The organism is Corallococcus macrosporus, assembly GCF_017302985.1.
GTDB lineage: Bacteria > Myxococcota > Myxococcia > Myxococcales > Myxococcaceae > Corallococcus > Corallococcus macrosporus_A.
In genome coordinates, this window is the sequence record NZ_JAFIMU010000007.1 from 2495001 (window position 1) to 2610343 (window position 115343).

At 71.2% G+C, this 115343-nt stretch carries 88 protein-coding genes and 2 rRNA genes (2 of these 90 cut by a window edge); 42 read left to right on the plus strand and 48 right to left on the minus strand.

The window, feature by feature from the left end; translation table 11 throughout:
* Positions 1-1997: ribosomal RNA gene (locus JYK02_RS22730) — 23S ribosomal RNA — on the plus strand (it extends 970 nt beyond the left edge of the window).
* A gap of 183 nt (positions 1998-2180) precedes the next feature.
* Positions 2181-2297: ribosomal RNA gene (gene rrf, locus JYK02_RS22735) — 5S ribosomal RNA — on the plus strand.
* Between the two features lie 123 nt (positions 2298-2420).
* On the opposite strand, the gene JYK02_RS22740 is transcribed toward rrf, so the two are convergent.
* A complete protein-coding gene (locus JYK02_RS22740; protein ID WP_207053970.1) occupies positions 2421-3278 on the minus strand; it encodes a hypothetical protein in 858 nt (285 codons plus the stop codon).
* Positions 3279-3666: 388 nt separating this feature from the next.
* Here JYK02_RS22740 and JYK02_RS39825 point away from each other — a divergent pair, with 388 nt between their 5' ends.
* Complete coding sequence (locus JYK02_RS39825) at positions 3667-3987, plus strand: hypothetical protein (RefSeq protein ID WP_242588853.1); 321 nt, start codon at positions 3667-3669, stop codon at positions 3985-3987.
* Entirely contained in the window at positions 3987-5603 is a 1617-nt protein-coding gene (gene lnt, locus JYK02_RS22750) for an apolipoprotein N-acyltransferase (RefSeq protein WP_207053974.1), read from the plus strand. Before JYK02_RS39825 ends, lnt begins: the two co-directional genes overlap by 1 nt.
* 6 nt (positions 5604-5609) lie before the next feature.
* Here lnt and JYK02_RS22755 read toward each other — a convergent pair whose 3' ends face one another.
* The 4 genes from JYK02_RS22755 to JYK02_RS22770 all read right to left on the minus strand — a co-directional run bounded on the left by JYK02_RS22755 (position 5610) and on the right by JYK02_RS22770 (position 10016).
* A complete protein-coding gene (locus JYK02_RS22755; RefSeq protein ID WP_207053975.1) occupies positions 5610-6509 on the minus strand; it encodes a class I SAM-dependent methyltransferase in 900 nt (299 codons plus the stop codon).
* A gap of 49 nt (positions 6510-6558) precedes the next feature.
* Complete coding sequence (locus JYK02_RS22760) at positions 6559-7767, minus strand: multidrug effflux MFS transporter (RefSeq protein ID WP_207053976.1); 1209 nt, start codon at positions 7765-7767, stop codon at positions 6559-6561.
* On the minus strand, positions 7764-8390 hold the full coding sequence (locus JYK02_RS22765; protein ID WP_207053977.1) for a TetR/AcrR family transcriptional regulator: 627 nt from the start codon (positions 8388-8390) through the stop codon (positions 7764-7766). The genes JYK02_RS22760 and JYK02_RS22765 overlap by 4 nt, the downstream gene beginning before the upstream one ends.
* 102 nt (positions 8391-8492) lie before the next feature.
* Positions 8493-10016, minus strand: a complete 1524-nt coding sequence (locus JYK02_RS22770; protein WP_207053978.1) for a GMC oxidoreductase — start codon at positions 10014-10016, stop codon at positions 8493-8495.
* Positions 10017-10188: 172 nt separating this feature from the next.
* Between JYK02_RS22770 and JYK02_RS22775 the strand changes: the two genes are divergently transcribed.
* On the plus strand, positions 10189-11178 hold the full coding sequence (locus tag JYK02_RS22775; protein ID WP_207053979.1) for an alpha/beta hydrolase: 990 nt from the start codon (positions 10189-10191) through the stop codon (positions 11176-11178).
* Between the two features lie 7 nt (positions 11179-11185).
* Here the strand turns inward: JYK02_RS22775 and JYK02_RS22780 are convergent, their stop codons facing one another.
* From JYK02_RS22780 to JYK02_RS22825, 10 genes are all read right to left on the minus strand, one after another.
* The gene (locus JYK02_RS22780) at positions 11186-12634 is read right to left on the minus strand and encodes a reverse transcriptase family protein (protein ID WP_207053980.1); all 1449 of its coding nucleotides are present in this window, start codon (positions 12632-12634) and stop codon (positions 11186-11188) included.
* 399 nt (positions 12635-13033) lie between these two features.
* Positions 13034-14893, minus strand: coding sequence for an SWIM zinc finger family protein (locus JYK02_RS22785; RefSeq protein ID WP_207053981.1), 1860 nt, complete (start codon positions 14891-14893; stop codon positions 13034-13036).
* On the minus strand, positions 14890-21426 hold the full coding sequence (locus JYK02_RS22790) for a HEAT repeat domain-containing protein (protein WP_207053983.1): 6537 nt from the start codon (positions 21424-21426) through the stop codon (positions 14890-14892). The genes JYK02_RS22785 and JYK02_RS22790 overlap by 4 nt, the downstream gene beginning before the upstream one ends.
* Positions 21427-21438: 12 nt before the next feature.
* Positions 21439-24171 (minus strand): hypothetical protein, encoded by a 2733-nt coding sequence (locus JYK02_RS22795; RefSeq protein WP_207053984.1) that lies wholly within the window; start codon positions 24169-24171, stop codon positions 21439-21441.
* A gap of 57 nt (positions 24172-24228) precedes the next feature.
* Positions 24229-27588, minus strand: coding sequence for a carboxypeptidase regulatory-like domain-containing protein (locus JYK02_RS22800; protein WP_207053986.1), 3360 nt, complete (start codon positions 27586-27588; stop codon positions 24229-24231).
* Positions 27589-27949: 361 nt separating this feature from the next.
* The gene (locus JYK02_RS22805; protein WP_207053989.1) at positions 27950-31150 is read right to left on the minus strand and encodes an AAA family ATPase; all 3201 of its coding nucleotides are present in this window, start codon (positions 31148-31150) and stop codon (positions 27950-27952) included.
* A complete protein-coding gene (locus JYK02_RS22810) occupies positions 31147-32397 on the minus strand; it encodes a metallophosphoesterase family protein (protein WP_207053991.1) in 1251 nt (416 codons plus the stop codon). Before JYK02_RS22810 ends, JYK02_RS22805 begins: the two co-directional genes overlap by 4 nt.
* A gap of 190 nt (positions 32398-32587) precedes the next feature.
* The gene (locus tag JYK02_RS22815) at positions 32588-33091 is read right to left on the minus strand and encodes a hypothetical protein (RefSeq protein ID WP_207053992.1); all 504 of its coding nucleotides are present in this window, start codon (positions 33089-33091) and stop codon (positions 32588-32590) included.
* Between the two features lie 147 nt (positions 33092-33238).
* Positions 33239-34198 (minus strand): SAM-dependent methyltransferase, encoded by a 960-nt coding sequence (locus tag JYK02_RS22820; RefSeq protein ID WP_207053993.1) that lies wholly within the window; start codon positions 34196-34198, stop codon positions 33239-33241.
* Positions 34195-35550: a sensor histidine kinase gene (locus tag JYK02_RS22825; protein ID WP_207053994.1), complete on the minus strand. Its 1356-nt coding sequence runs from the start codon at positions 35548-35550 to the stop codon at positions 34195-34197. The genes JYK02_RS22820 and JYK02_RS22825 overlap by 4 nt, the downstream gene beginning before the upstream one ends.
* A 297-nt stretch (positions 35551-35847) precedes the next feature.
* On the opposite strand from JYK02_RS22825, the gene JYK02_RS22830 reads away from it, so the two are divergent.
* Positions 35848-36468, plus strand: coding sequence for a hypothetical protein (locus JYK02_RS22830; protein ID WP_207053995.1), 621 nt, complete (start codon positions 35848-35850; stop codon positions 36466-36468).
* 4 nt (positions 36469-36472) lie between these two features.
* On the opposite strand, the gene JYK02_RS22835 is transcribed toward JYK02_RS22830, so the two are convergent.
* Positions 36473-37207 carry an SAM-dependent methyltransferase gene (locus JYK02_RS22835; protein ID WP_207053996.1) on the minus strand — a complete coding sequence of 245 codons (735 nt, stop codon included), beginning with the start codon at positions 37205-37207 and terminating at the stop codon, positions 36473-36475.
* 201 nt (positions 37208-37408) lie between these two features.
* Between JYK02_RS22835 and JYK02_RS22840 the strand changes: the two genes are divergently transcribed.
* Complete coding sequence (locus JYK02_RS22840) at positions 37409-38197, plus strand: alpha/beta fold hydrolase (protein WP_207053997.1); 789 nt, start codon at positions 37409-37411, stop codon at positions 38195-38197.
* A gap of 13 nt (positions 38198-38210) precedes the next feature.
* Positions 38211-38645: a hypothetical protein gene (locus JYK02_RS22845; RefSeq protein WP_207053998.1), complete on the plus strand. Its 435-nt coding sequence runs from the start codon at positions 38211-38213 to the stop codon at positions 38643-38645.
* 9 nt (positions 38646-38654) lie between these two features.
* Here JYK02_RS22845 and JYK02_RS22850 read toward each other — a convergent pair whose 3' ends face one another.
* Both JYK02_RS22850 and JYK02_RS22855 read right to left on the minus strand, forming a co-directional pair.
* On the minus strand, positions 38655-39350 hold the full coding sequence (locus JYK02_RS22850; protein ID WP_207054000.1) for a molybdopterin-dependent oxidoreductase: 696 nt from the start codon (positions 39348-39350) through the stop codon (positions 38655-38657).
* Positions 39343-40002: a cytochrome b/b6 domain-containing protein gene (locus JYK02_RS22855; protein WP_207054002.1), complete on the minus strand. Its 660-nt coding sequence runs from the start codon at positions 40000-40002 to the stop codon at positions 39343-39345. Before JYK02_RS22855 ends, JYK02_RS22850 begins: the two co-directional genes overlap by 8 nt.
* A 210-nt stretch (positions 40003-40212) precedes the next feature.
* On the opposite strand from JYK02_RS22855, the gene JYK02_RS22860 reads away from it, so the two are divergent.
* The 4 genes from JYK02_RS22860 to JYK02_RS22875 all read left to right on the plus strand — a co-directional run bounded on the left by JYK02_RS22860 (position 40213) and on the right by JYK02_RS22875 (position 46939).
* Positions 40213-42828: a right-handed parallel beta-helix repeat-containing protein gene (locus JYK02_RS22860; RefSeq protein WP_207054004.1), complete on the plus strand. Its 2616-nt coding sequence runs from the start codon at positions 40213-40215 to the stop codon at positions 42826-42828.
* Between the two features lie 134 nt (positions 42829-42962).
* Positions 42963-44846, plus strand: coding sequence for a penicillin-binding transpeptidase domain-containing protein (locus JYK02_RS22865; RefSeq protein WP_347402553.1), 1884 nt, complete (start codon positions 42963-42965; stop codon positions 44844-44846).
* Between the two features lie 22 nt (positions 44847-44868).
* Positions 44869-46362, plus strand: a complete 1494-nt coding sequence (locus JYK02_RS22870) for a serine hydrolase (RefSeq protein WP_207054006.1) — start codon at positions 44869-44871, stop codon at positions 46360-46362.
* A gap of 4 nt (positions 46363-46366) precedes the next feature.
* Positions 46367-46939: a glutathione S-transferase family protein gene (locus JYK02_RS22875; protein ID WP_207054007.1), complete on the plus strand. Its 573-nt coding sequence runs from the start codon at positions 46367-46369 to the stop codon at positions 46937-46939.
* A 12-nt stretch (positions 46940-46951) separates the two neighbouring features.
* Here the strand turns inward: JYK02_RS22875 and JYK02_RS22880 are convergent, their stop codons facing one another.
* Positions 46952-47842: a LysR family transcriptional regulator gene (locus tag JYK02_RS22880; protein ID WP_207054008.1), complete on the minus strand. Its 891-nt coding sequence runs from the start codon at positions 47840-47842 to the stop codon at positions 46952-46954.
* A gap of 122 nt (positions 47843-47964) precedes the next feature.
* Here JYK02_RS22880 and JYK02_RS22885 point away from each other — a divergent pair, with 122 nt between their 5' ends.
* The 8 genes from JYK02_RS22885 (at position 47965) to JYK02_RS22920 (ending at position 57010) form a co-directional block, all read left to right on the plus strand.
* Entirely contained in the window at positions 47965-48720 is a 756-nt protein-coding gene (locus JYK02_RS22885; protein WP_207054009.1) for an SDR family oxidoreductase, read from the plus strand.
* A 105-nt stretch (positions 48721-48825) separates the two neighbouring features.
* Positions 48826-50067, plus strand: coding sequence for an ATP-binding protein (locus JYK02_RS22890; RefSeq protein WP_207054010.1), 1242 nt, complete (start codon positions 48826-48828; stop codon positions 50065-50067).
* Positions 50068-50313: 246 nt separating this feature from the next.
* Entirely contained in the window at positions 50314-50859 is a 546-nt protein-coding gene (locus tag JYK02_RS22895) for an RNA polymerase sigma factor (RefSeq protein WP_207054011.1), read from the plus strand.
* A complete protein-coding gene (locus tag JYK02_RS22900) occupies positions 50856-51584 on the plus strand; it encodes a hypothetical protein (RefSeq protein WP_207054013.1) in 729 nt (242 codons plus the stop codon). Before JYK02_RS22895 ends, JYK02_RS22900 begins: the two co-directional genes overlap by 4 nt.
* A 110-nt stretch (positions 51585-51694) precedes the next feature.
* Positions 51695-52213 carry a hypothetical protein gene (locus tag JYK02_RS22905; RefSeq protein WP_207054015.1) on the plus strand — a complete coding sequence of 173 codons (519 nt, stop codon included), beginning with the start codon at positions 51695-51697 and terminating at the stop codon, positions 52211-52213.
* Between the two features lie 25 nt (positions 52214-52238).
* Positions 52239-55124 carry a CHAT domain-containing protein gene (locus tag JYK02_RS22910; RefSeq protein ID WP_347402554.1) on the plus strand — a complete coding sequence of 962 codons (2886 nt, stop codon included), beginning with the start codon at positions 52239-52241 and terminating at the stop codon, positions 55122-55124.
* A 57-nt stretch (positions 55125-55181) separates the two neighbouring features.
* On the plus strand, positions 55182-55979 hold the full coding sequence (locus JYK02_RS22915) for an ABC transporter ATP-binding protein (RefSeq protein ID WP_207054017.1): 798 nt from the start codon (positions 55182-55184) through the stop codon (positions 55977-55979).
* A gap of 65 nt (positions 55980-56044) precedes the next feature.
* Entirely contained in the window at positions 56045-57010 is a 966-nt protein-coding gene (locus tag JYK02_RS22920) for a hypothetical protein (RefSeq protein ID WP_207054019.1), read from the plus strand.
* A 29-nt stretch (positions 57011-57039) separates the two neighbouring features.
* On the opposite strand, the gene JYK02_RS22925 is transcribed toward JYK02_RS22920, so the two are convergent.
* The 3 genes from JYK02_RS22925 to JYK02_RS22935 form a co-directional block, all read right to left on the minus strand.
* The gene (locus tag JYK02_RS22925) at positions 57040-57954 is read right to left on the minus strand and encodes a CPBP family glutamic-type intramembrane protease (protein ID WP_207054020.1); all 915 of its coding nucleotides are present in this window, start codon (positions 57952-57954) and stop codon (positions 57040-57042) included.
* 159 nt (positions 57955-58113) lie between these two features.
* Positions 58114-58758 carry a M23 family metallopeptidase gene (locus JYK02_RS22930; protein WP_207054022.1) on the minus strand — a complete coding sequence of 215 codons (645 nt, stop codon included), beginning with the start codon at positions 58756-58758 and terminating at the stop codon, positions 58114-58116.
* Positions 58758-59624, minus strand: coding sequence for a TolB family protein (locus JYK02_RS22935; RefSeq protein ID WP_207054024.1), 867 nt, complete (start codon positions 59622-59624; stop codon positions 58758-58760). The genes JYK02_RS22930 and JYK02_RS22935 overlap by 1 nt, the downstream gene beginning before the upstream one ends.
* Positions 59625-59783: 159 nt before the next feature.
* On the opposite strand from JYK02_RS22935, the gene hflX reads away from it, so the two are divergent.
* Positions 59784-61235 (plus strand): GTPase HflX, encoded by a 1452-nt coding sequence (hflX, locus tag JYK02_RS22940; RefSeq protein ID WP_207054025.1) that lies wholly within the window; start codon positions 59784-59786, stop codon positions 61233-61235.
* A gap of 3 nt (positions 61236-61238) precedes the next feature.
* On the opposite strand, the gene JYK02_RS22945 is transcribed toward hflX, so the two are convergent.
* Together JYK02_RS22945 and JYK02_RS22950 are read right to left on the minus strand one after the other, a co-directional pair.
* Positions 61239-62054: a hypothetical protein gene (locus tag JYK02_RS22945; protein WP_207054026.1), complete on the minus strand. Its 816-nt coding sequence runs from the start codon at positions 62052-62054 to the stop codon at positions 61239-61241.
* Between the two features lie 328 nt (positions 62055-62382).
* Positions 62383-64074: a R3H domain-containing nucleic acid-binding protein gene (locus tag JYK02_RS22950; RefSeq protein WP_207054027.1), complete on the minus strand. Its 1692-nt coding sequence runs from the start codon at positions 64072-64074 to the stop codon at positions 62383-62385.
* Positions 64075-64234: 160 nt separating this feature from the next.
* Here JYK02_RS22950 and JYK02_RS22955 point away from each other — a divergent pair, with 160 nt between their 5' ends.
* Both JYK02_RS22955 and JYK02_RS22960 read left to right on the plus strand, forming a co-directional pair.
* Positions 64235-65797, plus strand: a complete 1563-nt coding sequence (locus JYK02_RS22955) for a RecQ family ATP-dependent DNA helicase (protein ID WP_207054028.1) — start codon at positions 64235-64237, stop codon at positions 65795-65797.
* 211 nt (positions 65798-66008) lie between these two features.
* Positions 66009-66464, plus strand: a complete 456-nt coding sequence (locus tag JYK02_RS22960; protein ID WP_347402555.1) for a response regulator — start codon at positions 66009-66011, stop codon at positions 66462-66464.
* Here the strand turns inward: JYK02_RS22960 and JYK02_RS22965 are convergent.
* The 4 genes from JYK02_RS22965 to JYK02_RS22980 form a co-directional block, all read right to left on the minus strand.
* The gene (locus tag JYK02_RS22965) at positions 66398-66976 is read right to left on the minus strand and encodes a GNAT family N-acetyltransferase (protein ID WP_207054030.1); all 579 of its coding nucleotides are present in this window, start codon (positions 66974-66976) and stop codon (positions 66398-66400) included. The genes JYK02_RS22960 and JYK02_RS22965 overlap by 67 nt on opposite strands.
* 37 nt (positions 66977-67013) lie before the next feature.
* Positions 67014-67172, minus strand: a complete 159-nt coding sequence (locus JYK02_RS22970; RefSeq protein ID WP_207054031.1) for a hypothetical protein — start codon at positions 67170-67172, stop codon at positions 67014-67016.
* A gap of 146 nt (positions 67173-67318) precedes the next feature.
* Positions 67319-70318 carry a CHAT domain-containing protein gene (locus JYK02_RS22975; protein WP_207054033.1) on the minus strand — a complete coding sequence of 1000 codons (3000 nt, stop codon included), beginning with the start codon at positions 70316-70318 and terminating at the stop codon, positions 67319-67321.
* A complete protein-coding gene (locus JYK02_RS22980; RefSeq protein ID WP_207054035.1) occupies positions 70315-70872 on the minus strand; it encodes an RNA polymerase sigma factor in 558 nt (185 codons plus the stop codon). Before JYK02_RS22980 ends, JYK02_RS22975 begins: the two co-directional genes overlap by 4 nt.
* 313 nt (positions 70873-71185) lie before the next feature.
* On the opposite strand from JYK02_RS22980, the gene JYK02_RS22985 reads away from it, so the two are divergent.
* The gene (locus JYK02_RS22985) at positions 71186-71896 is read left to right on the plus strand and encodes a class I SAM-dependent methyltransferase (protein WP_207054036.1); all 711 of its coding nucleotides are present in this window, start codon (positions 71186-71188) and stop codon (positions 71894-71896) included.
* A 4-nt stretch (positions 71897-71900) separates the two neighbouring features.
* On the opposite strand, the gene JYK02_RS22990 is transcribed toward JYK02_RS22985, so the two are convergent.
* The 3 genes from JYK02_RS22990 to JYK02_RS23000 form a co-directional block, all read right to left on the minus strand.
* Positions 71901-72723 (minus strand): IS5 family transposase gene (locus JYK02_RS22990; RefSeq protein ID WP_431603459.1). Its coding sequence is split into 2 segments (ribosomal slippage): positions 71901-72374 and positions 72376-72723, totalling 822 coding nucleotides; the frame shifts between segments, so codons are not numbered across the junction.
* 72 nt (positions 72724-72795) lie between these two features.
* A complete protein-coding gene (locus JYK02_RS22995; RefSeq protein WP_207054037.1) occupies positions 72796-73356 on the minus strand; it encodes an imm11 family protein in 561 nt (186 codons plus the stop codon).
* Position 73357: 1 nt separating this feature from the next.
* On the minus strand, positions 73358-74659 hold the full coding sequence (locus tag JYK02_RS23000) for an AHH domain-containing protein (RefSeq protein WP_207054038.1): 1302 nt from the start codon (positions 74657-74659) through the stop codon (positions 73358-73360).
* 230 nt (positions 74660-74889) lie between these two features.
* Here JYK02_RS23000 and JYK02_RS23005 point away from each other — a divergent pair, with 230 nt between their 5' ends.
* Entirely contained in the window at positions 74890-75234 is a 345-nt protein-coding gene (locus tag JYK02_RS23005) for a hypothetical protein (protein ID WP_242588854.1), read from the plus strand.
* A gap of 11 nt (positions 75235-75245) precedes the next feature.
* On the opposite strand, the gene JYK02_RS23010 is transcribed toward JYK02_RS23005, so the two are convergent.
* Positions 75246-76547 carry a Fic family protein gene (locus JYK02_RS23010; RefSeq protein WP_207054040.1) on the minus strand — a complete coding sequence of 434 codons (1302 nt, stop codon included), beginning with the start codon at positions 76545-76547 and terminating at the stop codon, positions 75246-75248.
* Positions 76548-76727: 180 nt separating this feature from the next.
* Between JYK02_RS23010 and JYK02_RS23015 the strand changes: the two genes are divergently transcribed.
* The 7 genes from JYK02_RS23015 to JYK02_RS23045 are packed head-to-tail and all read left to right on the plus strand — an operon-like array spanning position 76728 to position 85344.
* On the plus strand, positions 76728-77804 hold the full coding sequence (locus JYK02_RS23015) for a porin (protein WP_207054041.1): 1077 nt from the start codon (positions 76728-76730) through the stop codon (positions 77802-77804).
* Between the two features lie 23 nt (positions 77805-77827).
* On the plus strand, positions 77828-77917 hold the full coding sequence (kdpF, locus tag JYK02_RS23020; protein ID WP_207054042.1) for a K(+)-transporting ATPase subunit F: 90 nt from the start codon (positions 77828-77830) through the stop codon (positions 77915-77917).
* Between the two features lie 10 nt (positions 77918-77927).
* Complete coding sequence (gene kdpA / locus JYK02_RS23025; RefSeq protein WP_207054043.1) at positions 77928-79646, plus strand: potassium-transporting ATPase subunit KdpA; 1719 nt, start codon at positions 77928-77930, stop codon at positions 79644-79646.
* A gap of 2 nt (positions 79647-79648) precedes the next feature.
* Positions 79649-81709, plus strand: coding sequence for a potassium-transporting ATPase subunit KdpB (gene kdpB, locus JYK02_RS23030; RefSeq protein WP_242588855.1), 2061 nt, complete (start codon positions 79649-79651; stop codon positions 81707-81709).
* Between the two features lie 26 nt (positions 81710-81735).
* On the plus strand, positions 81736-82335 hold the full coding sequence (kdpC, locus tag JYK02_RS23035) for a potassium-transporting ATPase subunit KdpC (RefSeq protein WP_207054044.1): 600 nt from the start codon (positions 81736-81738) through the stop codon (positions 82333-82335).
* Positions 82336-82348: 13 nt separating this feature from the next.
* Positions 82349-83512, plus strand: a complete 1164-nt coding sequence (locus JYK02_RS23040; RefSeq protein WP_207054045.1) for a sensor protein KdpD — start codon at positions 82349-82351, stop codon at positions 83510-83512.
* The gene (locus JYK02_RS23045; protein ID WP_207054047.1) at positions 83509-85344 is read left to right on the plus strand and encodes a HAMP domain-containing sensor histidine kinase; all 1836 of its coding nucleotides are present in this window, start codon (positions 83509-83511) and stop codon (positions 85342-85344) included. Before JYK02_RS23040 ends, JYK02_RS23045 begins: the two co-directional genes overlap by 4 nt.
* Before the next feature lie 7 nt (positions 85345-85351).
* Here JYK02_RS23045 and JYK02_RS23050 read toward each other — a convergent pair whose 3' ends face one another.
* The gene (locus JYK02_RS23050; RefSeq protein WP_207054050.1) at positions 85352-85813 is read right to left on the minus strand and encodes a hemerythrin domain-containing protein; all 462 of its coding nucleotides are present in this window, start codon (positions 85811-85813) and stop codon (positions 85352-85354) included.
* A 119-nt stretch (positions 85814-85932) separates the two neighbouring features.
* Complete coding sequence (locus JYK02_RS23055; RefSeq protein ID WP_207054052.1) at positions 85933-87282, minus strand: sigma-54-dependent transcriptional regulator; 1350 nt, start codon at positions 87280-87282, stop codon at positions 85933-85935.
* A 229-nt stretch (positions 87283-87511) separates the two neighbouring features.
* Between JYK02_RS23055 and JYK02_RS23060 the strand changes: the two genes are divergently transcribed.
* Entirely contained in the window at positions 87512-87886 is a 375-nt protein-coding gene (locus JYK02_RS23060; RefSeq protein WP_207054054.1) for a hypothetical protein, read from the plus strand.
* Between the two features lie 442 nt (positions 87887-88328).
* Positions 88329-89921 carry a methyl-accepting chemotaxis protein gene (locus tag JYK02_RS23065; protein WP_207054055.1) on the plus strand — a complete coding sequence of 531 codons (1593 nt, stop codon included), beginning with the start codon at positions 88329-88331 and terminating at the stop codon, positions 89919-89921.
* 82 nt (positions 89922-90003) lie between these two features.
* Here the strand turns inward: JYK02_RS23065 and JYK02_RS23070 are convergent, their stop codons facing one another.
* On the minus strand, positions 90004-91656 hold the full coding sequence (locus JYK02_RS23070; protein ID WP_207054056.1) for a formate--tetrahydrofolate ligase: 1653 nt from the start codon (positions 91654-91656) through the stop codon (positions 90004-90006).
* A gap of 178 nt (positions 91657-91834) precedes the next feature.
* Between JYK02_RS23070 and JYK02_RS23075 the strand changes: the two genes are divergently transcribed.
* Positions 91835-92620 carry a hypothetical protein gene (locus tag JYK02_RS23075; protein WP_207054057.1) on the plus strand — a complete coding sequence of 262 codons (786 nt, stop codon included), beginning with the start codon at positions 91835-91837 and terminating at the stop codon, positions 92618-92620.
* A gap of 6 nt (positions 92621-92626) precedes the next feature.
* Here JYK02_RS23075 and JYK02_RS23080 read toward each other — a convergent pair whose 3' ends face one another.
* The 4 genes from JYK02_RS23080 to JYK02_RS23095 all read right to left on the minus strand — a co-directional run bounded on the left by JYK02_RS23080 (position 92627) and on the right by JYK02_RS23095 (position 97851).
* Positions 92627-93301 (minus strand): hypothetical protein, encoded by a 675-nt coding sequence (locus JYK02_RS23080; protein ID WP_207054058.1) that lies wholly within the window; start codon positions 93299-93301, stop codon positions 92627-92629.
* Positions 93302-93396: 95 nt separating this feature from the next.
* Positions 93397-96105: an AsmA family protein gene (locus JYK02_RS23085; protein WP_207054059.1), complete on the minus strand. Its 2709-nt coding sequence runs from the start codon at positions 96103-96105 to the stop codon at positions 93397-93399.
* 206 nt (positions 96106-96311) lie between these two features.
* Positions 96312-96773, minus strand: coding sequence for a fibril protein (locus JYK02_RS23090; protein ID WP_207054060.1), 462 nt, complete (start codon positions 96771-96773; stop codon positions 96312-96314).
* Positions 96774-96933: 160 nt separating this feature from the next.
* Complete coding sequence (locus tag JYK02_RS23095) at positions 96934-97851, minus strand: iron-containing redox enzyme family protein (RefSeq protein WP_207054062.1); 918 nt, start codon at positions 97849-97851, stop codon at positions 96934-96936.
* Positions 97852-97912: 61 nt separating this feature from the next.
* On the opposite strand from JYK02_RS23095, the gene JYK02_RS23100 reads away from it, so the two are divergent.
* A complete protein-coding gene (locus JYK02_RS23100) occupies positions 97913-98848 on the plus strand; it encodes a dimethylarginine dimethylaminohydrolase family protein (RefSeq protein ID WP_207054064.1) in 936 nt (311 codons plus the stop codon).
* Positions 98849-98923: 75 nt separating this feature from the next.
* Here the strand turns inward: JYK02_RS23100 and JYK02_RS23105 are convergent, their stop codons facing one another.
* Complete coding sequence (locus JYK02_RS23105) at positions 98924-99676, minus strand: sterol desaturase family protein (RefSeq protein ID WP_207055282.1); 753 nt, start codon at positions 99674-99676, stop codon at positions 98924-98926.
* Positions 99677-100033: 357 nt separating this feature from the next.
* Between JYK02_RS23105 and JYK02_RS23110 the strand changes: the two genes are divergently transcribed.
* Positions 100034-100387: a hypothetical protein gene (locus JYK02_RS23110; protein WP_242588856.1), complete on the plus strand. Its 354-nt coding sequence runs from the start codon at positions 100034-100036 to the stop codon at positions 100385-100387.
* A 5-nt stretch (positions 100388-100392) separates the two neighbouring features.
* Here the strand turns inward: JYK02_RS23110 and JYK02_RS23115 are convergent, their stop codons facing one another.
* The 3 genes from JYK02_RS23115 to JYK02_RS23125 form a co-directional block, all read right to left on the minus strand.
* Entirely contained in the window at positions 100393-101499 is a 1107-nt protein-coding gene (locus JYK02_RS23115) for a hypothetical protein (RefSeq protein WP_207054065.1), read from the minus strand.
* A gap of 28 nt (positions 101500-101527) precedes the next feature.
* The gene (locus JYK02_RS23120; protein WP_207054067.1) at positions 101528-103030 is read right to left on the minus strand and encodes a vWA domain-containing protein; all 1503 of its coding nucleotides are present in this window, start codon (positions 103028-103030) and stop codon (positions 101528-101530) included.
* A 109-nt stretch (positions 103031-103139) separates the two neighbouring features.
* Entirely contained in the window at positions 103140-105986 is a 2847-nt protein-coding gene (locus JYK02_RS23125; RefSeq protein WP_207054069.1) for a PAS domain S-box protein, read from the minus strand.
* 291 nt (positions 105987-106277) lie between these two features.
* Here JYK02_RS23125 and JYK02_RS40500 point away from each other — a divergent pair, with 291 nt between their 5' ends.
* Positions 106278-107948, plus strand: coding sequence for a GAF domain-containing sensor histidine kinase (locus JYK02_RS40500; protein WP_277991400.1), 1671 nt, complete (start codon positions 106278-106280; stop codon positions 107946-107948).
* 19 nt (positions 107949-107967) lie between these two features.
* On the opposite strand, the gene JYK02_RS23135 is transcribed toward JYK02_RS40500, so the two are convergent.
* Positions 107968-108483 (minus strand): GreA/GreB family elongation factor, encoded by a 516-nt coding sequence (locus JYK02_RS23135; RefSeq protein WP_207054073.1) that lies wholly within the window; start codon positions 108481-108483, stop codon positions 107968-107970.
* Between the two features lie 86 nt (positions 108484-108569).
* Here JYK02_RS23135 and JYK02_RS23140 point away from each other — a divergent pair, with 86 nt between their 5' ends.
* Positions 108570-108851, plus strand: a complete 282-nt coding sequence (locus JYK02_RS23140; protein WP_207054075.1) for a rhodanese-like domain-containing protein — start codon at positions 108570-108572, stop codon at positions 108849-108851.
* 31 nt (positions 108852-108882) lie between these two features.
* Positions 108883-109770, plus strand: a complete 888-nt coding sequence (locus tag JYK02_RS23145; protein ID WP_207054077.1) for a DMT family transporter — start codon at positions 108883-108885, stop codon at positions 109768-109770.
* A 15-nt stretch (positions 109771-109785) separates the two neighbouring features.
* Here the strand turns inward: JYK02_RS23145 and JYK02_RS23150 are convergent, their stop codons facing one another.
* The 3 genes from JYK02_RS23150 to JYK02_RS23160 all read right to left on the minus strand — a co-directional run bounded on the left by JYK02_RS23150 (position 109786) and on the right by JYK02_RS23160 (position 112284).
* A complete protein-coding gene (locus JYK02_RS23150) occupies positions 109786-110718 on the minus strand; it encodes an alpha/beta fold hydrolase (protein ID WP_207054079.1) in 933 nt (310 codons plus the stop codon).
* Positions 110719-110873: 155 nt separating this feature from the next.
* A complete protein-coding gene (locus tag JYK02_RS23155) occupies positions 110874-111446 on the minus strand; it encodes a class I SAM-dependent methyltransferase (protein WP_347402556.1) in 573 nt (190 codons plus the stop codon).
* A 34-nt stretch (positions 111447-111480) separates the two neighbouring features.
* Positions 111481-112284, minus strand: coding sequence for a prolipoprotein diacylglyceryl transferase (locus tag JYK02_RS23160; RefSeq protein ID WP_207054081.1), 804 nt, complete (start codon positions 112282-112284; stop codon positions 111481-111483).
* Between the two features lie 534 nt (positions 112285-112818).
* Between JYK02_RS23160 and popC the strand changes: the two genes are divergently transcribed.
* Together popC and popD are read left to right on the plus strand one after the other, a co-directional pair.
* The gene (gene popC, locus JYK02_RS23165; protein WP_207054084.1) at positions 112819-114231 is read left to right on the plus strand and encodes a subtilisin-like protease PopC; all 1413 of its coding nucleotides are present in this window, start codon (positions 112819-112821) and stop codon (positions 114229-114231) included.
* A gap of 57 nt (positions 114232-114288) precedes the next feature.
* A complete protein-coding gene (gene popD, locus JYK02_RS23170) occupies positions 114289-114750 on the plus strand; it encodes a PopC secretion inhibitor PopD (RefSeq protein ID WP_207054086.1) in 462 nt (153 codons plus the stop codon).
* Between the two features lie 197 nt (positions 114751-114947).
* On the opposite strand, the gene JYK02_RS23175 is transcribed toward popD, so the two are convergent.
* Positions 114948-115343: the 3' portion of a malonic semialdehyde reductase gene (locus JYK02_RS23175; protein WP_207054088.1), read on the minus strand. Its footprint extends 207 nt past the window's final position; the window shows 396 of its 603 coding nt (coding positions 208-603); its start codon lies beyond the right edge, outside the window — the gene reads right to left on this strand; it ends in the stop codon at positions 114948-114950.

Here is a 115343-nt window from a genome sequence, read left to right on the forward strand (position 1 = left end):
TGCCGGCAATTGTTATCCCGGGACGCAGTCAGTGGGTGATAACGTCCATTGGCAAGAGGGGAATAACCCAGACCGACAGCTAAGGCCCCCAAATCTAGTCTAAGTGAACACTAGAAAGGATGTGGCAGGTCATTGACAACCAGGAGGTTGGCTTAGAAGCAGCCATCCTTTAAAGAAAGCGTAATAGCTCACTGGTCAAGACAGGCCGCGCCGAAAATGTAACGGGGCTCAAGACTAGTGCCGAAGCTTCGGGTCATGCATGTTTGGCATGCATGGCGGTAGGGGAGCGTCCCAGTTGCAGCGAAGGTAGACCGAAAGGGCTGCTGGAGCGACTGGGAGTGCTGATGCCGAAATGAGTAGCGATAAAGGGGGTGAGAAACCCCCTCGCCGTAAACCCAAGGTTTCCTGGGTCAAGTTAATCTTCCCAGGGTTAGCCGGGTCCTAAGCCGAGGCCGAAAGGCGTAGGTGATGGCAAGCAGGTTAATATTCCTGCGCCATCTTGCAGACGTTGAACTGAGGGAGGACGGAGAAAGCTAGGCGAGCTGACCGGTGGTTGCGTCAGTCTAAAGGCGTAGGGGTGTCGCGTACGAATAAAGGCGCGGCAGTCATCCCCGAGACCCCATGGCGCCCCGCAAGGGGTAAGTCGCTGATGCTCGGCTTCCAAGAAAAGTCCCGCAGGGAGTCTGCAGGGTGTCCGTACCGCAAACCGACACAGGTGGGTGAGGAGAAAATCCTAAGGCGCTTGAGAGAACTCTCCTCCAAGGAACTAGGCAAATTTCCACCGTAACTTCGGAAGAAGGTGGGCCTCTGGTAGGTGTAGGCGTACAGCCGAAGCCGAGAGAGGTTGCAGAGAAATGGCGGTAGCGACTGTTTACCAAAAACACAGGACTCTGCGAAGGCGACAAGCCGACGTATAGGGTCTGACTCCTGCCCGGTGCTGGAAGGTTAAGGGGATTCGTCAGCCGCAAGGCGAAGCGATGATCCGAAGCCCCAGTAAACGGCGGCCGTAACTATAACGGTCCTAAGGTAGCGAAATTCCTTGTCGGGTAAGTTCCGACCTGCACGAATGGAGTAACGACTTCCGCACTGTCTCGGAGAGGGACTCAGCGAAATTGAAATAGCTGTGCCGATGCAGTTTACCCGCAGCAAGACGGAAAGACCCCGTGAACCTTTACTACAACTTGACAGTGACACTAGGGATTGACTGTGTAGGATAGGTGGGAGCCTTTGAAGCCGGGCCGCTAGGTTCGGTGGAGGCAACGGTGAAATACCACCCTGTTGATTTCTGGTGTCTAACCATGTCTCGTCAGCCGGGACTGGGACACTGTCTGGTGGGTAGTTTGACTGGGGCGGTCGCCTCCCAAAAAGTAACGGAGGCGCGCGATGGTTCCCTCAGCCCGATTGGAAACCGGGCGTCGAGTGCAATGGCATAAGGGAGCTTGACTGCGAGACCGACAGGTCGAGCAGGTGCGAAAGCAGGTCATAGTGATCCGGTGGTCCTGAATGGAAGGGCCATCGCTCAACGGATAAAAGGTACTCCGGGGATAACAGGCTTATCTCCCCCAAGAGTTCACATCGACGGGGAGGTTTGGCACCTCGATGTCGGCTCATCGCATCCTGGGGCTGGAGCAGGTCCCAAGGGTTTGGCTGTTCGCCAATTAAAGCGGTACGCGAGCTGGGTTCAAAACGTCGTGAGACAGTTTGGTCCCTATCTGCTGTGGGCGTAGGATACTTGAGAGGCTCTGACCTTAGTACGAGAGGACCGGGTTGGAGGCACCGCTGGTGTACCAGTTGTCTCGCCAGAGGCATCGCTGGGTAGCCATGTGCCGATTGGATAACCGCTGAAAGCATCTAAGCGGGAAACCGACCTCAAGACCAGGTATCCCGGGCGCAAGCCCCTGAAGACTCGTGGAAGACTACCACGTTGATAGGCTGGGTGTGTAAGCGCGGTAACGCGTTAAGCTAACCAGTACTAATAAGTCGAGCGGCTTACTTCCCCCCTTCTCTTGCATGCCCCCTCGTGGGGAGTAAGGGACTCGGGGCCAAGGCCGAGGCCAGGACGCGTACGTCGCGTCCGCCCGGAAGACAGCTATTCTCAAACGCGCTTCTTCAACTTCTGAAGAGGCTTCATTCAAGCGGAAGCTTGCAACTTACCCTTCGTATGCACCGTCAGTCGCTTTTCCGGTGGCAATGTCGGAGGGGTCACACCCGTTCCCATCCCGAACACGGAAGTTAAGCCCTCCAGAGCCGATGGTACTCCGCGGGAAACCGCGTGGGAGAGTAGGTCGCTGCCGGATTCTTTTTGAAAGCCCCTGGTGCCGCAAGGCACCAGGGGCTTTGTCTTTGCGGGCTTCGGTTCTGCCCGCTGCGGCCTCCGGCTTGAGCGCTGATCCGCGCTCGCGGGTGTCTGTCTTTGCGGCTCAGCCCAGCAGGCGGGCCACGAGAAACGCAGGCAGGGCGACGTAATAGAGCGCCCGGCAGGTCCATTCCGCGCCGATACGGACGTTGCGTGCCCAGCTCGGGCCCAGCCATGCGGCGCTGAAACAGAACGCTTCCGCGAAGGCTCTCCAGAAGCAGCCAAACAACAACAACGCCAGGAACACCGGCAGCCAGATGCGCACATAGGACGTGAGGTACGCCGTCCATCCATACATCTGGAGCTCTCCGAACGGCCCCCCGAAGGAGATGTACTGGTGGGCTCGAAAGAAGATGCCGGCGAGAACTCCGGGCACGAGGCCGTACTTCAACGCCTGGTCGTACCAGCGCCGACGCCACTTCTCGCTTCGGGCCTGCGCATACCTGACCCTCGGATCGATCCGTGCTTCTCCCCAAGTTCCCAGCGCGGCGAGCAGCCGCATGGGAGCCTGAACTTCCAGGCTCTGCTCAAACGCTCGCCCCGTGCGGAGCCGCAAGGTGAGGCCTGGTCCTGGAATGGGCAGACGCCACGGTTGGATGGACTCGAGTGCTTCGAACGGAATCTCGAAGTGCGCTCCTCCTGCCTGTGTGAGCAGCAGTCCCTCCGTGCGCACCGTGACCGTGGCCTTCGTGCCCAGGCGCAACAGGCGCAGCGCGATGAGCGGTAGCGCGGCTCCGACCACCAGGCCCGCTGCCAGTGGCTCGGGGAGCAGCGTCTGCGTGCCCGCGAGCACATCCTTGAAGAGCAGCGCGGTGGAGTAGCTGAGCGTGCCCAGCGCCACGACGTGCAGGAGCGCTCCCAGTGCGCGCAGCCGAGGCGTGAAGGCGTGGACGGGGAAGGGGCCGGACGCGTCGACGGTCATGGTAGGGCATGGCCGCGCGCGCATTGCCTCGCTGCGAGCGGCTTCCGTAGCATACGCACCCTGGAGGCCCCCCGAGAACATGCGTTCCCCGCAGCCTGGCCCTGAGCGTCGCACCGATTCCGATGGCGTGACGCGGGTGACGCCCTCGCGTGAGTCTCCTGGCGGCTTGGGGCCCTGGCTCATCGGTGGGGCCCTGGCCATCACCGCGCTGTGCGTGGGGCTCTGTCTCTGGTGGCTGTCTCGCCCCGTTCCCGTGGAGGACCTGCCTCCCATCGTGGTGGCCGCTCGCCCCGCTCCGGCGGCTCCTTCCGTGACACCGGCTCGTCCATCCGTGCGGCCTGCCGCCGTCCCTGTCGCCGCGCCCACTCCCTCAGAGGAGCCCGCTCCCATGCCCGTTGATGAGCCGCCCCCGCTGGAAGGCAAGAGCGGGACGGCCCTGTACCAGCGCGGCACCAAGCCGTTGAAGCGGGGGCTCGTCGTCCCTGATGACTTCGAGCTGCCCCCTGGCTTCATGCGCCACTACCAGACGACGGATAACGGCCAGCCGCTCGCCGCCATCCTGATGTTCCATCCGGACTTCACGCCCAAGGACGCCAACGGGCAGCCCATCCCCATCCCCGAGAACCGCGTGGTTCCCGAGGAGCTGGCGCCCCCCGGCATGCCCCACCGGCTGCTGGAGATTCCTGTCGAGGATGAGGACTCGCAGTGATGTCCGTGAAGGGGTGGGCCGGGGCGCTCCTGGGCGTCGCGGCGACCACCGTGCTGTTCGCGGCGTTTGGACAGCTGCAAACGGGTTGGGTGTGGCTGGGCGCGGTAGCCATGGCGCCGTGGCTGGCGGCGGTGGATCGGGTTTCGTCGGCTCGGGGGGCCCTGGGCCTGGGCGTCCTGCTGTCGGTGACGTTCACCGCGGCGGTGTTCGGCTGGTTCCCGGGTGCCATCTCCGCGTATTCGCGTGCGCCGGTGTGGCTGTGCTGGGGCGTGTTCCTGCTCATCGCTCCCGTGCTGGAGCTCCAGTTCCTCACCGCTGCCTGGGTGCGGTGGTATGCGCGTCGGCAGGTCGGGGACGCCACGCGGCTGGCTTGGATTCCTCCCGTGCTCACCGCGCTCGCTTATGTGGGCACTGAGTGGTTCGCGCCCAAGCTGTTCGCCGAGACGCTGGGCCACGGCCTCTATGCTTCCGAGACGCTGCGCCAGGGCGCGGATGTGGCGGGCGCTCCGGGCCTGACGCTGGTCCTGCTGCTCATCAACGAGTGTGCCGTCTCGGTGGCTCGGGGGCTGGCTTCCCGGCGGACCTTGCGGCTGGGGCCGGTGGTCGTGGCAGCCGTGCTGGCTGTGTCGGGCTGGGGATATGGACGGGTGCGGTTGGGGCAGGTGCGTGCGGCGGTGCACTCGGCTCCGGCGCTGGTGGTGGGGGCGGTGCAGGCGAACATCACCAACATCGAGAAGCTGGCCGCGGAGCAGGGGACCTACGAAGTCGTCCGCAACATCCTGGATACGCATTACGCGATGTCGGATGCGTTGCTGCGCTCGGCGCCGCTGGACCTGCTGGTGTGGCCGGAGACGGTGTATCCGACGACGTTCGGGACTCCGAAGAGCGAGGACGGCGGTGCCCTGGATGATGAGATCCGTGGGTGGGTCGCCGAGCGTGGCGTGCCGCTGGTGTTCGGCACATACGACCTGGATGGCGATCGCGAGTTCAACGCCGCCATGTTCCTGGGGCCCTCCGCCGCGGGCGAATTGGCGCAGACCGCCTACCGCAAGACGATGCTGTTTCCGCTCACGGAGTGGGTCCCGGATGCGGTGGATACGCCCACGCTGCGCGCCTGGCTTCCGTGGACCGGCCGGTGGAAGCGTGGTCCGGGGCCTCGGTTGGTGGACTTCCGGTTGAACGGCGGCCGGGTGCTCAAGGTCGCTCCGCTCATCTGCTACGAGGCGCTCTTTCCCAACTACGTCGCGGCGGAGGTTCGCCAGGGCGCGGATCTGCTCCTCACGCTGTCGAATGACTCGTGGTTCTCCGGAACGTCTGCGCCCCGGTTGCACCTGATGCATGCGGCCTTTCGCAGCATCGAGACGCGCACGGCCCAGGTGCGGGTGACCAACTCGGGCATCTCCGCGTTCATTGATCCGGCCGGCACTTGGACGTCCGAGCTGGAGGACAACCAGCGCGCCAGCACCGTGATGCGGGTGCCGACGGCGGAGCGTCTGAGCTCGCTCGCGGGTGCATGGGGGGACTGGCTGGGACCCGTGGCGCTCGTGCTGACCGTGGTGCTGGCGGTGTGGATCCGTCGGCGCGGCGCGGAGCGGCCGGGGCGTGTCCCGGTGTGACGATGCTCAGGCTGCTTCGGCCTTCTGGGCGGTGAGTTGAGCGTCTGTCTTTGGCTTCTGGGCGATGACCTGGATCTCTCTTCGCATGTGCGTGAGCCGGCACACCTGCACCCAGGCCCAGAGGAAGGCGAAGCGCACATACTCGTAGGGGGCTCGGACTCCCTTCGCCAGTCTCCGGCGGAGGATGTCCTTGCCCGCCTTCACCGGGTGCATGCCGGCCCTGGCGCAGGCGTCCGCGAGGTTGTGCTCGTAGAAGTAGACGTGGTGCTGCCAGCCTCTGCGGTCCGGCCGGAACGAGCGGCCCTTCCGGGGCATCACGATGATCTTGTAGTACGCCGCGTCCGGGACGATGACGAAGGCCACGCCTCCCGGCCTCAACACGCGTTGGATTTCGCGCAGCCCGTCCATGGGCTGGTCCACGTGCTCCAGCGTGTGCTTGAGCGTGATGATGTCGAAGGACGCGTCCGGGAACGGCATCTGCGTCAGTGAGCCGTACTCGGCCGTGTAGCCCCGCTCGCGGCAGAGGTTCACCGAGAACTGCGAGTAGTCCAGCCCCGTGGCCTTCAGCCCTGCTCGCCGCGCTGCTTCCAGCACGTAGCCCGCGGAACAGCCGACATCCAGCAGGTCCTTCGCGTGCGGCGCGTACTCCAGGCACACCAGCACCTGCCGCAGGCACTTGCGCACCCGGTGGTCCCAGCGGCTCAGGTACTTCGCGCGGTTGTGCTTGAAGTACTTCTCCTCGTAGCCGTCGCCGAGGCCCGGCTGCTGCTCGCGCTTGTAGATGAGCCCGCAGCCCGTGCAACGGCCGTAGCTCAGCTCGCGGAACGCAACGACCGGACGGGATCCGGTCTCCTTGCAGACGGGACAGGCGGAGTAGAAGGGAGCAAGCATCGCGGGTCGCACCATCGGGTGCCTCGTTCCGGAGTGTCAATCCCACCCGGAACGCAGACGCGCCTCAAGCCTTCGCCGCTGCCCGCTTCGCCAGGCCGAGCGCTCCCAGGGCGAGCAGGGCGGCGATGGCCACTCCCAGAGCCATGGGCCTCGCGGTGCCGTCGTGGCTCGCGCTCACCGCCGCGGAGGCTCCAGCCGCCAGCATGAACTGGAGCGCTCCCAGCACCGCTGACGCGATGCCTGCCTGCTTCGCGTGCTGCTCCATCGCCAGCGCCGTCGCGTTCGGCGTGATGGCTCCCAGGCTGGAGACGAACACGAACAGCGACAGCGCGATGCCCCACAGCCCACCAAAGCCCGTCGAGGCCACCGCCACCAGCACCACCCCCGCGAGCGCGGCGATGCGCACCGATTGCTTCAACACGCGCTCCGGTGACGAGCGCGCCAGGAGCCAGTGGTTGAGCTGCGACACCGCCACCAGCCCCGCGGCGTTCGCTCCGAAGAACCAGCCGAAGTGCTCCGGCTTCACACCGTGCAACGTGATGAACACGAACGGTGAGCCGCCGATGTACGCGAACATCCCTGCCTGCGAGAGCCCCGCCGCCAGCGCGGGCCCCAGGAAGTCCGGCGCCTTCGTGATGCCCCACATGGCCCGGAACGGGCTGGACCGGGGCTCTCCGTTCCTCGGTGGCGCGGTTTCCGGCAGGATGACGAAGGCCGCTCCCAGCGCGAGGAGGCCGATGACCGCGTGGCTTCCGAAGATGGCTCGCCAGCCCGCGGCCCTGAGCACCCAGCCGCCCAGCAGCGGGGCGAGAATCGGCGCCAGGCCCATCACCAGCACCAGGCGCGACATCATGCGTGCCGCCGCTGATCCCGAGTGCAGGTCCCTCACGACGGCTCGGGAGGTCACCATGCCCACCGAACCGCCCAGCGCCTGCACGAACCGGCACGCCGCCAGCACCTCCGCCGAGGGCGCGGTCGCGCAGCCGATGGAGCCCAGCACGTACAGCAGCAGGCCCACGTAGAGCGGCTTCGTGCGGCCGAACCGGTCGCTCACCGGACCGGAGAGGAGCTGCCCCACCGCGAGCCCCGCGAAGAACGTGGCCAGGGTTCGCTCCACCTCGCCGGCGGTCGCGTGCAGCGACTCGCCGATGGAGGGGAACGCCGGCAGGTACATGTCGATGGACAGCGGCCCGAAGCCGATGAGCGTCCCCAGCAGGAGGATCAGCCCGGGGCCCTCCGTGGAGCGGGACAGCTTGGGCGTGGCGGTCGTCATCTCGCGGTCCTCTTCCGTGGCTTCTTCCGGGCGCGTGCCGGTGCCTGCCCTGGCGTCAGCAACACGCGCAGGAGCTGGCGCAGGACGGCTTCGTCGTCGCCGGGGGCGTAGGTGACGCCTCCCACGTGGGCGTTGAAACAGCGGGCCTCCAGCGCTCCGCAGAGCGCTTCCGCCACGGCCCTCGGCTCGGCCAGGTCCACCCTTCCGGCCCGCTTCGCGCGCGTGAGCCACTTCGTCAGGCCCTCTCGCAGCGCGACCGGGGGCGGCGTCTCCAACTGCATGGCCCTGGCGCCGCCCAGCACCGAGTAGTGCAACACGAACAACCAGGGCACCAGCTGGCGCAGGAAGTCCCGGTGGTGCAGCAGCGCTTCCAGGAGCTGGTCCTCCACGGAGGCGTCGTCCCTTGGTCCGGGCTCCAGCAGCGCCAGCGCGGTGGGCCGCACAGGGCGGAGGGCTCGCGACATCAGCGCCTCCTTGGTCCCTACCCGGTGCAGCAGCGCCGCCTGTGAGATGCCCAGCCGCTTCGCGATGTCCTGCAGCGGAGCGGACGGACCCTGGGCCAGGAACACGGCTCGGGCGGCTTCGTCGATCTCCTGGTCGAGGACGCGTGGGGGACGGGACATGGGCGCGGGGGATTAGTTACTGACTGGTAGGTAACCAATCCACGCAGGCCCTGCAAGGGGCCCGTCCTTCCGGGCCCCCTGTGTTCTTGCTTCCGAGGCGCTCTAGAGGCGCCCGGCCTTGAGCTCGCCCACCAGGTGCGCGCAGGCGCGGACGGTGAGGGCCATCATCGTCAGGGTGGGGTTCTGCGGGCCCTGCGAGGGGAAGCAGGAGCCGTCCATGACGTAGAGGTTGGGCACGTCCCAGCTCTGGTTGAAGGCGTTGAGCACGGACGTCTTCGGGTCCTTGCCCATGCGCGCGGTGCCCACCTCGTGGATGGCCATGCCCGGATGGGAGAGCGTCTTGTTGACCTTCTCCACCGTGCAGCCCGCCTCCTCCAGCATCTCCAGGCAGGACGTGGCCGCGTCCTCCGTCATCTTCAGCTCGTTGTCCGAGTGCCGGCACTCGATGTGCGCCGCCGGGATGCCCCAGCGGTCCTTCACCGTGGCGCTCAGCGTGACCCGGTTCTCCGAGCGGGGGATCATCTCTCCGAAGGGCACCATGTGCATCTGGTCGTCGAAGGTGAAGATCTGCACGCCGTAGCCTCGCGCGAACTGCGGGTGGCGCTCGCTGACGTTGCGGAACTGGGGGACGTACGCCCAGCCGTGCTCCTTCTGCTGCAGGTGCGCGGGCAGGTTCATCCGCGCCTCGATGCCGCGCAGGTACATGTGGTCCATCAGGTGCCGGCCCACGAGGCCCGAGCTGTTCGCCAGGCCGTCCGGGAACGCCCGGTTGCGCGAGTGCAACAGCAACCGCGTGGATTCAATGGTGCCCGCGGACACCACCACCACCTTCGCGCGGACTTCCTCCGACGTGCCGGAGTTCGCGTCGATGAAGGACACCCCCGTCACCTTGCCCGTGGCCGGGTCGTGCAGGATGTGGCTGGCGATGGCGTGCGAGCGCAGCGTCAGGCGCCCCGTCTTCAGCGCCGCGGGGATGGTCACCGGCGCGTTCGCGGTCCGGCGCGCGACGACGTGACGCTCGGGCCAGCGGGCCTTCACCTTCTCCCGCAGGCGGACCTCGCCGGGGGACAACGGCGCGGGGCCGGAGAAGACGGAGTCCGGCAGCGTGTCCACGCCGTCCGAGTTGCCGCGCAGGCCCATCCACCGCTCCACGACTTCGTAGGACGGCGCCAGGTCCGCGAGCGTCAGCGGCCAGTCCGGGCTCAGCCCGTCCAGGCTGCCTGCCCGGAAGTTGAAGTCGGACAGCCGGTAGAACTGGCGGCCGTGGCTCCTCACGCCGGTGCGGCCGCCTACCTGCCTCGCGCGGATCCAGGCGAACGGCGCGTCGTCCGGCGTCGTGTAGGGGTTGTCCACGTCATCCACGAAGGCGTGCGGATGGAAGGGCCAGGCAAAGCTCGTGGACTGCACGGACTGGCGCGACGTGCGGCCGGAGTCCGACTCGATGCGGTATCCCAGCTTCTGCTTCACGCGGTGCATCAGGTGGAGCGCCCGGTCCGCCTTCTCGCTCCGGCCCGCTTCCAGCACCAGCACCTGGAGCCCGGCCTCCGTCAGCTGCTTGGCGGCCCAACCGCCACAGGCCCCGGAACCCACCACCACTGCGTCATAGACCGTCTTCGACGTCTTCATGGCCTGCTCACCCGGACGGTCTTTCTGCCGCCGCTGCTAAAGTTCGCCTAAACTGTAAACCAGGGGCCCGTTGGTGCCTATAGGGTCTAAGTGCCTGGAGGGTGCCAACACAAGCCCGGGGCGGTGGCTTCCGCCTCTGGTAGAGGTCGCTTGCTGTCGGAGAGGGGCGGACATGGCTGGGCTCTTGAAGCGGATCCGGTGGGGGCGGGTGCTGGGCGTGCTGGTGCTGCCCGTCCTGGTGGCGGCGCTGGCGCTGGCCGGCCGCGCGGCGTGGCGTTCCGAGCAGTACTTCCACTACCCGAAGCCGGCGGCGGTGCTGCCCGCGGACTTCGCCTCCGCGCGCGAGGTGACGCTGCGCACGGACGACGGGGTGGAGCTGCGCGGCTGGTACGTGCCTTCACGGAACAAGGCGGCGTGGGTGCTGGCGCACGGCCTGTCGCAGACGCGCATGGACCTGCTGCCCGAGGCCCGGGTGCTGCGCGACGCGGGCTATGGGGTGCTGCTGTTCGACCTGCGCGCGCATGGGCAGAGCGGCGGCGAGACGTCCACCTGGGGCGACAAGGAGCGCCAGGATGTGCGCGCGGCGCTGGCGTACGTGCGGGCGCAGCCGGACGTGGACCCTGCTCGCGTGGGACTGCTGGGGTTCTCCATCGGGTCCGCGGCGGCGGCGGAGGTGGCGGCGAAGGACCCGCGGGTCGCGGCGGTGGTGCTGCTGTCGCCGTTCAACACGCTGTGGCTGGCGGCGGCGTATGACTTCCGGCGCTTTGGCGTGGTGACGCAGACGGGGGCGCTGATTCCGTTCTGGCGCCGGGGCATCGCGCTGGACGAGGTGCGGACCCTCGACGCGGTGGACCGCATCCAGCCCCGGCCCCTGTTCATCGTCGCGGGGACGGAGGAGTCCGGGCAGCCGCTGCTGGACGAGCTGTTCGCCCACGTCGCGCCGTATGCCCAGACGTGGCGCATCCCCGGCGCGTCGCATGGCAACTTCGCCGCGACCGCGCCCGAGGAGTATCCGCGCCGGCTGCGGGAGTTCGCGGATGCGGCGTTGAAGCCCGTGGCGGGAGTGCCCGCCGAGGTGGAGAAGCCCGCGGCGCCGGCCGGGGAGACGAAGAAGGCTCCGGCGAAGAAGCCTTCTCGGCGGACGAAGGCGGGCGCCCGCTAGGTCCGCGCTACGCCTGCGCGGGCGGTGCGGCGGCTTCGAGCTTCGCGAGCTGATCCAGGTACATGCGGCCCTTCACCGGATCCGTCATGTAGAGGAACGCCGCCATGCCCTTGAGCTGATCGAGCGACTCGCCCTCGCGGCCGGGCTTGCCCTTCTGGCGGTTGTGGATGGCGGCTCGCAGGCGGCGCACCACGTCTCGCGGAACCCGGGCGGCGGGCGTGCCTTCCTTCGCCTCGTTCACCACGAGCCCCGTGACGCGCTGACGGCTGCCCTTGCGGGCGACTCGCGTCTTGTCCGGGTGGACCGTGAAGCCTTCGGCCTCCACGATGTCCTTCACCCGCGCGAGCAGCACCGCCACCGGGGCTCCCTGCGCTCGGCGCGCCTTGGGGGCCTTCGCCTTCGTCCAGGAGAAGGTCAGGTCATCCGCGTAGCGCGTGTACGTGAAGCCCAGCTTGCGCGACAGCGCGGAGAGCCGCTTGTCCAGGCGCAGGCACAGCGCGTTGGTGATGCCCGGTGAGGTGGGCGCGCCCTGCGGGAGGGCGCGCGGCCCCTTCGCCACGTGCAGCGTCTTGCCCCGGAAGGACATCCGCTCGCGGGGCGCTTCCGTGGACATCAGCGCCAGCAGCGTGGAGGTGTTCTCCGGCAGGCCGCCCTTGCGCAGGAGGCCCTTCACGCGGCGCCACGTCACCGACGGGAAGAAGTCCTTCAGGTCCACCTTCACCACCACGTCCGCGCCCCGGTGCGCCAGCGCGTTGGTGAGGATGGAGCGCCCCGCCACGAAGCCGTGCGCCGCGCCGTGCACCGGCAGCCGCTCCACGACGTTGGACAGCACCCAGCGCTGCGCCTGCTTCAGCTCCGGCTTGGGCGACGTGATGGTGCGCTCGCCGCCCGTGCGCTTGGGGATGCTCCACGTGACGTAGTTGGAGCCCGCGTCCACGTCGCGGTGGAACGCGAAGCCGCGCAGCTTGGACACGCTCAGGCCCAGCGCCTTCGCCAGCTCCTCCGCGTTGTTCAGCGAGGGCAGGCCGTTCTGGCGCGCGCGCTCCTCGCGGTGCTCCAGGTCGAACTTGTCCGGCGTGCCGGCTTCGTTCCAGTAGATGCCCACGCCCAGGTGGTTCACGTGCGTGGCCTTCCACGCGTCGTGGGCCTGGCGCTCCAGCGCGCGGCGCTCCACGGCCTCGGCCTTCTTCTTCGCCTTCCAGGCCGTCTTCTCCTTCTCCTTCAGCGAGGAGAAGTCGACCTCGCCCGCGAGCGCGCCCCGGGCTTCGAGCTGCGCCTGCACCCAGGCTTCGGCGCCGCCGGCCTCGGTGATGGCCTTCCAGCGCGTGAGGAGGGCGTCGTGCGCGGCCCTGGCGGCCTCGCGCTTCGCGGCGGTGTTGGGGGCGGCAGCGGGCGTGGTTTCAGCAACGGCCTGCGGCGGGGCGGCGGGGACGAACGACTCCAGCTTGGCGGTCATCGAGATACCTTCGACGGGCGCGGCGGCTCAGGGAGGGGCGACGGAGACGAATCCGAGCGGTCGAGGGAGGCCAGGAAGGCACCACCAGCTCACCTGGGGCACGGTAGCCTCACCGGCTCTCCCCTCCCGAGCACTACGGTCGGGGTGGGAAAACGGCGGTTGCGTCGTTGGTTCCGCTTCCCGCCCCGACCGTAGTGCTCGGGAGGGAGAGAGCCAAGAACAGGCTACCTTGCGGAGAGTGTCCAGCATTTCAACCAGAACGGCGCAGCGCCGTTCCTACGCTCGAGGCGTTGAGGCTGATGCGGTCCAGACCTCTCTCGACCACTCGCTATTCGATTTTCGTCCGGCGCCACCATCCTTCCGGCCGCCCCGTCGGCGGCCGGGCCGTTGAGTGAGTGTTTACACCAGAGTCGAGGCCGCGTCGATGTAGCCGTCCGCGGTTAGTTTCTCCAGACGGCTGAAGTACGCCGTCCGGGCTTCCGTGTCCGTGTCGAACCACAGGCGCTGGTGACGTGAATCTCCCAGGCGGGGGCCCCACGTGAGGGCCACCACCTTGCCGTCCAGCGACACGCGATACACCTGCTCCAGGCCCGTGGCCGGGTCGCGGCGCACGTACGCGCGAGTCTCCGCGCGGATGAGCTTGCGGCCCTCGGGCGTCTGGCGCAGCGCCTCTTCCTCGGCGCGGCGGCGCGCGTAGGCCAGGCGCAGCGCGAGCATGTGCTCACACGGCCCTTCGCGCATCCCGGAGCGGCGGAAGTGCGGGCAGCCGCAAGCCGCGTCCTTCACGCGGCCTTCCAGGTCCATGGTGAAGCTGGGGAAGAAGCTGCGGACGGCCTCGCGGTCCACCACTTCGCCCTGGATGCGGGTGCCTTCGCCGACGAGGTCGTGCACCTGCGTGAGCTTCACTTCGCCAGAACCCGGGCCGCCGTCGCCCAGCAGGCGGTGGGCTCGGGCCTCGCGCTCGTTGCCGTAGCGCAGCGCGGCCTCGTCCACCGGGGTGGGCATCAGCTCGCGCGGGCGGTAGGTGCCGCGGGCCACGTCGAAGAGGACGCGGCCGCGCAGGCACTCGAGCTGGAGCGCGGCGCGCACCTGGTCCTTGGGGGCTCCCGCGTCCTTCGTCAGCACGTCGAAGGGGAGGGGGCCGTCCTTGCGCAGGCGGTTGCGCAGTTGCTCCGCCAGGCCTTCCGGCACGTCGCGCGGCATCAGCGCGTCAAAGGCGGCGGCGCTGGACCAGCCGCTCTCCGTCCAGCCGGTGAGCCCCAGCGTCAGCGTGGCCGCGCCCAGGTCGATGACCCAGAACACCGGCAGGCCCGGACCCAGGAGCTGCACGTGCGCGCTCTTCGCGTGGGGCAGCAGGCGCGCGAGCGCGGCGAGGCGCTGACGGCCGAAGGTGCGCACCACCGCGGGGGCCGCGCCGGTGTACACGCCGCCGTGGCACTCCAGCACCTGCTCCCAGGGCTCCAGCACCAGCCGGGGCGGGGCGCCGGGGACCAGCTCGAAGCGCAGCGCGCGGGGCGCCTGCTTGGAGCGGCGGGTGCGCAGCGCGAAGAGCAGGTTGTACAGGTCGATGGGCGCGATGGAGCAGGTGGTGGCCGGCAGCGTCGCGGCGGACTGCACCTGGAGGAAGCCTCGCAGCCACGCGTGGGGCACCTCCACCGTGCGCGGGGCGCAGGCTTCCGTGGCGGGCGCGGGCTTCGCGGTGGGGGCGACGTGGGCCTCCAGCATCACCGGGGCGTAGGCGCGCAGGCGGTCCAGCCGGGCGGGCAGGTCCTGCGGCACGTCCAGGAAGGTGGAGCCGTGCGCGGCCTGGCGCTTGTCGAAGAGGCTGTTGTCGAAGGCGAGCCGCGCGTAGGCGCTCTCGTCGCGGGAGAAGACCTCCAGCGAGACCTGATCCGGGTCCACCGTGAGGACGGGGTCCAGGACGGCGTCCTTCTTCTCCTCGCCCTCCAGCGCGTTGTCGAGGAAGGCCTTCTGCGCTTCCCAGATTTGGGCGCTGGCGCGCTTGCCCTGCTTCATCAGGTACGCGAGGTACGCGGTGCGGTCGCGGCCCCGGTAGCGCAGGTCGCTGGAGAGCACCGCGAAGGCGGCGGCCAGCGCGTCGCGGAAGAGGGTCGGGTCCTTCACCTGGCCACTGACGCCCACGGTGCCTCGCGAGCCCTCCAGGGCCAGCTGCACGCGCGAGGCGTCCGGCGTGACGACCACGTCGCTCTGCGCGGCGTAGCTCAGCGCGACGGGATGACGTGCGGTTGCGGTGCTCACGACGGTTGACCTTCCTTCCGGGCGCGCTCAGCGGCCCGGCGTGCACGTTTGTGGGCGCGGTAGGCCGCCTTGCGCAGCTCCACCGACTGCGACTTGTCGAAGGCCGCCGTCTTCAGCAGCTCCGCGGCGGCGTCTCCACCCAGCCGTCCCAGCGCGGCCCAGGCGTCCTGCTTCACCTCGGGCTTCGCGTCGGCGGCCGCGGACTTCAGCGGCTCCAGGTCCTTCTTCGCCAGCAGCGCGGGGACCGCGAGCCGGCGGGCCTCGCTGGCCGTGAGCGCGGACGGGGCCACCTTCGCGCCCGTGGGGCCCAGGGCCACCGGGTCGAAGGGCTTCACCTCCAGCGCCCAGCCGGAAGCCTGCTCCGGCACCAGCACGGCCAGCACCGACGCGGCGGCGGAGCGCACGTCGGCGTCCGGGTCACCCAGTGCGGTGCGCAGGGCCTGCGCTTCGCTCGTGGCCTTCAGCCGTCCCAGCACGCGCGCCGCTTCCTGGCGCACGGCGGCGGGGGCCTGGGCCTCGCCCTTGCGGAGGATTTCGGCGGACGTCGCGACCAGTTCCTTCGCGCCCAGCCGTGAGCCCGCCCAGAGCAGGCGCTCCCAGGCGGCGGCCAGCGCGTCCTTCTTCGACGGCTGCGCGGAGACCCACGCGGTGGCGGTGCGCCGTTCCGCGGCCACGAGCGCGCGGGTCAGCCCGGCCGTGTCCACGGCGCCGGCTTCACGCGCGTCACCCGTCCAGGTGCCGACGAGCCGCGCGGCCTCCTCTCGGGCCTCCGGCTTGTCGTGCCCGAACAGGGCGATGACCTCCGGCACGGGCAGGGCGCCACGGCGGGCGAGGCCCCGGCGCAGCCGCAGGCGCAGTTCCACGTTGTCCAGCGTGGCCAGGCGGGGCACCAGCAGGGCCGGGTCGCCCTCGCTCGCGAGGTAGGTGGCGGCGGGCTCGGAGATGTCCTCGTGCTCGCTCTGCACCGCGAGGAACTCCACCCGCGTGCGCTCCTTCGGGAAGAGCACGTCCAGCGCCTTGCGCGCGGCCTGGCGCAGGTCGTCGTCGTCCGCGTTCAGCGCGGCGGCCAGCGCGGACTCCGCGGCCGGGTCTCCGAACTTCCCGAGCTGCTCCGCCACCGTGCGGCGCACATCGTCGTCGACCTCGCTGTCGGCGAGCAGCGCCTCCAGCTTCACGCGGGCACGCTCGCCGCCCAGGGCGCGCAGGCCGCGCACTCCGGCCTCCTGGCGCTGGGAGGCGTTGTTGTCCGTGGCCGCGGCCTCGACCTTCTCCTCGATGCGGCGGCGGTCCTCGCCATCCGGCATCCGGTTCGCCAGCCGGCCCAGGGCCTCGATGGCCGCGACGACCATGTCCTCCTCGGCCGGCGCGTCGGGCGTGCCGCCGTTGGCCACCGTCTCCAGCTCGGAGAGGGCGCGCACGTCGCCCAGGGTGCCCAGCGCGAGCAGGGCGCGGCCCCGCTCGTGCGGCTCACCGGCGCGCGCGTACAGCAGCAGGGGACGCAGGGCGCTGGCGCGGCGCTGGTGCGCGACGCCTTCCGCCGCGGGCAGCATCAGCTCGCGGGCGCCGGCGCGGAGGATCTCCTCCAGCGGCTCCACCGCCGCGCCTTCCTCCACCACGCGCTTCGAGTAGTGCTCCACGGCCGCCGCGCGCACGGTGACGTCGCGGTCGGTGAAGAGCTGGACGAGCAGCGCGTCCTGGCCCTCGCTCTTGCCGTGCTCCAGCTCGCGGGCGGCGGCCTTGCGGACCTCCGGGTCCTGGCTCTTCACCGCCACGCGCAGGAAGCGCACGGCGAGCGCCGCGTCGCGCTTCTTCAGCTCACGCTCGTGGTCCTTGAGCTTCTCCTGCTCCGGCGGCCAGGTGAGCTGCATCGCGGCCGTCACGCAGGCGAGGCGCACGGACGGGGCCTCGTCCTCCACGCTCTGGCGCGCGAGCACGTCCAGCGCGTCCGCGCGGTGAGTGCGGCCCAGCGCGGCCACCAGCTTCGTGCGCTCCGGAATCTCCGGGGCCACCGACAGGCGCGCGGCGAGCGCGGCCACGGCGGCGGAGGTCCCCAGGCGGGCCAGGGCCTCCTGCGCGCGGCGGGTCACGGCCGGCGTCTCCGAGCGCAGGAAGGTGCCCAGCACCTCCACCGCCCGGTCATCCCCCCGGAACGCGAGCAGCTCCGCGGCGCGCAGCCGCAGGTCCTCGTGCTCGCTGCCCATCGCGCGGCCCAGGGCCTCCGTGACGCGCGAGTCGTTGGCGCCCGCGAGCCGTTCAATCACGCCCACGCGCAGGTCGGCGTGCTCGCTGCCCAGCGCGGCCAGGAGCGGATCCAGGCTGCCCGGCGGGCTGAGCTTCTCCAGCAGCTCGAAGGCGGACTTGCGGACTTCCGGCAGCGGCGAGTTGAGCGCCGCGGTCACGCGCGGACGGGCCTTGTCCCCGCGCTCCGCCAGCTCCTCCAGCGCCGCGCGAGCGACGTCCGGGGACAGCGAGGCCAGGGCCAGCGCCAGCGGCTCGTCGCTGCCGGCGGGGTACAGCTCCTTGAGGCCCGCGAGCGCGGCCCGGCGCACGAGCTGGTGCGGGTCCTCCAGCGCGCGCAGCAGGGCGGCCACGGCGGCGGACGTGCCCGCGTAGCCTTCCTGCGTGAGCTTCACCACGCGGTCCACGGCGTCGCGGCGGACGCGGTGGCCTTCCTCGTCGCCCGCGGTCACCTGCCGCAGCAGGCCCACGTAGGCGCCGAAGGCGAGGCGGCGCAGGTGCTGACGTTCGGCCTGGGTCGCGTCCTTCGGCGTCCCGAGCGCACCGGCGCCTTCCGCCGGCTTCACCGCGGAGAAGAGGCGGCGCAGCCAGCTCTTGCCCGTGGCGGAGGCCGTGCCCTGCTTCTCCGGCGTGGAGGGCTGCACCACGTGCGCGGCGCCCTGCGCCGTCTCCGGCTTCCAGGGGGCCTGGAGCGAGCTGGGGCGCGCGACCTTCTGCGCTTCGCGGAAGTAGTCCAGCGGCTTGTTGCGCAGCAGCAGCACCTGCGCCGCCGCGTAGCGCTGCTCCGGCTGACCGCTGGAGAGCGCCTCGGCGAGGCCAATCACGCGCTTCGCCCGCTCCTCCTCCGCGGGCCAGTCCTTCATGTCGCCGACCTTCTCCGGACGCGGCGGCAGCAGCACCTCCACCAGGTGCGCGCGGTAGGCCTCCGGCTCCGTGCGCAGCTCCAGCGCGCGGGCCGCGGCGTAGCGCACCTCCGGACGGCCGCTGGACAGCGCGCTCGTCAGCAGGTCCGGCGGTCCACCCTCGCGGCTGGCGCGCAGGTCGCGCGCGAGCACGATGGCGAAGACCATCTCCTGCACCTCGCGCGCGGAGTCCTCCAGGCCGTGCAGCAGGCCGCCGTCGCCCTCGGGGCCCAGGGCCGCGAAGGCGAGGATGGCGCCCAGCCGGATGGGCAGGTGCTCATGGCGCAGATTTCCCGTGAGGACCGGCAGCGCGCGCACGTCACCCAGGCGCGCCAGGCCGTCCGCCGCCCACGAACGCGCCGCCACCAGCGAGTGGCCCAGCGCATCCAGCAGCGCGCCCTCGTCACCCCGGCGGCTGGCCGTCGCGAGGCCTCGCGCGCCCTGCTCCTGGAGCTCCGTCAGCTCGTGGGGCAGGAGCGTGGTGGCGTAGAAGCCCAGCAGGCGCCGCGAGCCCAGCGTGGCCAGCGCACGTGACGCGCGGAAGCGCAGGGGGACGAGGAAGCCGGGCGGGTACATCCGCTCCAGGTCCTTGTCCGTGATGAGCCCGCGCATGGGCTCGATGATGTCCTCCGCGCCGCGCGGGGCCAGCAGCTCCGCGGCCCGCACGCGCACCGGCAGCGCCGACGCCGCGATGCCCGCGAGCAGCGGTCCGTTCTCGTTGGGGATGAGCTTGTCCAGCGCCTCCAGCGCCGCGACCGCCACGTCCAGGTGCTCGTCCTGCACGCGCTTGAGCAGCGCGGAGCGCATGGCTTCCGCCGGGGCGTGCACGGAGGCCTTGGCGGCCTTCTCACGCAGGGCGGGGTGCGTGGTGTTGAGCGCGGCCAGGTGCGGCTCCGGCTTCTCCTTGCCGGCCAGCTTCACCCACGCCTCGTAGGCGGCGGTGGCCACGCCCGCGTCACGGTCCTCCACGGACTTCTTCAGCCGCTCCAGCGCCCAGTCCTCGGTCCCCTTCTGTGCGAGCACCTCCACCGCGCGGGTGCGCAGGTCCGGGAAGCGGCCCGCCAGCGCGCGGTCCAGCGCCTTCACCGGCTCCTGGTCGTTCCACGCCCACAGCGTGCGGAAGGCCTCGCCGCGCACCTTGGCGGACTCGTCCTCCAGCGCGTCGCCCAGCAGTCCTTCGGCGCCCTCCGCCTTCGCGCCCAGCTTCACCAGCCGGTCCAGGCCGCGCACGCGCACGTCCTCATGGCCCGAGCGCAGAGCGGCCTCCGCGGCGGACAGCGGCGCGTCCGAGTCCAGCGCCACCACGGCCGACAGCGCCGCCGCGCGCACATCCCCGTCCGCGTCGTCCAGCATCCACACCAGCCGCTCGCGGGCGCGCGGGTCCTGCAGCGCCTGGAGCGCGGTGGCCGTCTCACGGCGGATGGCGGCGTCGTCCTCACGCGAAAGCTGGAGCAGCGCGCCCAGGGCGCGGCCGTCACCCAGTTGCGCCAGCACGCGCGCGCCGCGCACGGCCGTGTCCGGCATGCGGCACGCCATGGCGGCGAGCAGCGGCTCCAGGTCCGCTTCCGTCAGCGCCTGTCCCGGCGGGGTGTTGGCGAAGAGCTTGTCGCGCGAGGCGGTGACCTCTCCCTCGGTGGTGAACTTCGCCTCCGCTTCACCGGCGGCGCGCTTCGCCTGGAGCGTCACGATGCGGGCCACTTCCCGCACCGTGCGCGCGAACTCCTCGTCCTTCGCCTCCAGCGTGGCGGCCAGCGAGCGGCGCTCCAGCACGCGCACCGCGAAGGCCACGCGGCGCACGTCCCGGTCCGCGTCGTCCAGCGCGCGCGCCACCAGCGGCTGCAGGCGCGGGTCTCCCAGCAGGCCCGCCACCGACGCGCGCAGCAGCACCTCCACCTTGAGGGCCGCGGGGCCGCGCTCGAACGCGAGCTTCAGCGGCTCCGTGCTGCCCTTGGGCGACACGGCAGTGAGCGCGTCCAGTGCGGCGGTGCCCACCTCGGGGTGCGTGTCCGAGAGCTTCCCGGCGATGAGCCCCGGCACCAGCGGCGACGCGCTGCCCTGCTTCGCCAGGAGGCGCAGGCCCTGCACGCGCGTGTCCACGAAGCGCGAGTCCAGCGCCGCGCGCGGAGCCGCCAGCGGGGACTCCGTCTCCAGCTTCACCAGCGCGTCCAGCGCCGCGGCGCGCACCGTCTTGTCGTCGTCGTTGAGGCGCTCGCGCAGCTTCGCCCGCGCGGCGGTGCGGCCGTGGTTGCCCAGCTCCGTGGCCGCCAGCCGGCGCGCCGCGGCGTCCTTGTCCGAGCCCAGCACGCCCAGCACGAACTCCAGCGCCTCCGGCTCCTGGAGCGCCACCGCCTCCTTCACCGCGGCCTCGCGGCGGGGGAGGGCGGCCTTCAGCGCCTCGTTGAGGACGTCGAAGCCGTGCGCGTACGTCTGCGTCTCGTCCGTGGGCTTGCCGTCCGTGCCCAGCGTGATGCGCGTGAGCTTGCGGTCGTCGCCGCCCACGAAGACGTAGCCCAGCAGCTGCTTCGCCTGACGGGGGTTCGCCGGGGGCGCGAAGGCCACCGCGTGCAGGGCCTTGGTGCCCAGCTCGAAGGTGCGCGGCTTGCGGCGCTCGTCCAGGCGCCAGACCTTCAGCCTGCCGTCGCTGCCCACGGACGCGATGCGCTCCGCGGGGTCCTGCCCGGGCTCCGCCTGGGGCGTGGGCGGGAACACCAGCCCCAGCACGGCGCCCGCGTGGCCGCTGTCCTTGTCGCCGCGGACCTCGAACTCCACCGCGCCGACGAGGTAGCCGATGCGCAGCTTGCCGTCGTCGCCCGCGGAGACGAGCCGGCCGTCGCGAGGCGTGAAGGCCAGCGCCCGCACCGCGCCCTCGTGGCCCGGCATGTCCCGGCGCGCGCCCGTCGCCACCGTGAACGCGCGCACCACGCTGTCATCGCCCGCGCAGGCCACGTACGTGTGCGTGGGGTCCACCGCCACCGCGCGCAGCGGCTGAGAGGACGCGCTCCACTCCTTGAGCTTCTTCGTGCTGTCCCAGTCCCACGCGCGCACGAAGCCGTCCGCGCCGGCCGTGTAGAGCACCTTGCCGTCGGGGCTCGCCGCCACCGCGGTGCAGCCTCCGGGGTGCGCGTTGTGGAGCTGGAACTTCACCGTGCCGTCGGTGAGCGACCCGAAGCGCACGGTGCCGTCCGCGCCCGCCGCGGCGAACTGCTCGCCGGACAGCGCCAGGCCCAGCACGTGCGCGGGCAGGGGGCTGGTCCACAGGACCTTGTTGGCCGCGGCGTCATACGCGGTGAGGCGGCTGTCCGCGGCCGCGCGCGTACCGCCCACGAGAATCAGGCGCGCATTGGCGGCGAGCGCACGGACCTTCTCGATGTTGCCGATGGAGAGGTTGGCCATGGTGTCGTTGTCCTAGATGCCGCCGAGCTGCACGCCCGGGTGTGCCGCACGCAGTTGCACCAGCGAGGCCAGGCAGCTCTGCCACTCGCCCTTCGCCACGGAGCCGGTGAACTCGCCCAGCACGGGCGCCACCACGCGGGCGAAGCTCTCGTCTTCCAGGCCCAGGTCCCGCACCAGCTCCACCACGCGGCGCTTGGCCACGCTGGCGGACAGCCGGCGCTGCACGTCGCCCTCGCGCGCTTCCTTCGCGCGCCCGGGCGGCAGGCCGAACAGCATGCGCCGCAGGAACGTGCGCAGCGCCTCCACGTCGCCAAAGCGCGTGGTGCCGCCCGCCTCGCGCTCGTCCTTGCCGCCGCCCGCGGGCTTCCACCCTTCCGGCAGGTGCAGCGGCCGGTGCTTCTCCCAGAGCAGGCGCACCGCGAACAGGCCCACCTCGCGGTCCGCGCTCTGCATCAGGCCGGACAGCCGCTCCGCGCCGCCCAGCCGCGCGTAGTGCCGGCGGATGAGCTCCACGGCCACCTCGCGCGTGCTGCGCTTGGTGGACTCCGTGAGCGCGAACACCTTGCCCGCGTCCAGCTCCTCCGGCTGGAGTGTGTGGCGCGCGTCCGCGCCCGGCTCGCCCGCGTTGAGCAGGGCGTCGTAGGCCAGGTTGCGGATCTCCTTCGCGTCCGAGTCCGCCAGCTCGTACACGCGCGTCTGGTAGCCCCAGGCGCGCAGCTCCGAGCGGGCGATGGTCAGCGCGAAGCGGCGCACGTCGTCGCGCGCGTCGAACAGGGCCGGCCACAGCCGCTCCGCCGAGTACGCCTTGCGCGGCGCGCGGGGGCGCAGCTCGTAGGACTTGGACTCCGGCTGCTCCGGCCCGATGCCCGGGTGGTGGCAGCGCAGGTACATCTGCGCGAAGGCGCGCACCGGCGGCGGCTGCTTCGCGCCCAGGGCCAGGTCGAACAGGCGCTCCAGGCCCGCGTCCGCGTCGCCCGAGTCACTGAAGTCCGCGGGCACCACGTTCGCCAGCAGGTAGCGGTGCGCGAAGTCATGCAGCTGCGGATCCGCCCGCCGCGCCAGCGCCAGCAGCCAGGGCACCGTGAGCTGCCGCGCGGTGAAGAGCTTGCGGTTGCCCAAAAGCTCCAGCGCCGTGCTCCGGAACTTCCCGTTGAAGACGAGCGCCTTCACGCGCTCCACGTCCAGGCCCGGCAGGCTGTCCGCGCGCGTGAGCCACTGCGCCGCCTGACGGCCCAGGCGCGGGTGGGCGACGAGGTCCAGCACCCACTCCGGCCCGATGTCCGCGACCTTGTAGGTGGACAGGGCCTTGATGGCGGTGTCCTCCACGATGCGCTGGCGCTTGGAGTGGTCCTTCGCCTCCGTCAGCGCCACCTTCCAGAAGTCCGCCGGCATCTCCCCGGCCGCGTACTTCGTGGAGACGTAGTTCTTCGCCCAGTTGAGCTGCTCCTGCGAACCCCAGAGCAGCTCGCGCAGGAAGCCGTGCGTGAGCTCCGCGCGGTCGAAGGACTGCTCCAGCGACTTCGCCGCGAACGCCGCGGTGGGCTTGGAGTCGAGCAGCCGGCCCAGCAGCGGCAGCCCCAGGTCGCGCGGCTTGTGCTTCTCCAGGGCGGCGGCGGCGAACTTCTGCACGTCGTCCTCGCCCTTCTCCACCAGCTCCGCCAGCCGGTCCGGGGCCAGGTCCTGCGCGTGGCCGCGCGCGTACTCGATGGCGTAGGCGCGGGCCTTGTCGCTGGGGGAGAAGAGCAGCGCGAGCACGGCCTCATGCAGCCCGGCCGCGCGCAGCTTGCCCTGGTGGAAGTCCGGCGAGCCCTGGAGCGTCTCCACCAGGAAGTCGTGCGCGCTGCCCAGCGGACGGCGCGCCAGCCGGTCCAGCCACGCGGGCGTCACCTTGCGCAGCGCCTCCGGGTGGTCCTTGCGCAGGCCCTGGATGGCGAACTTCGCGGCCGGGTCCGACTGGCACGTGTCCAAGAGGCGCATCAGCGCGTCCGGCGAGCGCTTCCACGCGTCCGGATACATGCGCTGCTTCACCATGTCGCCAGGCGGCTGGATGGCGAAGCGCGAGGCCGTGTAGCCCTTGCTGTTGTGCGCCCAGACGTGGTGCGCCACCCAGCACTGGTTCCAGGTGGTGTCCGGCTCGTAGTGCCGCAGCACCTCCACCGCGAACTGCGGGTAGAGTTCCGGGACGGCCGCGCCCAACTGGCGCAGGAAGCGCCACGCGCGGCGCTGGAGGTAGGTGAGGGTGCCGCTGCCCACCTCGCGCTGACGGCGACGGCCGCCGCGCTCCGTGTCGAAGCGCCACGCCAGCGCGCCGAACAGCTCCGCGTCGTGGCGCGCCTCCGACAGCTTGTAGATGCGCTTGAGGCCCGCCCACAGGCCGAACTTGAGCGGCGCGTCCTTCACCAGCGTGAGGAGCGCGGCGCGCGCGGGGCCGGTGTTCTGCTCGTACAGGGACACGAGCAGGTCCGCGAGCAAGAGGCGCGGCGGCAGCGGCACGTCCTTCTGCGCGAGGAAGCGCTGCCACGCCTCATGCGAGCCCTGGCGGCGGCCGGCCTTGTCGCCGTCCATGCGCGCCTGCTCCAAGAGCTGCTTCAGCGCGTCGAAGGAGAGCGCGCCCTGCGGCAGCGGCGCGTCCGACGTGCGGTCCGGCTGGTCGAGGAAGGCCAGCACGGCCTCGGCCAGGTCTGGTGCCTCCGCCCTGGCCAGACGTTCGAGGTCTGCTGCGCTCAGCGCGTCGCTCGGGGTCATGGGGTGTGGGGTTTAACACAGCTCCCTCACACCGCGAGGCATGTTGGACCCGCCTTCTCACCACGGCAGCGTGGGCACCTCCACGTCCTGCACGTCGGCGGTGCCCACCGTCACGTCCTGGCGGTACGACAGCCAGCGTCCCTCACGTTCTCGCAACACGAGAAGCGTGTAGGGCCCGGGAGGCAGGTGGGGCCAGCCATCTCCGTTATTTCGGTCCGGCATGAGCGCCTGTTCGTGCAGCCACGTCACCTGGGCCTCCGTGCTGGACTCCGGCGGCGCGGGGACGCGGCCGGGGAGGAGGAAGGCCGTGCCCTGCATTCCGCGCTCGCCCCAGCGCAGCTTCAGCTCGGTGCCCTTCGTCGTCACCGGCAGCTCCAGCCGGGTGACGCGTCGCGGCTCGACGTGGACCATGCGGGGCAGGACGGTGAAGTGCCGGGCGTTCCCCGTGAACCGCACCAGGTAGTCCCCCGGGTCCAGGCCGCGGAAGCTGGCCACGCCGTTGCGCGAGACGACGATGTTCAGCATCTCCTGCTCCTCCTTCGCGATGGCGGTCAGGGAGGCGGTCACGGGCTGGCCCTGTTCGTCCTTCACCAGGACCTCCAGGCGCGTGTCGGACGGCAGGCGCAGCTCGAGCGTGTCCTCGGTGGGGCCCAGCGTGCGCTCCAGGGACGCGTGCTCCGCCTCCTGCACGGTGAGCACGTACGGCCGGGCCTCCACGGCGGGCAGCTGGAAGGTGCCGTCCCGGGCGGTGAAGACGTCCGCGAAGGAGCTGGCGTGCTCCGCGTTGGCCACGTCCTCTTGAGGCAGCGCCAGGGAGACGGACACGCCGCCCAGCGGCGTGCCGGTGCCGTCGTCCACCACGCGGCCCTTGATGACGCGGCCCGGGTCCACGCGCACGGTGCCCAGGTCCACGTCGCGGCCCGCGGGGACGTCCACGTCGCGCTGGGTGAGGGCGTGGCCGGGCACCTCGAAGGTGAGGTGCTGGGGGCCGGGCTCGTCCACGAAGACGGTGAAGGCGCCCTTCGGGTCGCGCACCGCTTCGTCGTTCACGGTGAAGCGGGTGATGGGCGTGCCGTCGTGCCTCGCCAGCCGGCCGGTGACGCGGCCCTGGAAGGCCAGGACGATGCGCACGTCCATGTTCCCCGCGCGGGCGGTGACCTTGGGGGCCTCCTGGTCCTCCAGCCACTGGTGGATGCGTTCGGTCAGCTCCTCGGGGGTTTCGTCTTCCGGGCGCTCGGTGGAGTCTTCATCGGCGGTGTCCTTCGCGGGGGGCCTGGGCTGGGCGTAGCCGGGCTTCACCGCCTCCAGCTCGTAGTCCCAGTCGCGCGCCAGCGGCTCCAGGACGAAGCGGCCGTCGGGGTCCGTCTTGGTGGAGAGCGGCGAGAACGAGCGGCCGCCGCTGGCCTCGTCCTCCTTGGCCGTGGCGTGCACGGCGACGTTCGCCAGGGGCCGGCCCTCCGTGTCCACGACGATGCCGCCCATCCGGCCATCCAGGTCCATGCGCAGCGCCAGCTCCACGGTCTCCGAGCCGCGCAGCACCACGCGGTCGGGCATGAGGCGCTCGTAGCCGCCCTGGTTGGCGCGCATCCACACGGTGAAGGTGCCCGGCGGCAGGCCCTGGAGGGTGAAGCGGCCGTCCTCTCCCGTGGAGCCCGCGAAGGTGTTGCGTTCGGGGATGACCACCGCCTCGTCCGAATCCTCGTCGGAGGGCGCTTCGTCCGCGTCCTGCTTCACCAGCGTGACGTCCACCTCGTTGACGGGCGTGCCCCGGGAGCTGGTCACGGTGCCGCGCACCGTGGCGCCCGCGTCCAGGACCAGCTTCAGGCCGGACGTGGGGGCGCGGACCTGGAGCCTGCGCGGCAGGTAGCCCTCGGCTTCGACGGTGAGGGTGCCGGAGAGGGGCTGGGCCACCTTGATGGCGAAGTGGCCCTGCGCGTCGGAGGTGGCGTCGAAGGTGAAGGGCGCCTCGCGGGGCGGGTGCATCATGATGAACATGCGCGCCATCACGGGCGGAGGTGCGCCTTCCGGGCGCTTCTGCTTCGGTGGATGCAGTGACAGGGAGACGTCCGCCAGCGGCTTGCCCGCGGTGTCGGTGACGTGGCCCTCCACGAGGAGGGCGGGGGTGAGGACGAACTCCAGCGGAGGCCCCCCGGCGGCCACGGCGCGGGTCGCGGAGAGGTCCAGCATCCGGTCCGCCTCCACCCGGAAGGAGTAGGTGCCGGCCTTGAAGGGGCCCAGGCGCGCGCGGCCGTCCGCTTCGGTGGTGCCGAGCGGCTGGAAGATGCCCGAGCCGTAGCGCTCGGTGATGTCGGTCTGGAGGTCGGCGTTCACCTCCGCGTTGGCCACGGGGTTGCCGGCGGCGTCGCGCACGGTGGCCTCGACGTAGAAGGACGTGCCCAGGCGCAGCGTCACCCGGGCCTCGCGCTGCTCCTCGGTGAGCTTCACCGCTTCGTGCGCCTGGAGGCCGCCCTGCTCCGCCTCCACGGTGTAGTCGCCGGGGGCCAGGCCGTCGAAGGTGAAGCGCCCCTGGGCGTCGGTGGTGGCGACGCGGTCGCCGTCGGCTTCCGTGACGGTGGCGCCCGCGACGGGCTGCTCGCCGTCCACCACGGTGCCCACGATACGCCGGGGGGCGAACATCACCACGTCCTCCGGCATGGGGCCCGTGGCCAGCTCCTGCTCCCACACGGGGAGCCGCCCCGGGTGGAAGGCGAGGAGGCCGTAGGCGTCCGAGTCCGGCAGGGGGCCCACGGAGAAGCGGCCGTCGGTGCCGGTGCGCGTCTCGAAGTAGCGCGCCGTGGCCGTGTGCAGCACGGTGACCTGGACGTTGGCGAGCGGGGCGCCGTCCTCGTCCACCGCGCGGCCGGAGATGGGCTGGGAGGGCTCCAGCTCCAGCGTCACGTCCTGGGTGCCGGTGACGACGTCCTCCTGGATGCCGGCGCCGCGCGGGCCCAGGGCCCAGAGGGTGACCGTGCCCCCGGGCAGGCCCTCCAGGGTGAAGGTGCCGTCCTGGGCGGAGGTGGTGCGCGACAGGACGAAGGCCCCGCCCCGGTGGGCCTCCACCAGCTCCTGGACCCAGCGGAAGGCGGAGAGGGAGTCGCAGTCCTCCGACGCCAGGGAGACCCCGGGCCGGTCCGTGTCGCAGGGCAGCTCCGTCAGCGTCTCCCCGGGCAGGCCCACGGAGGCGGAGACCTCGATGCCGGCGACGGGGTGGCCCTGGAGGTCGACGACGCGGCCCCGGACCTGGAGGGCGCCCTGGGGCGGCGCGGGCGGGGTGGCGGGCAGCTGCCGTCGCCCGGTGCGGGGGGCCGCCGGGGGTGTGGGGGCGGGGGACGTGGGGCGCAGCCACCAGAAGGCCCCGGCTCCGATGAGGAGCAGCAGCACGACTCCTCCGATGACTCCCGCCGACGGCTTCCGCATGGCGCCCCTCCAGGTGGGCCACTGTAGCAGGGGGAAAAAAGCGGGCCCCAAACCAAGGATTTTTCCGGCCGACGTATTGGAGTCAGGTGGGGATGCTGGGGGCAGAGCCGCCGGGGTCCAAGGGCCCGGGACGCAGAGCGGACCGGGCGGAGGGGGAAAGGGTTTCGGGGGTCGATCTTCCGGGACTCAAGGTTTTCGGCAGTCGACGTCTAAAAGGAAAAGCAGGACGGACGCGGAGCTTTGGGGGCCGCATCCGGATGAGGGGGACCCCTCGGGGGAGGGGTTGAGTTACTGGGAGCGCGTCGAGGGGGCGCGCTCCCAGTATTTTTTTGTGCGCCCGACTTCGGCGCTTCGCCGCTGCCTAGCCGCTGGAGACCACCCGCAGGGGTTGGGCTGCTTCGCGGGGGGGCTTCGTGGCGCCGGGCAGCTCCAGGACGTGGGCGCCTTCGGCTTCGAAGTGCTCGCGCAGCCACGGGTGGCAGGTGAAGGCGATGACCTGGTGGGCTTCCGCCAGCCTCGCGAAGAGCCGCACCGCGCCCCGGGCCCGCTCCGGATCGAAGTTCACCAGCACGTCGTCCGTGATGAGCGGCAGCGCGCCCCGCGTCTCTCCGAAGTCGCGGATGACGGCCAGCCGGAACGCGAGGAACAGTTGCTCGCGCGTGCCCCGGGACAGCTGCTCCGCGCTCCAGTCCCTGGCACCGTCGCTCACGCGCAGCTCGCGCGCGTCCCCCGCCGGGATGAAGACGCGGCGGTAGCGTCCCGCCGTCAGCTCGGAGAACAGCTCGCTCGCCAGTTGGATGACGCGGGGCTGCTGCTCCTCCTCGAACCTCCGGCGCGCGCGGCCCAGCAACGCCAGCGTCAACCGGTCCGCCGCGTAGCGCGTGGCCAGCTCCGCGGCCTTCGCGCGCAGCGTCTCCTCCTGGATGCGCAGCCGTGACACGCGGTCGTCGTTCTCCCACTGCGACAGCTGCGTCTTCAGGCTGCCCTGCTCCGTGAGCACGGCCTTGTGCCGCTCGCCCTCGGCCTTGTACCGCTCGCGCAGCGTGGCGAGCTGGTCCTTCAGGCCCGCCTCGCCTCCCGCCGCGTGCACCTCCTCGCGCGCCGCGTTCTCGCCCATGCCGGTGAGGGCCTGCACCCGCTGGACGTGCTCGCGCACCCGCGACGTCAGCTCCGCGTACCGGCGTGCCTGCACCGCGCGGCGGCGGAAGGTGGCCTCGTCCTGGCAACCGCCTTCCGCGAGCAGCGCCTCCCACGCCTGGTCCTCGTCCAGCACCAGTTGGTCCAGCCGCGCCTTCTCCGCCAGCAGCTCCCCGCGCTGACCGTCCAGGTGGCGTTGATCCGCCGCCCGCGAGCGCACCTCCTCCAGCGCCACGGACACCCGCGCGGCCACCGTCTCCGCGGGTCCCGGAGGCAGGCCCGCGGCCCGCGCCTCCTGGAGCAGCCGCGCCGTCACCGCGTCACACGCGGCCTCCGCGACCGTGAACTCCTCTTCGTCCGTGCGCAGGTCCAGGAGCCGCTGCCGCAGCGCCGCGGCGTCGCGCCACAGCGTCAGCGCCGAGGCCGCGGACAGGGCCTCCGGGAAGCGGCGCGCGACGAGGAAGGCCACCCACTCCTCGCGCAGCACCTCCTCGCGTTGATCCGCGCGCAGCCGCGCCTCCTCCACGCGCTGGTCCTCGCGCACCGCCGCGTCCCAGGCCGCGCGCAGCGTGTCCTCTTCCCTGAGCAGCAGCTCCCGCCGCTCCGCCTGCGTCAGCAGCTCCGCGAGCAGCACCTCCTGCGCGGCCAGGTCCGCCAGCGACGCGCCCGGAGAGAGTCCCGCCGCGCCGGACGCGTGCAGCAGCTCCCGCTGGAGCAGCTCCTCGCGCGCGCACATCGCCGCCTGCACCGAGCGGAAGCGCTCCTCCTCCTGCTGCCGCCAGCGATGCCGCGCCGCCTGCGCCTCCAGGCTCGCGTGCCGCGCCGTCTCCACGCGATGGCGCACGAGCAGCAGCAGGCCCACCAGCATCATCCCGCCCACCATGCACAGCATGCCCACCGTGAGGTTCGCGACCCACGCCGCGAGCAGCGAGAACCCCATCGCCACGACCGCCGCGGCCACCACCCAGGACAGCGGCAACAGCGAGCGCAGCGGCACCGCGTCGGTGGGCGCCCGCACGCCGTCCATCTGCCGGCGCTGGTCCATGCGCTGCTCGGCCAGCCGCTCCAGGTCGCCGCGTACCGCGCGCATCCGCCCCACCGCCGCCTGCCGCTGACGCACCTGCGCGGGGCGCTCCTCCGGCAGGGACTCCACCTCCGTTTGTACTCGCGCGAGCGCCGTCTCCAGTCGCGCCCGCTCCTCGCGCGTGCGCGCCTGTTCCACCTCCACCTGCGCGAGCGCCGCGTCCGCCGCGTCCAGCCTCGCCGCCAGCGACTCCAGCTCGCCGCGCGCCCGCGCGCCCAGGTCCAGCGCGAGCAGCCCGCCCGCGTCCACCGCGAGGCCCAGCTCCTCCAGCGACTGCTCCAATTGACGCCGCCGCGACAGGAGCGACGCCCTGCGCGCGGGCAGGGCCCGCAGTTGTTCCGAGTGCCCGGAGTACGTGGCCAGCGCCGTGCGCAGGGACTCGGCGCGCTCGCGCACGGGCCATGGGGCCGCCAGCCGCTCCCGCGTTTCTTCGATGGGCGCCAGCCGCTCATGCAGCTGCGCCTGCTGCGCCCGGTACGTCTTGCGCCGCTGGAGCACGTCCTCCAGCCGCGTCTCCGCGCCCGGCGGGAAGGTGTCCAGCACCGGCAGCGTGGCCAGCTCCGCCCGGTCGCGCGCGAGCACCGCCAGGTCCCCCAGCGCGGACTCCAGCCGCGCGGCGTGGTCCAGCGCGTGCTCCGCCTGCTTGCGCGCCACCTCCAGCGCGTGCCCCTCCGCGATGCGCTCCGCCAGCCGGTCGCGCGTGGAGAAGTAGAGCGCGGGCCGATCTCCCGCCTCGCGCAGCGCCTGCTGCACGTCCTCCAGTTCCTTCATCACGCGGTTCAGCTCGGGCTTCTGGCCTCGTGGCGCGTAGAGCCCTTCCGCGTCCTTACGCAGCCGCTCCACCGCTTCGGGCAGCCGCCGCGCGCCCTGCATGCCCGCGGCGAACAGCGCTTCCGATACGCCGCGCTGCTGCGCGAGCCGCTGGAAGGAGGACAGCTCGTCCAGGCGGAAGGCGAACACCTCGAAGAACAGCTCGCGCGGCACGTCCGCCAGCGCCTGGTCCAGCAGCGTCTCCGGCAGCGGCTGCCCGTCCGGGCCGCGCACCGTGAGCGTCCCCTCCGACGCGCGCTTCCCTCCGTGGCGGTGCACCACCAGCGGGCCGGACGCCGTCTCCAGCCACAGCTCGCCGCCGAAGAGCGCGCCCTCCGGTTCGTAGCGCTCCGGCTGGCCGCGCTTCTCGAAGCCGAACAGCACGCCGCGCAGGAACGCGAGCAGCGTGCTCTTGCCGGCCTCGTTGGGGCCGTACAGCAGCGTGAGCCCCGGCCCCGGCGTGCCCGAGTACCCCCGGAAGTGCCCGAAGCCGTCCACCTGGAAGCGGTTGATGCGCAGGCCCGGCTTCATGATGCCTCCTCGTGGAGCTGCTCCACGCCGCGCTGTCCCGCCTGCGCCACCAGCTCCGGCCGGGGCGTCTCCAGCGCATCCACGCCCAGCCGCTTGAGCCGCTGCCCCAGCGTCGTCAGGTCCTCGTCGTCCCACAGCGACGCGAGCGCCGCGTCGTCGTGCGACAGCGCCTGCGCTTCGTCCAGCAGCGTGCCCAGGAAGCCGCCCCCGGAGCGCACCGCCTCCAGGTCCACCTCTGGCCGGCTGCCGTCCTTCAGCGACTCCAGCAGCACCGGCGGGTGCGCCCGCGCCAGGCGCTCGCGCAGGTCCGCTTCCAGTTGACCGCGCGCCCCGGGACGCGCGAGCTCCCGGTGCAGCGGACCGCGTCCGGCCAGCGTGAGGCGCACCGCGTGCCCGTCGAAGTCCTCCGCGCAGCGCGACTCCACCACCTCCGTGGCCACCGCCTGGAGCATGTCCAGCGACGTGACACCCGCGAGCGGCACGTCCAGCCGGTGCCAGCGCACGCGGTCCACCGGCACGAACCTGCGGCGCGCGACGCCGTCCTCCACGTCCACCACCACGCAGCCGCGCTCGCCCGTCTCGTGGACGTGCCGGCCCTGCGGGTTGCCCGGGTACACCGCCACGCCGCCGCCGGGCAGCAGGTGCTCCGCGCGCGTGTGCACGTGGCCCAGGGCCCAGTAGTCCAGCCCGCCCGCCGCCAGGTCCGCGGCCGTGCAGGGCGCGTAGTTCGCGTGGCCCGCGTCACCGCCCAGGTTCGCGTGCAACAGGCCCACGCTGAAGTGCTCGCCGGTGCGGCGGAAGCGCGCGGACAGGTTCTCGCGCACCTCCACGTCCGGATAGGACACGCCCTGCACGTGGCACAGCCTGCGGCCCTCGCGCCGCACCTCCACGTCCTCCCACTCCGGGCCGAACACCTTCACCGACGAGGGCAGCCCCAGTGTGCCGGTGTCGCCGCTCAGCGGATCATGGTTGCCGTGGACGATGAAGGTCTGGATGCCCGCGCGGTCCAGCCTTGCCAGCTCCGTGCGCAGCGCCAGCCGGGCGCGCACCGAGCGGTCCTTCACGTCGAACAGATCCCCGGCCAGGAGGAGGAACGTCACGCGCTCCCGCAGACACACGTCCACGATGCGCGCGAGGGCATGGAAGGTGGACTGCTGGAAGCGCTCCAGGAGCGGGCCGTGCGTGGCCACGCCTCGGAACGGCGTGTCCAGGTGGAGATCCGCGGCGTGCACGAAGGAGAAGCGCATCGTGCGGGCAACGTACCCGAGTCCCGCCGTCTACCCGACTTTCCCACCCCGAAGGGTGATGCACCGGTGGACACAGAGGACGTCCTGGGGTCGCACGCGGAGTCCACCGCGCGAAACCCGGCACGTTGGGGGCGCGGGCGTCCCGGTCAGGGTCCGCCCGCGCCGTCCCGAGGTGCCGGTGCATCGAGGCCTAGCGGGTGGTCTCGTTGCCCGAGCCGCCCATGTCGCCGCCCGTGCCGCTGCCGGTGGTGTTGTTGCCACCGGACGAGCCCATGTCGCTGCCGGAGCCGCTCGTGTCGGAGCCTGGCGTCATGGATCCGCCCGTGGTGCTGCCCGAGCCGCCGGAGCCCTCCATGCCGGAGCCCTCCATGCCGGAGCCCTCCATGCCGGAGCCGCCCATCGAGCCACCCGAGCCACCCGTGCCCGCGTCACCGCCCGAGCCGCCGGTTCCCTGGTCCATCGTGGAGCCCGTGCCCGCGCCGGAGCTGCCGCCCGAACCCACGCCCTGTTCACCCGACATGCCGGAGCCGGAGCCGCCGGTTCCCTGTCCGCTCTCGGAGCCGCTCGTGCCGCCCTGCTGCGAGGCGCCGGAGCCCCCCATGCCTTCCTGCGAACGGTCACGGCTCTGACAACCCGTCAGCGTCATCGCACCCGCCACCGCGCCCAGCACCAGCCATTGCGCAAAGCCCTTCATGTCGAACCCCCGTGTTGGTTGTGACGAACCCAAGGCTGGGGGTGCGACAGCGTGGGAGCATCGTCCGCGGGCTCATCGTGAGCGGGCCGCCCGTCCCACGGGCCAAGGGGTGGGCGCTCGACAGGCCGCACGCCGGAGCGCGGCTTCTCAGGCCTCTCGCCGCAGCACGAGCAGCGCGTACTCCAGGCCGCCGTCGAGCAGGCCCTGCTGCAGCCACAGGTGCTCGCGCCGCGACTCCGCGCGCACGGCGTTGAGCGCGGCGCGCAGGCTGCGTGCGTCGGCGGGGCCCCGGTCCAGGTGCTCGTGGACGAGCAGCTCCGAGCTCAGCGTCCAGAAGCCCACCGCCCTCGCGGACACGTCGTCATGGGCCTCCAGCTCCAGGCCCGCCGCGTGCGCGTCGGCGAGGAACGCGCTCACGCTGCCCAGTTGCTTGCGCCACGCGTCCTCGGACGGGTGCAAGGCATTGCGGCGCACCCAGAAGCAGTCCGCGACGGCCAGCACCCCGCCGGGCTTGAGCCGCGCGTGCACGCCGCGCAGCCAGTCCGCGCGGGGCAGGGCGCAGGTGTTCTCCACGGCGATGACGGCGTCGTAGCACTCGCGATGCCGGGGCGGCTCGCCGGTGCACAGCTTGGGCTGCACGTTCGCGCCCATGCCCGCCTCGTGCACGAACCGGCGCACCTGCTCCAGGTGCGTGGGCACCGTCACCATCGCGGTCACCCGCGCGTGGTGCTCCTGGGCCCAGTACAGCGCGCTGCCGCCCAGGACGCTGCCCGCGTCCAGCACGTCGCCGCCGCCGGCGAACGGGCCCATGGCGCGCGCCAGCTCCGCGAGCAGCGCTTCCTGCGAGCCGCGCAGGCGCTCGCGCAGCTCCGGCGCCGGCGTGCCGGGCGGAGGCAGCCGGTCCACCAGCCCCGTGTGGCAGTACACCCGGGGCCCGGGGCCCTGGCGGGCCAGGCCGCGCGCGGCGAGGGACTCGTGGTAGGTCCACACGTCCACGGGCGTGAGCAGCGACGGGCCCGTGCTGGACGGCACCGCTGCTTCATTCGCTTCCCGCGAGCGCGTCAGGGACGGGGACGGGGGCGGGATGGAGGCGCTCAGGGGCTTCATTGGTACTCCCGGGGCAGCAGGATGCGGAGCAGGGCGCCGCCGCCCGGTCCGTTGTTCCGGTGCAGCAGGCCGCCGCTGGCGCGCAGCAGGCACTCGCTGGTGTAGAGACCCAGTCCCGTGCCCTGGGACTTGGTCGTGTAGAGCTCCTCCGCGGGCGCGTTGAGGCGCTCCGGAGGGAAGCCGGGACCGTCGTCCTCGATGAGCACTTCCAGGCGCCCGCTGAGCGGCTCGGTGCGCGCACGGATGTAGACACGGGACGCGCCCTGTTCGCCATTGCCCTCGCAGGCGTTGACGACCAGGTTCTCCACCACCCGGCGCAGCGTGAGCGGACCGCCGCGCAAGAGCGCGCGAGGCGGCCCCGGCGGCTCCAGCTCCACGTGGATGTCCACGTACGGAAAGCGCAGCGACACCTGGGCCTGCACGGACTCCAGCACCAGCCCCAGGTCCACGGCCTCCGGCTCCGTGCCGGCGAAGCGGCGGCTCTTGGCGCGCACCTCCTTCACCATCTCCTGGAGCTGCCGCAGGCTGTCCTGGAGCTGGCGCGCCTGGTCCTCGAAGCCGTTGCGCGCGAGCAGGCCGCGCTGCGTGCCGAACGCCTTCATCATGTCCGCGGCGGTGCCGGCCTCGTGCAGCGCCTGGTCCATGACCTGGTGGTGGCCGAGGATTTCCGCCATCGCCTGGGTGAGGCGGCCCACGTCGCGCTCCTGCTGCTCCACCAGTTGCGCGTGCACGGCGGCGCGCAGGCGCTCCGCGTCCGCGCGGGCGCGGTCGTAGCGCACGGCGAGCGCGCCCAGGTACAGCTCCCCCATCAGCGCGGCGGGGCCCACGACGGCGAAGAGGACCGCGTGCTGGAAGCTCCGCCCCAGGAGCAGCGCGCCCAGCAGGGCCGCGAGCGTGCCCACCGCGAGGAAGGGCTCGCGCCACGTGACGCGGTAGCGGCGGCCGTGCACGGCGGTGGTGCCGATGAGCAGCACGCCGAAGACGAGCGCCCCGGGCAGCTCCGCGAGCGCCATGAGGCTCGCGAGGAAGAAGTGCAGGAGCGCCAGGCCCGGCAGCCACGCGAGCCAGCCCCCCGCGGCCACGCGTCTGCGGCGCGCGTGCACCCAGGCGAAGGCGACGCGGTGGATGGCGCACGGCAGGAAGCACGCGAGCGCGGGCGTGAGGGGCACGGCGAGGAAGGCGTGCACGCCGGGCGCCCACGCGACGACGCCCACGAGCGCCGAGCCCCGCAGGAGGAAGCCCGCGAGCGGACGCACGCGCAGCGAGGCGAGGAGCCGGCCCGCGTCCTGGGCGCGCATCCAGCGCCGGAAGGCGGCCACGCCACGGCACGAGGACACGGGCGGGGACTTCATGCGCGCGCTCCGGTGCACGGCGGCAACGCGGCGGCGTGGGCATGGCGATGCCTGGACGGACGCGGGTCTCCGCGATGTGGACGCATGCTGGTCAACCCCCCGGCACCAGGCACAGCCCTCGACAGGGGGAAGCAAAAGGCGCCGGGGACCTCCCGGTCAAACGCGGGGGCCCGGACACTGTTGGCCAGTCCGCTGGCCCTGGCTTCCAGGCCAGGAGGGAGCGCGGCCCGGTGGAATCCCCCTGTCCGGCGCGACAGTGCTTGGGCGGTCACACGGGGCGCGATAGAGGGGCGCCCCATGCGTGACAGAATCCAGTCGGTCTTGCGGCAGCTGGTTCAGGTTCCGGAGTTGGAAGTGCGGTGGCTGCACACGGTGTCGCTGCTGGAGTTCATTGGAGCGCGGAAGATTTCGCGCACGGTGGCGGACCGGCATCCGTCGCTGGAGGTGCTGGGGCACCTGGCGGACGAGACGCGCCACGCGTTCACGTTCAAGCGGCTGGCCTGTGAAGTGGCGGGCCGCGAGGACGTGACGGAGTTCCTGAGCGTGGGCGCGGCGTCCGCGTGGTTCCAGTCGTTGGACCGGCAGCTGGCGGAGTGGGTGACGGGGGTGACGGGGACGGCGGACGTGTACCTGCACTACCTGCTCACGACGGCGGTGGTGGAGCGCCGGGCGATGGTGCTCTACCCGCTCTACAAGGCGGCCACGAAGCACGCGGTGGTGCGCGAGGAGCTGGGGCGCGTGGTGGTGGAGGAGCAGTCCCACCGCCGAGCCATCGAGGACGCCTGTCAGCAGCGCCTGGAGAAGGCGGGCGTGACGCTGGAGCCCGCGCTCGCGCTGGAGGAGCGCCTGTTCGAAACGTTCCTCACCCAGTTGGAGAAGGACGTGGCCCAGGCGCTCGCGGGAGCCCAGGCGGCCTGAGCCGTCAGTCTTCGTCCGGCGAGGGTTCTTCCCCGTCGCCGGACGCGCTGGACAGCTCCAGCTTGCTTCCCGTCCACGTCGCCTGGAGGTTCCTGGCCCGGCGCGCGCGCTTGCGGCTCAGCTCCACGCCCACCGCGTCCAGGCCCAGCGCGTTGGCCACCGCGAGCGCGGTGCCGTGGCCGCAGAACGGGTCCACCACCGTGCGCGTGCGCGTCTGCTCCAGGATGAAGCGGCACGCCACCAGGCACGCGTTGAGCCCCATGCCTCGCGTCCACGTCACCTCGCCGGGATCCGGCAACACGTCCGCCGTGGATTTCCCCGCGTCCGCCTTCAGCCCCCGGCTGAAACACAGCAGGTGCGAGTACGCCGGCCTCCCGAACGTCACCGTCCCCGGCGTCCGGCGGCACACCACCTTGTGCCAGAGCGTGTCGAAGCCCTCCGCCTCCGCCGCCTTCGACACCAGGTAGCCCTTGTCCACCCAGGCCCCGTCCTTCTTCACGTCGGACTGGTAGAACACCGCCACCCCGTCCGGCGGCACCCGCGACAACACCTTCGCCGCCGCCCCCACGAACCAGTCCTTCCACTGGGGCACCGTGAGCGACGGGAACTCGGAGACGTCCGGCAGGGACGCCACCACCGAACATCCGTCCAGCACCGGCCGCGCCTCCAGCCACGCGAGCGCGTCCTCGCAGTACACCGTGCGCTTCGCTCCCGCCGTCCCGCTGCGTCCATCCGTCATGACGCCCCCGAGTCTGCCGCAAAGCGCCCACCCGCTCCCACCCCTCATTCCCACCCGGCGCCCCCACCCACCAGGACCGCCCGCCCTTCATCCCTCCAGACAACCCCCGAGCCTGTGGACGGCGCCGCCCCTGTCATGGCTTGCTACGCTTTCCCCTGAAGCCACGACTTCCAGCTGTTCCCCTCTCGAAGGAAGACCCCCATGCCCACGACGAACGCGACGGATGGCACACCCCTGCACTACCGGGTTCTGGGGGACGGTCCTCGCGACGTGGTGCTGGTGCATGGGTGGATGGTGTCCGGCGCGGTGTGGGACCCGATGCTGGAGAAGCTGGACATGACGGGCCTGCGGCTGCTGGTCCTGGATCACCGGGGCACCGGGCCGTCCGGGCGGCCGGCGTCGGGGTACTCGCTGGAGCAGTACGCGAAGGACGTGCTGGCGGTGGCGGACCACGCGAAGGCGCAGCGCTTCACGCTGGTGGGCCACAGCATGGGCGGGCAGATCTGCAAGTGGGTGGCGGCGGAGGCGCCCGCGCGCGTCAGCGGCCTGGTGCTGCTCAACACGGTGCCCGCGTCGGGGCTGCCGCTGCCTCCGGACGCGGCGGGCCTGTTCCGCACCTCCGCGGGGGACCGCGAGAAGCAGAAGACCATCCTGGGCCTGGCGTGCAAGCAGCTGTCGCCGGAGTCGCTGGAGGTCCTGCTGAAGGACTCGGGCTCGGTGGGCAAGGACGCCATCGAGCAGTGCTTCGACTCCTGGACGGCGGGCGGCTTCGCGCACCGGCTGTCCGCCATCACGGCGCCCACGCTGGTGGTGGCCACGGATGATCCGTTCCTGCCGCCGGTGTTCCTCAAGCAGGCGGTGGTGGGGCTCATCCAGAACGCGCGCCTGACGCACCTGCCGGGGCCGGGGCACTACCCCCAGGTGGAGCGTCCGGCGGAGACGGCGGCGCTGCTGTCGGCGTTCCTCGCGGGCAACGCCGCGCAGGCCTGAAGGAGGACGTGACATGGCCTGGGGTATGTCCTTCGAGCGCGACGCCGAGCACGACGTCGTCACCGCCAGCTTCACCGACTGCATCCTGGTGACGGATGAAGACGTGAATCGCTGGGGGCGCGAGGTGGAGGAGCAGTTCGCGAAGTTCAACGGCCGGGTGGACCTGCTCATCAACCTGGACGGGCTCGTCGTCCGTCACACCGCGGGGCGCACCTTCGGCAAGGTCCGCCGCGAGGTGCTGGAGCGCAACACGCACCGCTCGTACCGCTACGGCGGCGACGAGATGACGCTCACGTTCATCAACACCAGCGGCGCCATCCACGGCGCGGCGGTGAACCACTTCCCCACGCGCGAGGCCGCCCTGGCGGCCCTGCTCGCCGAGCGCGAGGCCCTGCGCAAGCGCGGCTTCACGCCCTTCCTGCCGGGCGTCGTCAACACCAAGCGCTGAAGGACGGCGCTACACGCCGGCGAACCACTCGTAGCCGCGGTCCTCCCAGGTGCCCCCCGTGGCCTCCGGGAGGAAGCGCACGGTGGTGAGGTACTTCACCATCTTGTAGCCCAGCTTCACGCCCGAATAGAGGCGCAGGGGCGCGCCGTGGCCGGGGATGAGCGGCGCGCCGTTCATGCCGTACGCGAGCACGGTCTGCGGGTGCAGCGCGCTCGGCGCGTCCCAGGAGGAGTGATAGTCCTGGTCGAACGAGCGGAACTCCACGAAGCCCGCGCGAGGGTCGGCACCCACGGCCCGCGCCAGGTCGCTGACGCGCACGCCGTGCCATGACGCCACCGCGCTCCAGCCCTCCACGCAGTGGTGGCGGATCCGGTAGTCGGTCCGGGGCAACTGGCGCAGCTCCTCCAGCGAGAAGGAGCGCGGCCGGGCCACGAGCCCCCCGACCTCCAGGCGCCAGCCCGCGGGGGCCAGCGGCACGGTGTCGGAGAGGAAGTAGTGGGGGAAGTCGCCGGGCGGGGTGAGCTGGTCGACGGGCTCCTCGGGGGCGAGCCGGGTGGGGCTGAAGAGGGCGGACTGGGCGCGCTGGTTGAAGCGGTCCATGGCGCCGAGGAAGCCCGCGCGCGGGCGCTGGGAGTCGCAGGCGCTGGTGGCGAGCGCGGCGGCGCCCAGCAGGACGCGGCGGCGGGTGAGGACGCGCTCAGACATCGGGCTTCCTCCCGCCGGTGATCATCTCTCCGAAGGTGCGCGGGTGCAGGGCGACGAGGACGACGTGGCCCACGGTGAAGAGGGCCAGCAGCGCGAGCATCAGCAGGTGGATGAAGCGCGCGGGGTCGTAGCCGCCGAGGAGGGCCGTGAGCCCGTGGAGCTGCACGGGCTTGTAGAGGACGAGGCCGGACAGGACGGACAGCGCGCCCATGACGAGGGCCGCCGTGTACGCCAGCCGCTGGAGCCCGTTGTAGAGGCCCGCCTGCGCGGGCGCGGGGCGCAGCCGCAGGTAGTACGCGAGCGTGGCCACGGCATCGCGGGTGTCACGGCGTGGGAGGAACATGCGGCGGCGCCACTCGCCGCTGAGCGCGAGGTAGAGCACGTAGACCAGCCCGTTGAGCGCCAGGAACCAGCCGAACGCGAAGTGCCAGCTCCGCGCACCCGCGAGCCAGTCCCCCAGGCGAAGCCACGACGGCGGCATGGCGTCCTGGAAGGGATAGAGCGCGAACGGCCGGCCGCGAGGCCCCATGCGCGGATACGCGACGAGGATCTGCAACCCGCTGGCCGCGAGGATGGCGAGCAGCGGCACGTTGGCCCAGTGGGCGAGCCGGATGGGCCAGGGCTGGGGACGGCGTGGCTCGGGCGTCTGCACGCGGCGCAGCCCAGCACCGCGATGGGGCCCGGGACCATGCGGCGGGAGGACGGCGCGAACGCTCGGGAGAGGACTTCGCCCACGGGTCGCAGGGGATTGGCGGGCACTGCACGGCGTGCCGGGCACACATGGCCTCGGGGCCCCGTGGATTGGACGCCTGGGAGTGACCCGGTATCGTTCCTGTTCCCGTCCGCCTTCCCCGAGGATGCCGTGACCCTGAAGCCCGCCAATGCATTGCTCCTCGTGGGGGCGTTGCTGTCGACCCTGTCCGGTTGCGTGGAGGATGAGCCCTTCTTCACGGCGCCGTTGGCGGGAGGCGCGCGGGTCGTCGCCGTGCTGCCTCGCTCGTCGGACGCCGTCGTGGTGACGGCCTCGGTGACGCATGCTTCCGGCGCCACGGAATCGAAGGCGCTGACGCCTCGAACGGATCCGGATGGCGGCGTCGCGTGGTCCACCGTCGTGAAGCCGGAGTCCCCTGAGGAAGAACTCCAGCTGGCCGTGGACGCCGTGAACGGCGCGGACGCCGTCGTGGGCACCCTGAGCCTGGACGCCGGCGTGAAGCTGCCGCTGTACGAAGAAGCGCTCGTGGTCGTGGTGCCGCTGCCCGAGACCGGCCTGCCGGGACTGGCCAACCACGCGCCGCGCATCCGCGAAGTGCGCGCGCCGAGCAGCATCGTGGCGCCGGGCGACACCGTGCGGTTGAGCGCGCAGGCCAGCGACCTGGAAGGCGATGCGCTCACCTACGCCTGGACCGCTTCCTCCGGGACGCTCGACTGCGTGGACGCGGCCTGTTCGTGGACGGCGGCGACTCCGGAGCCTGATGCCGGCGTCGACCTGGAGTTCGCCCATGACGCGTTGATCCGCCTGAGCGTCACGGATGCCCAGGGCGCGGAGTCCTCGCTCCAGTTCCGCATCGGCGTGGGCACCGCGCGCGCTCCGCCGACGCTGGCCTACACGCGGTTCAACCGCTCGCCCGTGACGTCCGCGGCCGGAGCGCCCCAGCCGGTGCGCCTCAACGCGCCCTTCCAGGTCCAGGCGACGGTGACGGACGAGGACGGCCCCGGAGACGTGCTGACGTACGCCTGGACCGCGACGTGTGAGGGCACCTTCCTGGACGCCACCGCCGCCCAGCCCGTCTTCACGCCGACGGCGGCGCCGCCGGAGTGTGGCTGCCAGTTGAAGGGCGCCGTGAAGGACAGCTCCGGCGGAAGCGCCGAGCAGGTCGTGAACCTGTGCGTGCGGGCGGAAGCGCCGCCCGTCATCGACGACACCTCGCAGTCCGCCCCGTCCGCGCTCGCGGGTGACCGCGTGACGTTCACCGCGAAGGCCACGGATCCGCGCGGCGAGGCGATGACGTTCGCATGGACGTCGAACGCGGGCGCGCTCGGCACGGCGGTGGGTGACGGCACGACGAGCTCGGTGGACTGGACGGAGCTCACCTGCCTTCCGGCGGACGTCACGCCCACCGTGGTGCTGCTGGTGACGAACGCCTCGGGCGCGAGCACGCAGCATTCCTTCACCGTGACGTGGTCGGGCCGGCGCTGTGGCCCGGGAGAGACGCCCTGCGCCATCACCCTGTCACCGGGGCAGGTGACGCTGCGCGAGGACTGCGTGGTCCAGAGCGCGGTGTTCATCCCGGATGGCCTCACGTTCAACGGTGGCGGGCACACGCTGACCGCGTCCGAGGACGGGGCTGGGACGAACTTCAAGGGCGCCGTGCTGCGCAACCGGGGCGCGGTGGCGAACGTGCGCGACGTGACCGTGACGGCACGGAACATTTCGGACGTGTGTGACGGGGACACGGACCGGCTGCGCGGCATCCTGCTGGAGGGCGCGAGCGGCACCATCGAGGACACGGTGGTGGAGGGCCTGAATCAGGCCAACAACGCCAGCGGATGCCAGGAGGGCTTCGCCATCGACGTGCGCAACAGCGCGGCGGGCGCCACGCCGGTGTCGGTGGTCCTCCGGGGCAACCAGTTGACGGGCTACCAGAAGGCGGGCGTGGTGATGCTGGGGCGCGTGGTGGCGACGGTGGAGGACAACGTCATCGACGGCCTGGGCGTCACCGACCGCATCGCGCGCGTCGGCATCCAGCTGGCGCATGGGGTGTCCGGGCAGGTGCGGGGCAACCAGGTGAACAACAATGCGTACGCGTTCGAGCGCGACTCCGCCTCCGGCATCATGGTGCTGGGCGGCGCGTACTACGGCGCGGGGCGCGAGCTGTGCCACGACCTGCTCATCCAGGACAACGTGCTGACGGAGAACGACGTCGGCATCAACCTGCTGCAGGCGGTGGACTCGAACTTCACCCCTCCGGCCACGCCGCAGAACATCCAGGTGCTCGGCAACACGCTGAGCAAGGCGGACCTGACGGCCAGCTACCAGGCCGCCATCGCGGACAACGGCACCGCGAACCTCCTCAGCCGCAACCGGATCAGCGGTGACGGGTACGACCCGGACGTGTATCCGTCCAACGTGCTCGCCCTGGACGTGGCGACGCAGGGCGCGGAGCGTCAGGTGGGCTTCGCCACTCCCGCGCGGACGCTGGACGTGGGGACGTGCTCGGAGGTGCTGGCGGTGCAGGGCTGGGACCTGGCGGGCAACCTGGCCCCGCTGTCCGTGCCGGAGGTGACGCTGGCCGCGTCGGATCCGGGCGCGACGTTCCACCTGCTGCCGGACTGCTCGGATGCGCCCGTGACGGTGGTGAGCCTCAAGAACCCGCAGCGCGAGGGACTCTTCTACGTCAAGGCCGCGACCGCGGGCCCGCTGACCCTCACGGCGACGGGCGACGGCGCGAGCAAGACCCAGGAGCAGACGGTCCGCTGATCCGCGCGCGTGCTCCGCGTGCGCGTGCGGTCCCGACCCCCGGTCCGGGCGGACCTATCCGTAGCAGGATGTTCGCCTCGGCACGCGGGGCGCGGTAGACGGAGCGCGTGTACGGACGGGCGGTCATTTCCTGGGTGGGGCTCTGCCTCCTGTTGCTGCTTCCCGCGTGTACGCCGCGAGCCGCGAGGCCCGTCGTCGCGCCCGGAGGGCCGGAGGACCTGGCCTCTCAGTTCCTGGACGCGTGGGCTCGCAACGACGTGGCGGCCCAGCGCAAGGGGCTCCTGGACGCGCCCCCGGACTTCGACGCGCAGCATGCGCGGTGGCGGCAGGACCTGGGCGTCGTGGCCTCCCGCTTCGAGCAGCCCTCGCTCGAGTCCGATGACGGCGTCACGGCCGTCGTGCGGTTCCGGGGCGTGCACACGCTGCGGGGGCTGGGGGACTGGGAGGTGGAGTCCCGGCTGCGCTTCGAGCGCAGGAACTCGCGCTGGGGCCTGCGCTGGACGCCGGAGGTGCTCCATCCCGCCGCGCGGCCCGGAGATCGCTTCGGCCGCACCCGGAGCTGGGGCCCTCGCGGCGCGCTGCTCGACGCGGACGGGGACCCGCTCACCGTGCCCGGCGAGGTCATCCGCATCGGCGTGATGCCGGGCCGGGTGAAGGACCGCGCGGCCGTGGCCAGCGTGCTCCAGGCGCAGCTCGGGGTGGATCCATCGAGGGTGCTCTCCGCGCTCAACGCCGCGAGCGCGCAGCCGGAGCAGTTCGTCGCGTTCATCGACGTGCGCCCGGAGCGCTACCAGCAGGTGCGCGCCGTGCTCGCGCCGGTGCCCGGCATCTTCTTCCGCAAAAAGGCCGCGCGCCTCAGCCCCGCGGAGGGCTTCGCCGCGCACACCCTGGGACGCGTGGGCGACGCGACGGCGGAGGCGCTCCAGCTCCTGGGCCCGCTCTATCAGGCGGGGGACGTGGTGGGGCTGTCCGGCCTGGAGCGCGCGCAGGAGCGGGCGCTGGCGGGACGTCCGTCCGGCGAGGTGCGGCTCTCACACCGCTCGGGTGACAGCGAGGTGCTGCACCGCTTCGACGGCGAGCCGGGCCGCGACGTGCGCACCACGCTGCGGATGGACGTGCAGGCCGCGGCCGAGGCCGCGCTCATGGACGTCACCTGGCCCGCGGCACTGGTCGCGGTGGACACGTCGACGGGCGAGGTGCTCGCGGTGGCCAGCCGGCCGCTCGGGGAGGCGCTGCACCGCGCGCTGACGGGACGCTATCCGCCGGGCTCCACGTTCAAGATCGTCACGGCGGAGGCGCTGCTCGCGAGCGGCCTGAAGCCGGACTCCCGCGCGGACTGTCCCGTGGAGGTGACCGCGGGCCGCAAGCGCTTCCGCAACTTCGAGTCCGAGGTGCTGGGCACCACCACGCTGCGGCGCGTGTTCGCGCTGTCGTGCAACACCGCGTTCATCCAACTGGAGGCGAAGCTGGACCGGCGCGCGCTGGAGGACGCGGCCCGGCGCTTCGGCTTCGGCGTGGGCTACGACGTGGGCCTGCCCTCGCCGGGCGCCACCTTCCCCGAACCCCGCGACGACGCCGAGCACGCGGCGGCGGCCATGGGACAGGGCCGCGTGCTGGCCACGCCGCTGCACATGGCCACCGTCGCCGCGGCGGCGGACTCCGGCGTCTGGCACGCGCCGCGCCTGCTGGCGGACGCGCCCCCAGGTCCGGAGGCCCGGCTGAGCCCGGGGACCCCGAAGGCCCTCCGCGAGCTCATGCGCGCGGTGGTGACGGAGGGCACGGCGAAGTCCGCCGCCAGCCTCTCCGGGCTCATGGGCAAGACGGGCACGGCGGAGTTCGGCACGGCCGTGCCGCCCCAGACCCACGCGTGGTTCGTCGGGGTGCGCGGCGGCATCGGCTTCGCGGTGTTCGTGGAGGGCGGCGGTGTGGGAGGCCGCGTCGCCGTCCCGCTCGCGGCCCGCTTCCTCCAGGCGCTGGACGCGCCGGATGCAATCGCCCTGCCGCCGGGGCGTCTGTAGGCTCATGGTTGGGAGAGACTGGATGACCTGGAACCCGCTGCGCCTCTTGGGTGTGCTCGCTGTCGCCCTGCTGTTCGTCCCCGTCGCCGCGAGCGCCGCGACGAAGCCGCAGGAGCTGGACCGGCTGCTGACGCAGTACCACCAGTTGCGCATGTTCAACGGCGCGGCGCTCGTGGCCAACGAGAAGGGCGTCATCCTCAAGAAGGCCTACGGCTCCGCCAACTTCGAATGGAACGTGCCCAACACGCCGGACACGAAGTTCCGCATCGCGTCCGTGACGAAGCAGTTCACGGCCATGGTCATCCTCCAACTGGTCGCGGAGGGGAAGCTGAAGCTGGACGACACGCTGGTGTCGGCGCTGCCGGATTACCGCAAGGACACGGGCTCGCGCGTCACCCTCGCCCAACTGCTCAACCACACCTCCGGCATCCCCAGCTACACGGGCCATCCGGACTTCTTCGCCAAGGTGTCGCGCAACCCCTACTCCGTCGCGGACTTCGTGAAGCAGTTCGCCAGCGGTGACCTGGAGTTCGAGCCCGGCTCGAAGTTCGCCTACAACAACTCCGGCTACTTCCTGCTCGGCGCCATCATCGAGCGCGCCACCGGCAAGACGTACGCGCAGGCGGTGCAGGAGCGCATCTTCACGCCGCTGGGCATGAAGGACTCCGGCTACGACGTGTACGCCACCGTGCTGCCCAAGCGCGCCAGCGGCTACGAGCTGGAGCCGAAGGGCTACGTCAACGCGCCCTACCTGGACATGTCCCTGCCGTACGCCGCCGGGGCGCTGTACTCGACGGTGGAGGACCTGTACCGCTGGGACCGCGCGCTCTACGAGAACACGCTGCTGCCGGAGGCCCTCAAGCAGAAGATGTTCACGCCCGGCCTGGAGAACTACGGTTTCGGGGTCTTCATCGAGCCGCTGAAGCTGGATGACGGCAAGACGGAGCTGGCCACCATCCACCACAGCGGCGGCATCAACGGGTTCAGCACGCGCATCTACCGCGCGCCGGCCACCAGGGAGGTGGTCATCCTCCTGGACAACACGTCGCGCGGCGACGCGCTCAAGCCGCTGGCCGCCGGCCTCTTCAGCGTGCTCCACGGCATCCCGCCCAAGGCGCCCCGGCTGGGCGTCCGCGAGGTGCTGGTCTCTGCGCTCGACAAGGGGCCCATCGCGGACACCATCGCGCGCTACCGCGAGCTGAAGGCCACGAAGGCGGACGCGTATGACTTCTCCGCCGACCAGCTCAACAGCCTGGGCTACCGGCTGCTGCGCAACGGCCGCACCGCGGACGCCCTGGAAATCTTCAAGCTCAACGTGGAGATGTTCCCGAAGGTGGGCAACGTCTACGACAGCCTGGCGGAGGCGTACCTCGCGCAGGGCGACAAGGCGCAGGCGCGGGTGAACTATCGCAAGGCCGTGGAGCTGGATCCCGCCAACAAGAACGCCGCGTCCGCGCTACAAAAGCTGGAGGCACCGGCGGGCGCGCCCGCGTCCAAGGCCGTGCACCAGGGGTGAAGGCATGAAGCTCTATTTCAACCCGCGCAGCCGCGCGGTGATTGGCAAGTGGATGCTCGACGAGGCCGGGGTCGAGTACGAAATCGTCCCCATCGACCTGGACAAGCGGGAGCAGAAGTCGCCCGAGTACCTCCAGGTGAACCCCGCCGGGAAGCTGCCCGCGCTGGTGGACGGAGAGACGCGCGTGTTCGAGAACGCGGCCCTCTGTCTCTACATCGCGGACAAGTACCCGCAGGCCCGGCTGGCGCCGAAGCTGGATGCGCCGGAGCGCGGCCGGTACCTGTCGCTGGTGGTGTACTCGACGTCGCAGTTGGAGCCGTCCATGGCGGACCACATGGCGAAGCTCCCCACGCATCCGTCGCGCGGGTGGACGGAGTACTCGCAAGCCCTGGATGCCGTGGAGCGCGAGCTGGGGGATGGCCCCTACCTCTTCGGGGACTGGTTCACCGCCGCGGACGTGATGATCGGCTCCATGTTCATCTACCAGCGCATGCTCGGCGGTTCGACGGGACGGCCGAAGCTGGAGGCCTACGTGGACCGGCTCCAGGCCCGCCCCAAGGGCATGAAGCTGCGCTGAACTTCCCAAGCCTCAGGGCGCAGCGAAGCCCTGCGTGAGCCAGTCGATGAAGACGCGCACGCGCGGGGACAGCTGCCGGTTGCGCGGGTACATCAGGGACACGGGCGTGGGCGTCGGCGGGTACTGGGGCAGCACGGGCACCAGCGTGCCCCGCCCGAAGTCCTCCTCCAGGCGGTAGCGCGGCGCCTGGATGAGGCCCAGCCCCAGCCGCGCCGCCGCGACGAAGGTCTCCGCGCCGTTCACGCTCATGGTCGTGGGCAGCACGACGAGGCGGACCTCGCCGCCCACCGTGAACTCCAGCGGAATCAGGCTCCCCGTCGCGGACGAGCGGAAGCCCACCATGCGGTGCCCGCGCTGGAGCGCCTCGATGCTGTCCGGCACGCCGTGCCGCGCCAGGTAGGCCGGCGATGCGCACGTCACCTCCTCCAGCAGCGCCACCCTGCGGGCCACCATGTCGCTGTCCTTCAGCTCGCCCGCGCGCAGCACGCAGTCCACGCCCTCGCGCACCAGGTCCACGAACCGGTCGCCCTCGCTCATGTACAGCTCGATGCCCGGGTAGCGCTCCAGGAACTCCGGCAGCCGGGGCAGCACCACCCGGCGCGCCAGCGTCCCCTGCACCTCCACGCGCACCAGTCCCTTGGGCTGGCCTCCCGCGAACGCCGCGTCCGCCTCCTCCAGGTCCGCGAGCAGCGCCACGCAGCGCTGGTAGTACGCCTCACCGTCCAGCGTCGGGCTCACGTGGCGCGTGGTGCGCTGGAGCAGCCGCACCCCCAGCCGTCCCTCCAACTGCTTCACCGCGTCCGTCACCGACGAGCGCGGCAGCCCCAGGTCCTTCGCGGCCTGCGTGAAGCTCCGGCACTCCACGATGCGCGTGAAGGCCTTCATGGCGTCGAACCGGTCCATTGTCCGCCCTGTCGAACAGTGATGCCGGAACAAAGCCGATTATCCGAAGGGCGGAAAGGTCCATCTTGTCCTCACCCGGCGCGCCGATGACGGCGGCGGCGGACCTCCAGAGGAGAGACCCCATGACGACCCCCAACTCCCAGCAGCAGCAGAAGACGGCCCTCGTGACGGGCGCCTCGCGCGGCATCGGCGCCGCGGTGGCGGAGCGGCTGGCTCGCGACGGCTTCAACGTCCTCGTCAACTACGCGGGCAACCACGACGCGGCGCAAGCCGTGGTGCGCCGGATTGAAGCGGCCGGAGGCCGGGCCCTGGGCTTCCAGGCGGATGTCGCGGACGTCACCGCGTTCCCCCGGATGTTCGACGCGGCGGAAGCCACGTTCGGCGGCGGGGTGGACGTGCTGGTGAACAACGCCGGCATCGGGAAGTTCATCCGCTTCGCGGACTTCGACGACGCGCTGTTTGATCAGCACGTGGCCGTCAACATCAAGGGCACCTTCAACGGCCTGCGCGAAGCCGCGCGCCGCCTGCGGGACGGGGGCCGCGTCATCAACTTCTCCACCAGCGTCATCGGCCTGCGCATGGAGAACTACGGCGTCTACTCGGCCACCAAGGCCGCCGTGGAGACGATGACCGCCGTGCTGTCCAAGGAGCTGCGCGGCCGGAGCATCACGGTCAACTGCGTGGCGCCCGGCCCCACCGCCACGGAGCTCTTCTTCCACGGCAAGTCCGAGGAGCTGGTGGAGCGCATGGCGAAGCTCAACCCGCTGGAGCGGCTGGGCACGCCGGAGGACATCGCCGCGTCCGTCGCGTTCCTCGCGGGGCCGGAGGGTGGGTGGATCAACGGACAGGTGCTGCGCGCCAATGGCGGCATGGTCTGAAGCCCGGCGCGGGGGCAGGGGAGCGGGCGTCCCACGGGGCGTGTGTCGCGGTGAAAGCCCTCACCCTGGGTGGCTCCAGACAGAGGGCGTCCCCACCCTTGTGCCGTGAGCGACGCGACCTCAGGGACGAACAACGCATGGGAGGACCCCCGGCTGCGGGCGCTCGAGCAGCTGCTGGCCCTCCCCGCCGCCGAGCTGCGGCCCACGCTGGACCAGGCCGGGCAGCTCATCTCGGAAGTGCTGAACGCCGAAAAGGTGGACGTCTTCCTCATCGAGCACGGCACGCAGTGCCTTGTCGCGGTGGGCACGAGCCAGACGCCCATGGCCCGCCTGCAGAAGTCCCTGGGGCTGGACCGGCAGCCCCTGGCCAACGGCGGGCGCGCGGTCCAGGTGTATGAGACGGAGACGCCCTTCATCTCCGGCCGTGTGGAGGACGACCCGCTCGAGCTCCCCGGCATCAAGCAGCGGCTGGGGGTGCGCTCCACGCTGATGGCGCCCCTGCCCATCGGCATGGAGATGCGCGGGGTGCTGGGCGTGTCGTCCGCGCGCAACGACTTCTTCACGGACAACGACCTGCGCTTCCTCCAGGCCGCGGCGCGCTGGGTGGGCATGGTGGCCCACCGCGCGGAGCTGGTGCAGGAGCTGACGAAGCTGGCCGTGAAGCAGGCCCGCCGCAAGGCAGCGGAGGAGCTCATCACCGTGCTCGCGCACGACATGGCCAACTACCTCTTGCCGCTCCAGGCCCGCATCCAGCTCATCCACCGGCGGGCCGCGCGCAAGCAGGAGCCGGAGGACCTGCGCGACGCGGCGGGCGCGGCCGCGTCGCTGCGCTCGCTCACCCGGCTCATCAACGACCTGCTGGACGTGGGACGTCTGGACCAGGGCCTCTTCAGCCTGCGTGTCCAGCCGGTGGACCTGGCGGGGCTGGTGCGGGAGCTGGCCACCACCGCGAGCACGTCCGAGCACCCGGTGCACTTCGAGGGCCCCGAGGAGCTGGTGACCGTCGCCGACCCGGACCGCGTGCGGCAGGTGCTGGAGAACCTGGTGGCGAACGCGCTCAAGCACTCGCCGCCGGGACGGCCCGTGGACGTGAAGCTGGAGGCGCTGGCGCGGCCGGAGGGGCCGTGGGTGCGCGTGTCGGTGAGCGACCAGGGGCCGGGCATTCCCGCGGAGCTGGTGACCACGCTCTTCGAGCGCTTCATCCGGGGCCCGGGCTCCACGGGGCTGGGCATCGGCCTGCACCTCGCGCGGCGCATCGCCGAGGCGCATGGCGGCACGCTGGAGGTGGCCCAGACGTCGTCATCCGGCACGCGCTTCGAGCTGTCGCTGCCGGTGGCGGCCGGGTAGGGCCCCTCGCCGCACTGAAAAAGCATGGCGGGGGTGAGGGGAAAAAAGGGCCATTTCCGTTGAGGGGATGCAGGCGCGAAACCGGACGGCCCTCACGGCCGCCGGGCGCCCCCCTTTTTCGAGGAGCCGCTCCCATGTCGCCGTGCCCTCAAGCCCCTGGAAATTTTCACGGATTGCCCGGCTTCTCCTTGCCGTCGATGATGCGTTCGAACGACGCTCGGCGCCCTTTTCGTCAGGGGAGGCATCTTGGAGCTGCGACACGGCCCATCGGCGGGTGCATCCCCGGACGCCGGGCTGGAGACGCTGCGGCGTGACCTGGCGCGGGCGCTCGCGAGCGTCTGTCCCGCGTCGCTCGCGGACCGGCGGGATGACCTGCTGCAGGTCGCGATGATGCGGGTGGTGGAACTGCGCGGGCGCGACCCGGGCCGCGCGGAGCTGACCCCCGCGTACCTGTACCGGGTGGCGTACACGACGCTGATTGACGAGCTTCGCCGGCTGGGGGCGCGCAAGGAGGTGGCGCTGGAGGAGGTGGAGGAGGGGCCCCAGCAGCCGGTGGCGCCGGGGGATCCGGAGCGAGCGGCGGGGGCGTCGCAGATTGCCCGGGCCGTGCGGGACTGTCTTCAGGGGCTGGTGCAGGACCGCCGCCTCGCCGTGACGCTGCACCTGCAAGGGCACACCGTCCCGGAGGCCGCGGAGCTGCTGGGCTGGGATGCCAAGCGCACGGAGAACCTCGTCTACCGGGGGCTGAGCGCGCTGCGTGCCTGTCTCTCCTTGAAGGGAATCGAGCCGTGAGCGAACGCCGCCCCGAGGATGACACCCTGGACGCCGCGAGCGTGGAGCGGCTGCGCACGGCGCTGCGTGAAGATGAAGCGCCAGGCGAGCCGGTGGACGCGGACCGCGTCTGGCTCGCGGTGACGAACGCGCTGCCGGCCGAGGAGCGCCGGGCGGTGGTGGAGAAGGTCGCGGCGGATCCCGCGTGGGCGCAGGCGTGGCGGTTGGCGAAGGCGATGTCCCAGGCGGCGGCGGAGGCGGAGCGGGCTCCAGCGGGCGCGGAGGCCCCGGCGAAGGTGGTGCCCCTGGCCGAGCGGCGCGAGCAGTCCCGGCGCGTCCGGCAGGGACGGCCCGCCTGGGCCGCGATGGCGGCGATGCTGGTGGTCCTGGTGGGCACGGTGGTGGTGCTGCGGCAGCAGCAGGCGGGGGAGGACCCGGACCGGATCCGCGGCGGCACGGCGGAGGCCATCACGTCGCGGGTGCCGGAAGCCACCGCGCTTCCGCGTGAACAGTTCGTGCTCCGCTGGAGCGGAGTGCCCCAGGCGGTGTCCTGGAGCGTGCAGGTGTCGTCGGAGGACCTGAAGGTGTTCCATCGCGCGGAGCGGCTGGCGTCGCGCGAGTACACGGTGCCAGCGGACGTGCTCGCGGAGCTGCCCTCCGGAGCGCGCGTCCTGTGGCAGGTGGAGGCGCGGCTTCCGGATGGAAGCGTCCAGCGCGGCAGCACCTTCGTGAACCGGCTGCGGTAGGCGCGGCGCCGTCCGCGTCAGGTCCTCCATTCCTTGGCGGTGAACCGCGTGCGAAGCCGCACGCGTCGATGTGGGTCCACGCAATGACAAGACAAGCAGAGGGGGATGCCATGAAGACAATCCAGATGGGCAGGCACTGCGTTCGCGCGCTGGCGGTGATGGCGCTGCTGTGGGGCGTCTCGGCCGCGGCGCAGCCCGCGCCCACGCAGCCCACGGTGGTCCTGACCACGAAGGCGCTGACGGGAGCCGCGCTGGACACGGTGGTGGCCTCCGTGGTGGACGCGGGCGTCCTGACGACGGTGTCCACGGTGCCCATGACCCTGCGCATCGTGGACGACGCGGGGGGCGTGCTCGCCAGCGTCACGGGCACCGTGAGCGCGACGGTGCCGCTGCGGGTGAGCGTGACGGCTCCCTCGGCCGGCGGGGTGCGCGCGCAGCTCGTCCTGCCGCCGGGTGCCGGGACGTTGTCCGCCGGCGTGCTGGTCATCGAGCGGGAGGGGACGGGTGAACCGCCTCCGCCCCCCACGCGGACCGTCTGTGAGATTCCCCAGCAGGTCAGCAGGGATCCCGGCACGGGCACGGGAGATCCTGTCACCGTCTGGGCATGCAAGGTGGAGGTCCTGCGCTGACGTGATGGGACGGCGGCGACAGCGCGTGGGACGTCTGAGCGGCCTCACCCTTTCGGTGGGGCTGGCCCTGTGCGTCTCCGCGCGGGCCGCCGCGCCGCTGGAGCCCTCCGCGCTCGCCCGGTGCGAGGAGTCTTTCGACGCCCACCCGGAGGGCTCCGACGCGGCGATGTGCTTCTTCCGGAACGCCCAGGGGAAGGAGGCGCGCGACGAGGCCCGGCGCAGGCTCCAGGGGCTCATCGCGAGGCACCCGGGACGTCCCTGGCTCACGTTGGTGCTCGGTCACATGGAGCTGCCCTCCGACCCCGCGCTGGCGGAGGCGTCCTACCGCCGCGCGGCGCTCGCCTTCCGGAGCCAGGGGGACGCGGAGGGCGAGGTGCTCGCCGGCATCAACCTCCGCAACGCGCTGGGGATCCGCGGCCAGACGGAGGAGGCGCACCAGTGGGTCCTGCGGGTGGGTGAGGTGGCGCGGGCCTCCGGGGATCCGAAGCTGGAGGTGCGAGCGCTCATCCTGGAGGCGGCCGAGCTCTCCGACCTGGGCCAGGACCTGGGGCGCGCGTACCGGCTGCTGAAGCGCGCGGAGGCCCTCGCCTTCCCGGGAGGCACCGACGGCCTGAAGAAGCAGGTGCTCGGGACGCTGGCCACGGTGAGCGCGAACCTGGGCCGCTTCGATGAAGCGCAGGATGTGTACACGCGGCTCGCGGAGCTGGCGGAGCGCACGAAGGACGCGGGCACGGAGGCGCGAGTCCGCTTCGCGCTGGCGAACGTCGCCTGGCGGCGGCAGGACGAGCGGCCCGGTCCGGCGGCCCGGGCGGCGCTGCTGAGGCTCGGGCGCGAGGCGCTCGCGGCGTCCGGGCGCGCGGGCAGCAAGCTCTCCGAGGCGATGTCGCTGCGCCTCGTGGCGGAGCTGCTGGGGGACGGGCCCGGGGAGCGGAGCGAAGCGGAGGACGCCCTCGGCCGCTGCATCGACATCGCGAGGGAGACGGGCCTGCCCGAGCGGCGCATCGCCTGCCTGTGGACGCGAGCCGAGCGCCGAGCATCGGTGGACGCGGACGCCGCGTGGCGCGACGCGGACGAAGCGCTGGCGCTGGCCGCCGAGCACGACAACCCGCTCTACCTCGCGTCCGCGTGGCGCACGCGGGCGACGGTGGCCTTCCGCACGAAGCCGTTGCCGGAGGCACTGGGCCACGCGGAGCGGGCGCTCGACGCGGTGGAGGTGTTGCGCCAGTGGCAGCGGGACGCGACGAGCCAGGCGGAGCTGTTCTCCAACTGGGCCAGTGACTACCACCGGCTCGCGGGCCGGACGCTGGAAGCGGGAGAGGCCGCCGAGGTGCCACCCCGGGAGGCCCTGGAGCGAGCCTTCGCGGTGAGTGAGCGCCTGAGGGCCAGGACATTGTTCGAAGCCCTGGTGGCTGCCCGAGCGCTCCCGATGGCGGAGGAAACACCGGAGCACCGCAAGGCGCGGGACGGCGTGCTGCGGAGCCTGTCCGTCACCCAGAGGAAGCTGCTGGACCCATCGCTGTCCGCGCCCGAGAGGGCAAGGCTGTTGGGAGAGCTGCAAGAGCTGGAGCGCCGCGAGAGAGAGCTGCGACCCGCGACCGGGCAGCGCGATCCGCGTCCTGAAGCCCGGAGCGCGGAGCTCCCGTTCGCATCGCTCGCCGCGACCGAGCAGCGCCTGGGCGAGGAGGAGGCCCTGCTGGTCTTCCTCGCGGGTGCGGACCATGACCTTCAAGGCGAGCGCGCGGGTGGTGCGTGGGTACTGGCGGTGACTCGCGAGGGCACGCGCGCCTACCGCATCCCCGAACGTGCGCGGCTGCGCCCCGCGGTGGCGCTCCTGTCGGGCCTCATCGAACGCCGCGATGGCTCAGAAGCCGCCGCCGCATCGGCGCTGTACGCGCAACTGCTCGCCCCCGCCTTGCGCGGCTTGCCTCCGAAAGTCTCGCGCCTGCTCCTCGTGCCGGATGGTCCGCTGCATGACCTGCCCTTCGCCGCGCTGAGGGAGCACGCGGACGGCCCGCCACTGGTGGCCCGGTATGAACTGGCGCGAGTGCCCTCCGCGAGCCTGCTCCATCACTGGCGCGAACAGCCCGAACAACCCCCCGGAGGCGAAGCCCTCGTCCTGGCGGATCCCGACCGGGGAGCCAGCGCCGCGACGGCCGTGGCCACCTCGAGGGGCGGCGTGTTCCTGGAGACGGCGAGCCTGGGCGCGCTCCCGGAGGCCCGGCGCGAGGGCCGCACCGTGAGCAAGACCCTGGAGGACACCTCCGTGAAGCCCCGGCTCCTCGTGGGCGCGGAGGCCTCCGAGCAGGCCCTCAAGGACTCGCGTTGGGACGCGGTGCGCATCCTCCACGTGGCCGCGCACGCCGTCGTGGACGTGGAGTCCCCCGAGCGCTCCGCCCTCGTGCTGGCTCCAGGCTCGGCGGGAGAGGACGGCCTGCTCCAGCCCCGCGAAATCACCGGACTGCGCCTGCGGGACGCGCTCGTGGTGCTCTCCAGTTGCCGGGGCGCCTCCGGAGCACTCCTCGCGGGCGAGGGCGTGCTGAGCCTCGCGCGAGCCTTCTTCGAGTCCGGAGCCCGCGCCGTGGTGGCCAGCCTGTGGCCCATGCGCGACGCCGAGGCCGCGAAGCTGCTGGAGCGCTACTACCGGCACCTGGCGGCGGGGCAGGGCGCGGCGTCCGCGCTGCGCGACGCCCAGCGCGAGTCCTGGGAGGACGGCGAGCCCACGGCCGTGTGGGCGGGGCTGGGCGTGATGGGGGACGCGGCGCTGGTGCCGGTGCGGCCCGCCACGGACACGGCCTCGCACGGCCTGGGACGCGGCCTCCTCCCGGGGCTGGCCGTGGGGGCCGGGCTCCTGGCGTTGACCCTGTTCGGCCTCTGGAGGCCTCACACGCGGAGGCCAGCGGGCAGGCAGTGAAGCGCGGCGTGAATCAGGAGCGCGGCGGCGGGGCCCGCGCGGTAGGGTTCCGGAGCGATGAGTGACGCGAGCCGTGAGCCGGCGCCGAAGCTGACCCTCGAGGTGCGGGACCTGCACAAGTCGTTTGGCGGGCAGCCCGCGCTCCGGGGCGTGGACCTGGTGGTGCCGGAGGGCACGACCTGCGTGCTGATGGGCGTGTCCGGTTCAGGCAAGACGGTGCTGATGAAGCACATCATGGGCCTGATGCGCCCGGACAAGGGCTTCGTGCGCGTGGAGGGCGAGGAGGTGGCGAAGCTGGACGAGCCCTCGCTCAACCAGATGCGCCGCAAGCTGGGCATCCTCTTCCAGGCGAACGCGCTGTTCGACTCGCTCAACGTCTTCGACAACGTGGCGTTCCCGCTGCGCGAGCGCACGAAGATGTCCGAGCCGGACATCACGAAGACGGTGAACGAGACGCTGGGCAAGGTGGGCCTGTCGCACGCGGCCACGCGCTTCCCGGGAGAGCTGTCCGGCGGCATGCAGAAGCGCGTGGGCTTCGCGCGAGCGACCATCCTCCAGCCGAAGATCCTCCTCTACGACGACCCCACCGCCGGTCTGGATCCGCTGACCACGGCGGCGGTGAATGAAATCATCACCACGGGCAAGCAGCAGTTGGGGGCCACGTCGCTGGTGATTACGCCGGACGTGGCATCGGCCTTCGGCATGGCGGACAACCTGGCGCTGATGCACGAGGGGCGCGTGGTGGAGTACGGCCCGCCGGACCATTTCCGCCAGTCGCAGCACCCGGAGGTGAAGGCCTTCCTGCGCAACTGGCTGCGGCGGCGTTCCGCGCAGGCGCCGGCCTCCCAGGCCTGACGCCGGTTCATGTAGGCTGCGGGGGCCCGAGGGCCGGCGGGTTCGTGGTGGAAGCAGGAGTCCGCATGTCCCGTCGCACGCTGCGCCCCGTGTTCAAGCGTCTGTGGTTGCTCGCGCCCGTCGCCACGCTGGGGGTCGGTTGTTCCTCGACGTGGGGCTGTGATCCGGATGAGAACTGGGAGCAGCAGACCTTCCGTGTTCCCTCCACGTTGAGTGACGGTGGCGTGCCCACGCAGGACACGTCCTGCGTCGAGTTGTGCGAGGCGCTCGGGGCCACCATCCCCTGCGCTCGCATCCCGGGTTCCGAAGTAGGGGAAGACGGCGAGTTGATCGAGCAGGTGGAATGCAGGGCGCACTTCGCCTGTGAGGGCCGCAGGCCGGAAGGGCTGTGCAGCGACGGCGCGGTGGCCACGGGGACGCCGGCGCTGGGAGCGCTCTTCGCGAGGATGGCGCACCTGGAGGCCGCGTCCGTGCCGGCCTTCGAAAGGCTCGCGGACGAGCTGGCCGGGCACGGAGCGCCAAGGCACCTGGTGCAAGCCGCGAGGCGAGCCGCGAAGGACGAAGTGCGCCACGCAAGCGCGATGGAGTCCCTGGCCCGGAGCCACGGAGCGCCGATGCCGGAGCTGAAGGTGGAGCCATTCCAGGCCCGCACGCTGGAGGCGCTCGCCATCGAGAACGCGGTGGAGGGCTGCGTGCGAGAAACCTTCGGAGCGCTGCTGGCCGGCTGGCAGGCAAGAACCGCCGAGGACGCGAAGGTGCGCGAGTCCCTGGCAACCATCGCCCCGGACGAGCTGATGCACGCGGAGCTGTCCTGGGCCATCGACGCCTGGGCCATGGAGCGACTGTCTCCAGAAGCCCGGGAGCGCGTGAACGCAGCCCGCCGCGAAGCCTGGCGCGAGCTGGAGCAAGACGCCTCCACCAGCCACCTGCCGGACGAAGTCACCCGCCCCTCCGGCCTGCCCTCCACGGCCATGGCCCGAAAGCTCGTAAGGGAGCTGGCATCCGAGCTGATGCCCGGAGCGCTCGCGTAACCCGACAATCAGGTGCGCCGCTCCTCGCGTCAGAGGGGCGGCAGCTTCTCCAGCAGACCGGAGCGTGACAGCCAGAGCATCAGCGCGAAGCTGATGGTGTTGAAGGCCGTGTGCGCGACGATGAGCGGCAGCAGCCGTCCCCGGTACCAGAGGACGAAGCCGAACCAGGCGCCCATCACGAACGTCTGGAAGACGGCCAGCGTGCCCTCGTAGAAGTGCCCCACGGAGAAGAGCACCGCGGCGCCCAGGATGGCCGGCACCCAGCCGCCCAGCACCACCCGCAGGCGGGGCACCAGGAAGCCTCGGAAGACGAACTCCTCGAAGCCCGTCACCACCACCATGATGGCCGCGAACGCCGGCACGCCCAGCCCCGTGCCCAGCAGCGCCGCCGCCACGCCCTTGCGCGCCTCCAGCTCCTGGCCCGCCAGCTTCAGCGCCACCGCGACCGCCGCCAGCGGCACCGACGCCGCCAGGTGCACCACGTACGTGCCCACCAGCACCGCCCCTCCCAGCAGCAGCTCGCGCGCCCAGCCCTCGCGCACCAGCCCCACCTGCGCGGGCCCCTGACCGTCGCGCCACAACAGCACCGCCACCAGCAGGCACATGCCCAGCGCCCGGACGACCAGCGGCGCCATGGACAGCGAGAAGCCCTTCTCCGCCTCCACCGTCTCCGACGCCACCCATGCGCCCGCGCCCGCGCCGCCCAGCGCCACCACCAGCCCCAGCACGCCCCACCACGCCCCGCGCCGCGAGGACTCCCACGGACGCAGCAGCATCAGTCCCCACGCCAGCAGCGCCAGCTCCACCGCGACGGCGGCGCCCTTGCCCAGGCGGGCCACCGACGACGGCCCCAGCACCGCGAAGAACACGAACGCCGCTTCCGCCAGCGCCTGGCGCTTCGACGGGGCGTTCTCCAGCAGGACCGCGACATCACCACGAAGCACCACGGGCACGTCCTTCCGGCGCCACGGGGCAGGGACCCGTGGGGTTCCCGGACACGCTAACGGCTTCGCCCCGCCGCTCACGGGTTTTCCTCGCGCGACGCCCGGTTCAGGACGGGAGGGTTTCTTCCAACGCCCCTCCCGTCCCGTCAGGCCCGGGGCCTACTGACAGGTGATGCCGGGAAGTCCCCGGTACGCACCCTGCGCGGTCCAGCGCGTGTACGGCGTGCCGCAGGAGCCCGCGTACGGGTCATCCGTGCCGTAGCCCGGGACCCAGTACTCGAAGTGCAGGTGCGGGCCCGTGGACGCGCCGGACGAACCCACGCGAGCAATCCAGTTGCCGCAGGCGAGCTGGGTGCCCCGGGCGTACTGCTGCGTGTATGCCTTCAGGTGCCAGTACCAGGTCTGCGTGTTGTCCGGGTGCCGCATGATGATGTAGTTCGCCGTGTAGAGGCCGCACGCGGCATAGGGATTGGACTGGTTCCAGTAGTTGCACCGGTCGTAGTACCCATCCACCGACGACTCGACGTAGCCCCGGGCGGCGTTCATCGCCCAGACGCCGTAGTCCATCTTGGAGAACCCGCCCACCAGCGCGTAGTCCGTGCCCGTGTGCCCGCTGTAGCGCACGCCGCCGCAGGCGTAGTCCCGGCCGCCGTAGTCCTTGTAGGCGCTCACCGTGCAGCCGCCGTTGCCGCACTGATCCGCCAGCTGCGACGCGGGGAAGCGGAACATCGTCTGCGCGGAGGAGACCGCCGGAAGCGCGAACAGCGCGAACGTCACCAGGAGCCGCTGAAGGGTCGAGCGCATCACTTCGCACCTCCCACGTCCGCGGCCGCGTGGCCGGTGCGCACGTTGAGCGTCCAGAACACGCCGCCGCCCGCGTTGTAGCGGAGCACGTCCTCGCTCAACCATTCCATGTGGTGGCTGGAGACGGGCGGGGGCACGAACTCCTTCGGTGGGCCGCCGAACAGCATCCAGTTCTCCAGGCCCACGTTGGTGAGCTGCCGGGCCTCCGCGCCCTCCACCGTCGTGACGAAGAACGACGCCACGCTCGTGCGGCCCGACACGAACACCACCGTCTTGCCGTCCGGGGAGATGCTCGGCGTGGCGTCCACGCCCGGGCCGTCCGCCAGCACCTTCACGCGGCCGTTCAGGTCGATGATGCCCACCGCCGTCTCATGCGGCCCCGGGACGCCCGTCTTCAGCGTGGCCACCAGCGCGTCGCCCTTCGCCGAGGGGAACAGGTCGCCGCCCACCTGCTCGGCGAGCAGCCGCTCCTGTCCGTTCGCGTCGCGCAGCCGCAGTGTGCCCGCGCCGTCCAGCAGCGCCACGTCCTGCCCCACGATGCGCGCCTCGCGGTACTTGAACTCCGGGGCCACCACGCGCACGGAGCCGGTGTCCTCGGCGTACCGGACGATGGCCAGCAGCGGCAGGTCGTCCGTGCCCAGCGGCTCCACGGGAATCTCCGCGACGACGCCCGCCAGCATCTCCCGGCCCTGGCCGAAGAGCTGGACGAAGCGCGCCTTGGGCCCGAAGGCCTTCTCCACGGCCGGGACCAGGCTCTCACGCGCCTTCGTCACGCGGCGCAGGTCCTTCGGGTTCGGAGGCCCTTCGGCGAACGCGGGGCTGCCCATCAGCGTCATCACGGCGAGTGCGACAAATGGGTTTCTCATTTCACTCCTGGGAATGGGGAAGCCGCGACGGGAGCGCGGTGACAGGGTTCTCTCAATGTCTGGGATTGAGTTGCTTTTAAACTGGTTATTCAAGAATAAGCGGAAAGTTGAATGGGTAATGCAAGGGCACGGCGGGGCGCGGCGTGTTACGAGCCCTGCATGGCGAAAACCCTTCCCCCCGAGCGGCCGCGCGCGGTCCTCGTCGGCGTCCAGCTTCCCGGTGTCACGGACGAGGCGCATGCCGCGGACCTCGCGGAGCTGAAGCGGCTGGTGCACACGCTGGGCTTCGACGCGGTGGCGACCGTGTCCCAGCGCCGGCAGCGGCTGGCCACCGGCACGGTGCTGGGCTCCGGCAAGCTCAAGGAGCTGGCGGCGCTCACCGGCGGCACGGGCGTCATCCTGTCTGGCGCACAGAACAAGGCGTCCAAGGCCCGGGAGAAGTGGGAGGCCGAAGCCGGCGAGGACTCCGAAGCCGCGCCCGAAGCAGGGCCTGACGCCGCCGGTGCCCCCGGTGACGAGGACCCGGACGCGGAGGACCTGCTCGACGAGGACGACGCCACGGACCTGGAGGCCCCCGCGATGGAGCCGGGGCCGAAGCCCACGGTGGTGGTCGTGGACCACGAGCTGTCCCCCAGCCAGCTTCGCAACCTGGAGCGGGCCACCGGCGCGCAGGTGCTGGACCGCGCGGGCGTCATCGTGGACATCTTCCACCGGCACGCGAAGAGCCACGAGGCGCGCATGCAGGTGGAGATCGCCCGGCTCAACTACCTGGCCCCGCGCCTGCGTGAGTCCTCGGGAGGCCGCGAGCGCCAGCAGGGCCGCGGCTCGGGTGACTCCGCGGTGGAGCTGGACCGCCGCAAGATCCGCGACCGCCTGGCGGAGCTGCGCGAGGGCCTGGCGGCCATCCAGAAGGACCAGGACCAGCGCCGGTACGCGCGGCGCGACCAGCTGCGCGTGGCGCTGGTGGGCTACACGAACGCGGGCAAGTCATCGCTGATGCGGGCGCTGACGGGCAGCGCGGTGCTGGTGGCGGATCAGCTCTTCGCCACGCTGGACACGACGGTGCGAGCGATGCAGCCGGAGACGCGGCCGCGCATCCTCGTCTCGGACACGGTGGGCTTCATCCAGAAGCTGCCGCACGACCTGGTGGCGTCGTTCCGCTCGACGCTGGACGAGGCGCTGGAGGCGTCGCTGCTGCTCTACGTGGTGGACGCGTCCGACCCCACGTGGGCCGCGCAGCTGGAGGTCACCCGCACGGTGCTCCGCGAGATTGGCGCGGAGGTGGTCCCCAGCAAGCTGCTCTTCAACAAGGTGGACCGCCTGGACGCGGCGGCGCAGGAAGCGCTCAAGGCCGGGCACCCCGACGCGCTCCAGCTCTCCGCGCACCGGCCGGACGACGTGGCCATGTTGCGCAAGGAGATCATCGCCTTCTTCGAGGCCTCCATGGTGGAGGCGGACCTGCTGATTCCCTACGCGAGGCAGGCCCGCATCGGCGAGGTGTACGAGCACACCACGGTGGTGTCGCAGGCCTACGACGAGACGGGCAGCCGGCTGCGCGTGAGAGGCCTGCCGGGCGCCATCGCCCGGCTGACCCGCTCGCTCCAGGAGTAGGCGTCAGCGCACGACGGGCACGGTCACCGGGTCCTTGTCGTCCACGGTGACCTCCACCTTGCCCACGCGCCAGAGCACGGGCTGGAACGCGAGGTTCAGGCGGTGTCCGTCCGCGGTCTCCACCAGGGCGGTGCCCTCCTTGGGGAGGTAGTTGCCCACCTCGTACAGGAGGGACGTGAACGTGATGCGGTCCGTGCCGGACGGGCCGGTCAGCTCACCCGGACCATCGAACAGCAGCGTGGTGCCGCCGATGATGGGCAGGCCCTCGCGCTTCCCCACGCGGCTGTCGATGTGGAAGCTGTGGCCCTGGCGGCCCGGCACCTGGCCCTCCACGTCCGCGAACAGGCGCGTCTCATCCGCGCACGTGCCATAGCCGACCTTCGCCTGGAGCGTCTGGCCATCCACGGCCATCTCGCGCAGGTCGGCGTGCATCTCCATCAGGTCCTCGCCGCCGCGGTACTCCAGCACCGCGCGTCCGGTAAGGCGCAGTCCGTGCACGTCACAGCCGGCGGCCGGGAAGGTCACGACGACCGAGTCGGTGACGTCATCCACGGCCTGCACGGTGGCCGTCGCGCAGGCCACGGTGGAGGACAGGCCCTCCACGGCATGGTTCAGGAATGAGCGCCGGGGCTCGCCGCACGAGTACACGGGCATCAGGCCCAGCATCTCCAGCGCGCCGCGCACCAGGTGCGTGGAGGCGGCGACGCGCTCCACACGGGCCTTCGCGTCGTCGATCTCCTCCTGAGTGGGCGCGTTGTCGCCACAGGCGGTGGAGGCAAGGGCAGAGGCAGCGAGGGCAGCACAGGCGATGCGGCGCATGAAGGGGCTCCAAGGAAGACGGTGCGGATCCCCCGCGCCATCGCAGGGGACCGTACCCTGGCCCTTGAGCAACCGTCATGCCCCCCTCAACCCCGCGAATCCACAGGGAAAGGGGTTCCCCCGACCCCCCACGGCCTGTGCAGCCTCCTGCGCACCCAGGGGCGCCCCTGTCCGGGAGGTCCAGCCCAACTGGTCCGACAGTAGGACCAGTTCGCGACGCTCGCCGCCGGCCCGGTCCGGCCCAACTGGTCCGACAGTCGGACCAGTTCGAGTGGTCCGCCGCCGACAGGGGCGCCCCATGGAGTTCTTCGGCGCCCGTTCCCAGGTCTTAAGAGGCGCGTTCGTTCGGAGCCGAAGCTTCCAGGCCCGTGCCCTCGGCATCCTCCGGTCCCTCGTCCACGGCCGAGGCGTCGTCATCCTCCACGTCGTCCGGCTCCGCTTCCTCCGCGTCCACCGGCGCGGTGTCGGAGGCTTCCGTCAACACGGTGCCCAGCGGGTAGATGACCAGGTGGCGCTGGGGCTCGCTGCCCACGCTCACGGCCTCCAGGTGGTTCTTCACCACCAGGGTGTGCTGCACCTTCCTCAGGCGTGACGGGCGCGGCGACAGCGGCAGGCTGATGCCCTCCGCGAGCACCCGCTGGATGGCCTCCTCCGCGTCCGCCACCGCGGCGTGCACGTCCGCCGGATCCACACCCTCCAACAGATGGAACTCCGTGCGCAGTGCACGGCGGATCTCCGTGGAGCTGTTGCGCTTGATGGCCAGCACCCGCGCCCCCACCCGCTCGGCCGCGCGGCGCAGCCGGGGCGAGTTCGCGCGGCTCCGCAGCGTGAGCACCACGTCCGCGTTCTCCGGACGGCCCACCACCACGGCCTCCACCGGCAGGTCGCGCAGCACGCGCTCCAGCAGCTCCCGGCTCACCGCGTGCGCGGCGATGCGCGTGGGCCCGGGGCGGGGGGCTCCCAGCGCGGGCGTCCCCTTGGGCACGCGGCCTCCCGGCGGCGTGGCCTCCACCACCTCCGGCGCGGCCTCCACGTGCACGGCGCCGTCCTGCTGCCGCCGCTTCTCACCGCCCACGTCCGCGCCCGTGAGCAGCCGGTCCACCGCGCCGCCCGTATCCCGGTGCACGCGCACCTCGTCGCGGCTCACCATCTCCACCACGATGTCGAACGTGGGCGTGCCCTTTCGCTCCGTGACGGTCTTCTGCGTACCCCGGCGTCGTGCCTCGTCGTCGCTCAGCGTGACGGTCTGCACGCCGCCCACCAGGTCCGACAGCGTGGGGTTCAGCACCAGGTTCTCCAGCGTGTTGCCATGCGCCGTCGCCACCAGTTGCACGCCGCGCTCCGCGATGGTGCGCGCGGCGGCGGCCTCCGCGGCGGTGCCAATCTCATCCACCACGATGGCCTCGGGCATGTGGTTCTCCACTGCTTCAATCATCACGTCGTGCTGGCGGTCCGGCCGGCTCACCTGCATGCGCCGGGCGCCGCCGATGCCCGGGTGCGGGATGTCCCCGTCGCCACCAATCTCGTTGGACGTGTCCACCACCATCACGCGCTTGCCCAGCGCGTCCGCGAGCACGCGCGCCACCTCGCGCAGCTTCGTCGTCTTGCCCACGCCCGGCCGCCCGAGCAGCAGCAGGTTGCGCCCGGACTCCACCAGGTCGCGCAGCATGTCGATGGTGCCCTGGATGGCGCGCCCCACGCGCAGCGTGAGCCCCACCACGCGCCCCTGCCGGTTGCGGATGGCGGACACGCGGTGGAGCGTGCGCTCGATGCCCGCGCGATTGTCGCCGCCGGGCTCACCCACCCGGGCGAGCACCGCCTGCAGCGCCTCCGGCTCCACGGGCGTCTCCGACAGGCGGGCCACGCCGTGCACCAGGCGCGCCTCCGGAGGCCGGCCCAGGTCCATCACCACTTCCAGCAGCTCCGCCTGAGGCAGCTTGCGCACCGCCTCCTGGAGCGGCGGCGGCAGCACCGCCACCAGCAGGGCGAAGTCATCGTCGACAGGAGTTCCCTGAGCCATCCCCCAAAAGTGCCAAGCGGCGCCCTCTCGCGCACGGCTTTCCTGCGCGTTCCCGGGAAGCGCCTCCACCGTAAGACGCTCCTTCCCAGCCCGGCAGGCGGCCAGGCACACCCGCCGTGACGGGAAGGAGCCGGACGGCCGTCATCCCTACCTTCAGGCCATGTCTACCGAGACGCAGGACCCCTCCGCCCTCTGGCCCCAGCTCGAGCAGGAGGCGCGCGAGCGCTTCGGCGTGGAGGACTTCCGGCCCGGGCAGCGCGACATCATGGAGGCGGTGCTCGCGGGGCGCGACGTGCTGGGCGTGCTGCCCACGGGCGCGGGCAAGAGCCTCACCTTCCAGCTCCCGGCCCTCTTCGTGCCCGGCGCCACGGTGGTGGTCAGCCCGCTCATCGCGCTGATGCACGACCAGCGTGAACACCTCACGGAGCGCTACGACCTGGACGCGGCGAAGCTGGACTCCACCCTGAGCGCCGGGGACTTGAAGACGCTCCAGAAGCAGATCCGCCGGGGCGAACACGAGTTCATCTACGTCACCCCCGAGCAGCTGGAGAACCCGGAGCGGCTGGAGCTCCTGAAGCGCGCCAACGTGAGCCTCTTCGTGGTGGACGAAGCGCACTGCGTCTCGCAGTGGGGCCACGACTTCCGGCCCGCGTACCTCTCACTCGGAGACGCCATCCGCGCGCTCGGCCGGCCCCGGGTGCTGGCGCTCACGGCGACCGCCACGCCCCGCGTGCGCGAGGACATCCGCACCCAGCTGGGCCTCCAGGACCCCGTGGTGGTGTGCACCGGCATCCAGCGCGACAACCTCACACTGGAGGTCCACCGCACGGTGAACCCGGAGCTCAAGCGCCAGAAGCTGCTGGAGCTGCTGCGCGCCAACGACGGCAGCGCCATCGTCTACACGGCCACCGTGCGCAAGGCGGACGAGCTGTGGCGCTGGCTGCGCGCGGAAGGGATGGAGGCGGAGCGCTACCACGGCAAGCTCAAGGCGTCCGAGCGCGAGGAGAGCCAGCGCCGCTTCATGGACGGCACCACGCCGGTGGTGGTCGCGACGAAGGCCTTCGGGCTGGGCATCGACAAGCCGGACCTGCGGCTCGTGGTGCACTACCACTTCCCCGACTCGCTGGAGAGCTACTACCAGGAGGCGGGACGCGCGGGCCGCGACGGACTGCCCGCGAAGGCGGCGCTGCTGTACCGGCTGGAGGACCGGCGCATCCAGGGCTTCTTCCTGGGCGGCAAGTACCCGCGCCGCGACGAGAGCCAGCGCCTCTACCAGGCCGCGACCACGCTGTGCGCGCAGGGCAAGGCCGTGGCCCTCAAGCGGCTGTCCGAAGCGAGCGGCCTGGGCGACAAGCGCACCCGCGTGCTGGTGGCGCAGCTGGTGGCCGCGGGCGTGCTGGAGAAGGGTGCGCGAGGCGTGAAGCAGCTGCGCGCCTTCGACAAGCCCGAGGAGCTGGACGCGTACCTGAGCGCGTACGAGGAGCGCCACGACGGGGACCGCGACCGCCTGGACGCGATGATGCGCTACGGGAGCACCACCGCGTGCCGCTGGAAGGTGCTGGGCACCTACTTCGACGAGCCGCTGGAGGAGGACTGCGCCCGCTGCGACAACTGCCGCGCCCGCGCCGAAGGCCGCTTCGACGCCCGGCCTCCCGCCCGCACGCGCCCACCCGTACTTCACCCGCAGTCACATCCGGAGGTCGCCGCCGCCCCAGCGGCGTGAGGCTTTCTGCCGGCCTCCGCGCGACCTTGAAACCCGACTTCCGTACTCGAAGTACGGGGCTCACAGGTCTTCAGGCCTTGGGGCATTGTGCACGAATACAGGTATGGCGTATATTGCACAGCATACCTGGACGTAATGCACTTCAGACCTTTCCCTCAAGGTCCTGGAAGGCGGAGACGCGATGGCGGAAGGCAAGTTGAAGGCACTTGTGGTGGATGATGACCCACTCGTGCTCGAACTGGTGGAGCGCTCCATCAGCCGGTACGGCTTCGATGTCGTCACCACGCGCGCGGCGCTGGGCGTGGCCAACCTGCTGCGGACCGAGCAGCCGGACATCGTCCTCCTGGACGTGAACATCCCGGCGCTGAGCGGCGACCGCATCCTGGGCGTGGTGCGCCAGTTCGCGGGGCCGGACACGCTGTTCATCCTCTATTCGTCCATGGACGAGTCGAAGCTGCGCGAGCTGGTGCGCGCGTCCGGGGCGGACGGCTACATCCCCAAGGGCGTCACCGGTCCGGAGCTGGCGCTGAAGCTGTCCGGCCTGCACCACAAGCGGATGGCGAACCGGCCCACGCCCGCGGTGCGCGTGGACAGCGTGCTTCAGCGCGACGTGGCCGCGCCCCAGTCCCAGAGCACCACGGCCCAGGTGTCGGTGGCGTCGCGGTAGGTGTGGAGGGTCTCGAACCCGACCCTCGCGTGCGCGCGCAGGGAGCGGGTGTTTCGGACCGAGACCTCGGTGACGACGCAGTCGAAGCGCGAGCGGAGCTGCTCGCGGTGCTGGTGGTAGAGCGCGTCGAAGAGGCCCTTCCCCCGGTGGGCCTTGTCCACGCACACCTGCCCCATCACGTAGAAGCGCTGGTCCCTGAGCGGCCGGCCCCGGTGTTCGAGCCCTTCGAGGAGCGCGAACATCGGGTCCAGGACGGGGACCAGCGGGCGGCACTCGCGGGGCATCACCAGCGCGTACGCCACCACGTCGGAGCCCTGCAGGGCCACGATGCTGGGGATGAGCACGTGCATGCACTTCAGCGTGTCCAGGCTGTGCTGGACGGTGACGAAGCCCTGGGCCTGCTGCTCCTCCGGTGAGAGCGACGGAGGGAGGTTGCGGCGCTGGAGGGCCTGCACCTGCTCCAGCTCCTCGTAGGTCCGCACGGGCCTCACGTCATACGGATTCGACGGCATGGCGCGGGAGCATAGGCCCGCGCCATGCCGTCGGGGGTCAGCGATCGAAACCGGCCGGACCCGGCGGCGGCTTGTCCGGCAGGTCGTTCTCGAACTCGTCGCGGGAGAACGGCGAGGTCACGAGCGTCTTCGCCTCCAGCTCCGCGGGCGCCGGCAGCGGCTTTTCCGGGAGTGACTGCTGAGGCCTTCGGGGCATGGGTACCAGCACGGGACTGATCCGACATCTCGACATGACCGTGTCCTCCTGACGAAGCCGCCGCGGGGTCCGCGTTCCCGATGCCGCGTGCGGCCTCCTCTTGAAGACGTCCCAGGTCTGGATCTTTTCAGTGACCCGGCAGGGGGTCATTCGAAGAGGAGCACGTCGTGCACCCAGCGGTCTCCAGGGGAGGCCTGGAGCCACGCCTGGCGCTCGTCGCGCAGGGCCACGCTGGGGGCGGCGCCCGCGTGGATGCGCTCGCGCACGTCGCTGAAGAAGCGGCCCGCGGTGTCCGGGATGTCCACCGTGGCGGCCATCACCGCGCGAGCCCCGGCGTCGAGGAAGGCCACCGGCAGGCTGAAGGACTCATGAGGGAAGGGCGCGGTGCGAGCGGCGCCACAAGCGGCCAGGAACACCAGCGGCGCGCCCGTGAGCCCTTCAGCGCACACCTGCTGGGCGGTGAGCGCGTAACGGCCATCCCCCTCCGGAGCCAGCATGAGGAGCGAGGCGTCCGACAGCTCCGGGCTGAACACGCCATGCGTGTGGATCTCCACCTCGGTGGCGGTGCGCATCGCCGTCAGCACACGTGACGGCGTGGCCCGCGAGCCCTCCAGCATCACGCGCCGGGCGTCCTGCTTCGCGGGAGGCGCCATCGGCGGCAGACGGGCAAGGCCCAGCGCGGGAGGCGTGTCCACGTTGGCGACGACCAGGTGGACACCGCTGTCCACCGGAGGAGGTTGCACCGTCGCATGCCCCACGCGGTAGCTCCAGGCGAAGTCCGAGGGCAGCAGCCGGGGCAGGCCCGTCACCGGAGGCGGGGCCAGCACCTGCACCTGTTCGCAGCCGCGCAGCGCTTCCTGCACCGCGGGCGGGACCAGCCCGGAGGCGTCCTGCCCGAGCGGCGCCGTGCGGGTCTCGTTGAAGTCCCCGAGCACCGCGCCGGAAGGACCCCGCGCCACCGCGAGCGTGCGCTCGTGCTGCACCGACACCGCGAGCACGCAGCGCTCCGGCACCTCCATCACCTGGAGCTGACGGCCCGCGAGCCTGAGCGCCTCCTCGTGCGCACCCGCGCGTCCGGCGTCGGAGATGAGCGCGGCGGAGGCGCGGGCCCGCGCGCGGCGGGCATTCACGTCGTCGGGCCATTGCTCCGCTTGCGTGAGGGCGCTCGCCAGCAGCGCGCGTCCCGCGGCGGGGGCGCGCTCCAGCTCGAACTCCCCTTGGATGGCGTCCAGCAACGCGCGCTCACCGGGGCGCGGCTCGCCCTGCCTCAGTCCGGAGAGCGCGCGAGACAGCGCGTCCGCCGCTCCAGGCATGGGACCGAAGCGGGCCAGGTCCGCGAGCGCGCCCGCGCCGTTCAGCCCCAGCGGCTGGCCGGACGCCATCGACTGCTCCAGGTGCTGACGGGCCTCGTCCACGCGGAAGTCCATCCACGCCAGGGTCGCCAGGTTGCGGTGCACATAGCCCGCCTGCCGTGAGTCATCCGGCGCGCGAGCCAGCGACTCCCGCAGGTACGCGCTCGCGGTGGGCGCGACATGATGGAAGCGCGCCACCTGCGCCAGCTCCTGCAGGAACTGCCGCTCCTGCTGCCACTCGCCGTGCTGCCTCGCGAGCCGCCAGCCGCGCAGCGCGTGCTCATGGGCCTCGGCGGGACGGTGCAGCTCGCCCAGGTACATGTCCGTGAGCCACCCGTGCAGCTCGGCGCAGCGGTAGTCCAACCGCTCCGCCTCGCACGTGCGCAGCGCCTCCAGGACGCGCGTCTCCGCCTTCCACCACTGTCCCTCGCGCAGCTCCAGGTTGGCGCGCTCGCGTTCGGCGATGAGGTGGAACCACGGATCCCCCAATCCGTCCGCGGCGCGAGCGAACGCCGCCACGTCCACGGGCCGCCCCGCCTTGAGCTCGTACCCGAGCGCCCCCACGTACAGGTCGTCCTCCCCTGAACGTCGCAGCGCCTCCAGGAAGGCCTTCGGGAACAGCGCCCCGTCGCGCACGAACCGCACGTAGTCCCGCGCGAGCGGCCCACGCTTCTCGAAGTCCCGCTCCGCCACGCGCAGCACGGTCGCATGGAGCACCGAGCCGCCGCCGTAGGCCCGGTCCAGGGCGTCCGCGAGCGGCAGCAGCCGCAGCACCGCGTCCTTCGACGGCGCCGCGCGGACCGCGTCATAGAACGCCAGCCGCACGATGCCGGGCAGCCGCGAGGCCTCCTCCACCGGGAGCGGCGCGGTCGTGTCCGCCATCAGGTCCTGCGTCGCCGCGAACGCCTGCTTCCAGGCGCGGCCGCGAGCCAGGGTCTCTTCGCGCAAGCGGCCCGCACGGTCCCGGGCCTCCGCGCTCCAGCCGGGCTCGCCCAGCTTCGCCACGGCGTCGAAGGCCTCCGCCGCCAGCAGGGGCAGCTCCAGGTTCCGCAGGACCAGCGCCAGGTTCCACAGGGCCTGCGGATGGTCCGGCTTCTTCCGGAGCACGTCCTCGAGCACGGCCAGCGCCTCATCGAGCGCGGCCTGCTCGGAGGTCCCCGCGTGGGCCAGCGCCAGCGCCACCGCGCGGTCGGAGTCCGTGTCCGGTGACGCGGGCACGTGGCCCAGGTAGCCCAGGGCCTGCCGCGAGTCGCCCGCGATCAGGAACGCGGAGGCGATGCCCCGCCAGTCCTGCCGGTCCTCCATCCCGGCCAGCTCCCGCAGCGGCACGGGTTCGGGCACGGGTGTCCCTCCGCGCAGGGGAGCGAAGGGACGGTGTGCATCCAGGGCCGCGGACGTCAGCCGCGCCTCCAGGCGGCGCGTGGGCTCGGGGGGCGGCCACGGCGCGGGGGCATCCTCCGTCACGCGAGCCGTCCAGGTGCTCACGGCGGTGAGGGCCAGGGCGAGCGCCCCCAGGTGGTTCCATTGGGGGCGCCAGCGGCGGGCGGGCGGCGGGGCCATGACCTCGGCGGGCTCGGACGGGACGGGCCAGGGGGCTGGGGAGGCCCCTGGGGCTTCGGGAGTCGGCGCCGCTTTCGCGGCAGCCAGCCGTCCGAGGATGTCCGCCTGCAGCAGGTCATGGAACCGGGCGCCGCAGTCCTCGCAGGAGGCGAGGTGGGCGCGGAAGCCCTCGTGGTGCTCGAGGGGCAGCTCCCCGTCCACGAAGGCGGGGAGGTGGGTGCAGTGGCCGTTCATCCGCTCCCCAGCTTCCGACGGGCCTCGGCCAGGTCGCGAAGCTGGTCACGCAGCTTGTGTCTCGCGTGGTAGAGCCACGTGCCCACCGTGCCGACGGGGGCGCCCAGGCGGCGGCCGATCTCCGCGTGGCGCAGCCCCTCCGAGTGCAGCTCGAAGGTCCGGCGCAGGTTGAAGGGCAGCGCCGAGACGGCCTTGAGCAGCTCCGCCTCCGTGACGCACTCCCACAGCTCCGGGTCCGGCGCCTCCGGCTCCTCGAAGAGCTTGTGCACGTTGCCCAGGTTGATGGCGGTGGTGGCCTCCGTGCGCGAGCGGCGGCACGTGTCGAGGAAGCGGTTGTGCAGCACCCGCACCAGCCACGCCCGGCGCACCGGCTCCGCCTGGCCGCGCAGGCTGTCCCACTTCAGCAGGGCCCGCAGGAGGACGTCCTGGACCAGGTCCTCGCAAGCGGTGGCGTTCCCCCCACAGATGTTCCGCGCCACCGCCATCAGGATGGGCTGATGACGGACCGCGAAGTCGGCGTACTCCATGTCAGACGTGTCGAGCTCTTCTCTCATCGTGCGGCCCCCAGTGCCGGTGATGAAAAGAGAACGTTATAGGTCTGATTTATTTAAAACCCAGTTAAAGCCTTACAGGGAGGATGTAGTCGGCTGACAGTCTTTGTGTGTGAAGACAGGGATTTGTGAATCCATGACGCGCCCTGTCGTCGCCGGGGCCTACCAGGCTGGTAGGACTTTCGGGCAATGGCAGATGCGGGGGCGGCTGTGGTTGCGCTGTCAGGGATTGGAGGTTCCCCGCATCGAAAGAACCGCCGATTCCAGCGGAATCCCCGCTCTGTCCTTCAGCGAAGGCCGGGCGCATCTTCGAGGCATGAACCACGATCATTCCGCCCACGCACCCGTGCAGGGCTTCGGCGCCGACCGGGCGCCGCACTACGACGCCCAGGCCGCCGTGAACCTCGCCGGCTACCAGGCGGCGTATGAGCTGGGCGTCAGCGCCCTGGCCGCCGCGCTGGACGGCCAGGAGAAGGCAGCGCTGCTGCACGTGGGCCTGGGCACGGGCGCGGAGCTGTTGCCCTATCAGCGCTTCGACGTGCCGGGCTGGCGCTTCACGGGCGTGGAGCCGTCGGGTCCGATGCTGGAGGTCGCGCGAAAGCGATTGGAGGCGGAGGGGCTGCTTGAGCGCACGCACCTGCACGAGGGCGAGCTGCGCACCCTGCCGCCGGGTCCCCCGTTCGACGGCGCGCAGTTGATGGGGGTCCTGCACCACGTGGACGGAGCGTCGGCCCGCGTCGAGCTGCTGCGCGAGGTGACGCGGAGGCTCAAGCCGGGAGCGCCGTTGGTGCTGGGCTGCCGCGTGGGCAAGGATCCGGAGCTGACGAACGTGGAGCTGCGCCGGCTGAGGGCATACGGCGTGACGCAGGAGAAGCTGGAGGCCCGGCGTCAGGCCTACGCGAAGATGCAGCCCATCGAGTCGGACGCGGCCCTGTTCGCGATGTTCGAGCGGGCCGGCCTGGTGGCGCCGAAGACGCTCTTCGTCTCGCTCCAGTACAAGGTCTTCCTCGCGCACGTCGGGCCCTAAGAGCCTATTTCGGTAGGAGCGAGTGGAACCAGGTGATGATGCCCAGCGCGAAGTGCAGCATCGCCACGTAGGTGTCCTCTCGCTTCTCCCAGCGCACCAGCAGACGTCGGAAGCGGTTGAGCCAGGAGTGGGTTCGCTCGACGACCCATCGTGGCGAAGGGCGTCGACGCCGTGCGCGCTTGGAACTGGGCTGGGAGCGTCGTCTCGGCGCCCGGAGAGTGAAGCCATACTCCTGGGCCAGCTCGCGCACGGGCCTAAAGGCATACCCCAGGTCGACGCACAGCGTCTGACGACGGCTCCGGTTCGGCAGGGGCCTCCGGACTGGAATCGATTCAAGTGTGGAGCGCGCCAGCTTGAAGTCGTTCGTGTTGGCGCCAGCGACCACGAGGCCGAGGGGGACGCCGCGCGAGTCTGTCAGCAGGCTCCGCTTGGTACCCCGCTTCGCTCTGTCGGTAGGATTGGGGCCGGTTTTTTCCCCCGCCCAGCGGCGCCTTGCCCTGGGTGCCGTCCAGCGCCAGCCACCGCCAATCAATCTTCGCGAGACCGTCATAGGCGAGCAGCCCCTGACGCCAGAACTCGCGGAAGACGCCCGCGGACAACCATTCCCGGAAGCGTCGGTAGGCCGAGGACGGATGGCACAGGCCCGTGGCCTTCAATGCGCCCCACTGCATCCCCGTGCGTAGCACCAGGAGGATTCCATCCAGGGCCTGCCGGTCGGGCACTCGTGGGTTATGGCACCCCAGCGGGTGCTCTGGACGGGCCGGCAGCAGCGGCTCGATGCGTCGCCACAGTTCGTCCGGCACCCGCCAGCCGTCGTCCTTCTTCACTACCCCATGGCCGCGTCCTCCTGCCTCTTCAACCCGACAGGTGGCCGACCTTCTTCCCTACCGAAATAGGCTCTAAGCTCCGGTCACGCGCTCGAACGACACCCCCAGGTTCCCGACCCGTTCGAGTGCGTTCTTGATGTCCTCCGACACGATGAACGCCGTCTTGAACTTCTTCAGTCGGAAGACCTGCGCGCCCCCGGTCTTTGCCGGGTCGATGCGGAGTCCGTAGATCCACCGGTACTCGCCCGCGACATTCTCGTCATCGTGGTGAACCTCGCGGCACCGCGCCTCGTCGATGCAGTCGACCACCCGGGTCGCATTGACGACGAAGAACGGGTCGGCCTCTCCCTCCAACGTCACCGGAAAGAGCTGACCGTCATCAGGGGCCAGTGCCCGGAAAACGTTAGCGATGGCCTGGCTGACAATGGGGGCCCGCTCTATCACGGAGAATACGAACGCCCGCCTCTCGCCGGGGGTAGCGATGAGGGCCTTCATCCGTCCCGGTTCTTCAAGGACGCGACCATCCGCGAACATCCAGGGCTCGTCAAAGGCCTCACCTGAACTCCGCGTCGGTGTCTCAATGAGCCATTGCGGCACATCCCCCAGCCGCACCCAGTAGAAGTCGCGCTCCACCTCACCCCTCCGCCTTGACAATGAGGCTCCGCAAATCGGAGCCCTGAGTCAGAAGCTCGTTCGCTATCCGCGCAAGCTCCTTCATCAAGCTGGCCCGGCAGGTTTCCGTCGTTCGGCATCGCTCGACAGCTAGCTCCAAGCGGTCCATCACTTCCCTGTGGTATCGCTCTGGATGAGGCCCCTCGTGGCCATTGAGCCGCACCTTGTTCGCGGCATCTTCGAGCGTCATCCCAGCCTTTTTGAAGACCTTCTCGCACCGTGGCGTCCAAGGACCGCCGGTAACATCGGAGATGGGGTTCTTGTTCGTGCAGATGTGATGAACAGGTCCTGCCTCGTCACCCGGAAACCGTCCGTCCGAGTACATCGCCAGTGCAGCGGCTGCGCCTGGAGCCAGCGCCACATTCAGGACTCCAGCAGCCGGTATCGCGATGGAAGTCACGCCGCCATTCAGTGCCGCCCCGAGCTGGAACCCGGCCTCGGCTTGTCCTCGGAGTGCGGCCTGGGAGAAGCCCGGGAGTCTGGGCCCCTGGGCCGCCATCGCGCTCTTGCCGCCAAGGGCTGCCGTCACGAGTAGAACCAGGACGCGTGTGCCGTTCGTCCCCAGGACCCGCCCGAAGCGGTGTCCGATGTCCTGCAACTCAAGGACGCTCGTTGCCCTCTCTGCATCGTCCCACAGTCGCACGAAGCCCCGGCCCATCTCCCAGACAGGCACCACCCCCAGGTAGGCCACCATCGCCGCGGTCAGTGCCACCGCGATGACCTTCGTGACGGGCTCGGGCAGCGTCATCGTGAGGAGCACGGACAACGCGGCCGAGGTCACCATGGCCTTGAGCAGCACCGGGTTCAGCATCTTGCCGATCTCCGCCTCGACACCTGCCCAGACTGTATCCAGCGCGAACGACAGGGCCATCAACGTCCGGTCCTTGCGCGAGAAGGGCAGCCCTGTTCCGACCACCAGGGGCAGGCAGTCGTCCCCATCGGGGCAGATGCGCGAAGAGAGGGACTCCAGAGACGCCCCAGCACCCGGATCCGAGAGCCCCTTCGAGGATGCGAGCAACGACCGGGACCTCACCCATCCCCGTTGGTCGGCCGCATCCGTCTCGCGGAAGGCAACGTCCATGCGCATGTCCAGGATGAGCTGCGTGAGGGCCGCCTCGAACGCGTCCTCACTCACCTGAACCGGATCAACATCCCGGGACGCGTGGACCACCTGCCTGCCGTCTCCAACATCAACGTGGACGACACGCGTCGTCGCACATCCTCCCGCCAGGAGGAGTAACGCGATAAAAAACAGGAACCGCATAGATGCTCCCCTGGGATTCAAGAGGCAAGGCACCTCATCCTCGAGTTTATCGTGGACGAGTTCCGCTGAGGCGCAGGCCGCCAGGGATTCGAGGCTGCATCAGAATTCTGGAACGCACGCTGAAGAGGCCTCGCTCCAAAGGCGCGAAATCCCAATGAAGACTCCAGTGGTCCGCGCCTTGCTCTGGGCCTTCGCGCAGTCAAACCCGTGAAGGAGCCACGATGCGCTGGATGCGGATGCTGGGATGCTGTCTGACGGTGATGACCCTCGCGGCCTGTGGATCGAACGACGAGGGAGCGCAGGGGCGGTTGAAGCTCCAGGAGGGACAGTCCCTGGACCTGGCGCAGGAGTGCGGCGTGGACCTGCCGCAGTGTCCCGAGAACCTGTCCTGCCTCGTGATCAAGCTGGACGGTGTGTCGAAGGCCCGCTGTGTGGATGAGTCCAAGGTGTGCAGCGAGCTCGTGTCCTGCACGGGCGGCACCGAGTGCAACGTCCTGCTCTCGTATCCCGGCCAGGTCACCTGCTCCGGCACGTGCACCTCGGACTGCGACTCGTCCGTGTCCCACAGCCCGTGACGGCAGGAGACTCAGCGCGGCAATAGGTAGGTATTAATCGCGTAGGTCCAGATCTCCGTTGCGAGCTTGATTGCGGAGACCCCACGCTCGACCTCAATGGTGAATCCAGCACGGGTCACATTAAACGTGTGGCCTGTGGGTACAGCGGATGCGAACCGTTCTGTAATGGGGCCCCCTGAAGGTGCATTCATGCGAATGCTAGGGGGCCGCATAATTGAACCAGTCAAGTCTCTCTCTGGTGGCGAGGCAAGGAAGGTGATCTGCATTCTCCTGCCCTGGTTCTCGCCATGGATGCTGAAAAGTACAAAGGAAGAATGCGCCTGATGAAGGGCCGCCCACTGGTGCTCGGTCAAGGCCGACAAATGGGAAACCTTCAGGCTCGGCCTCCGGTCTTTGGGAAATCTGGCCTCTAGCTGCGTTGCAAAATCCATGAATGATTCGTGAAGGGCCCTGGCAGCTTCGTTCCAACGGGTGAGCTGAGACGACGTCGCGGCCCGTGTCTTTGCCAATTGGTCCGCGAGGTAATCAATCGCAGGCTCACGAACCTCAAGGACTTCACGGGATGCGCGCTCGTACTCCTCGAAGCTCTGGTCCAGCCGGTCGAGTGTCAGTTCCACCATCGCCGTGATGTCACCCGAGTGGGACGCATCAAGCGCCGTGTAGTAACGCGCTCGGTCCTCAACGAGTAGGACGATAGCCGGATAGTGCTCCCGCATCAGCAACAGGTTGGCGAGCAATCTCCCTGTCCGTCCGTTTCCATCCACGAACGGATGGATCGTTTCGAACCACGCATGCGCGATGGCGCAGACGACCACTGGGTGCTCGCTCTTGGCCCCAGCCAACCACTCTCCGAACGTCCGCATCTCCTCCGGCACCCGGACGGCTTCCGGAGGCACATGCTCCGTGCCACCGATCCGCACGTTGATGCGCCGATAGACACCGGCATTCTCCGGGTCGATTCCGCGCAGGACGATGCCGTGCATCTCACGAACGTCCCGTTCGCCCAGCACGGAGTCCTTGTTGGCCAGCGCCTCCACGAAGTCGAGCGCATGCGCGAGGTTCACCGCCTCGAAGTGGTCCTTGAGCGACTTGCCCGCGATGGTGATGCCGTCCTCCACCACCGCGCGGGTCTCCGGCAGGGTCAGCCGGTTCCCCTCGATCGCGTTCGAGTTGTACGTGTGGTGGATCCGGAACCAGTGCCGCAGGCTCTGCACCGCGGCAGGCGGCATCCGCGTGGCACGCAGCCGGCGCATCCGCTCGGTTGCCTGCCGCAGCCTGGGCTCGATGCTCTCGCTCCACCGGTACGGATACACGCCAACCACCTCCGCTCCCCACTGTAACGCCGTCGCCCCCTTTCACCTCGCAGGGGCGCACGGGGCCCTCTCGTGCACATTGCAATCCGGGCGTGAACCGCGCTCCCGCAACCCCTCGGAATGGCTGGGCCTGACCGGGGCCCGCTCCGGTACGGCGGATGCTCATGGGGGGAGCCCGATATGTGCGCTCCCGAAATCGCCTCCCGGCTGCTCCCCCTGCTGCTGACCCAGGCCTCCCCCGAGGCCCCGTCCGCGCTCTCCCGGCTTCAGGTCGAGGGCGGCGTCGATGCCTCCTTCGCCTACAACTTCAACCGCCCTCACAGCGGCGTGAACTTCCTGCCCGGCACCGGCACCACCGCCCGGCGGCACGATGAAGTGACCGTCAACCTGGCCTCGCTGGGCGTGAGCCTGGCGCCCGAACCCGTGGGCTTCCGAGTCCTGCTCGGCTTCGGCACCGGCATCGACGTCCTGCACCGCGCGGAGCCGGAGGCGGACGCCACCGGCCCGGACGTCTGGCGTTACGTGCAGCAGGCCTCGCTGTCCTTCGCGCACGGGCCCCTGACCCTGGAAGCGGGCATCTACCCCAGCCACATCGGCATGGAGTCCTTTCAATCGCAGCTCAACTGGACCTACACCCGCTCGTGGACGGGCGAGTACTCGCCCTATTACCAGACAGGCCTCAAGGGCACCTGGCGCTTCACGGACCACTGGAGCGCGCAGCTCCAGTTGCTCAATGGCTGGCAGACCATCGGTGACAACAACGGCGGCAAGGCCCTGGGCACCCAGGTCGCCTACGCGGACGACCGGTGGAGCGCGGCCTTCAACACCTTCGTGGGCAACGAGGGCTCCGGTGACGCCGGGGCCCTGCGCCTGTTCGCGGACACCGTCGTCACGGTGAAGGCCACCGGCACCGTGAGCATCGCCGCCACCGCGGACGTGGGCAGGCAGGCCCGCCCGGGCACCTCCGCCGCGCTCTGGTACGCGGCGGGCGCCAACGTGCGCGTCCAGCTCGCGGAGCCCGTGGCCATCACCGCGCGCGCGGAGGTGTACCGCGACCGAGACGGCCTGCTCAGCGGCACCGCGCAGACCCTGTCCGAAGGCACGCTCACCCTGGAAGTTCGGCCCGCGGATCACCTCGTCCTCAAGGCCGAGGCCCGCCACGACCGCTCCACCCGGAGCGTCTTCGACGGCCCGTCGCCACCCCTTCCACGCCAACACCAGACGCTGCTCGCCGTCGGCGCGGTCGCCACTTTCTGAACCCCGAAGCGGAGCCACCCCTCATGACCTTCGAATACGTCGCCGGCATCGCGCTCGCGGTGCTGCTGTCCGCCTATCTCGTCTACGCGCTGCTTCAGCCCGAGCGCTTCTGAGGACCCCGCCATGACCCTCATCGGCTGGTCGCAGACCCTGCTGTTCTTCGCCCTGGTGCTCGCGCTGACAAAGCCCGTGGGCGCGTACCTCTTCCGCGTCTTCGAAGCAGACACGCAGCCCCTACCCCGAGTGCTCGGCCCCGTCGAGCGCATCCTCCTGCGTCTGTGCGGCGTGAACCGCGAACAGGAGCAGACCTGGGGCCAGTACACCGTCGCCCTGCTCGCGTTCAGCCTGTTCAGCCTGCTGGGCGTCTACGCCCTCCAGCGCCTCCAGCACGTGCTCCCCTTCAACCCACAGGGACTGCCCGCCGTGGGTCCGGAGCTCGCCTTCAACACCGCCGCCAGCTTCGTGGCCAACACCAACTGGCAGTCGTACGCGGGCGAATCCACCATGAGCTACGCCACCCAGATGCTGGGCCTGACGTGGCAGAACTTCACGTCCGCCGCCACGGGCCTGGGCGTCGCGCTCGCGCTGGCACGCGGCCTCACCCGCCGGGCCGGCCCCGAAGGCCGCAAGACGCTGGGCAACTTCTGGGTGGACCTGGTGCGCGGCACGCTCTACGTGCTCCTGCCCCTGAGCTTCGTCGCGGCCCTGTTCTTCGTGTCGCAGGGCGTGCTCCAGAACCTCGCGCCGTACCCCGAGCACCTCACCGTGGAGGGCGTGAAGCAGACGCTCGCCTTCGGGCCGGTGGCCTCGCAGGAGGCCATCAAGATGCTGGGCACCAACGGCGGCGGCTTCTTCAACGCCAACAGCGCCCACCCCTTCGAGAACCCGACGCCGCTCACCAACCTGGTCCAATTGCTGCTCATCTTCGTGCTGCCCGCGGGCCTGACGTACACCTACGGCAAGATGACCGGCGACACGAAGCAGGGCTGGGCCCTCTTCGCCGCCATGTCCGTCCTCTTCCTCGTGGGCGCGGCGGCAAGCTACGCCGCCGAGTCCCAGCCCAACCCCGCGCTCGTCCCGTCGCAGGTCGCCCAGGCCGGGAACCTGGAGGGCAAGGAGACGCGCTTCGGCGTCGCGGCCTCCACGCTGTTCGCCACCGTCACCACGGACGCGTCGTGCGGCGCGGTCAATGCCATGCATGACAGCTTCACGCCGCTGGGCGGGCTGGTGCCGCTGGTCAACATGCAGCTGGGCGAGGTCATCTTCGGCGGCGTGGGCGCGGGCCTCTACGGCATCCTCGTGATGGCCGTCCTCGCCGTGTTCATCGCGGGCCTGATGGTGGGCCGCACCCCGGAGTTCCTCGGCAAGAAGGTCGAAGCGCGCGAGATGAAGCTCGCGATGCTGTATGTGCTCGTCTTCCCGCTGGTCATCCTGGGCCTGTCCGCGGTGGCGGCCGTGATTCCGCAGGGCACGTCGTCGCTCAACAACGCGGGCCCGCATGGCCTGTCGGAAATCCTCTACGCGTTCACCAGCGGCGTGGCCAACAACGGCAGCGCCTTCGCGGGCCTCAACGCCAACACGCCGTTCTGGAACCTCAGCCTGGGCGTGTCGATGCTCGCGGGCCGCTTCCTGATGATGGTGCCGGTGCTGGCGCTGGCGGGCTCGCTGGTGGGCAAGAAGGCCGTGGCTCCCGGGCCCGGCACCTTCCCCACGGAGGGCGTCCTCTTCACCGGTCTGCTCGTGAGCGTCGTCGTCATCGTGGGCGCGCTGACGTTCTTCCCCGTCCTGTCCCTGGGCCCCATCGTCGAGCACTTCCTCGGCGCGGCCGGAAAGGTGTACTGACCATGGCTCCCGCCTCCAAGCCGGCCTCCCTGCTGGATCCGGCGCTGCTCAAGCCCGCCGTCTGGGAGAGCCTCAAGAAGCTCCACCCGCGCGACGTGGCCCGCAACCCGGTGATGTTCGTGGTGTGGGCCGGCAGCCTCCTCACCACGGTGTTCGTCCTCAAGGACCTCGTGTCGCGCCAGCCGGACAGCGCACCCGCGTGGTTCACCGTGTCGGTGATGCTGTGGCTGTGGTTCACCGTCCTCTTCGCCAACTTCGCGGAGGCCGTGGCGGAAGGGCGAGGCAAGGCCCAGGCGAGCGCCCTGCGCCGCATGCGTCAGGACACCCAGGCCCGCCGCCTCCACGACGACGGCCGCGAGGAGCGCGTCGGCGCTCCCGCCCTGCGCAAGGGCGACCGCGTGGTGTGCGAGGCCGGCGACGTCATCCCTGGCGACGGCGAGGTGGTGGAGGGCATCGCCAGCGTGGACGAGTCCGCCGTCACCGGCGAGTCCGCCCCCGTCATCCGCGAGTCCGGCGGCGACCGCTCGGCCGTCACGGGCGGCACGAAGGTGCTCTCCGACCGCATCGTCGTCCGCATCAGCGTGGATCCGGGCGAGTCGTTCCTCGACCGGATGATTGGCCTGGTGGAGGGCGCGGCACGCAAGAAGACGCCCAACGAAATCGCCCTGCACATCCTGCTGGTGGGCCTCACGCTGGTGTTCCTGCTGGCATGCGTGACGCTGGTGCCCATGGCGCGCTACTCCGGGGTGCCGCTGTCCGGCACGGCGGTGGTGGCGCTGCTCGTGTGCCTCATCCCCACGACCATCGGCGGCCTCTTGAGCGCCATTGGCATCGCGGGCATGGACCGGCTCTTGCGCAAGAACGTGCTCGCGCTCAGCGGCCGCGCGGTGGAGGCGGCGGGGGACGTGGACACGCTGCTGCTCGACAAGACGGGCACCATCACCCTGGGCAACCGCATGGCCACGGAGCTGCTGCCCCTGCCGGGCGTGCGCGTGGAAGAGCTGGCGGAGGCCGCGCAGCTGGCGAGCCTCGCGGACGAGACGCCCGAGGGGCGCTCCGTCGTCGCGCTGGTCAAGGACACGTACAAGCTGCGCCCGCGCGAGCTGCGCGCGCATCAGGCCACCTTCGTCCCCTTCACCGCGCAGACGCGCATGAGCGGCTGTGACCTGAGCGACCCGCGGCCGCGCAGCATCCGCAAGGGCGCGGTGGACGCCATCGTGCGCCACGCGCAGGCGCAGGGAGGCGCCGTGCCGGAGGAGCTGACGCAGGTCGCGGGCCGCATCGGGGACGCGGGCGGCACGCCGCTCGCGGTGGCGGAGGGAGCGCGGGTGCTGGGCATCATCCACCTGAAGGACGTGGTGAAGGGCGGCATCAGGGAGCGCTTCGACCGCTTCCGCGCCATGGGCATCCGCACGGTGATGATCACCGGCGACAACCCGCGCACCGCGGCGGCCATCGCACGAGAAGCTGGCGTGGATGACTTCCTGGCGGAGGCGACTCCGGAGGCGAAGCTCGCGCTCATCCGAGCGGAGCAGGGCAAGGGCAAGCTCGTGGCCATGACGGGCGACGGCACCAACGACGCGCCCGCGCTGGCCCAGGCGGACGTGGGCGTGGCCATGAACACCGGCACCCAGGCCGCCAAGGAGGCCGGCAACATGGTGGACCTGGACTCCAACCCCACCAAGCTGCTGGAGGTGGTGGAGGTGGGCAAGCAGTTGCTCATGACACGCGGCACGCTGACGACGTTCTCCATCGCCAACGACGTCGCGAAGTACTTCGCCATCCTCCCGGCGCTGTTCATGGGCGTGTTCCCCCAGATCGCCCCGCTCAACGTGATGGGGCTGACGTCGCCGTTCAGCGCCATCCTGTCCGCCGTCATCTTCAACGCGCTCATCATCGTGGCGCTCATCCCGCTGGCGCTGAAGGGCGTGCGCTACCGCCCGCTGGGCGCGGCGGCCCTCCTGCGCCGCAGCCTGCTCCTCTACGGCGTGGGCGGCGTCATCGTGCCGTTCGTGGGCATCAAGGTCATCGACGTGCTGCTCACCACGGTGGGCCTCGCGTGAGCACGCAAGAAAGGAAGACACACACCATGGTCTCCGCGCTCCTCACCGCCCTGCGCGCCAGCGCCGTCACGCTGGCCCTCACGGGCGTGCTGTATCCCCTGGCCGTCACCGGCGTGGCGCAGGTGCTGTTCCCGCATGAGGCCAACGGGTCGCTCGTGAAGGACGACCGGGGCCGCGTGGTGGGCAGCGCGCTCATCGCCCAGGGCTTCACGCAGCCGGGCTACTTCCAGCCGCGCCCGTCCGCCGCCGGCACGGGCTGGGACGCGACGGCCTCCGGTGGCAGCAACCTGGGCCCCACGTCCCAGAAGCTCCGCGACCGCGCGGTGGCGGAGGCGGACCGGCTGCGCCGCGAGAACCCCGACGCCGAAGGCCCCGTCCCTGGCGAGCTGGTGACAGCCTCCGCGTCCGGGTTGGATCCGCAGGTGTCTCCGGAGGCCGCGCTGTGGCAGGTTCCCCGCGTGGCGCGGGCCCGGGGCGTGGACCCGGCGCGCGTGCGGGCGTTGGTGATGTCACAGGTGGAGGGCCGGACGTTCGGCGTGCTGGGCGAGCCCCGGGTGAACGTGCTGACGTTGAACCTCGCGATGGACCGGCAATTCGGCGGACCCGCTCCCACGGCTTCGCGTTGAGGAGGTGGCAGGCATGACGACGCGGCGCCCTCGCGCGGAGGACTTCCTGGAGCTGGTGGAGCGCGGCCGGCGCGGCCGGCTGAAGCTCTACATCGGCTTCGCGGCGGGCGTGGGCAAGACGTTCCGCATGCTGGAGGAGGCGCACGCGCTCAAGGCGCGCGGCGTGGACGTGGTGCTCGGCTTCGTCGAGACGCACGGCCGCGAGGAGACGGAGGCGCTGGTGGCGGGGCTGGAGCTCGTGCCCCGCCAGCGCGTCAGCTACCGAGACGTCACCGTGGAGGAGATGGACCTGGACGCCGTGCTCGCGCGAAGGCCCCAGGTGGCCATCGTGGACGAGCTGGCCCACACCAACCTCCCGGTGTGCCGCAACCGCAAGCGCTACCAGGACGTGCAGGAGCTGCTGGCCGCGGGCATCAACGTCATTGGCGCCTTCAACGTCCAGCACCTGGAGAGCCTCAACGACCTGGTGGAGCGCAACACCGGCGTCACCGTGCGCGAGACCCTGCCGGACAGCTTCCTCAAGACGGCGGATCAGGTGGTGAACCTGGACCTCGCGGTGGAGGACCTGCACGAACGGCTCAAGGCGGGGAAGATCTACGCGCCCGACAAGGTCCCGCACGCCCTGGAACGCTTCTTCACCGGTGACAACCTCTCCACCCTGCGCGAGCTGGCCCTTCGCGAGGTGGCGGAGAGCCTGGACCGCGCCACCGCGGGACGGCAGGCGCTCTTGGGCGAGGACGCGTCCCAGAAGGGCGGCGCGTGGGGCCGGGTGCTGGTGGCGCTCTCCAGCCATCCGCCGCGCGCGGCGACGCTGCTGCGCCGGGGCTCTCGCATGGCGGGCCGGCTCAACACGGACTGGTTCGTGGTGTACGTGGAGACGCCGCGCGAGGCGCCCCACCTCATCGACGCGGAGGCGCAGCGGCACCTGCTGACGAACATCGAGAAGGCGAAGGAGCTGGGCGCGGAGGTGGTGCGTTTGCGCTCGGGCGACCCCGTGGCGGCGCTGCTGGACTTCGCGCGTTCGCACGGCGTGGGGCACATCATCATCGGCCGCTCGAATCAGGCGAAGTGGCGCCAGCGGCTGGGGCTGACCGCGGACGCGCGCCTGCTGCGCGAAGGGGAGGGCTTCGACATCCACGTCGTGTCCTTCGAGTCCCACGAGGAGAAGCGCCCATGACGCTGCGCTCGCGGCTGCTGCTGGCCCAGGTGCCGCTGGTGCTGGCGCTGCTCTTCCTGGGGACCACGGCCGTCATCACCCTGGCGCGCGTGGGACGCTCCGGACAGCAGGTGCTGGAGGACAACTACCGCAGCGTCCTGGCCACCCAGCGCATCACGGAGCAACTGGAGCGCATGGACAGCGCGGCGCTCTTCATCATCGCGGGCGAGCGCGAGCGCGGCGTGGCCCAGCAGGCCGCGCAGCGCCAGCCGCTGGAGCAGGAGCTGGGCGTCCAGCAGCGCAACATCACGGAGCCCGGCGAGGCCGCGGCCACGCAGCGGCTGCGCACCGCGTGGACGAAGTACCGGGAGCAGTTCGACATCTTCCTCCAGGAGCGGGACCGGGAGTCCGCGCGCACGCGCTACTTCGAGTCGCTCGCGCCGGAGTTCCAGGAGGCGAAGGCGGCCGCGTCCTCCGTCCTGGCGCTGAACCAGGACGCGATGGTCCGCAAGAACGACCGGCTGCGCCAGCAGAGCGAGCGGGTGAACACGCTGATGGTGTTCGCGGTGGTGGCGGCGCTGGGCTTCGGCCTGTTCTTCACCACGTCGCTGGTGCAGCGAGCACTGCGTCCGGTGTCCGTGCTGTCACAGGCCGTGCGCCGCCTGGGGCAGGGCGATGGGGAGGCCCGGGCGGTGGTGGAGGGGCGGGATGAGATCGCCTCGCTCGCGCGCGACTTCAACACCATGGCGGAGCGGCTGGGGCAGTACCGCAAGAGCAGCCTGGGAGAGCTGCTCCAGGCGCAGGCGGTGTCGCAGGCGGCCATCGACAGCCTGCCCGACCCCGTGCTGGTGCTGGGCGCGGAGGGCGGGCTGCTCAACGTGAACGCCGCGGCGGAAGAGGTGCTGCGCCTGCGGCTGGACGAGGGCGGGGACGCGCTGGGCCGCGTGGAGCCGGAGGTGCGCGCCGTGCTGGAGCGCGTGCGAGCCCACGTCGTGGGCGGAAGGGGCGCGTACCAGCCGCGCGGCTACGAGGAGGCCGTGCGCGTGGAGGCCTCTCCGGAAGGCGTCCGGTGGCTGCTGCCAAGAGGCAGCCCGGTGCACGGCGAGACGGGGGACGTGGTGGGCGCCACGCTCATCCTCCAGGACGTGACGCGGCTGCGGCGCTTCGACGAATTGAAGAACGACCTGGTGGCCACGGTGGCGCACGAGTTCCGCACGCCGCTCACGTCGCTGCGCATGGCCATCCACCTGGTGGCGGAGGGCGTGGTGGGGCAGGTGACGGAGAAGCAGGCGGATCTGCTCTTCGCGGCGCGCGAGGACTGCGAGCGATTGCAGGTCATCGTGGACGACCTGCTGGACCTGTCGCGCATCCAGTCCGGGCAGCTCCAGTTGGACGTGCGGGAGGTGCGCACGGAGGAGCTGGTGGAGCACGCGCTGGCCGCGCAGCGCACGCTGGCGGAGGACCGGGGCGTGCGCCTGTCGCAATCCCTGTCACCGGACGTGGAGACGGTGCGAGTGGATCCGGACCGGCTGCACTTGGTGTTGAGCAACCTGGTGGGCAACGGCGTGAAGCACACGCCCCCGGAAGGAGAGGTGTCGGTGCGCGTGTCCCGCGAGGAGGCGCACGTGCGCTTCGAGGTGCGCGACACCGGCGAAGGCATCCCCGCCCAGGAGCAGGCGCGCATCTTCGAGAAGTTCTACCGCGCCCCGGGAGCCCCCGTGGGAGGCGCGGGCCTGGGCCTGTCCATCGCCCGCGACATCGTCCAGGCCCACGGCGGCGAGCTGGGCGTGGTGAGCACGCCCGGCCAGGGCAGCACCTTCTGGTTCACGCTGCCGCAGCCCGGGCAGGACTGAAGCGGCGTCACACCGGCGCGGACGTCTCCAATTGGCGCATCGCTTCGCGGCGTGCATCGGACGCGGAGCGGATGATTTCATCGCTGGACAGGCCGAACGCGCTCGAGTCCATTTTGCGCAGCCGGGGCAGCACCGCGCGCTCCTCCTCCGCCATGTGCTGCGCCACCACCGCCTCCAACTGGTGCACGGTGGCCTCGCGGCGGCGCGCGTCGTGGCGGACATGCAACAGGTCGGAGAGCAGTTGGGTCATCTCCCCGTGCTCCTCCACCGCGAAGTCGATGCTCGGCCCGTCGACGACGCCTCGCGCGACGGGATACACCCAGCGCTCCTCGATGGCGCTGTGCAGGGTGAGCGTTTCGGCCAGGCGCAGACAGAGCTGCGGCTTCTCGTCGTCCGGGGCGTGGCGCCAGGCTTCGAAGAGGGCCTCCGCGTCGCGGTGCTGCTGGATGAGCACGTCGATGAGGTTCATGACGAGCCACGGTCTTCACGCGCGCGCAGGGGCGCAATCCACTCGGGAGGGCGAGTGTTCCTGTCCGCCTCGGCCTCCAGTGCCAGGCCTGCATGCACTGGCGCACACCTGCGCGCGCGTCACGCCTCCGGCTTCGCGTCCGCTTCGTACTTCTTGCGCTTGCGCCACAGCGTGGACGCGTCGATGCCCAAGAGCCGCGCCGCCTCGTCCAGCGTCGGCACGGAGGCCATCACGCGCAGGATGTGCTCGCGCTCCACCTCCTCCAGCGTGTGCGGCCCGCCCAGGCTCACCCCCGGCCCCACCGCGGACGCGATGCGCTCCGGGAACGCCTGCGGCTCCACCACGCCGGACGCGCCCACGATGAGCGCCCGCTCCAGCGCGTTGCGCAATTCACGCACGTTGCCCGGCCACGCGTAGGCCCGCAGCATCGCCTCCGTGGCGGGCGACAGCTCCGGGGCCGGACGCTGCGCGGCCTTCGCGAAGAAGGCGACGAAGCGGCGTGCCAGCGGGATGAGGTCCTCCGGCCGCTCGCGCAGGGAGGGGAGCTTCACCTCCAGGACGTTCAACCGGTACATCAGGTCCTCGCGGAAGCGTCCCTCCGCCACGTCCTTCTCCAGGTCGCGGTGCGTGGCCGCCACCACGCGCACGTCCGCCTTGCGCGTGCGTGACTCGCCCAGCCGCTCGAACTGCTTCTCCTGGAGGAAGCGCAGCAACTGCGCCTGGAGCGACGGGCTCATCTCCGCCACTTCATCCAGGAAGAGCGTGCCCCCTTCCGCCTGCTCCACGCGCCCCGGCTGGTCCTTCACCGCGCCCGTGAAGGCGCCTCGCGCGTGGCCGAACAGCTCGCTCGCCAGTAACTGCTCGGACAGGGTGGGGCAGTTGATGGTGACGAAGGGCCGCTTGCGCCGCGCGCTCATGGAGTGCAGCGCCCGCGCGAGCACCCCCTTGCCCGTGCCGCTCTCCCCGCGCAGCAGCACCGCCGCGTCGGACGTGGCCGCGCGCGTGATGAAGCCGATGGCCGCGTGCATGGCCGGCGACGCCGTCTCCAGCGTGGCTTCCGGCACCGCCTGCGCCAGCTGTCCCTCCAGGTCCCCCAGGTGCGAGGACAGCTCGCGCTGCGCCTTCGCGCGCTCCAGCACGTGGCGGATCTGCGCGGGGGTGAAAGGCTTGGGCAGGTAGTCGCGCGCGCCGCGCTTCACCGCCTCCACGGCCGTGTCGAACGTCGCGTAGGCAGTGATGAGGATGACGTCCAATGCCGGTGACTCGGCGAGCAGGCGGGGCAGCAGCTCCAGGCCGGACGCGTTGCCCAGCCGCAGGTCGACGAACGCCAGGTCCGCCGGCCCCTGGGCGAGTGCGGCGAGCGCGGCCTCCGGTGTCGCGGCCTCGCGCACCTCACAGCCCAGGCCCTCCAGACACACGCGCAGGGTGTGGCGGATGTTTCGCTCGTCGTCCACCACGAGCACCCGCATGGGTCGCTCCGCCGCCTCTGCACTGGCACGCACTTCCATGGTCCCAGTCTAAGAGCATGCCGTGTGCCGGGCCCGTCTGTCGGATGCCGGGCGGCGCGAACGACGACAGGGCAGCGCATCCCGCACGGTGTGCCCCGGAAGGCGGTTGCAAGGTGCAACGCGGGACGGGCTGGTGTCTGCTGCGCACGAGGCCGTGCGGCTGGCACGCGCCATGGATGGAAGGGAGCCCATGCGCAACGAAGGGACGCCTCCGGATGAAGGGGGCGATGACAAGAACATCTTCGCGAAGGAGCTGGCCCCGCCGCCCAGCATCTGGCTGCGCAAGGGCACCTGGCTGGGGCTCGTCTTCGTGATGCTCGTGGGTGCCTTCGTCTGGCTCCAGGGCGGAGAGAACCGCGCGCTGGACGCCATGGCCCCCTCTCAGCGCGAGGCCCTCTTCACGGAGACCCGCGACGAGTTCCGCCTGCTGTGCCTGGCCGACGGCGGCGCCTCGCGCTGGCCCAAGAAGTGCGCCCGGCACGCGGAGTTCCTCACCCGCTTCTCCGAGTGCGACGCCGCCTGCCGCGCCGAGGTGACGCCCTTCCTCCCGCAGCCCACGCGCTGAGCGCGACGCGCTCCTTGTCACCGGCACCCTCCGTGAAGCCCGAGCACCGCGGGCGCGGACGGCGGGTTCGTCCACCCCCCCCGACCCGCACACCGCGTCGGGGCTGCCGGACGGCTGGAATGATCGCGCCTGGCTGCTCGCCAGGTCTCCCCGGCTGACGTGCGGCGTCCTCCGCCACGGGTCCCACCTGTCAGGATGAAGTGTCCCGCATGACCCTGCGGGGCAATGCCGACTCGTTTGCAGGATATTTCAAGGGACGCGGGCTTGAGTCGGGGGGAGAGGTGTTGTCTATCCTACGTGTCCCAGACAAGGCCTCGGCCGTCGGGGGGCCCGGTTGGGCCGCGGAAGGATGAGCGACAATGAGCTGGCGCAGCAGGCCCGGCGCGGATGCACGACCGCGCTTCATCGGGATGGGTGACGTGGGCCCGCGAGGGGGTGCGTGATGGCGTTGAGGCTCAAGCAGAAGATGATGGTGCTGCCGGTGGTGGCGGCGGTGTTCCTGGTGGCCATCGTGGCGGTGACGGTGGTGCTGGGCTCGCGCACGCGGAACGCCTCCGAGCGCATCGGCTCCAGCCTGGCGCCGTCGGTGAGTCAGGCGCAGACGTCGCGCGCGGGCTTCGCGGCCCTGCACCAGGACGTGGGCGACGCGGTGGCGCTGCACGCGGTGAAGCAGCAGACGCTGGACGCGCAGGTGACGGAGCTCAACAAGGGATTCGAGGCGCTGCGCGCGCTGCCGGACGTGGACGGTCCGAAGGTGCAGGCGCTGCAGGACGCCTTCACGCGCTACTGGCAGGAGGCGTCGCAGGTGGTGGCGCTGGCGGCCCGGAACGACACGAGCGCGGAGAACGCGCTCGGGAAGCTGGAGCCCGCGTACCGCGAGGTGCATTCCGGCCTGGAATCCATCACGGCGCAGCAGGAGGCGTCGCAGCGCGAGGCCTTCATGGAGGTGTCATCGCTGCACGGCACGACGCTGACGTGGGTGCTGGTGCTGTCGGTGGCGTGCATCCTGGCGCTCGCGGTGGCCACGGTGTGGCTCTTGCGCGAGGTGACGACGCCGCTGGCCCGGCTGACGGCGACGGCGACGCGCATCGTGCGGGAGGGCAACCTGTCGCTGGCCATCGACACCAGCGCGCAGGACGAGGTGGGCGAGCTGGCGCGCAGCATCCAGACGCTGATGACGCGGCTGGGCGCGGTGCCCAACACGCTGCACTCGGTGGTGACGGAGCTGACGGCGGCGGCGGCGCGGCTGAACGCGGCGAGCCACGAGCAGCTCAACTTCCTGACCAGCCAGTCGCGCAGCCTGACGGAGGCCAGCTCCACCATCGCGGAGATCGCCCAGACGTCCGGCATGGCGGCCAGCCGCGCGGAGATGGTGTTGAAGGTGGCGGCGCAGGCGGACGCGTACAGCGCGTCCGGTCAGGTGTCCATCGAGCGCAGCGCGGAGGGCTTGCAGCAGATCCGCGCGCGGGTGGGCGCGCTGGTGGGGAGCATCGGCGTGCTGTCCGAGCAGGCGGTGCACGCGGGTGAAATCATCGGCAGCGTGAAGGACCTGGCGGACCAGTCCAACGTGCTCGCGTTGAACGCGGCCATCGAGGCGGCGCGAGCGGGCGAGGAGGGCCGGGGCTTCGCGGTGGTGGCGAAGGAGATGCGGGCGCTCAGCAGCCAGTCGCTGCAGAGCACGCAGCGCATCGGGAAGATCCTCCTGGAGATCAACCAGGCCATCCGCGAGACGGTGGGCATCGCGGAAGGGGACAGCCAGAAGATGGAGGAGGGCATCGAGCAGGTGCTGGCCTCCGCGTCGACGCTGAAGGACATCACCCAGGTGGTGCAGGAGAGCAGCCAGGCGGCGCGGCAGATCGTCGCCTCGGTGACGCAGCAGAACGCGGGCATCACGCAGATGACGGAAGTGGTGACGCAGCTGTCGGAGATGATGAGCGACGTGGTGATGGCCACGAGCAACGCCGAGCAGGCGGTGGGGCAGATCAACACGTCCCTGGGAAAGCTCCAGGAGCTCTCCACCACCTTCCGCGTCTAGCCCTCCGCGAAGCCAGGTCAGCAGGGCCCACGGGCCGCTCCAGATGCACGGAGCGGCCCGTCGTGTTTCAGACGCCCTGACGTCACTCGCCCTGCATCAGGCCCGTGATGCGGCCGTCCGGGTGGACGGTGACGCGGCGGGCGGCGGGTTCGCGGGGGAGGCCCGGCATTGTGAGCAGCTCTCCCGTCAAGGCCACCAGGAAGCCAGCTCCCGCGGACAGGCGCACCTCTCGCACCGTCAGCGTGAAGCCCCGGGGCCGGCCCGTCTTCGTCGGGTCGTCTGACAGCGACAGGTGCGTCTTCGCCATGCACACCGGCAGCCCCGCGCCTCCCAGCGCCCGCGCCGTCTCCAGGTCCTTGCGCGCCCCCGGCGTGAAGGCCACGTCGTCCGCGCCGTACACCGTGCGCGCGATGGCGCGGATCTTCTCCTCCGGCGTCTGGTCCAGCTCGTAGAGGAAGCGCGGCTTCGGCGGCGCCGCGTCCGTCGCGTCCAGCATCGCCAGCACCGTGTCCGCCAGCTCCAGCGAACCCTCACCGCCCTTGCCGAAGCCCTCGCACACGGCGATGCCCACGTTGCGCGCCTTCGCGAACGCGCGCAGCTCGTCCAGCTCGCTCTCCGTGTCCTGCGGGAAGCGGTTCACGCACAGCACCGCCGGCAGGCCGAACGCCGTCACCGACTCCAGGTGCTTCTCCAGGTGGCTGAAGCCCTTGAGCAGCGCCTCGCGGTCCGGATCCGCCACCTTCGCCGCCGCCGCGCCGCCGTGGTGCTTGAGCGCCCTGAGCGTCACCACCAGCATCACGCCCCGGGGCCACACGCCCGCGCCGCGGCACTTGATGTCCAGGAACTTCTCCGCGCCCAGGTCGAAGCCGAAGCCGGCTTCCGTCACCACCTCGTCCGCGTACGCGAGCGCCATCCGCGTGCCCACCACCGACGAACACCCGTGCGCGATGTTGCCGAACGGCCCCGCGTGCACCAGCGCCGGCCCGCCCTCGCGCGTCTGCGCCAGGTTGGGCATCAGCGCGTCCTTGAGCAGCGCCACCATGGACGCCGCCGCGTTCACGTCGTTCGCTCGCACCGGCGAGCCATCCGCCGCCTGCGCCACGACGATGCGCCCCAGCCGCGCCTCCAGGTCCTTCAGGTTCTCCGACAGCGCCAGGATGGCCATGACCTCGCTGGCGGCCGTGATGTCGAAGGATGTCTCGCGCGGCACGCCGTGCGCCTTGCCGCCCAGCCCCACGATGACGTTGCGCAGGAACCGGTCGTTCATGTCCATCGCGCGGCGCCAGCGCACCCGCGTGCCCTCCAGCGCCACCGGGTGGCCGTAGTACACGGCGTTGTCCACCAGCGCGGACAGGAGGTTGTGCGCGCTGGTGATGGCGTGCAGGTCGCCGGTGAAGTGCAGGTTGATGTCCGCCGCCGGCTCCAGGCTCGCCTGCCCGCCGCCGGTGCCGCCGCCCTTCACGCCGAAGACGGGCCCCAGGGACGGCTCGCGCAGCGCCGCCACCGCCTTGCGGCCCCGCTTGCGCAGGCCCATGGCCAGCGCCACGGACATGGTCGTCTTGCCCTCGCCCGGGGGCGTGGGGTTGATGGCCGACACCAGGACCATGCGGCCCTGGCGCGAGCTGCGGCCCAGGGCGTCCAGCGACACCTTGGCGCGGTCGCGGCCCCAGGGGAGGACGTCTTCCGGCGCGAGACCCAGCTCGGCGCCGACTTCGGTGATGGGACGGAGCGTCATGGTGGGGCACTCTCCGCGCCATGCCGGACGAGGTCAACGCTCGCGGCACGGGGGGCAGGCAGGCGCCCGTCGCGCGGCGGTTCCCTGGGGGGAGGGCGGGTGGGAGGATGCAGGCGCAAGGCGGAGCTTCGGGTGCGCCATGGAATAGGCGGCCGGGAGCTGCGTCAGGGAGAGCATCATGAACCGCATTCTCGGCATCGCATCGGTGGGGTTGGCTTCGGTGGCGCTCGGGGTGGCCCTGTGGGGGCCTGGGAAGTCGGAGGCCCCTGTCACCCAGGACGCGCCCCGCGTGCAGGACTCGACGGCGGACGTCCGGGCGCTCCAGACGCGCGTGAAGGCCCTGGAGGAGACGGTGCAGCTCTTGTCCCGGCGGCTGATGGCCTTCGAGCAGGGCGGCGGCACGGCCTCGGCGGGCACGGGCGGTCCTCCGCCCGCGGGCCTGGAGGCGGAGGTCGCGAAGTTGCGCGAGGAGATGCGCGGCGTGCTGGTGGGCGAGGCGCTGAGCAACGACAGCGCGAAGCAGTCGCTGAAGGAGCTGATGCGCACGGTGCAGGACGAGCAGCGCACCGAGCAGCGCCAGCAGTGGCAGCAGCAGGTGGACCAGATGCGCACGCAGGCGGAGGCCGAGCGCTCCGAGCGCCTCAAGGCGTTCATCTCCAACGCGCGGCTCAACTACAGCCAGGAGCAGGCGCTGACGAAGGCCATCCAGGCCGAGGACGCCAAGCGCCAGGAGCTGACGGCGTCGATGGCGGGAGGCCGTCCGGGCCGTGACATGCGTCAGCAGATGCGCGACCTGCGCACGCAGACGGACACGGAGATGCAGAAGGTGCTCAGCGCGGAGCAGCTGACGCAGTACCAGGAGATGCGCCGCGAGGACATGGGCGGCGGGCGCGGTGGCGGTCCCCGAGGCGGCCCGATGGGCACCGGGGCCGGCTGGGAAGCGCGCGGCACGCCCGGGCAGTAGCGGCTTTCAGCCCAGGCGCAGGACGTCTTCGACATCGAAGGCGTCCGCCAGGGCCACCGAAGCGGTGCACAGCAGCACGGGGACCCGAGAGGACGCCGCGCGAGCGGATTGGACCCGGTTCCAGACGGCGTTCGAGGGAAGGTCGGTGTCCCGTTCCTCCAGGAAGAGGAACGGGGCGTCCGCGTCGAAGCCCTCCGCGGGCTGGACGCGGAAGCCGCGCAGGAAGCCATTCATCGTCCGCGAAGCACGGTCGATGAGCTCCCCCAGCCACGCCGCTTCGCTGTCACCCATGCGGACGGTGGGCCCGGGAGGGAAGGTGGAGAGGAAGGCCTCGTCGCGGAACGCGCCGGGTTCCACGAAGGGGACGCCGATACCCGCGGACAGGTCCAGGTCCTCGCGGACGACGCGCCAGCGTCCATCCGGGAAGCGCCGCAGCTCCACGGTGTACGTGTCGTCCTGGACGCCCAGCGCCAGCGAAACGGGACCCTCCACCGCGTCCAGCACCCGTGACTGCTGGAGCTGACCGTGTGCCAGGTCGCGTAGCAGCGTGAAGAAGACCACCAGGTCCCGAGTGGCCAAGCCTTCCTCATCCAGGAGCACCGTCAGCCCCCGGCGCCGAGGCACGACGTCGCGAAGCGACCGGAAGCCCGTGGCCTCGATGCGCGTGAACCGGAGGGACATGGGCGGCGAGCCTACGCCAGTGCGTAGAGATACGAACGCCGCGAAGCTCCTTCGAGAGCTCCGCGGCGTGCGCAAGACACAGGTGCTCCCGGCGGCTACTTGCCGAAGATGCCCCGGAGCTTCTTCTTCGCCTCTTCCTCGGCGCGCTGCTTCGCCTTCTCCTGCTCGGCGCGGGCCTGGTCCTCCAGCTTCTTCTTCTCCTCGTTGGCGCGCGCCTCCAGCTCCTGGCGCTTCGCCTCCGCTTCGGCCTTGGCCTTGTCCTGGCCTCCCGTGATGACGTCCTGCACGGCCTTGCCCTTCTCACCCAGCACGCCGCTCAGCGCCGCCCCTCCGGCCAGCTTCAGGATGGTCGTCGCCGCCGGCTTCACGTCGATGCCCGTCACCTCCGGGCTCCACGCCTTGCCGGTGATCTTCAGCCCCACCGGGATGGCCTCCGTCGGCGTCACCTTGCCCACCGTCAGCGTCTTGATGGTCGCCGGCGTCAGCGACACGCCGCCCGTCAAATCCAGCGTGCCGTTCAGCCCGATGCCGCCGTCGAAGCTCATCGCCGCCTCCGGCCGCGTCCAGGTGATGGGCTTGCTCAGCTGCGCCACGCCGTTCTTGATGGTCACGCTGAAGGGCAGGTCCCCACCCAGCGACGTCACGTCGCCGCTCTTGAGCGCCTTCGCGAAGGGAATCGCCTTGGCCAGCGGCCCCGTCACCGACGACACCAGGTCCTTGCCCAGGAACGTGCCCTCCAGCAGGTTGCCGTTGATGCCGCCCAGCAGCGTCTGCTGCAGCTTCTCCGGCGTGTAGCCCACGCCCTGCACGTCCACGTTGCCGTTGAACTTGCCCGTCAGCACCTGCTTCGGCGTGCGCGCCGCCAGCGCCTGCGCCACCTCCAGGCCCTGCACCTGCACCTTCGCCGTGAAGGGCCGGGCCTCCGGCGCGGGCCCCAGGCGGATGGTCGTCCCGTCCGCCACCACCTTGCCGCCGTAGATGCCCGAGGAGAACTTCTCCACCGTGATGAGGTCGTCCACCATCTTCACCACGCCCGTCACGTTGGACAGGTCCATCGCCGTGTAGCGCAGCGACGTGACGGCGAACTGGACGTCACCCCGGTAGCCGTTGAAGCGCGTGGGCTCCACCGGCGGCTCCGGAGGCGGCTTGCCGCCCGTGCGCGCCAGCACCTCCTCCTCGCTCATCAACAACTTCTCCGCATCCAGTCGCGCGGCCTTCACGTCCGCCTTGAACGTCGTCGTCGCCTTCTTGCCCGTGCCCGCCAGCGCCACCGTGGCGGTGCCCGTCACCGTGTCCTCCAGCGCGCCCAGGCTCATGCGGGTGACGTTCACCGTCATCCCGCTGCCCGTCTTCGCCGGCGCGTACGTGCCCGCCGCCGCGACCTCCAGCCGCTGCCCCGGCGCCTTGTTCACCAGCAGGCCCGGCCGCATGTCCACGCCGTTCAGGTCCGCCTTCGCGTCGAAGTGGAGCGCGCCGCCGCTCGCCGCCGCGCCCGTCACCTTCGCGTTCAGCTTCATCGCGCCGCCCGCGTCCTTCGACAGTTGATCCGGCACGCGCAGCCGCACCGGCGTCAGGTCCACCGCGATGTTGAGGGCCTGCGCCTCCTGCGTGCCGCTGCCGCGCACGTCCAGGCCAATGGGGCCGGCGATCATCCCGTTGAGCTGCTTGCGCAGGGGCGGGTAGTACTCGGCGATGACAGCGGGGTCCAGGTTGCGGCCCACCAGCTCGAAGCCCTCCACCGCGGGCTTGTCCGTGAGCAGCCCCTTCACCTTGCCCTTGCCCGTGATGGCCGCGGGGCCCAGGTCCAGCTTCAGCTTGTCCAGCGCCAGGTCACCCGTGGCCATGTCGCCCGTCACGTCCGTGTCGAGCACCACGTCCAGCGCCTTGCCGCCCTCCGAGCCCGCGAACTTCATCCCCAGCGCCTTGATGATGCCCACCACCTTCGTGGGCCCCTTGCCGCCGGGCACCGCGCCGCCCAGGTCCGCCTTCCAGTCCGCGTCCAGCGTGCCCGCCTGCAGCCCCACGTCCGGGGGCAGGAACGGCCCCAGCGGCGACAGGTCGATGTGCTCCGCCTTCAGCGTCACCTGCTCCGGCGTGGGGACGAGCGTCGCCGGCAGCGGCGCCGCCGCGAGCGTCATCTTGAGGTTCTGCTTCTCCGCGAGCACCGCGGCCGCCAGGTCCACCTTCAGGGGCTGGCCCACGCGCAGGTCCTTCACCTCGATGTCCAGGTCCTTCACCGCCAGCTCGCGCGCCTTGTCGCCGCTCGCGCGGTCCACGAAGCGGATGACGCCGTCGGTGAGCGCCGCGCGCTCCACGTGCACGCCCGACAGGTCGGTGGGCCGCGCCTCCTCCTCCGGCGTCTGTTCCTTGGGCTGCTGCGCGGCCAGCTTCTCCTGGAGCCGCTGCACGTTGGTGGTGCCGTCAGGCAGGCGGATGACGTTCACGGTGAGCCCGGACACCTCCGCGTTCTTCACGCGGATGTCCTGGCCCTTCGACGTGAGCAGCGGCATCGCCGCCACGCTCACCGTCACGTCCTTCACCTCCGCGAGCGCCAGCTCCTCGCCCTCGGCGGGGCCCACGGTGACGTTCTCAATCTTCGCGCCCACGTAGGGAAAGAGCTTGGTGGAGATGTCGCCAATCTCGATGGGGCGCCCCAGCTTCTGCGAGTACGTCGCGGCCTGGTCGCGCGCCGTCTTCAGCAGGATGGCGTCCAGGCGCCACAGCACCACCGCCACGATGGCAATCAGGAGGACGAGGATGCCTCCCAGCACATACGGCCAACGCCTCTTCTTCACAGCCGCCACGGTTCCTCCTCCGTCGGGAGAGCGGTCGAACGCTTAGCGCAGCGCCAAGGGGGCCGCACCTCCCATGCACACGGGGAGGTTGTAAGCGTGACGGTCAACGCCGGGGGAAAAGTCACGCTCCCGTCGACCCTTGCATCTAGGCACGATGGGGCCTCCCAGGAAGGGGTGGGGGAGCTTTCAGGGAATCATGGGATTGAAACGGCGTGCTACAGGTCGATGACCTCCGGCTCCGTCCCGGACCCGGGCGGTGCGTCCCCCTGGCCCTCCAGCAGGAAGCCCCAGGGCGCGTAGACGTTTCCGCCGGTGAAGGCGTCCACGTAGAGCACCACCGGCGTCTCCAGCCCGTCGTACGTCACCTCGAAGATGGACAGCCGGCCCTGGCCCTGAGCCTGGCCGTCCACCTGGGTGAACTCGCAGCAGTCCCCCATGCGGCGCCACGCCACCGGCTGTCCTTGCGGCCCGCGCAGCAGCCTGAAGTACGCCATCACGCCCTTGTCGCCCCAGCCCACGCGCACCGGGTTCTCCGGCCGGGTGCCGTACGTCAGCGGATCCGGCCGCTTCGGCATCAGGGGCTCGGTGCGGCGCATCACCTCCTGCATGGACGTGCCCGGGGAGGCGCACGCCGTCAGGAGCAGCACCGCGGCGGGGATGCATCGGAACAGGGACATCGGGACCTCCAGCTCGGCCTTGGAAACGCCGCAAGCTGGCGTCCCCTCCGGCCGCCGCGCATCCCCTCCACCCTGACGGACCGTCCTCCGGCGGACGCACCCCCCGGGCCAGCGCACACGCGCAAGGTCCCAGGGGGAAGGACGGCCAGGCTCGCCGCCCTCAGCTGACCGTCTTCAGGTCCAGGCCCAGCTCGTGGCGGTAGCGCTCGAAGCACTTCGCGCCCGCGCTCAAGCGCAGCAGCGCGCCCTCCGCCAGCGGCCGCGCGCACGCGGGGTTCGCCGCCACCAGCGGACGCAGCACCTCCTTGTTCCACGTCTCCGAGTGCTTCACGTCCAGCGTGGAGTGCAGCGCGTAGTAGCGCCGCACGCGCATGTCGAACCCCAGACGCTTCAGGCCCTCGTTGACGCACGCGGTGCGGCCCGGCGCCGTCTCCTCCACGATGCCCAGCGCGCCCACCGCCTGGTACGTGTAGCGGCGGTTGAACGCGAACGCGCAGAGCAGGTTCGCCAGCGCGTGCGCTTCCCACACGGTGTCCTCGTCGGTGGGGTGCAGCCCCAGCTTCTGCGCCATCTCCGCGAGCATGGGCCCGTGCATGGCGTCCTCGCGCCCGCGGCCCATCTCGTCCCAGTAGTTGCGCGCCAGCTCCAGCTTCGCCTGCGTGGGCAACTGCAACTGCGTCAGCGCCACCAGGTCATCGAAGCCCGCCTCGCCCGCGACCTCCTGCGTGAGGAACCAGTTCATCTGTTCACGCGTGGCCTGCGTGGCCAGCCACGGGAACAGCGGATCATGCTGTCCGGGACCGGACTCCTTCAGATCCTCGAACCACGCGATGAAGCCGTCGGCGTCCTCCGGTGCCTCGGCGGCCCATGCCGCCACGCGCTGCCGCTCCGCCTCCACGTATTCACCTTCCAGCAGCCGCAACTGCGTCTCCTGCTGCACGTCTGCCCGCCAGCCCTCGGTGGGAAACCCCGGCGCCAGTCGCGCGCGGTTGAAGCGCAAGAGGGTCCGGTGAAGCCGTTCAGACAGGCGTGCGTCCTCCGTCCCCGCTTCCCCAGCCACCTCGCCAAGCCCGCTCATGGTGCGCACCCTCTCTACACATCCCGGAAGGCGGGAGTGCCTTCCGGCCACATGTATGGGGATGACCTTGCACACCGGCCACAACGCTCCCGCCACCTTCGCTGTCAGTCAGGTGCGCTGCGAGAAGGATCACGTCCGCTCCCGCGACTGCGCGTATCAGGTCGCCTGGAACATCAATCCGCACATGAAGCCCGGCGCCGTCGCGTGGCGCCGCGCCTGCACCCAGCACCGCGAGTTCCTGCGCACCCTGCGTGCGGAGGGCGGGAGCTTCTTCGAGCTGCCCTTCGTCCACGGCGCGTTCGACTCGGTGTTCGCGAAGGACAACGCGGTGCTCGTCTCGCAGGAGGGCGAGCTGCGCGCGTTGCTCGCCACCATGCGCCATGGCCAGCGCCGCAACGAGCAGCTCGCGCGCGCCCGGTGGCTCTCCGCGCGAGGCTTCGACGTCATCGAGCCGCCGCGCGTGCACATCGAAGGCGGTGACGTGGCCATGCTGCCCGCGGGCCGGGGCGCCCTGCTGGGCTGGGGCATGCGCTCCACGCAGCGCGCCGCGGGCGTGCTGGAGGCCTTCCTCTCCGCGCCGGTGACGCCGCTGGAGCTGTGCGACCCGTACCTCTACCACCTGGACACCGCGCTCACCGTGCTGTCCGACGGCACCGCGCTGGTGTGTCCGGAGGCCTTCACGCCGGAGTCGCTGCGCATGCTGGAGCGCACGGAGGGCATCCAGCAGGTGATTCCCATCGCGCGCGAGGACGCGCTCGCGTTCGGGCTCAATCTGGTGGAGGTGGGAAACACCGTCATCGTCGGCGCGCGCGTGCCCCGCGTGGAGGCGGTGCTGCGCGGCCTGGGCCGCAGACCCGTCAGCGTGCGGTTGGATCAATTCCACCTGGCCGGTGGCAGCGCGGCGTGCCTCGTGGCGCGCGTGCACACCCTGCCGCCCCTCAGCGCCCGGCGCTTTCGCGAGGAGCAGGAGCAGCAGCCCCAGCCGCTCTCCGCGTGACGCATGCTGAAAAACGAAGACCTCCCCGGCGACTGGAGCGCGCGGGGAGGTCCGGGGTGAAGCGTCAGGGGACGCTCAGGTCTGCTGTTCGCTGGAGGCTTCCGGCGCGCTCAGTCCTTCAGCGCCCCAGAAGCGGCGCGGGTGGCCGTCACCGCGGGTGCCGCCGGAGAGCTTGTCCACCCAGGGGTACTTCTTCGCCTCTTCCTCGGTGTAGCCCAGGTTGAAGACGGTGGGGCTCTTGGGCTTGTCCGACGCCTTCGCGTACAGCGTGCCGAAGACCTTGTCCCAGAAGTAGTTCGTGATGCCGTAGTTGCCCTGCTCGTTGTGGAAGTGGTGGGACATGTGCAGCCGCTTGATGTCCTTCAGCCACTTCTGCTGGGGCGCGTAGTTGAGGTGCTGGATGCAGTGGCAGAACTCATAGAAGCACGTGGTCACCATGCCCCAGCCCAGCGCCGCCGCCGCGCCCGACTTGCCGCCGATGAGGTAGCCGATGGGCGTGAGCACCAGCGCGATGGTGGGCAGCGTGGTGTGCAGCGCGCCGAAGAGCACGCGCAGGTCATGCGGGTCCTGGTGGTGGTCGAAGTGGATGCGCTTCCACGTCACCGCCGTCGCCGCGGACTTGTAGAGGAAGCGCCCGTGCAGGATGTACCGGTGGATGAGGTACCACCCGAACGGGTACGCCACCGTGGCCACCAGCACCGCCGCGGCCATGCGCGCCGGCGCCTCGAACCACTTCACCGACAGCACGATGCAGGTGATGCCGATGAGGATGTAGGCGACGACGGCGTAGTAGGTGAAGAACGAATAGACCAGGTCGCGCAGCGACATCCGGTCCAGGTTGTGTTTCCGGTTCAGGAAAGAGACCGCCACGGGGATTCCCTCACTGTTCGCTCCGGCGCGGGTCCCGGCCAGCCGGGGTGCGCGGGGCTCGAAGGCTTGCTCGCATCCCGGCCCTTGGGGTGATGCGGAGTTCCTGAGCTATCAGTCAAGCTGCCCCTTGGCCCAGGAACGGTGAGGGTCCTCTTAGCGCCTTCCTGGAGGCATTGAGAAGTCTCTCTGTTGCCGCGCACATACATTGTCCGGCTGCCTGGCCTCCATCCGACCCGGGGCCAGACTTCCGTGCTGGATGCCCACACCCCACCTTTCCGTCCACAGACGCGAGCGATCGCAGGAGGGGGCAGAAAGATGGCGCGCAAGGCACAGGGACAACAGGACACCGGGAACCAGGGGGGCGGGCGGCCCACGCGGCGCAAGACGACCTCCCGGAAGACGGCGGGCACGGCCAACGCCCGCGAGGGCCGGCTGGAGCTGCGCCGCGACATCGCGGAGTACCGCGCCGCCGCGGAGGCCCAGGCGGACGTGGTGCGTGAGCGCATCAATGCCGCGCTGGAGGTCAGCCGCCGCACCCGCGAGGAGATTGAACAGCGCATCGCCAGCGAGCTGCACACGCCGCGCGTCACCGCCGCGAAGAAGGCCGCCCCTGCGCGCAAGCGCACCCGCGCCTCCAAGCAGGGCGGCAAGTCCTCGGGCGCGTCCTGAGCCCTCTAGGAGCGGACCGCCGGGACGCGCGCGGCCTGCGCCGTCCCCTCCGCGCCGGAGGACTCCAGGTCCAGGGCGGAGAGCTTGTCCGCGAGGGCCTGGATCCGGTCCGCGCTGCTCCCATCCAGGGGAGACGCGGCCCGGGCCCCGATGAAGCACACGCGCGCCCGCTCCAGCAGGGCCACCTGTGCGTGAAGCTGCGCGAAGAGGCGCTCCTGGCGGCGTGACAGCGCGTCCAGGTGGTTGAGCTCCTCCCCCAGCGACGCGGCGGCGCGCTCCAGCTGGCGCCGGGCCACGCCGTCCTGCGCGTCCTGGGCGCGCTTCTTCAGCTCCTGCACCTGCGAGTCCACGCTCCCCTGGGACGCGGAGGCGAGCTGGGCCTCCAGCTCCGTGTGGGACTCCGCCAGCGTGAAGGCGTCCCGGGCCAGCTTGCCGAGCACGGCCTGGAGCTTCTCGCGGCCCGGGCCCGTGGCCAGCTTGCGCGCCTCATCCTGGCACTGGCGGTAGAGCGCGAGCGCCCGGGTGACCAGCCCGCGCACCTCGCCGGTGAGGGTGGCCTCCAGGCGCATGCCCCGGGTGGCCACCGCGTCCAGGTCCATGGCCAGGTTCGCCGGCAGCGTGCCGATGCTCCAGAACAGCGCCACCACCGAGTAGTCCACCACCAGCGGGAAGTAGCCCCGCGCCGGGAGGAAGCGCGCGTTGAGCACGTCCTGCACGTACAGCCCCAGCACCGTGGTGACGGCGGCGGCCCCGGCGCACAGCGCGATCTGCGAGGTGGTGCCCTCGCGGTCGCGCCCGTTGCCCCGCCACGCCAGCAGCCCCGCGGCGAGCGCGCCCGCCGCCGCGTGTTGCCAGGACGCCGGCAGCCCCAGCACGTAGGGCAGGGCGGGCAGCAGCACCATCGCCGCGCGCACCAGGGCGTTCTCCGCCACCTTCGGCTTCACCGCGGTGACGGCCGCCGCCATCAGCGCGAAGTAGCCCGGCTCCACCGGGACGCGCAGCACCTGCCGCGCCACGCCGGCCACCATCGCCATGGCCGCCGCGCCCACGAGCGCGGACAGGCAGCGCGACTCGAAGTCCTCCCGGCGGAGGAGTTGGATGGAGAGCGACATGGCGCACCGTTTCCGTACGTCGGAGTGACTAGTAGCTGTTGCTCTGCCCGAAGTTCTTCATCGTCTTCTTCTTGAGCGCCATGGACGCATCCCGCACGTCCGCGTCGCTCCGGGCGTTGCCGTAGGCTGCCTGGGTCTGGTCCACGTCCGCAAGCTCCCCGGCGAGCGCGGACGCGGAGCTGCCGAACAGCCGACGCGCGTTGCCCAGCAGGTCGAGCGCGCTGCTGCGGTCGCCACTCTTCATCGCCTCCGCGGCCGCTTGCAGTTGCTGCGTGCCCAGCGCGCGGATGGCGTGGACGCGCACGTCGCGGTCCAGGTTCGCGTGCACCACCTGGGCGTCGCTCGTCACCTTCGCGCCCAGGGCCAGCGTCACCTGCGACGGCAGGTTGGCCGCCACGTCCACGTACGACACCGCGGCGTCCAGCACGTTCATGTCCTGCGCGCTGGCGGGCGCGTCCAGCGTCAGCTTCACCACCACGCGCGCGGCCTGGCCGCCCGTCAAATCGTAGAGGGGCACGCGCACGGTGTTGCCCTCGCGCGTGGACGGCAGGCCCATCACCTCCAGGCCGCTCACGCCGGGAGGCAGCGTCAGCGTCAGGCTCACGTTGCGGGCGACGGTGCTGGCGGCCTGCTCCAGCTCCCGGGTGAAGATGGAGGCCAGCTGCGAGGAGTCGCTGATGAAGCCGGAGAAGCCGCCGCCGCGCTCGGCCATGCCGCGCATCAGCGTGTCGTTGAAGCCGGTGCCCACGCCCAGCGCGCTCACGGTGATGCCCGTCTCACGGATGCGGCCCACCTCGGAGAAGAGCCCGTTGTTGGACGTCACGCCCTCGGTGGGCTCGCCGTCGCTCAGCAGGATGGCGCGCGTCACCCGGTAGTCGCTGGCGTACGCGCGCACCGCCTCCGCGCCCGCCACCAGCCCGCCGCTCATGTTCGTGCCGCCGTTCACCTGGATGGCCTCGATGGTGGTCAGCAGCTCGCGGCGCGTGGACTCGTCAATCTTCACGCTGGGCACCACCGTCACGTCGGAGCCGTAGTGCACCAGCGCCAGCCGGTCCCCCTCACGCAGCTGCCGCACCAGCTCCTGGGCCGCGCGCTTCGCGTCCGCCAGCTTGCCGCCATCCATGGAGCCGGAGCGGTCCACCACCAGCGCCAGGTTCACCGGCACGCGCTGGACCTTCTCGGGCAGGCGCGCGGTCAGCTCGAACACGGCGAAGGCCTCACCCGGGCCCGCCTTCACGTACGCGCCGGACAGCTTGCCCGTGAACTCCACCGGGCCCGCGTTGCCGGAAGCCGGCCGCCCCAGGATGACGGGCAGCACGCCGTTGACGGGCACCTCCCCCGGCTGCACCACGGTGTGGGTCTGGTCCAGGGCCCCCACGGCCGGCGCGGCCTGGCGCGTGTGCCCGTTGGGGAGCGGGTTGCCCATGGGCGGGTGCGACGTGGTCGTCGCGAAGAGCGACCGCGCGTCGAGCGCGAGCGCGCCCATGAACAGCAGGGCAGCCAGGGACAGCAGCAGTTTGGTGCGGTTCATGCGCGACGGACCTTCCCCCAAGGGGTGCGAGCGGACGAGCCCAAGCTCGCAGACCCGTCAGCCGGGCGCATCGGTCACCAGGAGGACCCTCCTCCCGATGACCGATGGGTCAGGCCGCGTCCGGCGGCCCGTTCCGCACCAGCTCCTCCACGGCGCCGCGCACGCGCGCCTCGTCGAAGGGCTTCTCCAGCAGCGGGTTGGGGATGCGCTCCAGGAACTCGCGCGCGCCGGAGGTGAAGGCGCCGCCGGACACGAAGACGAAGCGGCGCTCCAGGCCCGGGTACTCGCGCCGCACGGCCTCGTACACGTCACGGCCGGCGAGGTCCGGCATCATCACGTCGCACAGCACCGCGTCGAAGCCCGGGGCCTGCGCCATGCGCTCCAGGGCCTGGCGCCCGCTGGTGGCCACCTCCACGTCGTGGCCGCGCAACAGCCGCTGGAGCACGCGTCCCACCGCGGGCTCGTCGTCCACCACCAGCACGCGGCCTCGCGGCACCACGGGCACGTCCGGCACGGCGGCCTCCGGCGGGCGCACGGCGGGGTCGGGCAGGGGCGAGGGCAGCACCACGCGGAACGTGCTGCCCTTGCCCACGGTGCTCTCCACCAGGATGTCGCCGCCCAGCCCGCTGATGATGCCGTGGCAGATGGACAGCCCCAGCCCCGTGCCCACGCCCACGGGCTTGGTGGTGAAGAACGGATCGAAGATGCGCCCCATCACCTCCGGCGCGATGCCGCTGCCCGTGTCGCGCACCTCCACCATCACCTGCCCGCCGGACACGCGCGTGGCGAGCACGACTTCATGGTCGTGCGCGGAGCCCTCCGGGATGGCCTGCGCCGCGTTCACCACCAGGTTGAGGAACACCTGGCAGAGGCGGCCCTCGTTGGCCATCACCTGCGGCACGTCGCCGTACTCGCGGCGAAGGCGCGCGCGGTGGCGGATCTCATTGGCGGCCATCATCACCACCGAGTCCAGCACCGCGTGCACGTCCACCGGCGTCATGCGCTCTTCGTCCGGCCGCGAGAACGTCTTCAACTGGCGGACGATCTGCCGCACGCGCTCGGCGCCCTCGCACGCCTCGCCCAGCACCTCCTGCCACTCGGCCACGTCGGGCGGGCGCACGCCGCGCACGCCGGGGCCAGGGGACAGGTGGTGGCGGAACTCGTCCGACAGGAAGGCCAGGTTGGAGAGCACGAAGGCCAGCGGGTTGTTGATTTCGTGCGCGATGCCCGCCGCGAGCGTGCCCACCGACGCCAGCCGGTCCGCCAGCGTCAGCCGCGCCTGGAGCTGCCGCTGCTCCGTCACGTCGCGCACGATGGACACCACCGCGGGCTGGCCGTCGAAGCGCAGCGGCAGCGAGGCCAGCTCCACCACGCGCGTGCGCCCGTCGCGCAGCACCAGGCGCCGCTCGCTGGTGAGGGGCGTGCTGTCCGCGGACGCCATGCCCGTGCCCGGCACGTCCGCCAGGAACTCCGACAGCCGGCGGCCCACCAGCTCCTCGGCGCGCGCGAAGCCCAGCGTCGTGACGAGCACCGCGTTGGCGTAGACGATGTGGCCGTCGCGCTCGATGGCCGCGGGGTCGGGGAAGCCCTCCATCAGCGCGCGCAGGCTGGCCTCGGAGCGCTTCAGCGCCTCCTCCACCTGCCGCCGCTCCGTGATGTCGCGCGCCAGGCCCTCCACCGCGACGACACGCCCGGCCGTGTCCGTCACCGGCGCGACGACGTGCTCCAGCCACAGCAGGCTGCCGTCGGGGCGCAGGAAGCGCAGCTCCACCGTCGCGCCGTCCACGGACTGGGGCGACTCCAGCAGGCGCTCCAGCGCGGCCCGGTCATCCGGGTGCACCTGCCGGTACCACAGCTCCGGATCCGCGTAGTGCGCCTCCGGTCCCAGGCCCAGCTTCGCGTGCGCCACGCGGCTGACGTACGCGAAGCCGCGCGGCGCCTCCCGCCGGTACAGGTACAGCACGTCGGACGCGTTCTCCGCGAGCTGGCGGAAGCGGTGCTCGTGCTCGCGCAGCGCCCGCTCGGACGCGCGGCGCTCCAGCGACACGGAGATGGCGCCGCTGGCCGCGGACAGCAGGTCCACCTCCAGCCGGTCCCACTCGCGCGCCTCGACGCAGTTGTCGAAGCCCACGAACCCCACCAGCCGGCCCTGCACGCGCAAGGGCAGCACCAGCAGCGACAGCACGCCCTGCGGATCCAACAGCGCCCGCTCGCTGGGGGGGAAGGTGGAGACGCGCCCGGCGACGACCTCGCCGCGCTGAAGGATGGGGACCCAGCGCTCCAGGTCCGGCATTATCGGCAGGTCCTGGAGCAGCGGGTTGTCGATCTCCGGCGTCACCCCGGGTGCGCACCACTCCGCGCGCTGGCTGCTCAAGAGCGCGCCCTGCGCGTTGGTGTGGAGCTCGAAGACGTAGACGCGGCTCGCGCCCGCGGCCTGGCCCAGCGGCGCGAGCGCGGGGCCGTACAGGTCGCCGCCCTCCGGCACCGACAGGAGCCGCTGCTGCATCTCCACCAGGGCGGTGAGGTAGCGCTCGCGCCGGGCGAGCGCGTCGCTCGTGCGCTTGCGCTCGGTGATGTCGTTGAGCGTGCCCGCCATGCCCAGCAGCGAGCCGTCCTCGTCCATCGTCACCCGCGCGAACACCTCCACCCAGCGGAAGCCTCCGTCGCTCGTGAGGTAGCGCACCTCGTGCTGGACGAAGTCGCGCTCGCGCGTGAGCAGCGTCTTGCAGACCTCCAGTGCGCGCGCCCGGTCGTCCGGGTGCACGAAGTCCAGCGCGGAGCGGCCCAGGCTCTCCTGCACGGGGAAGCCTGTCACCTCGGTCCACGCGGGATTGAGGAAGACCCACGTGCGCTCCATGTCCGTCTGGAAGACGACCTCCTGGAGCGTGTCGATGACCTGCCGGAAGCGGCGCTCGGTGGGGGTGGTGCCGTCAGGCCGGGTGAACGGCATCTGCATGCTGAGGACTCGCGGTGGAAGAACTTGGCCGTGCGGGCGGAACGTCCCGGGACGGAGACGTGGACAGTCGAACGATTGAGGATCGCCGACATGCAGGCAAGGGGGCCCGCGGGAAGAGCGTGGAGATGGGAAGCATTCCCTGTCCTTGAGGATGGAGTGGGCTCTGGCTTCTGTCTTCCTTTCTTCCCGGGAGGCGGCGATGACACCATGATGCGTGCGGAAAGCCTTGGCATGTCCGGCATCACCTCGCCAGCCCCGGATGCCCGCATGACGGACGGGAACGCCCTAGCGATGTCAGCGCGCGTCATGGACGCGGAAGGGGTCGTGCTCGTCGAATGCACGGGCCGTGTGCCTTCATTCAACGCACAAGCCGCGGCGCACTTCGGCATCCCGGTTCCCCTCCACATCGAGCACGCCCGCCTGCCTGGGTGTGAATGGGTGCGCGCCGACGGCACACCGCTGCCAGCAGGTGAGTCACCGCTCGCGCGAGCGCTGGCGGGCGAGCCGGTGGACGCCTCCGTGTGGCACGTGCTCCGTCCGGATGGGACGCGCATCGCGCTGCGGTGCACGGCGGTGCCGGTGCGCGGTGGGGACGGGCAGGTCGCGGCGGCGCTCCTGCGCACGCACGCCGTGGACGCGCTGCCGGAGCCGGTGCTGGACGCCTCCCGCCTGCTGGCGGAGGCCGGGGCACTGCTGGGCACGTCGGTGGACGCGGAGGCGCAGTTGGAGCCGCTGCTCAAGCTGCTGGTGCCCACGCTGGGCGAGGGCGCGCTGCTCCTCCTGAGGACTCCGGGCGGCACGGGCAACGAGGCCCTGCGCGTGGCGGCGTCACTGCACGCGGACGCGGGCCGCAACGTGCACCTGCGTGAATGGCTCACGCGCTATCCGTTGGATCCATCCGGGCCGGGCGGGCTGCCCGGGGTGTTCGTGTCCGGCGCGGTGGGGCGGCTGCCCATCCTGTCCGAGGAGCACGTCGTGGCGCTCGCGCGGGACGCGGAGCACGCGCGGCTGATGCGCGCGGTGGGGCCGCACGGCTGCCTGAGCGTGCCCCTGGGCGCGCGCGGCAACGTGCTGGGCGCGCTGATGCTGCTGCGCTCCAACGTGCTGCGTGTCTTTGGCACGGAGGAGGAGCGCTTCCTCACGGAGCTGGCCCACCGCACCGCGCTCTCCCTGGAGAACGCGCGGCTGTACCGCGAGGCGCGCGAGGCGGTGCGCCAGCGCGACGAGTTCCTGGGCATCGCGAGCCACGAGCTGAAGACGCCGCTCACGCCGCTGAGCCTCAAGGTGCAACTGCTCCAGAAGCAGGTGGTGGTGCTGGCGCGCGAGGGCAAGGAGGTCCCCACCGAGCGCGTCGCGGAAGCGCTGGACGTGGTGCAGCGCCAGGTGCGCCGGCTGTCGGGGCTGGTGGACAACCTGCTGGACGTGTCGCGCATCACCGCGGGCCGGCTGCGGCTGGAGCTGGAGGAGCTGGACCTGGCGAGCGTGGCCGCTGAAATCCTCTACCGCTTCTCCCCCGCGGCGGCGCAGGCCGGCACGGAGCTGGGCCTGGAGGCGCCGGTGCCGGTGGTGGGCCGCTGGGACCGGCTGCGGCTGGAGCAGGTGGTGACGAACCTGGTGTCCAACGCGCTCAAGTACGGCGCGGGCCACCCCGTCATCGTGGGCGTGGAGGCGCAGGGCTCGCTGGCGCGGCTCACCGTGAAGGACCACGGCATCGGCATCGCGCCGGAGGACCTGGCGCGCATCTTCGAGCGCTTCGAGCGCGCGGTGAGCGACCGGCACTACGGCGGCCTGGGCCTGGGGCTCTACATCACGCGCCAGATCGTGGAGGCGTTCGGCGGCACGGTGAGCGCCGTCAGCGCGCCCGGAGAGGGCTCCACGTTCATCCTGGAGCTGCCCCGGGGCGACATCCCGGAGGAGTGGCTCACCGCGCACGCGGCGCCGGGGCCCACGCAGGGCGAGTAGCCCGGCACCGCGCGGGGCCTCAGGCGACTTCCAGCACCGTCCACTCGCGCACTTCCCCCGCGAGTGTCACCTCCACGGTGTCGCCGGCCTTCTTGCCCAGGAGCGCGCGGCCCACGGGCGAGCTGGGGGTGATGACGGACAGGAAGCCGTCGCCGCCGGGGCCGGTGAGCTCGGTGCCCGCGCCGGCGGGGAGCACGAAGAAGGTGCGCTCGGCGAAGCCGTCCTCGTCCTCGGTGCTGCAGTCCACCAGGGCGCCCAGGCCCACGGGCCCCTGGCGCGGGAAGCGCGGCAGCTCCTTCTGGCCGAAGGCCGTCAGCGCCTGCAGCTCTTCTTGAAGCCGGCGGGCGCGCTGGGCCTGTCCCGTGGCGAGGCTGCCGTATTCGATGGCGGCGCGGCCGTCCTCTTTCTTCTCGGACTCCGTGGCGAGGCTGCGGGCCGCCTCGCGGGCGTCGGCCTCCGCGCGGTGGGCCAGCCGGTCGCTCTGCTGGAGACGCTCGGACAGTTGCTGGAGGAGGGTGAGCTTGTCGAGTCGCATGGGTATCGGTACAGGACTGTAGCGCCCGATGCGAAGGCCTCCAGTTTTCAGCCCGGCCGCGCCCCGGGCTGGGGTTGAATGGGGCCATGACGCCTCAGGAACGCTCGCAAAAGGCCCACGAACTCGTCGCGAAGGGCGCCGTGCTGCTGGACGTGCGCACCCCGGAGGAGTTCCAGCAGGGACACCCCGAAGCCGCCCGCAACATCCCCGTGCAGGTGCTGGCCCAGCGCCTCTCCGAGGTGGGCCCGGTGGGCACGCCCGTGGTGGTGTACTGCGCGGCGGGAGGCCGCAGCGCGGTGGCCGCGGAGCTCCTGCGCAAGGGTGGCTTCCCGGACGTGTTCGACCTGGGGTCGGTCAGGAACTGGTAGGCCGGGCGGGAGGCTCGCGCGCCCAAGCGCCATGCAGACCCGCACCGCCGGCTTCCTCCTCGTCGCCCTCTCCGGCGCGTCCTTTGGCGCGCTGGGCCTGTTCGCGCGCCTCGCCTACGCGGCGGGCACGGACATGCCCACGCTGTTGTTCCTGCGCTTCACGCTGGCGGGGCTGGTGCTCACGGGCGTAATGGTCGCGAAGGGCGGCACGTGGCCCCGGGGCCGCCTGCTGGGCGGCCTCATCCTGCTGGGCGCGGTGGGCTACTTCACCGAAGGCAGCGTCTACTTCATCGCGCTCCAGCACGCGTCCGCGGGGCTGGTGGCGCTGCTGCTCTACCTCTTCCCCGCGCTGGTGGCCGTCATCCAGGTGGCCCTGGGCCGCGAGCACCTGAGCCGTCCCCGCTGGCTGGCGGTGGCACTGGCCCTGTGCGGCACGGCGCTCACGGTGGACCCGGGCCCGGACGCGAAGCCGCTGGGCATCGCGCTGGGGGTGCTGTCCGCGGTCATCTACGCCATCTACGTCCTGTCCAGCGCGAGGGTGGCGGGGCCCGCGGGGCCGCTCGCCGCGAGCACCGTCGTCCCGCTGTCGGCGGGTGCCGCCTTCGGGGCGCTGATGCTGGTGAAGGGCCCGTCCTTTCCCCAGACGCCCGGAGGCTGGGCCGCGGTGATGGGCCTGGCGCTGCTGTCCACGGTGGTGGCGATGCTCACGTTCTTCGCGGGCTTGAAGCGCATTGGCCCGGTGAACACGTCGCTGCTCTCCACGCTGGAGCCGGTGATGGCGGTGGTGCTGGGCGCCCTCTTCCTGGGCGAGCGGCTGTCGTTGCGGCAGGGCCTGGGCGGCCTGCTCATCCTCGTGGCGGTGGTGGTGCTGGCCCGGAGCGACTCCAGCCGCCCCGAAGCGGGAGCGGCCGGAGCCTGAAGCGCGCGAGCCGGACTACAGGCGCTTGAGGAACTGGTGCACGTCGTGCACGAAGCGCTGCGGGCGCTCGGCGTGCGGCGCGTGGCCGGTCTCCGGATAGAGCAGGTACTTCGAGCCCGGGATGGCGCGGGCGAGGGCGCGCTGCTCCTCCACGGAGAAGAAGCCGTCGTGGTCGCCGCCGATGATCAGCGTGGGCACGCGGATGCTGCCCAGGCGCGCGGAGTGGTCCTCCGCGATGAGCCCGTCCAGCGCGTCCTGCCACACGCGCGCGGGCAGCTTGGAGCTCTCCGCGACCACGGTGTCCAGATAGGACTCCGGCACGGGCGCGTAGAAGGTGCTGGCCTGGAACTCGTGGATGAACGCGGGGTCCACGGGGTCGGTCAGCGTGTCGACGACCTCCTTGAGGCCCAGGGCCACTTCATTGCCCGCCACCGTGGGCGCGGAGCCCACGAGCACCAGCCCCTTCACGCGCTGGGGGAAGTCCAGCGCCACCTGCTGCGCGATGAAGCTGCCCATGGAGTGGCCCACGAGCACGGCGCGCGGAACGCGCATCGCGTCCAGGAACGCCACCACGTCCTTCGCGAACGCCTGCTGCGTGTAGCAACACGCGGGGCGGGACGAGTCCCCATGACCGCGCTGGTCCAGCGCGTAGAGGTGGAAGTCGCGAGGGAAGCGCGGCAGGTCCAGGTCCCAGGTGTGGTGCGAGTCCGTATAGCCGTGCAGGAAGACGACGACGGGCCCGTCACGGCGGCCCTGCTCCACGTAGCGGAGCGTGACGCCGGTGGACAGCCGCACCGAACCCTCCCGCACGCTGGCGCCACCCCCACGGTCGGACGCCTCCAGCGCGGCCGGAGCACTCACGAGGTCGGGCTCGGAACCCGAAGCCATGTCGGGTCCACAGCCGGCGAACAGCAGCACCGCGACGAGGGAGGGAAGGATGCGCGTCATGCGTCAGGGCCTCACGGGATGGGACGCGGCGGGTAGGTCCGCCGCGGGGATACACGCCATCCTAAAGGGACCTCTGACATCCCATCCGAAAACCTGACCTCACAGGTCGGAACCGACCCCGGACGGGTATGCCCCGCCCCGGCCGGGACGGAGGCTCAGGGCCGCCGGGCGAAGATGAACTCGCCCACGCCGCCCAGGCGCTGCTCGCGCCGGAGGATGTGGAAGCCGGCGGTCTCCACCATCCGGAAGGTGTCGCGGTTGAGGCGGCAGCCGCCGGACAGCCGGCGCCAGGCGGGCGTCAGCAGGTCCTGCGCGGTGGCGAGCGCCCGGCTCGGGGCTCGCACGTGCTCCAGCAGGCGCAGCTCACCGCCTGGCCTGAGCACTCGCATCACCTCCGCGAGCGCCGTGGCCGGCGCGTCCACGCAGCAGAACACCAGGCTGGAGACCACCGCGTCGAAGGAGCCGTCCGTGAACGGCAGCGCCTGCGCGTCCGCCTGGAGCAACGCCACGCCGCTTCGGCGCGCCCGCGCCCGCACCAGCGCCTCCAGGTCCACGTCCACCGCCGTCACCGACGCCACCGTGTCCGGATAGGCCTGCAGCGCCAGGCCCGTGCCCGCGCCCACCTCCAGCACCTTGCCGGAAAGCCCCTCCACCAGTTGCCGCCGGGCGGCGTTCAACCCCGCCCAGCCCAGCGGCGCCATCAGCGCGTCGTACGCCAGTGCCCTCACGTGAAAACCCCCCAGCTTCAAGACGTGGACGCTGCTACCGCGCCGTCTCCACCCGGCCCTGCGGCGCGGACGGCTTCTGCGACGACGCGCTCGGCGCCTGCTTGCGCAAGAGGCCCCACAGTCCGTACAGCACCAGCCCCAGGCTGCCGTACTGCGCGGGCGTCAGGCCGAAGTAGCGCGCGTCCACGTACGACAGGTCCGTGGCCCGCAGGAAGTCCAGGCAGAAGCGCGACGTCGCGTACAGCAGCGCCAGCAGCGGCAGGAGCCGCCCCTTCATCTTCGGCATGTCGCGCACCGCGTACAGCAGGCCCGTGAGCGCGAAGAGCACGATGGCGTCGTAGAAGCCCAGGTCGTGCCGGTTGCCGTTGGGGAACTGCACCGCCAGGAAGAAGTCCGTCAGCTTGCCCGGGTGGTCGTGCACCGCGAAGCACCCCAGCCGCGCCACCGCCCAGCCCGGCGCCACGCCCAGGGCGAAGCTGTCCGCGTAGTCGTTGAAGCGCAGCTTCTTCACCCGGAAGAACACCACCGCCGCCACGATGCCGCCCAACAGGCCGCCAAAGGACGACAGGCCATCCCAGAACCGGAAGATCTGGAACGGGCTCTTGGACAGCTCCTCCGGGTGGTAGAAGAACAGGTGCACCCAGTGGCCGAAGAGCATGCCGGCCGCCACCCCCCACATCGCGAAGTCCGCCAGCGGGTTTGGGTCCAACCCCTCGCGCTCCGCCTGCTTCGTCAGCAGCCGGGCGGCCAGGAGGATGCCTGCCGCCACGAAGACGTTGAAGGGGTTCAGCTCCAGGGGCCCCAGCTTGAATGAGGGGGCGTGCCAATAGGGAATCAAGGGGGCTCCAGAAAGGCCAGGGACCCGCCCGGGCACTGGCCCGGAGGATGGAACGCGAACAATCGGCGCATCCCGGGCTTCCCTCCACCTCTTTTTCACCCCCACGCCCGCCGGACGCGCAAGCTCCGCCCGGACGCCCTCCTGAGCCCCCGCCCCTCCTGCCTGCCCCTTCCCCACATCCGCTGGCGGACAGAGCCCGTGTGCGCCCTTCGCCACTGCCCTCGTCCTGAGGAGGGAATCCGTTGTGTTTCCAGAGGTTCGGGGAAGCCGAGTGAGGACCGAGACACCAGACAAGGGGTGTCTATTACGGGAATCCCGTGATTTTTTGTCAGGGGGTCGCGGTCAAATCCCCCGGTTGGACCCCAGCACATGGGGAGAGGGGAGGGCAGCTGATGCAACGGCTCCGGGCGACGCCCGCGAGCCCGACCCACCGGATCCGAAGGGGCTTGTCAGGGTCCCCAGGTGGGCGCGGTCGTACCGCAGGTGCTCCCCCTTCGGGGCCCGGCGCGGATAGGCGGTCCAAGGAGCACAGCCATGAAGTCTTTCCTGTTGGTACCCAAGGAGTCCATCGAGACGCAGGCCCGGCCCGGAGTGCGTGGCACGGCGCAGGGCGAGCGCGTCCTCAGCCGCAGCACCGCGCTGCGCTTCAGCGCGGCCCAGAAGGCACCGGATGCCCTCACCGCGCTCGGCCTGCGGTCCGCCACGCTGCCCGGCATGAAGCCGGAGGTCAGCGGCCAGGCGCAGCGCGGCCGCAAGAGCGCCCGGGGCAAGAAGGCCTCGAAGGCCGCGGACGCCACGCCCCTGCCGGGCGCGCCCGTGTCGGAGCCCATTGGCGCGGAGGCCGGCAGCTACCGGTTCATGCCGCTCATCGGCGCCACCATGGCGCACTTCTACTCCCCGGACGCGGAAGCCGCGGCCCGGGGCGAGCTGGCGGCGGAGTTCGAGTTCATCCCGGACGTGGTGCCCCTGTCCTTCCCCGGCCCGGTGTCCGCGGGCCAGACGGGGCCGCGCAACCGCGGCATGTCCTCGCTCGCCACGCGCGAGTGGCCTGACGAGTCCGGAGTCCCCCTGGCCCACGCCCAGGGCATCCGCGGCGCGGGTGTGATGCTGGGCATCCTGGACACCGGCGTGGACGCGGACCACCCGGAGCACGCGAGCAAGACCATCCAGTTCCGCTACGTCTCGCTCTTCCCCAACTCGCCGCACAACCCCGCGCGTGACGTGCGCGGCTTCGACCCGGACGGCCACGGCACCCACGTGTGCGGCATCGCCGCGGGCGTGCACCACGGCGTCGCGCCGGAGGTGGACCTGTACGCCGCGTCCGTCATCGAGTCGGAGACCATCCGCACCAGCCTGGGCCGCGTGGCCGCCGGCATGGAGTGGCTGCTGCACCAGTTCAGCCGCCCGGAGAACGCGTCACGTCCCGCCGTCGTCAACCTGTCGCTGGGCTTCCCGCTGCAGCCGCCCCCGGGCATCTCCGAGGCGGACTACCTGCTCAACCAGCGCGCCCTGCAGGCCATGCTGCGTCGGCTTCTGGACAGCAACATCCTGCCCATTGTCGCGGCGGGTAACAGTGGACCCGACACGGTTGGTTACCCAGCAGCCTTTCCGGAGGCGTTGGCGGTGGGGGCAGTCGACTTCGAGCGCAACGTGGCCACTTTCTCGGCCAGCGGCGCCGTGGGGCGGCGAGTCGTGCCCGACGTCATGGGCTACGGGGTGAATGTGTATTCGTCTACTGAACGCCGCTGCAACAATCAGGCGTTCTATGAACGAATGAGTGGCACGAGCATGGCGGCGCCTTATGTCGCGGGTATCGCCGCACTGTATCGTTGCCGTGCCCCTGACTTGACGGCATTGGAAGTGAGAGATTTGATTCTGGCCAATGCCATCAAGCTCCCTCGCTCGGCGAACCACCGGACGGGGAAGGGCCTGGCTGTTTTCAGGTGACGCGGTAGTTGCCGGGGCCGGTGCCACGTGAGCACCGGACCTGGGGAGGATGTGGCCATGCGCAGGAAGAATGGCGTGCCGGGCGAACCCCAAGACATTTCGGCCCGGATGTCCTCCGTCGCCGCCGTGCATCCGCTGCCTGGCAGCGGGGGCACGGTGCGTGCGTTGCCGGGCTCCGGTGGCCTGGAGCGTGACGCCCAGCCGGGCGGCGACATCGACGTCACGGTGATGCCCCGGGAGTCGGCCGCGCCGAAGCGTGCCGCCGCGTCTCCTCGGGCACCCATGCGCTCGCGCGCGGACATCTACAAGGAAGGCCAGGCGGAGAACGCCCGCTTCCGCGAGAGCTTCATGCGCTGGCTGGAGGCACACCAGTTGGTGGGCGCCGTGCGCGCCATGAGCGAGCCGGGCGGTTCCCTGCCCATGCTGCACCTGCGGTGTGCTCCGCGCGTGCTGGACCAGCTGCGCCGCGCGCCCGAGTTCGAGGCGGGCACCATGATGCCGCTCGAACAGCTGTACTAGTTCCGCTCCAAATCCTCCCGTCACAAGCCCCGCTTCCCTTGTAACGGGAGGAGGCCCCGCGGCGGTCTATCGCCGCGTTCACCCCGGTGGAACCGACGGCGGGGCGGCTTCTTCCTGATTAACCTAGAAACTCAGGATTGTAGCGGCCGAACGCCACTGACCCGCGGGACCAGTGTGCTGTCTGGGATTGGACGGTGTCAGTCAATGCGGCAGGCGTCCTCGAAGGACAGACGCGGGTTGCGAGGGAAGAGCTTCGCCGCGTCGCCGTAGCCCAGGTTGAGCAGGATGTTGGACTTCCAGCCGGTGCCCTGGAGGAAGGCCGCGTCCACCTTCGCCTTGTCGAAGCCGCCCATGGGGCCGCAGTCCAGCCCCAGCGCGCGCGCCGCGAGGATGACGTAGCCCGCCTGCAGCGAGCCGTTGAGGAACGCCGACTGCTCGCGCGCCTCCGGCGTCTGCGCGGCGAAGACGCTCTTCATGTCGCGCGACGGGAACAGCTTGGGCATCTGCTCGTGGAAGTTCGTGTCGTACGCGACGATGGCCGTCACCGGCGCCTGCATCGTCTTGTCCACGTTGCCCGGGGACAGCGCGGGCTT

Coding starts and splice junctions, on each gene's coding strand:
- JYK02_RS22825 (WP_207053994.1), bottom strand. CDS start 35,550: ATGAAGTCCCCGCCCGTGTCCTCGTGCCGTGGCGTGGCCGCCTTCCGG.
- JYK02_RS22780 (WP_207053980.1), bottom strand. CDS start 12,634: ATGACCGCCAAGCTGGAGTCGTTCGTCCCCGCCGCCCCGCCGCAGGCC.
- JYK02_RS22975 (WP_207054033.1), bottom strand. CDS start 70,318: ATGAACGGCCACTGCACCCACCTCCCCGCCTTCGTGGACGGGGAGCTG.
- JYK02_RS23055 (WP_207054052.1), bottom strand. CDS start 87,282: ATGCGGGTGCTCGTGGTGGACGACGAGCGAAACATCCGCCACACCCTG.
- JYK02_RS22970 (WP_207054031.1), bottom strand. CDS start 67,172: ATGCCCCGAAGGCCTCAGCAGTCACTCCCGGAAAAGCCGCTGCCGGCG.
- JYK02_RS22930 (WP_207054022.1), bottom strand. CDS start 58,758: ATGCGCTCGACCCTTCAGCGGCTCCTGGTGACGTTCGCGCTGTTCGCG.
- JYK02_RS23040 (WP_207054045.1), top strand. CDS start 82,349: ATGACGACGCGGCGCCCTCGCGCGGAGGACTTCCTGGAGCTGGTGGAG.
- JYK02_RS22980 (WP_207054035.1), bottom strand. CDS start 70,872: ATGAGAGAAGAGCTCGACACGTCTGACATGGAGTACGCCGACTTCGCG.
- JYK02_RS23000 (WP_207054038.1), bottom strand. CDS start 74,659: ATGCGGTTCCTGTTTTTTATCGCGTTACTCCTCCTGGCGGGAGGATGT.
- JYK02_RS22835 (WP_207053996.1), bottom strand. CDS start 37,207: ATGACGGATGGACGCAGCGGGACGGCGGGAGCGAAGCGCACGGTGTAC.
- JYK02_RS23050 (WP_207054050.1), bottom strand. CDS start 85,813: ATGAACCTCATCGACGTGCTCATCCAGCAGCACCGCGACGCGGAGGCC.
- JYK02_RS23120 (WP_207054067.1), bottom strand. CDS start 103,030: ATGAACCGCACCAAACTGCTGCTGTCCCTGGCTGCCCTGCTGTTCATG.
- hflX (WP_207054025.1), top strand. CDS start 59,784: ATGGCGAAAACCCTTCCCCCCGAGCGGCCGCGCGCGGTCCTCGTCGGC.
- JYK02_RS22965 (WP_207054030.1), bottom strand. CDS start 66,976: ATGCCGTCGAATCCGTATGACGTGAGGCCCGTGCGGACCTACGAGGAG.
- JYK02_RS23070 (WP_207054056.1), bottom strand. CDS start 91,656: ATGACGCTCCGTCCCATCACCGAAGTCGGCGCCGAGCTGGGTCTCGCG.
- kdpC (WP_207054044.1), top strand. CDS start 81,736: ATGGTCTCCGCGCTCCTCACCGCCCTGCGCGCCAGCGCCGTCACGCTG.
- JYK02_RS23080 (WP_207054058.1), bottom strand. CDS start 93,301: ATGTCCCTCCGGTTCACGCGCATCGAGGCCACGGGCTTCCGGTCGCTT.
- JYK02_RS22805 (WP_207053989.1), bottom strand. CDS start 31,150: ATGAAGCCGGGCCTGCGCATCAACCGCTTCCAGGTGGACGGCTTCGGG.
- JYK02_RS22880 (WP_207054008.1), bottom strand. CDS start 47,842: ATGGACCGGTTCGACGCCATGAAGGCCTTCACGCGCATCGTGGAGTGC.
- JYK02_RS22905 (WP_207054015.1), top strand. CDS start 51,695: ATGAAGACAATCCAGATGGGCAGGCACTGCGTTCGCGCGCTGGCGGTG.
- JYK02_RS22800 (WP_207053986.1), bottom strand. CDS start 27,588: ATGCGGAAGCCGTCGGCGGGAGTCATCGGAGGAGTCGTGCTGCTGCTC.
- JYK02_RS23135 (WP_207054073.1), bottom strand. CDS start 108,483: ATGCGACTCGACAAGCTCACCCTCCTCCAGCAACTGTCCGAGCGTCTC.
- JYK02_RS22820 (WP_207053993.1), bottom strand. CDS start 34,198: ATGAAGCCCCTGAGCGCCTCCATCCCGCCCCCGTCCCCGTCCCTGACG.
- JYK02_RS22790 (WP_207053983.1), bottom strand. CDS start 21,426: ATGGCCAACCTCTCCATCGGCAACATCGAGAAGGTCCGTGCGCTCGCC.
- popC (WP_207054084.1), top strand. CDS start 112,819: ATGAAGTCTTTCCTGTTGGTACCCAAGGAGTCCATCGAGACGCAGGCC.
- JYK02_RS22760 (WP_207053976.1), bottom strand. CDS start 7,767: ATGACGACCGCCACGCCCAAGCTGTCCCGCTCCACGGAGGGCCCCGGG.
- JYK02_RS22950 (WP_207054027.1), bottom strand. CDS start 64,074: ATGGCTCAGGGAACTCCTGTCGACGATGACTTCGCCCTGCTGGTGGCG.
- JYK02_RS23045 (WP_207054047.1), top strand. CDS start 83,509: ATGACGCTGCGCTCGCGGCTGCTGCTGGCCCAGGTGCCGCTGGTGCTG.
- JYK02_RS22775 (WP_207053979.1), top strand. CDS start 10,189: ATGGCTGGGCTCTTGAAGCGGATCCGGTGGGGGCGGGTGCTGGGCGTG.
- JYK02_RS23005 (WP_242588854.1), top strand. CDS start 74,890: ATGCGGATGCTGGGATGCTGTCTGACGGTGATGACCCTCGCGGCCTGT.
- JYK02_RS23075 (WP_207054057.1), top strand. CDS start 91,835: ATGAACCGCATTCTCGGCATCGCATCGGTGGGGTTGGCTTCGGTGGCG.
- JYK02_RS23115 (WP_207054065.1), bottom strand. CDS start 101,499: ATGTCGCTCTCCATCCAACTCCTCCGCCGGGAGGACTTCGAGTCGCGC.
- JYK02_RS23015 (WP_207054041.1), top strand. CDS start 76,728: ATGTGCGCTCCCGAAATCGCCTCCCGGCTGCTCCCCCTGCTGCTGACC.
- JYK02_RS22985 (WP_207054036.1), top strand. CDS start 71,186: ATGAACCACGATCATTCCGCCCACGCACCCGTGCAGGGCTTCGGCGCC.
- JYK02_RS22755 (WP_207053975.1), bottom strand. CDS start 6,509: ATGGTGCGACCCGCGATGCTTGCTCCCTTCTACTCCGCCTGTCCCGTC.
- JYK02_RS22770 (WP_207053978.1), bottom strand. CDS start 10,016: ATGAAGACGTCGAAGACGGTCTATGACGCAGTGGTGGTGGGTTCCGGG.
- JYK02_RS22795 (WP_207053984.1), bottom strand. CDS start 24,171: ATGACCCCGAGCGACGCGCTGAGCGCAGCAGACCTCGAACGTCTGGCC.
- JYK02_RS23150 (WP_207054079.1), bottom strand. CDS start 110,718: ATGACGCGCATCCTTCCCTCCCTCGTCGCGGTGCTGCTGTTCGCCGGC.
- JYK02_RS23125 (WP_207054069.1), bottom strand. CDS start 105,986: ATGCAGATGCCGTTCACCCGGCCTGACGGCACCACCCCCACCGAGCGC.
- JYK02_RS39825 (WP_242588853.1), top strand. CDS start 3,667: ATGCCCGTTGATGAGCCGCCCCCGCTGGAAGGCAAGAGCGGGACGGCC.
- kdpA (WP_207054043.1), top strand. CDS start 77,928: ATGACCCTCATCGGCTGGTCGCAGACCCTGCTGTTCTTCGCCCTGGTG.
- JYK02_RS22885 (WP_207054009.1), top strand. CDS start 47,965: ATGACGACCCCCAACTCCCAGCAGCAGCAGAAGACGGCCCTCGTGACG.
- JYK02_RS22915 (WP_207054017.1), top strand. CDS start 55,182: ATGAGTGACGCGAGCCGTGAGCCGGCGCCGAAGCTGACCCTCGAGGTG.
- popD (WP_207054086.1), top strand. CDS start 114,289: ATGCGCAGGAAGAATGGCGTGCCGGGCGAACCCCAAGACATTTCGGCC.
- JYK02_RS22840 (WP_207053997.1), top strand. CDS start 37,409: ATGCCCACGACGAACGCGACGGATGGCACACCCCTGCACTACCGGGTT.
- JYK02_RS22810 (WP_207053991.1), bottom strand. CDS start 32,397: ATGCGCTTCTCCTTCGTGCACGCCGCGGATCTCCACCTGGACACGCCG.
- JYK02_RS23100 (WP_207054064.1), top strand. CDS start 97,913: ATGACCTTGCACACCGGCCACAACGCTCCCGCCACCTTCGCTGTCAGT.
- JYK02_RS23140 (WP_207054075.1), top strand. CDS start 108,570: ATGACGCCTCAGGAACGCTCGCAAAAGGCCCACGAACTCGTCGCGAAG.
- JYK02_RS22740 (WP_207053970.1), bottom strand. CDS start 3,278: ATGACCGTCGACGCGTCCGGCCCCTTCCCCGTCCACGCCTTCACGCCT.
- JYK02_RS22945 (WP_207054026.1), bottom strand. CDS start 62,054: ATGCGCCGCATCGCCTGTGCTGCCCTCGCTGCCTCTGCCCTTGCCTCC.
- JYK02_RS22850 (WP_207054000.1), bottom strand. CDS start 39,350: ATGTCTGAGCGCGTCCTCACCCGCCGCCGCGTCCTGCTGGGCGCCGCC.
- JYK02_RS23065 (WP_207054055.1), top strand. CDS start 88,329: ATGGCGTTGAGGCTCAAGCAGAAGATGATGGTGCTGCCGGTGGTGGCG.
- lnt (WP_207053974.1), top strand. CDS start 3,987: ATGTCCGTGAAGGGGTGGGCCGGGGCGCTCCTGGGCGTCGCGGCGACC.
- JYK02_RS22920 (WP_207054019.1), top strand. CDS start 56,045: ATGTCCCGTCGCACGCTGCGCCCCGTGTTCAAGCGTCTGTGGTTGCTC.
- JYK02_RS23095 (WP_207054062.1), bottom strand. CDS start 97,851: ATGAGCGGGCTTGGCGAGGTGGCTGGGGAAGCGGGGACGGAGGACGCA.
- JYK02_RS22815 (WP_207053992.1), bottom strand. CDS start 33,091: ATGAAGGGCTTTGCGCAATGGCTGGTGCTGGGCGCGGTGGCGGGTGCG.
- JYK02_RS40500 (WP_277991400.1), top strand. CDS start 106,278: ATGTCAGCGCGCGTCATGGACGCGGAAGGGGTCGTGCTCGTCGAATGC.
- JYK02_RS22955 (WP_207054028.1), top strand. CDS start 64,235: ATGTCTACCGAGACGCAGGACCCCTCCGCCCTCTGGCCCCAGCTCGAG.
- JYK02_RS22875 (WP_207054007.1), top strand. CDS start 46,367: ATGAAGCTCTATTTCAACCCGCGCAGCCGCGCGGTGATTGGCAAGTGG.
- JYK02_RS22765 (WP_207053977.1), bottom strand. CDS start 8,390: ATGTCCCGTCCCCCACGCGTCCTCGACCAGGAGATCGACGAAGCCGCC.
- JYK02_RS22845 (WP_207053998.1), top strand. CDS start 38,211: ATGGCCTGGGGTATGTCCTTCGAGCGCGACGCCGAGCACGACGTCGTC.
- kdpF (WP_207054042.1), top strand. CDS start 77,828: ATGACCTTCGAATACGTCGCCGGCATCGCGCTCGCGGTGCTGCTGTCC.
- JYK02_RS23060 (WP_207054054.1), top strand. CDS start 87,512: ATGCGCAACGAAGGGACGCCTCCGGATGAAGGGGGCGATGACAAGAAC.
- JYK02_RS22935 (WP_207054024.1), bottom strand. CDS start 59,624: ATGAGAAACCCATTTGTCGCACTCGCCGTGATGACGCTGATGGGCAGC.
- JYK02_RS23110 (WP_242588856.1), top strand. CDS start 100,034: ATGGCGCGCAAGGCACAGGGACAACAGGACACCGGGAACCAGGGGGGC.
- JYK02_RS23145 (WP_207054077.1), top strand. CDS start 108,883: ATGCAGACCCGCACCGCCGGCTTCCTCCTCGTCGCCCTCTCCGGCGCG.
- kdpB (WP_242588855.1), top strand. CDS start 79,649: ATGGCTCCCGCCTCCAAGCCGGCCTCCCTGCTGGATCCGGCGCTGCTC.
- JYK02_RS22830 (WP_207053995.1), top strand. CDS start 35,848: ATGCGTGACAGAATCCAGTCGGTCTTGCGGCAGCTGGTTCAGGTTCCG.
- JYK02_RS23105 (WP_207055282.1), bottom strand. CDS start 99,676: ATGTCGCTGCGCGACCTGGTCTATTCGTTCTTCACCTACTACGCCGTC.
- JYK02_RS22870 (WP_207054006.1), top strand. CDS start 44,869: ATGACCTGGAACCCGCTGCGCCTCTTGGGTGTGCTCGCTGTCGCCCTG.
- JYK02_RS23090 (WP_207054060.1), bottom strand. CDS start 96,773: ATGTCCCTGTTCCGATGCATCCCCGCCGCGGTGCTGCTCCTGACGGCG.